Below are 115,343 nucleotides of genomic sequence, written 5' to 3' on the forward strand. Positions count from 1 at the left end.
TTACAACTTGCTGATGATGATGTCGCTGTCGATCTCCCTGAATGCCAATCCGGATAACAAGGACTGGACCACGACGGCGCTGCTGAATACTACGGATAAAGCCTACGGCGAGACAGATATCAATCTGCTTACTCAGTCCAAAACGACACAGGATGCAAATGATGTAAAAGGTCCCCTTCACCTTGGCTATGCTGTGGAAAGTGCAGACAAGAAGCCGAAAGCCGTCATTCTCGGAAGCTCCAATTTCTTGGTCGATCAGGAAATTCAGAGCCAGGGCAATAAGGATTTCGCGATGAACAGTGTAGGCTGGCTGCAGGAGAAGAAGGATCAAATCACCATCCGTCCGCGCCAGGGCGACGCTTATCAGGAAGCTTTGATGACGCCGGCCAAAGCAAACACGATCTTTTACAGCACGATCATACTTCTTCCGCTCTTGTTCCTGCTGCTTGGGGGCTTCATTTGGTGGAGGAGGAGAAGAGGATGAAGAAACTCATTCCTACTCTTTTGCTGGTGATAATATGTATTGGAGCATTCTGGTACGCGTCCAGTAAGGACTTTTTCAGGGAGAAGCCGGTACAACCGACCACGCTGGCTTCAATTAAAAAAGATGAGGTTCAGACCATCGACATTCAGACTCCTGACACTCAAGTTGAGCTTGCGCGTAAGGGTACCGGGTGGGATATGACAAAGCCATCTGCGCTGCCGCTGAACAACAATCTGGTCGAAGGCTGGATTGATGCTTATGCGCTCCTTACGTCCGATAAGGTTATTGAAGAAAACGCGTCCGATCTTGCCAAATATGGCCTGGACAAGCCTGCCGAGGTGTATAAGGCCACAATGAAGGATGGTTCTGTCAAATCGATTCAGGTGGGAGCGGCGCTTCCGATTCCAGCCTACTTTTATGCAAAAGTGGAAGGCTCACCTGCCGTTTATCAGGTTGGAGAGCAAGCGTTAAGCGGTTTGAAGAAGACACCGCTTGATTTTATGGATACTGCTCCCTTGAAAATCGAAAATGACAAGGTGCAAAGTGCCAAGGTCACATGGAAGGGCCAATCATGGACTCTGACCAAAACAGATAAGGATAAACCGGCAGCCGGAGCGGCTTGGAAGCTTGGGGATAAGGATCTTAAAGGTACAGATGCGGTTACATTACTGGATAAGCTGACTTTACTTCATACAGCCGAGCTGGCTAAACCGTCTAAAGATATTGCCATGACAGCTCCTGAGCTGCAAGTAGAGGTAACGATGGCGGATAACACCAAAGACACTTATCAAGGAAAACTGGAACAAGACAAGCTTTGGCTGGTGAAACAAAGTGGAGCATGGGCATTTGCCCTGCCTGCTGCAGATATTCAGGCAATGGCGGATGCATTCGCAGGAAAATGAAACTAGCATTTTGAAAGCAGGGGAAGGCAGAAATGTCTTTTCCCTGCTTTTTCATTTATTTTTTAATAATAACTGCTTCCAAATATTCGGACGGGAGCAATAAGGTATCATCCCCAGAGCGGTTGAAGCTGTGCAGAATCTGCTCGAAATCGCGATCGAACTGAGCTTTCAAGTTTTCATCCAGAGTGGGATACAGCTTAACCATGGGTCCGAGGTATTTTTATTAATCTCATCGGCATGCGTGTAAGAACGAAACCGAAAATGGAAAATCTTTTTCGTCATGTTAATTGTCGCCGAAGCGTCTGCAAATAGTTCAAGGAGCCGCTCTTCCGTCCCCCAAAGAATAGGTGGAACCAATCCGCTTGGCGTCGGCGGAGCATACCTGGCGAAAGTTTTTAATAGCTGCCCGACATAACTTTCCGGAGTCCAGCTGGCAATTCCTATCTTGCCGCCAGGCTTACAAACCCGCAGGAGCTCATCTGCTGTTTTTTTCTGGTCAGGAGCAAACATGCAGCCGAACGTGGAAAGGACAACATCGAAGGCATTGTTCGGAAAGTTTAAAGCCTCGGCATCCCCTTCCTCAAATTGGACGGGCAGCCTCTCGGCTGAAGCTCTTTCCCGTGCCCGATCCAACCATGAAGCTACAAAGTCGATACCCGTTACATCACAGTAACGGCGTGATGCCGCGAGTGCCGTGTTCCCTGTACCCGTTGCCACATCAAGTACCTTTTGCCCCGCATGAAGCTCGATCGTCTCGCAGAGCTGCTCACTAACGGGAACAAAGCCGACCCCAATCATCGAATAGTCTCCACTGGCCCATGTCGCCTGTGATCTTTGTTTCATCTGATCAAATAATTCATTCACAATCTTCACTCTCCTTCAACTTCTACATTTATGTACACACGCTCAACTGCACAGATGTATTATATTTCATGTGAAATTAGAAGAATGTCGAATGAGCAAGCAGACCCATCAACTTTTCCTGCCGACTATAAAATTTGTGGTTGACAAAAAATGAATGCAACATTATCGTTATCGATAATGATAATAAACTTTATATATGAGGTTGGTGAGTAAACTGAACGAATCAAAAGCGGATTTGATTCTTCATCCCATACGAATGCGGATTATTCAATCCTTGGTCGGTGGAGCGCGGCGTACAACACAGCAGATTTCAGAGTTCATGACGGACATCCCGCAGGCAACTATGTACCGACATTTAAATAAGCTGCATAAAGCCAAATTGATAGAAGTGATCGAGCATAAACAAGTCCGTGGAACTATGGAAAAAGTATATGTACTTGCTGAGCATGGGGCCGAGATTTCAATAAAAGATATGGAGAAAATGACTTCTGAGGAACATATGGAATTGTTCATGAAGTTTATCGCCAACTTGATTGGAGACTATGGAAGATATCTTCAACAAGAGCAGTTTGATTTGGTCAAAGATGGTGTTTCGTACCGACAAGTAGAGCTTCATTTAAGCGATGAAGAATATTTGCAATTGCTTCAAGGATTGCGAGAGCAAATGATGCAGCATGTTGGGAATGAACCGAGTGATGTACGCAGGAGGAGGCTTATTGCAACAATCGTGATTCCCGAAACGAAGCATAGTACAAATCTTGTAGATACAGGGGAGATGAATGATTGATGACATCGATCATCGTAGATGAAAGAGATGTTACAGAGCAGCAGTTCGATAAAGCACTGAAAAAAGCTAAATACTTTTTACCATTGTATATTTTTGTACCTGCGGCGTTCTGGGTGGCTTTCCACTTTAGCGGTACAGAGATAGAATGGAGGGCCTACGGATTAGGGGCACTTGGGTGGCTGATCGCGTTATTTCTAAGAGGTCCCCTAAGCGCTATTGTAATGAAATTGTCGAAAGAGAAGGCGACCACGATCGTAGTAAGCTCTTCAGGCGTGTTTGAGGAATGTGTTCGAATCGCAATTTTGATGTTAACCAGCACGACGTATTCCTGGTCGGTCTCAATAGGTCAAGGCTGGGCGGCGGTTGAAGTGCTGTTCGTTATTTTGAATGTGATCATCATAGCCTCGCTTTCCAGACGTACCGATGAAAAGGCGATGCAGGCCAAAGAAATGCTCAAGATGCAGGGAAATTTGACTGCAAGCCCTCTGTGGGGCGTGATTGAACGTATTTTTGCAAGTGCGTTTCATATCGGCTGTACATTGCTGGCAGCAAAATATCCATGGTTGGTTGTTCTATTAATTCCTTTACATAGCTTCGTGAATTTAACGGCTCTCAAATTAGCGAAAAAATCCATTGTTCAAACGGAATTACTCATAGCTGCTATCGGCACAATCGTGCTTGTTGCGGGAATTAGCGTTCTACATTAATTTTAATCACCTTCTATGGGCGTTAAGGAAGCTAAACACAAAGCGTTTATGAGACACCATATGTACTGCTTGTAATGATATCCCTCAACTCCGATTTTTGCGCTTCATATTGCTGAAGGGTAAGGCTGCCGCTGGCTAGTCGCAAGTCTAATTGCTCTGTCAACTGTGCAACTTGCAGATCGACGACGTTATTGACATCAACCTGATTGTCATTTGCAATGTCGGCAAGAGATTTGCCGTCATATATGGCGTTATAAATTTCTTCATTTGACGATACCTTCAGGATTTGTAATAAATCATCTTTGACCGCAGTTGTAGCGTTATGGGATTCAGTTATTGAACTTGCACTTACTTTATTACTTAAGGAGCTTCCGCCGAGTGTCATAGCGACAACCATGGTACCGACAATGATAATTCGCTTCGGATTCATAAAGCAACCCTCTTTCCATATATGGTTTCTTTTCATTAAGGACATTGTAACAGATACACCTGAGAACCCCCTGAAAGTTGGATTAAAACAAGCTGAAGATTATGCAGCGTGAGGCAGCTCTCGATCTGACGAGGACTCAACTTCATATACAAAGCTTCCTTTGGCAGGTTGCCTAAGGATCGCTTAAAAGGTATTGTTAAAAGATATTGTAAATGGGAAATTTGTTGAAGGCAGGTAACCTAAATGGTAAAAGATCATCATCAGCTCCTCGACGAAGCGGCAGAATTCATTCGGACCTCTTATGCGGAGCTCGCTAAAGGGCAAGTGGCTGCTGAAGCACGGATCGCCGAAATCGCTGCGTGTATCTCGCGGACAGGCTCCTATGCTCATACGACTGAGGAATTGGCTTTTGGAGCAAAGCTGGCATGGAGAAACAGCAGCCGCTGTATCGGCCGCTTATTCTGGACGTCTCTGGAAGTATTCGACGAGAGAGTACTGAGTCGAGAAGAAGAGATTGCTTACGCTCTCTTTCGCTATATGGAGTTTGCGACTAACCAAGGGCGAATACGTCCGGCGATTATGATATTCGCTCCCGCTGCGGAAAGCGGGGAGATTCGGATATGGAATCATCAATTAATCCGTTATGCAGGCTACGAGAAGGATGGCATTATTGTAGGCGATCCTGCGTCCGTTGTGTTTACCCGCCAATGTCAGCAGCTGGGTTGGCTAGGAAACGGCACGGCTTACGATATTTTACCGCTCGTCATCCAAGTCTGCGGACGCTCTCCACGTTGGTTTGAGATTCCTGCGTCCTGCATACTCGAAGTGCCTCTGACTCACCCTGACTTGACTCAATTTGCCGAGCTCGGTCTCAGATGGTATGCCGTCCCCTTTATATCGGATATGCGCTTGGACATAGGAGGTCTCCAATATACCGCAGCGCCTTTTAACGGATGGTACATGGAAACCGAGATTGGTGCACGTAATCTGGCCGATACCGATCGATATAACATGCTTCCGAAGGTTGCGGCAATGATGAATCTAGACACGACAAGAAACTCATCACTGTGGAAGGATCGTGCCTTGTTGGAACTGAATGTGTCCGTACTGCATTCTTTCAAGAAGTATGGCGTGAGCATGGTGGATCACCACACGGCATCCGAGCAGTTTCTTAGATTCGAGAAGCAGGAATGTCAGCACGGGCGTGAAGTGAGCGGCACATGGTCTTGGCTCATCCCGCCGGTCTCCCCTGCCACAACGAACATATGGCATAATGAGTATCGCGATTTGGACCTTGCGACGAATTACAGGTATCAGCCTGCACCCTATAACTCAATAAGCAGCCGCAGCCAGGAGCAATGATCCAAAAAGCCCGGCATCTAATCATTCTCATTAATGATGGCTAGTACCTGATGGTCTTGCCATGTTCCGTCGATCTTCACATTTTTTCTTGCAATACCCTCTTTGTGAAAGCCTGCTTTCAGTAATACTTTCATCGATCCAAGGTTATGCGGCATAACTCCAGCCTCAATACGATGAAGCTTTAAAACTTCAAACGAATAGGTAACTAATAACCGGACCGCCTCGGTCATATACCCTTTTCCATTTTGGTCTTTATCAAGGAAATAGCCGACAAAACAGCTTTGCAGATGCCCTCTGAGTACTTCGAACAACCCAATAGTTCCGATCATTTCCCCGTTTTCAATTAAAAAAATGCCGAATGTATAAGCCTGATCTAGATCTTTCTTGTCCAGGCCCCTCTGGATTCGTTGTATTTGACCTTCCAAAGTATAAAATTCTTGTTCTCGAGTACCGGTATACATCTGAAAAAAACTTTGATTTCTGGACTCTAGTTGTAAAAGTGCTTCTGCATCTTTGGTCTCCAAATATCTTATATTAACCTTTTCACCTAAGAGGTCCATTTGGCATCCTCCTTCCTGAAATCATACTACTTGGGTGAACGGAGCTGTGTCCAGGTGAGTCCACCGTCATGCGTTCCAAAGACTTTTCCAGGATAAGCGTCAGAAATCCAACCATCCGAAAGGTTGAGAAACTGCCATGTGTATAAGTTTTGAAGGGATGGAATATCGAATTCACTTTTTAATGTCCATGTTTGACCGGCGTTTTCTGTGAGATACAATTGATATTTGAAATTATTTTTTGCTTTTTTCCTACTAAGCATATAGACAGTATGGTCATCGATTATTTTCATCTCTTCGGAATCACTGACTACATTTTCACCAGATGGGTTCCAAGTTTTCCCTCCATCACGAGTGACATACAACAGAACAAGAGAGCCCTGGGAAGACGAAATTGGTACCTGTAAAAAGCCAACCTGAGGGTCTGTTCCAAAAAATTGAGGTGCTATGTCAAGGTAACAGCGATATTGGTTATAAGCGCTTGGAAGCGTGATGGACATGGCTGTCCAATTTTTCCCGCCATCTGTAGTGTGCATGAGCCTGTTACCGGTCGCAATCCATCCGTTATGGCTGTCCAGGAATGAAATGCCTCTTTGTGTAAAAAAAACCAAGCCTGTTACCTCAGCAACCCGTGTCCACTGATTGCCGCCGTCAGAAGTAGAATATATGGAATATTTCCTATTTTCACCGTCTCTCGATGCAAGAAACACAAATCCGTTTTTCTCATCGATAAAGTTCATTAGGGCGCTGCTGGATTGCTCCCAATTCTCGGTGATCGGCAGCGTTGCGCGTTTCCAGGTTTGGCCCCCGTTGTCCGTATGCCATACAGTCACTTCAGACTCTTCATAATAGCTTATTGGAGGCTTCGCCACCCAAGCATGATTTCCCACGAATGCAGAGTCATGGTTCGCTATACTGCTGCCTGCCCCGTATAATTGCAGCCCTTGAGGCGTAGCGATCAGCCATGTTTTGCCCCCGTCTGTTGTACGTAACACAGTACCATCACCTTTTGCCCATCCGTATTGCGCGTCAGTCATCACGATCTGCAGAATATATGTAGATTCTGTCAGCGGGATCAACCGTCCGGGCAGCTCACCAATAACGGCATCATGTGAGAGACTCGCGGTAATTTGACTGGCATCCAGGGTCGGCACGAGGGCATCCAGTTGGACGAACAACGTTTGAACGCCGCCTTTTCCATGAGCATAAAAGCTTAAAGTCACCGCCTGTGAATAAATAAGCTTATGCTGTCTATCAAAAAAAGAAAGATTCAGAAACGGCTTTTCCGCAGGCAGTTCCTTGTTCTGTTTCATTTGAAAAGTCAGCATGGTGCCGCCATGTTTAGGGATGAATTGAAAATTCCCAAGGGAGATGATACCGTCCTGGTCTTTCACAGTCAAACCTTGATTGTCGGCACTATCGATGGTAATCCTGTTTCCATTAAGATGTACCCAATCCGTTCCTTCAGGTTTGAAATTTACCGTCGCTCCCAGCTTCTCGGCTACATACCGCAACGGTACATAGGCCTGGTCGTTATAATTCAGCACCTGCACCTCATCAGGATTTGAAGTCGTTAGCAATCCATTCACATTAATTTGTATGGGAGTCGGCCACAGCCATGCCTTTATCTCCATCAACGGTTTGTTCGCAAATGCTGTAGTACTTAACATGAGCAATGCACCAAAAACAGCACCGATTATGTACTTCCTCAAATTCTCCACCCCAATAAATAAGAATATTTTTCCATTTCTTTTTGTTAGACGTTCGTATCTTTGGAAAGTTTTGTTGCTGTTAAAACTCACATCATTTTGAACCAAACCACCTACTTTTCTTTGTTTACATGCGCGTTAGCCACTCCGAGCAGACCTTGTCTGTATTTCCTTATGTTTGATGCTGTATGTAAGTGGGTATGAGTACTTAAGATTGATTGGTAAATTTACTCAGATTATCAGTCAGACTTTATTATCATACGAGGAGGAAAGTGAATGAAATTGAGATCATTAGCACTCATTGCTGTTCTTGTCATCTCTACTTTGGGCGCTGCACTATCCCCGGCAGGCGCTGCCACTCAGATCCTTTCTGCCAAAATCGATACCCAATTGACCGATGCGCTTACCAAGAGTTCGACACCTGTTGAAGCGATTGTCACCTTTCGAGGGAATGACGCTCCGAGTAGTCCGCAAGTTGGTTTACTCAAACAGGTTGGGATCACATCAGGTATTACATTAAAATCCTTGCCTATGGCTGGCGTGCTGGTTACAGCAGACCAGGTGCAAGCTCTTTCGAAGCTTCCCGATGTTCGTTCGATCTATCTGAATAAAAAATTAAAGTATAGTAACTATGACGCCACAGCTCTGACCGGTGTTGATCGCGTTCGTATGGACGCATCCATGACCAAAGAAAATAAGGGCTTGCCTGTTTCCGGTAAAGGCGTAACTGTCGTAGTGAATGACAGCGGTGTCGATGGAACACATAAAGATATCCAGTACGGTACACATTTGATCGAAAATGCAACAGGAGCGACTAATCTGCATTCTTTGAGCAGCTTATTTCCGATAACATATCTAGAGGGGGTTCCGAACACCGACTCTAACTCCGGTCACGGTACGCATGTAACAGGAACAGTAGGCGGGACAGGAGCCATGTCGGCGGTTAAATATGAAGGCGTGGCACCCGGGGCCAATTTAGTAGGATATGGTTCGGGCGCAGCGCTTTTGATTTTGGATGCCATTGGCGGCTTTGACTATGCCCTCACCAATCAAAGCAGGTTTGGCATAAGAATCATCACGAATTCGTGGGGTTCTTCAGGGGGATTTGACCCGGAGGATCCGGTTAATGTCGCAAGCAAATTGGCTTATGATCGAGGTATGGTGGTAACCTTTGCGGCTGGAAATGAGGGCCCTGGCGAGGATACACATAATCCATATGCCAAAGCACCATGGGTCATCTCTGTCGCGGCTGGGGATAAACAGGGAAAACTGGCGAACTTCTCATCCCGGGGAGTGAGCAACGGCGGCGGCACATTTACCTTGAACGGGGAAACCTGGACCTGGATGGATCGTCCTACCATTACTGCACCGGGTGTTGATATCATCTCCACTCGCGTTCTGGCGCCGGTTTCTTCTCTTTCCCTTACAAAAGATGCAAATCAGATTGAGCCTGCTTATCTGCCTTTCTATACGTTAATGAGCGGGACATCCATGGCGACTCCGCATGTAGCCGGTATTGCTGCTTTGATGCTGGAAGCCAATCCATCATTATCTCCGGAACAGGTTAAGCAAATCCTTCAAAATACGGCTACCAATATGCCCGGAATGGAACCATGGGAAGTCGGCGCAGGTTATGTTAACGCCTATGCGGCTGTGGATCGGGCCTTTCAGGTGCGAAATTACGGCACAACAGTTAATATGAACAGAAGCTTCAATAGCCATGTACAAGTTTCTGTGAGCCGGACGCCATTTGTTGTCAATTACAATCCTGTAACATTAGCCTCAACCAATAAATATCCGTTTACCGTTCCAGCTGGATTAACCGAATTGGCAGCACGAATCAACGCGGCAGGCGTACTGAGCTCGGGAAATCCGGTTAACCTGGTGTTAATCGCTCCGGATGGAATTGAATATAGTTCAGGAGTCAGTCTCCTTTTTCCTCTGTATTATGACCGAACGGTTTCGGTAACCTCGCCGTTGCCCGGTAACTGGACACTTGAAGTTCGGGGCTTGCGCGGAGCCGCAGCGAATCCAACTGGCGGCGCTGGTTTGCCGGAAGATATCCCTGGTACATTAAGCTTCAAAACAGCCGGCGGTTTCACCGGATTGAATGATATCCAGGGACATCCGGCTGAATCAGCGATTAAGCTGGCGGTTAATGAACGTTTGGTGGATGGATATTCGGATAAAAGCTTTAAGCCAAATGACTACATTCAACGTCGGGAAATGGCCGACTATTTGGTTATGGGCGCTGAGATCAGGCAATTTCTGCCGAGAGACGGATCCATTTCTTATCCGGATGTGAGCGCAGCGGATCGTCCATTCGTTGAAGCGGTAACCGCCAAAGGAGCCGCACTCCGAGACGGCAAACAAATTCAGCAAGGGGTCATGATTCCAACAGCCGTTGGCACATTCTCGCCGAATGAGGCGGTACAACGGGTGGATCTGGCTTATTCATTCGTGCAGAGCCTCGGACTGCAGCAACAGGCATTAGACAAAAATGGGACCGCACTCACCGTACAGTACGGAACACAGCGCGTTGCCATCGATGATGCCGCTGAAATCCCTGCAGAATTAAGAGGTTATGTGCAAGTGGCTCTTGATATGAATATTTTGAACGCTTACTTTACTGCCACTCAAGGACCTTATGACCTCAACCCAACGGTCCATGCGACTTTTAATCCAAAACAAAAAGTAACGAGAGGCGATTATGCAGTTGCAGCCACTCGATTTTATTCATCCTATCTGATGCCATAAACGATTGAGATATTAAAAATGGAGTGCAAACTGGCATCAGCTTTGGCACTCCATTTTTGTATTTACGAAGTAATACCTGCAGCCATTTGTTCATAATCCAATAACCATGCAGCGCGTGAGAGCGATTGCTCCGCTTCAAATCGAAAGCATCATATGAAATTTTAGATATTCCCCTGTCTTTTTCGCATATACACATAAAATGGAAACAAAATGGGAACCCTATCCTTTAGTCAGAAAGGAGGGGTATTTCGCATGTTCAATCAAGCGGTAACCATGAAAGAATTTTCCTACATAGCCGATTCAATCAAGAATGAAGAAATGTTGACCAAGCTTTGCGTGCAAGGGGCTGTAGAAAGTCAAAATCAGGGATTGAAGCAGCTTTTTGCTCAATTATCTCAAGACCATTTGCAAAATGTCAGCTTGCTCATTAATACCCTGCAGCAGCAATCCGGCATCACCCATTAAAAAATCCGTAATGTAACCAATAGGAGGTGCACGGCACTTGAATCAACAAAATTATTATCAACAGCAAGGCTATGGCGGTCAGCAATCGCTTCAGGGCATGCAGGCACATTTGCAAGAACAGGATTTGGCTCATCTGATATTATCCGAGTTAAAACGTGTGGCCAGAGAGTACACAACAGCGGTACTGGAAGCCAATAACACGCAAACGCGGCAGACCTTTCAGTTCCTTTTGCAAAAAACACTCCATGATCAAGGCATCCTCTATGAAGTCATGCAGCAGACTATTGGTTATGGAGAAATCCCGACAGCCTCTCAGCAGGAAATTCAAAAGGAGCTGCAAAAACAAAGCCAGTCAGCCTCCCAACTACACGGCTTTGTTCAGCAAAATAGATTCGGCAGCCTAGGCGGCCAAAATCAAATGCAAAATCAAATGCAAAATCAAATGCAGAATCAGCCGCAAAATCAAACCTTTGCATTTAATCAACAGCCTCAAGGCATGGGTCAGCAGCAAATTTACCAGCCGTCACAATCGCAAACGAATTCGCCGTTATTTCCCAATGGAAACTATGGCCCGGCATCGCCTATAAATTACACAAGCTCTCAAACGCCCAGCGGAGCAAAAAACAATTCGACTGCACCGGAGTCTTCTGCATCGACCAGCTTTTCAGACAAAAATGAAGCTTCCGACGAAAAAACAAAATTGAGCCAATCCCCTAATGAAGGCAGCAAATTCAGCTTTTAAAAGATGAGTCCGCAGGAAGCAAATACAAGTAAAGCTGTTCCAAAACATGGAGCAGCTTTTTTTAATGGAATGAAAAGGGCTTGTCACTCATATACAAGGTAGAAAGGATGTCCACTATGAATAGAAGAGGGTGTAATGAATGACATTGAAAAAATCTTGGGTTCTTGGCGTCATCTCCTTGACGGTTTTAACCGGAATTGGGACGGCCTGCGGCGCGAAGAAGGATGCTTCTCTGGACACCAGTGCAAAGACGATTACGACTTCATCCCAGACAGGTGGATCAGCCCTTCAAATGGGAAGCAAGCCTTCGCTTGACGCACAGTATGTGGTCGTTGGCAACAGCGTTACCATTACTTACAAGGTAAGCAATCTTCAACTGTCCGCGGATCACATGGGCGGAGCCAAAGTACCGGGTGAGGGACATCTTCATCTGACTGTGGACGGCAAGCAAAAGGCTATGCTCAAGACGGAAGCTCCGGTTAAGCTGGAAAATCTGACAACCGGCAAACACACGATTAAATTGGATCTGCAGCAAAATGATCACACAGCCTTGAATGTCGAAAAGATTTTTACCATCGAGGTCAAGTAAACCTCCAAAAGACGGGCCGAGTGCCCGTCTTTTGCTATTTGACACACCTGCGAGGGTAGCATAGACTGAGGGTATTATGGCATAATGACCGCTTAATCGGAGGGGCTCTTTTTGATCGTCGACATACGTCAGTGGAAGCATGTGTTTAAGCTGGATCCGGACAGAGAGCTCTCGGATCAGGCGCTTGATCAAATCTGCATGTCCGGAACCGATGGCATTCTGGTAGGTGGCTCCACCGGAGTCACTTTTGACAATACAGTAGATTTACTTGCCCGCATCCGCCAATATGAGGTCCCCTGTGTACTTGAGGTTTCCAATCAAGAAGCGATCGTACCGGGGTTCGATTTGTTTTTGATACCCGTTGTGATGAACTCGAGTGACCCCAAATGGATTGTCGGTCAGCACCATGCGGCTTTGAAGGAATACGGAGCGATTTTGAACTGGGATGAAATTTTGGCAGAAGGCTACATCATTCTTAATGAAGATTCCACGGCTGCGCGGGTAACCTCGGCGAATACTCACTTGGAGTCCAAGGACGTAACCGCTTATGCGCGAATGGCGGACAAGCTGTTCCGCATGCCGATTGTATATATAGAATACAGCGGACAATATGGCAATATGGAACTCGTCCGCCGGACCAAAGAAACTCTGGAGCAAGCCCGTCTATTTTATGGAGGCGGTATTGACAGCCTGGATAAAGCGCGTGAAGCCGCGCTGGCCGCCGACACGATTGTTGTCGGCAACATCATCTACAGCGATTTGGAGTCGGCGCTTCAAACCGTGAATATCGATAGAACAGGAAGGTAAGGCAATGAACGAAACTATAAACATCATGGAAGCGATCAAGCGGCTGAATCCAGAACAACGCAAGGCCGTTCAAGCTGTGGATGGTCCTCTTTTGATCATGGCAGGAGCGGGTAGCGGGAAAACTCGGGTGCTGACACATCGGATCGCTTATCTCATAGCCACACAAAAAGCAGCTCCCTGGAGCATTCTGGCCATTACTTTTACCAATAAAGCAGCACGGGAAATGCGGGACCGGGTAGGCAAGCTGATTGGCCCTTCGGGCAATGATATATGGGTGTCCACCTTTCACTCCATGTGTGTGCGCATTTTGCGCAAGGATATCAATCGGATCGGATTTACTTCGAACTTTACGATTCTCGATTCAGGCGATCAGCTTTCAGTCATCAGAGCCTGTCTCAAGGAACTCAACATCGACACCAAAAAGTTCGAGCCCAAGACATTCCAGGCTGCCATCGGCAACGCTAAAAATGAACTTATCACTCCCCAGGCCTATGAAAGTTCAATCGGCGATTATTTTGAAGGCTTAGTGGCTAAGGTGTATGCACTCTATCAGAAAAAATTAAAGAGCAACAATTCGCTAGATTTTGACGATCTCATCATGACCACGATCCAGCTTTTTAAAGATGTGCCCGAGGTTCTCCATTTTTATCAAAATAAATTTCATTATATTCATGTGGACGAATATCAGGATACGAACCGTGCGCAGTACATGCTGTGCCAGATGATTGCAGATAAGCACAAGCGCATTTGTGTGGTGGGCGACAGCGATCAATCCATTTACCGTTGGCGGGGCGCAGATATTTCGAACATTTTGAACTTTGAAAAAGATTACCCGAACGCCACTGTCATTTTCCTGGAGCAAAACTATCGCTCGACCTCGAATATTTTACAGGCTGCGAATCAGGTCATCTCTAATAATACGGGCCGCAAGCCAAAGAATCTGTGGACGGATAAAGAAGGCGGCAGCAAAATCAAGGTATATCAAGCGGACTCCGAGCATGCTGAGGGTTATTTTGTAACCAATGAAATCAACAGCAATCGATCTCGCGGTAAAAATTTCGCAGACCATGCGATCCTCTATCGCACGAATGCGCAATCCCGGGTGATCGAGGAAATTTTGATCAAATCCGATATTCCTTACACGATTGTTGGCGGCGTCAAGTTCTATGATCGCAAAGAAATCAAGGATATTCTCGCCTATCTTCGCTTGATCTCCAATCCTGACGATGATATCAGCCTATTGCGAATCATCAATGTGCCTAAGCGCGGTATTGGAGATACTACGATGAGCAAGCTGACCGATATGGCCGGCCGCCGCGGCGTTTCCCTTTACGCTATGCTTGAAATGGTCGATGCGCTGGAAATCAGTCCCAAGACCAAGCATGCTTTGGCGGATTTTCGCGAGTTGATTGAGAATCTGAACCGTATGGTAGAGTATCTTTCCGTCACGGAGCTAACCGAGAAGATGCTTGAGCTTACGGAGTTCAGGCTGGAAATGCAGCGGGAGAACACGCTTGAATCTAAAGCCAGACTGGAGAATATTGATGAGTTTCTCTCCGTGACCATGGATTTTGAAACCCGCAACGAAGACAAGACACTGGTCGCTTTCTTGACAGACCTTGCTTTGATCGCGGACATCGACACGATGGATAAAGAAAAGGATGACAGTGATGCCGTTGTTCTGATGACTATGCACAGCGCCAAGGGTCTGGAGTTTCCTGTCGTGTTTATCGTCGGCATGGAGGAAGGCGTGTTTCCGCACAGCCGGGCCTTCACGGATGAGGAAGAGCTGGAAGAGGAGCGGCGCTTGGCTTATGTAGGTATCACCCGAGCCGAAGAGGAGCTGTTCTTGTCCTGCGCGCGGATGCGGACCTTGTTTGGACGGACGGCTGCAAATGCGCCGTCCCGATTTCTCACAGAAATTCCGCAGGAAATTCTGGAGAATTTGTCCGCCGCCGGCGGAGAGGACCGCTACAGCCGGGCTACACGCCAGGCATGGGCACCGAACGGCGGAAGCCGATTCGGTGCGGGTGCCGGCGCAGCCAGTTCGCGTTCAGGCGGCGGCTCCATAGCCTGGGGACAGCCCTCATCGTTTGGTAAGCCGTCAGCAGGTGCTTCGCAAGGCACGTCATCGAGCAGCTCTGCCGGGAAAGTCACGATTACAACCAGGCAGCCTATTGGTGATAATAAGGTTGTGGATTACAAAATGGGCGACAAAGTGTCGCATGGCAAATGGGGTATAGGCACTGTGGTTTCCATTAAAGGAGCCGCTGATGATACCGAGCTGCAAATTGCTTTTCCTGCACCTGTCGGTGTGAAGAGACTGCTTGCCAAGTTTGCTCCGATCACCAAGGAAAATTGATTTAATTTAAAAGAGAGGAAGATTCCTTACATGTCCGATGCCGTCTCAGCCATGAAAGCCCTCATTGATGAAATCAGCCGCCATAACTATCATTATTACACTCTCGATCGACCCACGATCTCCGATAAGGAGTGGGATGCTTTATATGATAAGCTTCTGGAGATGGAAAAGGAGACGGGTATCGTGCTTCCGTCTTCCCCTACACAGCGCGTTGGCGGCGAAACCTTGAAAGGCTTTGTTCCGCATCGGCATTTAGCTCGACTATGGAGCTTGGACAAAGCCCAGAATATCGACAGCATGATGACCTGGCATGCTCGCGCAGTGAAATTGATTGCTGATTACAACAGCAAGCATCCGGATCAACCTCTACCGGATCCATCCTACGTGGTGGAGCTGAAGTTTGATGGACTTACGCTCAATCTTACCTATAAAGAAGGACGTTTGGCTCAGGCATCAACTCGCGGTAACGGCGTTATCGGCGAAGGTATTCTTGCTCAAGTGAAAACCATCAAGTCCATTCCCTTGGAGATACCCTATACCGGCGGAACACTTGAGATCCAAGGGGAAGGCATGATGTTCCTGTCCGTGCTGGAGGAATACAATAAAACGGCCGTGGAGCCGTTAAAAAATGCCCGCAATGCCGCCGCAGGAGCACTCCGCAACCTGAATCCAAAATTGACTGCCGAGCGTAAGCTGGACGCTTTTTTCTATAACGTTGGTTATTCGGATGGCATTCAATTTGCAAATCACCAAGAGATGGTCCAGTTTCTTCAGGCTAATTACTTCAAGGTCAGCCCGCACATCCATTTTTTTGACAAAATCGAGGATGTGGCTGCCGATCTGGAATGGCTGGCCGAGCAGCGCCACAGCTTTGACTTTTTGATCGATGGCGGTGTGGTTAAGCTGACCGATATGCGTACCCGGGAAGTGCTGGGCAATACCGATAAATTTCCGCGCTGGGCGGTAGCCTTTAAGTTCGAGGCGGAAGAGACGACCACGATTCTGCAGTCCGTATCCTGGGAGGTTGGCCGAACCGGCAAAATCACACCTTTGGCCCGCGTTGAAGCCGTTGACCTTGCGGGGGTAACCGTTCAGAACTGCACGCTCAATAATATAGGGGACATTGAACGCAAAAACCTTAAATTCGCACTCGGCAGTCTTGTGTTTATCCGCAGGTCGAATGACGTCATTCCGGAAATTTTGGGTAAGGTGACGGAGGAACAGGACGGCGAAGAGATCGTTTACCCGACGCATTGTCCTGCCTGTTCCTCGGAGCTTGAGCTCAGGGGAGCGCATTTATTTTGCCCCAATCGTTTGGGATGCAGTCCGCAGCTTATCGGAAGGATCACTCATTTTGCCTCCAGAGACGCCATGGATATCGAGACTTTCAGTGAAATGACCGCCGCGCAGCTCTATCAGGAGCTTGAGGTGCGTGACCCTGCGGATCTCTATGATTTGCAATATGAGGATCTGATCAAGCTGGAACGATTCGGCGAAAAGAAAGCCAGCAATCTGCTTGAATCCTTACATAAAAGCAAATCGCGTGATCTGGCATCGTTCCTCTATGCTCTGGGCATTCCCAATTCGGGCAAAACCACAACCAAAGTTCTCGCCGACCATTACGGCAGTCTGAGCAAAGTGATGGAAGCGAGTCCGGAGGAGCTTATTGCCTTGCCTGATGTCGGAGGCATTGTCGCCGATAGCATTTATTCATTCTTCCGGGATCCGGTCATCGCGGACAGCATTGGGCGCATGCTAAACGCGGGCGTGAACCCGATAGTTGAAGAGACGCATGCTGTTTCGGCCGATCCGGACAATCCTTTTTACGGCAAAACGGTTGTTCTTACAGGTACCCTGAGCACAATGGGACGCGATGAAGCTGCCAAAAAGCTGGAAGCTCTAGGCGCAAAAATAACGGGCAGTGTGTCAAAGAAAACAGATATGGTGATCGCCGGGGAAAGTGCGGGCAGCAAGTTGACCAAAGCACAGGAACTGGGGATTCGCGTTATCGAGGACGAACAGGAGCTGCTGCGGCTTTTAGGGGAAGTTTAGTCCCTGCGCATCGAAAATGGGGACTCGACTGTTGGGAAACAGCTTCATTTGGCGGTGGAACATTGGGGAATTGCAGCTCATCAGCAGTAAAAAAATGGATGTATTTTTTGGGTTGCAATTCATTTTGAAACCTGATAATATATATTCTTGCCGCCACAAGTTAAGACATGCAGCGGTGAGTCATAAAGCTCCTTGAAAACTGAACAAATGAATGATGAATCAGCAAAAACTAGTTGTACATTTTGAGCTGTTTAAGCTTGAGAATAAAAGCCGCATGGACTTATGGTTCGTGTGCAACTTTATTGGAGAGTTTGATCCTGGATCAAATCACCAATTCGGAACTTTTATTGGAGAGTTTGATCCTGGCTCAGGACGAACGCTGGCGGCGTGCCTAATACATGCAAGTCGAGCGGATTTATTCCTTCGGGGATGAGTCAGCGGCGGACGGGTGAGTAACACGTAGGCAACCTGCCTGAAGGATCGGGATAACTATCGGAAACGATAGCTAAGACCGAATAATTGGCGCTTTCGCATGAAGGCGCCATGAAACACGGAGCAATCTGTGGCCTTTGGATGGGCCTGCGGCGCATTAGCTAGTAGGTGAGGTAACGGCTCACCTAGGCGACGATGCGTAGCCGACCTGAGAGGGTGAACGGCCACACTGGGACTGAGACACGGCCCAGACTCCTACGGGAGGCAGCAGTAGGGAATCTTCCGCAATGGACGCAAGTCTGACGGAGCAACGCCGCGTGAGTGATGAAGGTTTTCGGATCGTAAAGCTCTGTTGCCCTAGACGAACGAGTCAGAGAGTAACTGCTCTGGCTGTGACGGTATAGGAGAAGAAAGCCCCGGCTAACTACGTGCCAGCAGCCGCGGTAATACGTAGGGGGCAAGCGTTGTCCGGAATTATTGGGCGTAAAGCGCGCGCAGGCGGTTCAGTAAGTTGGATGTTTAAAGCCGGGGCTCAACCCCGGTGCGCATCCAAAACTGGTGGACTTGAGTGTAGGAGAGGAAAGTGGAATTCCACGTGTAGCGGTGAAATGCGTAGAGATGTGGAGGAACACCAGTGGCGAAGGCGACTTTCTGGCCTATAACTGACGCTGAGGCGCGAAAGCGTGGGGAGCAAACAGGATTAGATACCCTGGTAGTCCACGCCGTAAACGATGAGTGCTAGGTGTTAGGGGTTTCGATGCCCTTGGTGCCGAAGTTAACACAGTAAGCACTCCGCCTGGGGAGTACGCTCGCAAGAGTGAAACTCAAAGGAATTGACGGGGACCCGCACAAGCAGTGGAGTATGTGGTTTAATTCGAAGCAACGCGAAGAACCTTACCAGGTCTTGACATCCCCCTGAATAGTTTAGAGATAAGCTAGGCCTTCGGGACAGGGGAGACAGGTGGTGCATGGTTGTCGTCAGCTCGTGTCGTGAGATGTTGGGTTAAGTCCCGCAACGAGCGCAACCCTTGATGTTAGTTGCCAGCGAGTAAGGTCGGGCACTCTAACGTGACTGCCGGTGACAAACCGGAGGAAGGTGGGGATGACGTCAAATCATCATGCCCCTTATGACCTGGGCTACACACGTACTACAATGGCCGGTACAACGGGAAGCGAAGGAGCGATCTGGAGCGAATCCTTAGAAGCCGGTCTCAGTTCGGATTGCAGGCTGCAACTCGCCTGCATGAAGTCGGAATTGCTAGTAATCGCGGATCAGCATGCCGCGGTGAATACGTTCCCGGGTCTTGTACACACCGCCCGTCACACCACGAGAGTTTACAACACCCGAAGTCGGTGGGGTAACCCGCAAGGGAGCCAGCCGCCGAAGGTGGGGTAGATGATTGGGGTGAAGTCGTAACAAGGTAGCCGTATCGGAAGGTGCGGCTGGATCACCTCCTTTCTATGGAGACTCGAGCGCAGCAGTGTGCTCAGTCAAGCGCGTAAGCGCAAAAGCATTACAAATCGCTGATTCATCAATTCATTTGTTCAGTTTTGATGGAGCTTGCTTTGAGCTTTCGAGTTCAAAGTAACTTAAGGGGCCATAGCTCAGCTGGGAGAGCGCCTGCCTTGCAAGCAGGAGGTCAGCGGTTCGATCCCGCTTGGCTCCACCATTTACCTTTAAGCAAGCGATTTCCATTTTTTGTGGATTGCATGCAGCAAGGCAGTATGATAAGATATACTTCCACCGCCGATAAGGCGGTGTTGCTTACTCTACTTCAAATAAACAGTTTTCATTCTGTTATATGGATGTGGGCAAGCTAAGTATCATTGTTTATAACCACGCAGCGCCTTGCGCCCTACTGGTTACAACGATTGTTCCTTGAAAACTAGATAGCGAAACGAACAAAAGCGTGAAACTTAGAATTCCTTTAAGCATCATTTGTGTCACAACAAATGAATGTTTCTAGAATAAACCGTAGCCGCAAGGTTACATTGGTTAAGCTAGAAAGAGCACACGGAGGATGCCTAGGCACTAGGAGCCGAAGAAGGACGTGGCGAACGACGAAATGCCTCGGGGAGCCGTAAGCAGGCTTTGATCCGGGGATGTCCGAATGGGGGAACCCGGCTGCGGTAATGCGCAGTTACCACTATCTGAATTCATAGGATAGTTGGAGGCATACCCAGGGAACTGAAACATCTAAGTACCTGGAGGAACAGAAAACAAAAGTGATTCCGTCAGTAGCGGCGAGCGAACGCGGAGAAGCCCAAACCAGGGAGCTTGCTCCCTGGGGTTGTAGGACGTCAACATGGGGTTAGCTTGGTAGGTGAAGAGGTCTGGAAAGGCCCGGCAAAGAAGGTAAAAGCCCTGTAGCCCAAACCAAGCGAAACCCCTAGACGGATCCTGAGTACGGCGGGACACGTGAAACCCCGTCGGAATCCGGCAGGACCATCTGCCAAGGCTAAATACTCCCTAGTGACCGATAGTGAAGCAGTACCGTGAGGGAAAGGTGAAAAGCACCGCGGAAGCGGAGTGAAAAAGAACCTGAAACCGTGTGCTTACAAAAAGTCAGAGCACTTTCTATGTGTGATGGCGTGCCTTTTGTAGAATGAACCGGCGAGTTACGTTTGCATGCGAGGTTAAGTTGAAAAGACGGAGCCGCAGCGAAAGCGAGTCTGAATAGGGCGCATGAGTATGCAGGCGTAGACCCGAAACCGTGTGATCTACCCCTGTCCAGGGTGAAGGTGAGGTAACACTCACTGGAGGCCCGAACCCACGAATGTTGAAAAATTCGGGGATGAGGTGGGGGTAGCGGAGAAATTCCAATCGAACTCGGAGATAGCTGGTTCTCCCCGAAATAGCTTTAGGGCTAGCCTCGGAAAACGAGTTGTGGAGGTAAAGCACTGATTGGGTGCGGGGCCCGCCAAGGGTTACCAAGTCCAGTCAAACTCTGAATGCCACAAACTTAGATCCGGGAGTCAGACAGTGAGTGCTAAGATCCATTGTCAAGAGGGAAACAGCCCAGACCATCAGCTAAGGTCCCCAAGTGCGTGTTAAGTGGGAAAGGATGTGGAGTTGCCCAGACAACCAGGATGTTGGCTTAGAAGCAGCCACCATTGAAAGAGTGCGTAATAGCTCACTGGTCGAGTGACTCTGCGCCGAAAATGTAACGGGGCTAAACACGCCACCGAAGCTATGGCTGGCGCGAACAAGATTCGCGCTTGGGTAGGGGAGCGTTGTATGTACGTTGAATTCTGACCGTGAGGACAGGTGGAGCGCATACAAGTGAGAATGCCGGTATAAGTAACGAAAAGATCAGTGAGAATCTGATCCGCCGAAAGCCTAAGGTTTCCTGAGGAAGGCTCGTCCGCTCAGGGTAAGTCGGGACCTAAGGCGAGGCCGAAAGGCGTAGTCGATGGACAACAGGTGGAAATTCCTGTACCACCGTAGCCGTTATGAGTGATGGAGTGACGCAGAAGGGGAAAGACGCGAGCGGATGGAAGAGCTCGTCCAAGCAGTGAGGCTGGTGTGCAGGTAAATCCGCACATCGAAAGGCTGGGCTGTGATGGGGAGGGAAAATTACAGTACCGAAGGTCATGTACTCAAGCTGCCAAGAAAAGCTTCTAGCCAGGCGAAGGTGCCCGTACCGCAAACCGACACAGGTGGGCGAGAAGAGAATTCTAAGGCGCGCGGAAGAACTCTCGTTAAGGAACTCGGCAAAATGACCCCGTAACTTCGGGAGAAGGGGTGCCTCGGTAGGGTGAATAGCCCGAGGGGGCCGCAGTGAAAAGGCCCAAGCGACTGTTTAGCAAAAACACAGGTCTGTGCGAAGCCGCAAGGCGAAGTATACGGGCTGACGCCTGCCCGGTGCTGGAAGGTTAAGAGGAGTGGTCAGCCGCAAGGTGAAGCTATGAATTGAAGCCCCAGTAAACGGCGGCCGTAACTATAACGGTCCTAAGGTAGCGAAATTCCTTGTCAGGTAAATTCTGACCCGCACGAATGGCGTAACGACTTGGGCGCTGTCTCAACGAGAGATCCGGTGAAATTTTAATACCTGTGAAGATGCAGGTTACCCGCGACAAGACGGAAAGACCCCATGGAGCTTTACTGCAGCTTGATATTGGACTTGGGTACGATCTGTACAGGATAGGTGGGAGCCGTAGAAGCCTGAGCGCCAGCTTAGGTGGAGGCGCCGTTGGGATACCACCCTGATCGTACCTAGGTTCTAACCTGGTACCGTGAACCGGTATGGGGACAGTGTCAGGTGGGCAGTTTGACTGGGGCGGTCGCCTCCTAAAATGTAACGGAGGCGTTTAAAGGTTCCCTCAGAATGGTTGGAAATCATTCGCAGAGTGCAAAGGCATAAGGGAGCTTGACTGCGAGACAAACAGGTCGAGCAGGGACGAAAGTCGGACTTAGTGATCCGGTGGTACCGAATGGAAGGGCCATCGCTCAACGGATAAAAGCTACCCTGGGGATAACAGGCTTATCTCCCCCAAGAGTCCACATCGACGGGGAGGTTTGGCACCTCGATGTCGGCTCATCGCATCCTGGGGCTGAAGTAGGTCCCAAGGGTTGGGCTGTTCGCCCATTAAAGCGGTACGCGAGCTGGGTTCAGAACGTCGTGAGACAGTTCGGTCCCTATCTGTCGCGGGCGCAGGAAATTTGAGAGGAGCTGTCCTTAGTACGAGAGGACCGGGATGGACGTACCGCTGGTGTACCAGTTGTCTCGCCAGAGGCATAGCTGGGTAGCTATGTACGGAGGGGATAAGCGCTGAAAGCATCTAAGCGCGAAGCCCCCCTCAAGATGAGATTTCCCAATCAGTAAGACCCCTTGTAGACGACGAGGTAGATAGGTTCGAGGTGGAAGTGGGGCAACCCATGCAGCTGACGAATACTAATCGGTCGAGGGCTTAACCTAAGAGCTTTCCGGAGGAAAGCTGGCTTCGGAAGCAAAATCTAAGTCAACACACACGCTAATGTTCGTTTCGCTGCTAGTTTTCAAGGAATAATATTTCCTGTATGTATCTTTCCGTTTGGTGACGATGGCGGAGGGGAACCACGCGTTCCCATCTCGAACACGACCGTTAAGCCCTCCAGCGTCGATGGTACTTGAACCGCAGGGTTCTGGAAGAGTAGAACGTTGCCAAGCCCAAAACAAAAAGAACTCATTTGATGAAAAATCAGATGGGTTCTTTTTCTATTGGCTGCACTGTTTTCAAGAAATACTGCTCAGATACAGATTGTACATCTCAGAAGGCGCGGCTAGTTGATTATTGTAGTGAGAAATTGCTCTGCCAAATGTAGGTTCTGCATGCTATCCCGTCGATAATAGTCTAAACAGTGTTACGAGATGTATGAAATACCATCTTGTCCAATCCTTCAGCTAAGGTAAGTAGCAAGATGTGTCTTTGCGGCTGATCCGAATGAGTCCGTTTTTGTGAAAAGAGCGAAAAAGGAAGAGTATAACCAATCGGGGCAGCATCGCCCACAGATGAAAAACCAAAAGATTCACCGCAAACATGGCACTGATCCAAGGGGAGAGCACGCCAAGAAGAATAAGTGTACTCCAAAACAAATGGAGCTGCACTTTTTGCACCAATCGAATTGTCGCATGGCCTTCGGGGAGGATCCCATTCCAGAATAAGCCCCATTGAAAGGACCATCCCCGCATGGAACCGCCGACGGTAAAATAGAAATACAGCCAAACCAGGAGGAAGTGGAGGCCCAGTAGCAGGGGACTACTCACAATAAAAAACCACCAGAATTCTTCGCTGATATCTATGGCTAGCAGCAAGAGAATCAGCCCCGAATAAAAGAACTTCATATAGGGTGTATGTTGTACTCGTTTCATCAGTCTGTAATTATATATGGTAGTTTCCGTGGAATGAAATGGATCCCGTTGAGACATATGGACCTCCGAGTCGAGAATTGAGCATTAATCCATTTATCGGCATGCATAAGAAAGATTATAAGAATAGTTTGAGAGAGATCCGATCCGGCAATACTGGGTACTACCCATACATGAAGAGGTGGTTCCATGGAAAAGAAACAGGTAAGTCCTTGCATGATCTGCGGACAAAATCAAGAAAACGGTATTTTCATATTATCTGGATTTTTATGTGACGATTGCGAGATGGAAATGGTTGAAACGGATGCACAGGATGAGAGATACCGTTACTTCGTCCAGCAAATGAAATCGCAGCTTCTTTGTTTTTTTCGGAGCAATCCTCTAGTATAAGAGTAAGCGGCACGACACTTACCGGCTGGGGGAATGGACAAGTCCATGAGAGAGTTGTGGAGTAATAGCAAAAAACACCGAGCACCGCTGTTCGAAGCAATGGCAGCTCATCACCGCAAGAAGCCGGCGAGCTTTCATGTTCCCGGCCATAAATCGGGGATGGGGGCAGATGCGACGGCGGCTTCTTTTTATGAACAAATATTATCGATAGATTATACAGAAATAACCGGACTTGATGATCTGCATCAAGCAGATGGCGTCATTCTTGAAGCGCAGCACCTGGCGGCGGATTGTTTTGGGGCGGAGGAGACTTTGTTCCTGGTAGGCGGCAGTACAGTTGGCAATCTCGCCATGATTTCAGCCGTCTGTGAACCTGGGGATATTCTGTTCGTGCAGAGAAATGTACATAAATCGGTGATCCACGGCCTGATGTTAGCCGGGGCTAGAGCGGTATTTTTGGCTCCGCAATGGGATCCAGAAGAAGGAATGGCAGCAGGCGTAGATGCGAAAGATGTAGAAAAGGCGCTTCAAGCCTATCCAGAAGCCAAGGGACTCCTTATAACAAATCCGAATTATTACGGAATGGGTATCGATCTTAAGCTACTGGCTGAGCTGATGCATAAGCACAATAAGCCGCTGCTAGTAGATGAAGCACATGGAGCGCATTTCGGATTTCATCCAGAATTGCCGCCTTCCGCACTCTCCCGCGGTGCTGATATCGTAGTGCAATCCACGCATAAAATGTTATCCGCCATGACCATGGGTGCCATGCTTCATATGCAAGGAGAGCTGATTAACCGCGCGGCCGTCAAGCAGCGATTATCCATTCTTCAAAGCTCAAGTCCTTCCTATCCGATAATGGGATCGTTGGATTTAGCAAGAAGGCAGATGCATGTACAAGGTAAAGCTCTGCTTCAAGAAGGATTGCTGGTGGTAAAAGCATGTATAGCTGAGCTGAAGAAATTGTCGTGTTATGGATTGACGCACCCAACTTCCGCAGCTGCTGCATATACATATCAAGATCCATTTAAAATCGGTATTTATGATGCTATGGGGACATTATCGGGACCAGAGCTTCGAGATCAGTTGGAAGCATATGGATGCTATGCAGAAATGGCGGATGAAAAGCGAGTCCTGCTCGTTTTTACCTGGGGGACAACTAAGGAGGATGCTGCTAGAATTGTTCAGGCTTTAGTCAACATATGTGAGGAGCGAAAGCTTCAAAAGAAGGAAAAATCAGAACGAATCGCGAATAAAATAAAGATGACCCCGTTTATCCAATTTTCAGATCCGGTTGCTTTTCAGCTTTATCCAGCTAGAGAAACCAATGGCCGGGAAAACCAAGAAACGGAATGGGTCAGCATCAAGGATGCTATAGGCAAAAGGTCAGCAAGAATGGTCATTCCTTATCCCCCAGGAATTCCTCTTTGGTACCCGGGAGAATGGATAACCGCTCGCAGTGCTGAGTATTTGCAGGAGCTTGCTGCATCAGGCATAAAATTTCAGGGAATGCCCGGCGGTAATTTGCAAAACATCGAAGTGTTCACATAAAAAGCTGGTTCAGCAGGTTTCAGGAGGATATCGTGAAAGGAATTTTCATCACATTTGAAGGACCGGACGGAGCCGGAAAAACAACCCAGCTTCAAAGATTAGCGAAGGAATTGCAAGATATGGGACATGAGATCTTAGTGACCAGAGAACCTGGGGGTACAGCAATCAGCGATAAGATCCGCAGTATTATTCTCTCGCCGGACAACCAAGAGATGGTGGACCAAACCGAAGTCCTGTTATACGCCGCTTCCAGAGCACAGCACGTTCATGAGCGGATTCTTCCCGCATTGCAAGAAAGTAAGATTGTGCTTTGCGATCGATTTATTGATGCCAGTGTCGCATACCAAGCCTGTGGACTTGGAGTCGACATCGGACTTGTGAAAGCAATAAACCGGTTCGCGAGCTCCGGACTTCAAGCCACTCGCACGTATTTGCTTGATGTTCCGGTTGAGGTTAGCAAAGAGCGGCTGTTGCAAAGATCTCAGGCCTCCGCTCAGGCACCGCTGGATCGTATTGAGCAGAAGGGCTTCGAGTACCATAACCGCGTCCGGGAAGGTTTTCACCGAATAGCCGAAGATGAGCCCAGCCGGGTAGTCGTCATTAATGCGCATCGTACCGAGGATGAAATCGCGATTGATATTTTAGCGGATTGTAAGCGTTTATTGGAAGGGTTATCTAAATGAAGAGGGTGAATAATTATGAAATTAGTCATAGCCGTTGTTCAGGATAAAGACAGCAACCGTTTATCCAATGCTTTGGTCAAAGAAGGCTTTCGCGCTACCAAGCTGGCTAGTACGGGAGGGTTCCTTCGCGCGGGAAATACCACCTTTATGATTGGTACAGAGGACGAGAGGGTGCCAGAAGCACTTAAAGTGATTAAGGCTAATTGTAAAATCCGTGAGCAGCTTGTAACCCCTGTTTCTCCAATGGGAGGTACTACCGATTCCTATATTCCGTTTCCAGTGGAGGTTCAAGTGGGCGGGGCTGCTGTATTCGTGCTACCGGTAGAACGTTTCGAGCATTTTTAAGTTGATATGAAAGTATAAGTTATTCTAAACTTATCTTGCTTCGCATCAACCTTGACAAACGAGCTCGTTAATTAGGACGGCGCAGCCGTTTATCCTTGGCAAAAAAGGGTGGGATCGTCCTTGAAAATAAATCCAGGGTGGCAGCCGATCGGGAAAAATGTCAAGATCAGCGATAATGCGCCGCCGCCCCAAATGGCTCCACGCAATTTTTCGGACATCATGCAGCAGAATAACGAGAAATTCTCGCAGGAGCAGTTAAGCCAGATGATGCAGCAGATCTCCTTGCAAGGAGATCGTCTCGCCAAATCCATGACGGTTCGCGAGCTTAGGCAATACAAGCTGCTGGTAAAGCAATTTTTGGAGGAAACCGCAAGACGCGGGGTGAGCATCAAAGACACAAGGGGCTGGGATCGCCGCGGGCGTGCAAAGCGATATAAAATTTTAGAAGAAATAGATAAGGAATTGCTGGATCTTGCGGATGATATGCTGATAAGCGAACAGGGCCGTATTGAACTATTGCAAAAAGTCGGCGAAATTCGAGGTATGCTGATTAATCTTTTATTTTAAGGTGGCGCATTTGAGATTATGTCTTTTCAAGCGATTCGCGGACAAGCTGCTGCAAAGCGTCTTTTGCAAAGCGGGCTGAGAAACGATACATTGTCGCATGCGTATATATTTAGCGGACCCGTTGGGACGGGTGGCTACGAGATGGCAATAGCGTTGGCAAAAGCGATTTATTGCAAGGTATTCGTCGATGATTCCTGCGGGGAATGTTTGGAATGCCGCAAGGTGGAGCATGGCAACCATCCCGATTTGCATATCGTGCAGCCGGAGGGAGCCTCCATCAAAATCGAGCAGATTCGCGAGCTGCAAAAGGAATTTGCTTACAGGGCAACAGCCTCGGAAACGAAGATTTATATTCTGCAGCAAGCGGAAAAAATGACCGTTCCAGCGGCCAACAGCCTGCTGAAGTTTCTAGAGGAGCCGACCTCGAAGGTCGTCGCTATTTTGATCACAGAGAATGGGAATGCGCTGCTGCCGACAATTCAATCGAGGGCTCAATGGATTTCTTTCAATCCCATGCCAAGGGACGAGATGATCAAATCCTTACTGGCGGAGGGTCATCCGGCGGTGCTGGTTCAGCCTGCGGCCCATATAACAGCAGGACTAGCAGCAGCTCGAGAGCTTATTGGGGCAAATTGGTTTGCAGAAATGCGAAATGTAATGTTACAATTAGCAAAGGAGACGCTGACAAGATTCCCGTCTTCCATCGTGACGATTCAACAAAAGTTGATCAAAACTGAACTGGCGGATCACATCTCGAGCTTGTTTGATTTGTTGATTCTCTGGTTTAAAGATATGGTGCAGCTGCGTTTGGGACGCAGAGATAATCTAGTATTTACAGACCAGCTGGACTGGATGGCTGCCCTTGCATCAAGTCGCGAAGTACTAGACTGGATTCGAATGATGGATCAGGCCGTGAGCCTGCAAAAGCGTCTTCGCTTTAATGCCAATCCACAGCTGGTGATTGAAAAGATGTTGGTTGACATACAGGGGGTGTAATATGTATTCGGTCGTAGGCGTCCGCTTCAAAAAAGCGGGTAAAATATATTATTTTGATCCGATTGATCTGCCTATTGAGCATGAGAGCGCGGTGATCGTGGAAACAGCGCGCGGAGTAGAGTACGGCAGGGTGGTAGTTGGCAAGAAGACGGTTCAGGACAACGATGTAGTACTTCCGCTCAAGAAAGTTATTCGACTTGCCGACCATTCGGACGCGGATCTGGTGGAGGAAAATAAGAAAGCGGCAAAAGAGGCTTTCCAAACCTGTCAGGAAAAAATCAAAGACCACAGCCTCAAGATGAAGCTGGTCGATGTGGAATATACGTTTGACCGCAATAAAATTATTTTTTATTTTACGGCCGAGGGTCGAGTTGATTTTCGGGAGCTGGTTAAGGATTTAGCCAGCATTTTCCGTACAAGAATTGAACTGCGCCAAATTGGTGTCCGCGATGAAGCGAAAATGCTTGGCGGCATTGGCCCTTGCGGTCGAATTCTGTGCTGCTCTTCTTTTCTGGGAGACTTTGAGCCTGTATCTATCAAAATGGCCAAGGACCAAAATCTCTCCTTAAATCCGACCAAAATTTCAGGCTTATGCGGCCGGCTGATGTGCTGCTTGAAATATGAGCATGATAATTACGAGAGTGCGAAGGACTCCCTGCCGACAGTAGGCAGACAGGTCATCACTTCTTTGGGCAATGGTAAATTGCTCGGTCTCAATCTGAATGAACGTACAGCCAAGGTTCAATTGTTTGAGCAGAAAAAAGTAATGGACCTTCCCTTGGATGATGTAGTGGAACAAGAGTAGCAGGAAGTGGCTTCTAGAGGTGAAATCGTGGAGAAACCGGATATTTTCGCTCAGATTGGCGATATGGAAAAACGCATAGGTGCTGCGCATATCGAGCTTGGCGATTTAAAGAAACAGATTATAGGTCTAATTGAAGAAAATAAGCGGCTCAGCATTGAAAATCAACAGCTGCGCAAATTGATCAGGCAGGAAGAAGCGTCTTCCGACCCTTCAGGAATGTTCAAGGAAGCCTCCATGATTGGCGAAGGTTATGATAATCTGGCCAGACTGTATGTCGAAGGTTTTCATATATGCAACGTGTATTACGGTCATTTGCGAACTGAAGGAGATTGTCTATTCTGTCTATCCTTTTTGAATAAATAAACGTATAGCCGTAGGGAGGCTCTCTCTACGGTTTTTTTTCATCAAACCCTGGAAAGGATTACGGTATGAAGGATATTGCTTTAGCAAGCAGTGAACGGATCGACGATCTGTTAACACATGGCCTGCACATCATACAAAGCGAGGAAGTATTTAGCTTTTCGCTGGATGCGATATTGCTCGCAAGGTTTTGCAGCATGCCGCCTCGGGGCAAAGTGTTGGATTTATGCACCGGCAATGGGGTAGTGCCGCTGCTCTTGACGACTCGCACTAAAGCTGCGGAAATCTGGGGCGTAGAGATTCAAGAAAGGCTGGCGGATATGGCCGTACGCAATGTTCAGTTGAACGAGCTGGAAGGCAGGCTGCATATGATCCACGGCGATCTTCGAACCATCCATCTCAGCTTGGGACATGGGCAGTTTGATCTCATTACGGTCAATCCTCCCTATTTGCCGGTTCCGGCGGGGGAACAGAACATCAATGAGCATGTGGCGGCAGCAAGGCACGAGATTCATTGTACGCTGGAGGAAGTCATCTCAGCCGGTGCTAAACAAACTCGCGCAGGCGGTAAATTCGCGATGGTGCATCGCCCTGCGCGATTAGTGGACATCCTTACCCTGATGAGGAAGTACCGGCTGGAACCCAAGCGGATCCGTTTTGTCCATGCGAGGGCTCATGAAGAGGCGATGATGGTCCTGGTCGAGGGGGCCAAAGACGGAAAGTCTGAGCTTCGCACCCTGCCGCCGTTCATTGTGTATAACGACCAAGATCAGTACTGTAAGGAATTAATGGAGATTTACTATGGCGGCCAAATATCAAGTAAAGAGGGGTCAAGCCCGTGAACCTGCAAAAAAGCTACGCGCCATCCGGCGCCGCTCCCGCCTCCGGCACGCTTTATCTGGTTGCCACACCCATCGGCAACCTCGAGGACATGACCTTCCGCGCGATCCGCACGCTGAAGGAGGTCCATATCATCGCTGCGGAAGACACGCGGCAAACCCGCAAGCTGCTGACGCACTTCGAAGTCGCTACGCGACTCGTCAGCTATCACGAACACAACAAGCAGGCAAGCGGACCGGAGCTTGTCCGCTTGCTGCTTGAAGGGCAGAGCATCGCGCTGGTTAGCGATGCAGGGCTTCCGGCCATTTCCGATCCAGGGTTCGACCTGGTGAGGATGGCCGTAGAGCAGTCGGTGCCGGTGGTACCCATCCCCGGTGCGAATGCGGCGTTGTCTGCCCTGATTGCATCGGGCCTGCCCACGGACCGCTTCACCTTCGTCGGCTTTCTCCCACGGGAGAAGAAAGACCTGACGAAAGAGCTGGAGCGTCTCGCTCCCCTGCCGGAGACGCTGATCTTTTACGAGTCGCCGCACCGAGTCGTCAAGACGCTGGAGCGCATGGCGCAGGTGTGGGGAGCACAGCGCCGCATTTGTCTCGCTCGAGAGCTGACGAAGAAGTTCGAGGAGTTTGCCCGCGGCACGATTGAGGAGTGCCTCGCGCATTTGGCGCAGCATGCGCCGCAGGGCGAATATTGCTTGATCGCCGAAGGTGGACAAGCAATGGAATCGCCGGCGAATGGCGCTTGGTGGGAGGCACTGACGCTGGCCGAGCACGTGGAGCGCTATGTCCAGCAGGGCCAGGACAAGAAGGAGGCGACCAAGCAAGCAGCAGCAGACCGCGGAGTGCCCAAGAGGGAGGTCTACAACGCGCTGCTGGAGAAGGAATAAATCCAGAATCCATGTCTCTGGCACAAAAAAAGATCTCTAATCCGTTAGGCCGAAGCCAAGGATTAGAGACTAGAGGAGATATGAAAAAGGTTAGAATTACCAATTGAAATTTGATACTTTTATTATACTCTATATTTCTTATTTTGTCACAGGAGTTGGCATTTCGGATAAACAACTATTGCAGACAATTTTACCCTTGAAATAAGTTACATTTTCTGCATTACCGCAGAAGATACAGGCAGGCTCGTATTTCTTGAGCATGATGCGCTCGCCATCTACATAAATCTCCAAAGCGTCTTTTTCGCCAATGCCCAAAGTACGGCGCAGCTCGATTGGAATAACAACACGACCTAATTCATCGACTTTTCTAACAATACCAGTGGATTTCATCATATGTGAGTCCCCTTTCAAATAAATTAAAATTTTCCGTCAAAATTCGACATTTTTCTCATATTTATGATACCAACGATTCCCAAATAAGTCAACCGAGAGCACATTGAAGGATGCTTTTTGCAACGCTTCAAGCAGAGGATCGAACTCTAGTATAAATCAAAAAAACCAATAAAATCAAGTGTTCCGTATGTCATATATTACATAAAAAAGGGTTTTTAACTAATATTTGCGTCCCGATGCAAACTTTCTGCATCGGGACGCAAATTGGAAATTATTAATCGACAATATTCACCATAATTCGACAAACTCAGAAATCAATTCATTCAAATGTGACAAAAAAGTGAAAATGAAAGGGGAAGCAGCAAATCATGATGAAAGAAGAAAAAGTTTTTAAGGATCCGGTTCATAAATATATTTATGTTCAGGATCAAACGATTTGGGATTTGATCAACACTCGCGAGTTTCAACGGCTTCGCCGCATTCGTCAAATGGGGACCTCGTTTCTCACCTTTCATGGGGCGGAGCACAGTCGATTCTCTCATTCCTTGGGCGTTTATGAAATCACCCGCAAAATTATTTCTCAGTTCGAACGCAATGCTTATGAGGATTGGCCTCAAGAAGAGCGCTTGCTCTGCCTCTGTGCGGCACTGCTTCATGACTTGGGCCACGGTCCATTCTCTCATTCCATAGAGAAGGTTTTTGGCACGAATCACGAAGAGTGGTCCTGCCGGATCGTGCTTGGAGATACCGAAGTTAATGAGGTGCTTCGCCGGGTGTCGCCGGATTTTCCGAATCAAGTGGCCGGGGTCATTTGCAAATCTTATCCTAAAGAAATAGTGGTCAGTCTCGTATCCAGCCAGTTGGATGCTGACCGAATGGATTATTTGCTGCGGGATGCTTATTTTACGGGTGTCAATTATGGAACGTTTGATTTGGAGCGAATTTTAAGAGTCGTCAGGCCATACAAAGGGTATATTGTTGTCAAGGAGAGCGGCATGCATGCTGTTGAGGATTATCTCATGTCGCGTTATCAGATGTATTGGCAGGTTTATTTTCACCCGGTTACGCGCAGTGCGGAAATATTGCTGCAAAAGATTTTTGGACGTGCCAAGCATTTATATGAAGAAAAATTTCCGTTTAACTATTTACTGAATCCATTGGAAAAGCTGTTCCTCAATCAACTATCCGAAAATGACTACTTTCTGCTCGATGAGTCCTTTATGCAAACCATGCTGATGTTCTGGAGCAGGGAGGAGGACCCTGTGCTGGCGGATCTATGCAGTCGGTTTCTGCATCGCAGGTTGTTCAAGTATACAACCCAGGAGCAGCCGTCCAATTCTTTCATGCTTCGGCTGGCGGAGATTTATTCGGACGCGGGTTATGATCCGGCTTATTATATGGCGGTCGATTTCTCATCCGACCTTTCTTATGATGTTTATCGCCCAGGCGAAAATGATGAAAAGCTGCCCATCTACCTGCTCGATGGGCATGAGGAGCTGACGGAAATTTCAGTGAAATCCGATATTGTCAGCTCCATCAGCGGTCTGCACATGGGCAAGCATCATATTTATTATCCAGAGGAGCTGCTGTCGCGGGTGAACCGAATTCAATATCCGGATATTTATGCCGCCTTGGCAGGTAAACCTTACTAATGATTCGTACAAAAGGAGCCGCATATGCTGACTGATACACATACTCATTTGGATGCAAGCCAATTTAATGAAGACCGGGAAGAAATGATTCAAAGAGCTTGGGATGTTGGAGTGACTCGTATCGTTAATGTGGGTTTTAATCGGGAGACAATTCCGACCACCATGGAGCTGGCAGAGAAATATGATTTTATTTATGCCATCGTCGGCTGGCACCCTCAGGATGCGAAGGATATGCTGCCGGGAGATTTGGAGTGGATTGAAGAGCTCAGCAAGCATGAGAAGGTAGTAGCGATTGGGGAAATTGGATTGGATTACCACTGGGACACATCACCCAAGGATGTACAAAACCGAGTCTTTCGCGAGCAAATCCGTCTGGCCAAAAAAATCGGCAAACCGATTGTAATCCACAATCGCGAAGCGCACCATGATATTATTGAGGTCCTGCGAGAAGAAAAAGCAGCTGAAGTCGGCGGCATCATGCACTGTTTTTCCGGCAGTTGGGACACAGCGAAAATGTGTCTGGATATGAATTTCTATATTTCCTTCGGCGGGCCGGTTACCTTTAAAAATGCCAAACAGCCCAAGGAAGTGCTGGCACAGGTTCCCTTGGACCGTTTATTGATTGAAACCGATGCACCTTACTTGACCCCGCATCCTAATCGCGGCATGCGCAATGAAAGCTCTTATGTGAAGCTTGTTGCCGAAGCGGCAGCCGAAATCCGCGGTATGAGTCTGGAGGAGCTGGCCCAGGTGACAACGAATAATGCTATTCGACTTCTTGGGCTTCGATGAACGTGCTCACTCCTCTACAAATTTACGGCGCAAAATGACGCCGCAAATGAAGCTGCTGAGCGCGATACAAACCAAAGGCACCAACGCATAAACCCAGGGAGTGCGAATCAGAAGCGGAATCGCAAGCAAAAGGGACTGAATAAATAAGGTTGTCCACACAATCCAGGCTATAGAAGCGGGCTTTAAGCTTTTATCCAGGGGATACATCTCCAGCCAAAAGGTGTAACGATGGGCTTGTCCAAGGGATGAGAGCTGAACCGTAGTGATTAATAAGGCGGCTAAAAAAACAACGGTTCGCGCCGCATCGCTGCTGAGTACGAAGATGGCCAGAGCACCTATGAGCGTGATGCGTTCCACCATTCCGAAGAGCTCCGTGCGAAGCAGGGTTTTGCTGTAAAGGTACAAATAGGTTGAATCTGAGGCAAACGGAAGAGTTTTGGTAATTCCGCTAATCCAGCTCCGATGACGAATGCGTGTTGATAAATGCGGAACGTCAATAAACCAATTAAAGAATGTATACAGCCTGCCCTGATGCTGCTTTTCTCTGTCGATCAAATAATCCCAACCCACTCGGTATCGGGTTAATTGACTGAACACAGCGAGCCATATACAGATAAAAATGAAGGTGGCGGCCAAAGTTTCCAAAGGGCTATGTAAAAACAACAAAAAGATGATAACGAATACAGCAATCCACCTGTACGAAGCGGAGAGAACTCGGGCCTGCGTCAGCACAAATTGGCTTTCCCGCCAGCTTGCCTGAAGGTTCGCGGTTTTGAGGATAAGCAGAAATCCCAATACGAATAAGAAGGGCTGCGATGCATCCCCCGCACAATGCCGGTATAACGGCCAAAGCGCGGTCAAAGCAAGGAAGCTGAAAAAGCTTTGCATGAACAAGCTGTATAGAAAGCCTCCGCGAAAATAAGCTCCCATCTTCAGCTCGACCCGAAGTAAAAACATGCGGTCAGGTTCCTTCAAAAGTGTCCGAATCGGACTCCAAACGAGCAGGGGGACCAGCACTAAAGCCGTTATCCATATATAAGGATAAGATGTCGGAAGATGCTGTAGAGTTTTGGCATAATAATAGGAAGAAACAATTATAAGAAAAAGCAAAAACCCGATAAAATTGCTTCTTGCCGCATACTGCCAGTAGCCGATCGTCTCCCTCGCATAGCGCTCAAACCGCTGCTTCCAAAGAGACTGAACATCCAATTCCATGAGGCTCATGGCGTACCGCCTTCACCTTGCACCAGGTTGTAAAACAAATCATCAAGGGATGCACCGGGCAGCTGTGTTTGCAAGCGAATTTCATCCAAATCGCCATAAGCGACTATATGGCCGCGATGAAGCACGATGTACCGGTCACAGTATTTTTCTATAGTCGAGAGAATGTGAGAAGAAATCAGGAAGCTGGCGCCCCTTCTCTTCATTTGTACCATTAGATCGAGCAGTGAACGAATCGCCAGCGGATCGAGACCGAGAAAAGGCTCATCAATTATGTACAGCGAGGGCTCAATCAGAAAAGCATTCATAATCATCACTTTTTGCTTCATGCCCTTGGACAGATGATTGGAAAAACTGTTCAGTTTATCCTTCATCTGAAATTCGCCAAGAAGCGCCTCCGAGCGAGCTTTGAAGACGTCTTTCGTCAAACCGTAAGCCATCGCGGAAAGCTCCAGATGCTCACGGATCGTGAGCTCTTCGTAGAGCTCAGGACTTTCCGGTACATAAGCATAAGCGGACCGATAAGCAAGCGGATTGTCCTTCAAGGTTAATCCGTTGATGCGCACGTTTCCTTTTTGAGGATGAAGCAAGCCCAATATGTGTTTGATGGTCGTGCTTTTGCCTGCTCCATTGAGTCCAATCAAGCCGATCATCTCACCTGGACGGACCGAAAATGTGATATCATGGAGCACAGGCTTGCCCGGAATATATCCTCCATACAGGGTGTCCACTTGTAAAATGGGCTGCACTGTACTCGCCTCCCTTTTCAGCAAATCTTTGCAAATCTATGTAATTTTCATCCAATAATATTATAATCGAATTCGCAAACAAATCATAATTTAGCACCGTCAAAGTTGTAAATGGGCAATTGAGGGCGTTATAATGAGAAAAACGTACCAATTAGTTTGATTAGCCCTATAAAATCCTTAATTTTCCTGTTTCACGTCGTTTTTAGCTGGATTCAGTCCCTTTACATGTCGGACATTACAGCGTACTATTTTCATAATAACTTAATAAACCACTTTCAATTTTCCATTCGCTGAGTTCTTTTTATGGGAAACGGGGGAACCGCTGTGAAACACCAGGAAGACCACAAGTCATCTGGATGTGCACAGAATGTTTATCAGGGGTGAATCCAAAGACGACAAGCCAAGCTTGCGTACTAGGTAGGGCGACTCTCACGTCCGAATCCGTCAGCTAACCTCGTAAGCGTATCGAGAGAGGAACGATTGTCGTGCCTTGTTGTATGTTACATGCAAACTGTGCCACGGGAAGACTCCTCTTTCCGCGGCTTTTTTATGCTCATCTCCAGAGTAAGACGTAAATACAGCAGGACCTTTGGACTATATGATGAGGAGGTGGAACTACCGGAATAGAGCGGTAATGGCTGTTCTATGGCTGGGAAAGCTCGGCTGCGAAGCTGAAGAGATTTATTAAGTTAACTAAAAAAACTTAGTCGCGTCATATTTAAAACCAAGCGTTACTCGACGGCGAGGCTTTGAAGGAGGACCGAAATAAGTGGGCACAATTTCTACACTTGAACCCCATGTAAACCGATCATCCAGCATGTCCTTGGCATTGCGATGGAAGCGTGAAAACTTACGTATGATCTTAACCATAGCAGCTATCACATTCGTAATGACTTTCATGTTTTTGGTGTTGTTGTACGGTACGGCTACCAAGAGCGTATCCGTAGTTGTGAATGGACAAGAAACCGTTGTACAAACCAAACAATGGGTCCTTCAACGCCTACTGGATGAACAAGCCATAAAGATTGGCGAGCACGATCTCGTTTCCGCATCTTTGACCTCCAGGATCAAGGGAGGGGAAACATTTACTATTGATCATGCCACACCGATTCAACTGACTGCTGACGGACAGACCACAACTGTTTATACAACTGCAAAAACGGTGGAAAGTGCTTTACAGGATTTACATATCGCACTTGGAGAATTAGATCGAGTCTCCCCTGAACGGAATACAGCGTTAACCTCAAACTCCGAGATTAAAATTGTGAGGGTTAAGAAAGAAATAGACCAAATCAATGAATCGATCGCTTTCGAAACCGAACAAAAAAACGACAGTACCTTGCTTAAAGGCAAAGAGCAAGTCGTCCAAGAAGGCGCAGAAGGCGTGCTGGTTAAAAAAACAGAGAAGGTCTATGAGGACGGCCAACTAGTTTCGGAAAATGTAGTAGATCAGCAAGTTCAAACCGAAAGCGTGAAGAAGATCGTCGCTATCGGAACGAAAAATCCGGTGACGATTTTATCGGCTGCTTCGGAAGACAAAGCCCAAATTTCCAAGAATGGCATCAACTTCGGTTATAAGCAGGTACTAAACAATGTAACGCTCACTGCTTATTCTGCAGGGGTTGCTTCTACAGGCAAGAGTGAAGGCGATGCCGGATATGGCAAGACCTTTACAGGAACCACAGTGTCTGAGGGCAGAACCATTGCCGTAGATCCGAAGGTCATTCCTTTGGGTTGGTGGGTGTATATCGAAGGAATAGGCTTCCGTAGAGCTGAAGACACAGGAAGTGCTGTCAAGGGGCAGAAGATCGATGTTTATTACGATAGCCATGAATATGCCAACAGGTTTGGCTTAAAGCGAGGCTATACCGTATATGTGATCGGACCCACGAAACCTTCCGAGAATTAATCGGATATCATCTGCCTGGAAGGGCAGAATGAATAAATATATGTACCTTCTGCAGCAAGGTGAAAGAAGAGGAGCCTCCTCTTCTTTTTCTGCGTTGATAAGATATAAGTTATTCTAAACTTATCTTGCTTCGCATCAAGAGGGAAGAGGTGCGTTTATGATTAAAGAAATCATTGTGGTTGAAGGCAAGGATGATACGGCTGCGATTCGAAGGTCGGTCGAAGCGGATACGATAGAAACCGGAGGCTCAGCCATTGGGGCTGCCGTTTTGCAGCGGATCACCCTGGCGATGCAGCGCAGAGGGGTGATTATCTTTACAGACCCTGATCATGCAGGGGAGCGGATTCGTAAAATCGTAGCTGCCAAAGTTCCCGGCTGCAAGCATGCTTTTATCACCCGGCAGCAGGCAGAGTATAATGGCGATATCGGGGTTGAGAATGCATCGGCTGAAACGATACGAGAAGCGCTTGCCAACCTGAAGACCGAGTATGAAGGTGCCGTTTCCGAGCTAACCCTGGCCGATCTTATGAAGGCTGGGCTCCTTCATCATCCCGATGCTGCATCCAGAAGGCTGGAAGTGGGTAACACATTGGGCATCGGGTACTGCAATGGCAAGCAATTTTTCAAACGCTGTGCGATGTTTCAAATATCGCGCGAAGAGTTTGAAGCGGCAGTAGAACAATTGGACAAATGAGGGCTAGAACATGAATATGAATCCACTCAGCAAGGCAGCATCTGAAGATGTAGCTACACCCAAAAATACGAAAAACCTGATCCAGAAGCATGGTATCGTGCTCAAGAAAAGCTTGGGTCAAAATTTCCTGATTGACCAGAATACTTTACACAAGATCGTCGGCGCCGCAGAGCTGAGCGGCGACAAGGGTGCGCTGGAGATCGGCCCCGGCATCGGGGCGCTCACCCAGCAGCTGGCCAAGGCCGCGGGGCGCGTCCTGGCGGTCGAGATCGACCAGCGGCTGCTGCCGATTCTGGCCGAGACGCTGGAGCCCTATCCCCATGCCACAGTCGTGCATGGGGATGTGTTAAAGCTGGATCTGCCGGCGCTCATCCGGCAGCATTTTGACGGCATGGCCGGCGTGAGCGTGGTCGCCAACCTGCCGTATTACATCACGACGCCGATCATCATGAAGCTTCTCGAAGAGAAGCTGCCGCTGGAGAACATCGTCGTGATGATCCAAAAAGAAGTGGCCGACCGCATGGCGGCACGTCCTGGGGGCAAGGAATACGGCAGCCTCAGCATTGCCGTTCAGTTTTACTGCGAGGCGGAGCTGGTCGCCATCGTGCCCCGCACCGTCTTCGTGCCGCAGCCGAACGTCGATTCCGCCGTAATCCGGCTGCGCGTGCGCAAAGAGCCGCCTGTGCACGTGCAGGACGAGGACTTCTTCTTTGAAGTCGTCCAGGCCTCCTTTGTGCAGCGGCGCAAAACCATCTACAACAACCTGGCGGCGAGGTTCTTTACCAAAGAGACCAAACCCGAGCTGGAGGCTTTGCTGCACAGCATCGGGATTGATCCGATTCGCCGCGGCGAAACGCTCAGCATGGAGGAATACGCGCGCCTCGCAGCTGCGCTCAGCGCCCGCAATTAGCGGACGTCTGCGACTGGACGCTAGCTAGCATTGCTGTCTCCCCGCTCACAAGCCGCCCATCCTGCCTCCGGCAGTAGGCACCATTTGCCCATTCCTGCCATACGATAGTCGAGGAGGGGATGGCGCAATGAGGCAAGGTGACCTTGTTACCAGAAAATCCTATGGCGGAGACCTTGTATTTAAAATAGAGCAAGTGGAACGTCTGAGGGCAGTGCTGCGTGGTATCGATTATCGACTGATGGCGGATGCACCCCTGACCGATTTGACAGCTGTCAACTCTACAGTTGTTTTTGAACATGCGAGATCCGTGACACCGCAATTTCGGGAATCCATGCGCAGGCTGGAGCAATATCGGGTTGATCTGCAATTGAGGAATCAGCAAGCTTTTCGAGATAAGCAGAAGGCTGGATCCACGTATTTCGAAATGCCGGGTAAAGTGCTGCATGTGGACGGGGACCCGACTTATTTGCGAAAATGCATGCAGCTTTATGGCGAGCTTAGAGTACCGGCGGAAGGGTTTTATATACCCGAGCCGCAGATGGCGGATGGTCTCTATCGCCTTCTTCCGCAAATTAAGCCCGACATCGTGGTGATTACCGGCCATGACGGCATTATTAAAGTTCGAAAAGACCGGGATATTAATAACTTAAGCAACTATAAGAATTCGCGAAACTTCGTAAATGCTGTACAGATGGCTCGTCAATATGAACGCAGCCGGGACTCGCTTATCGTCGTCGCCGGGGCCTGTCAGTCGCATTTTGAGGCGCTTCTTCAAGCAGGAGCCAATTTCGCCAGTTCGCCTGCCAGAGTTCTGATTCACGCCCTGGATCCGCTTTGCATAGCGGCCAAGGTGGCTTATACGTCCATTAAAGATACAATCTCCATGCTGGATGTGATGGATTTAACCGTCACAGGCTTGGACGGTTTGGGCGGTGTAGAAACCAAAGGGAGCTACCGCTTGGGAATTCCAGGCATGAAGGAAGCTGAACAGCACACATAAGCAGGTTCTTCTGTACCAAACACAAGGCTCTTCATGCTCTTTTTTAGAGTGGAGGGCCATTTTTGTTGTGTAGGAAAGCTATGCATAATTGTCAGAATACATAGGCATCCTATAAGAATTGGAAATGCAAAAAATTAGGCAGATCTTCCGTTGACAATGGGATTGTCGTACTGCTATAATATTGGTCCTTGATTTGACAAATCCAGTCAATTGGTTTATAATTGACAAGGAAAGAGGTGGTAGCTGACAATGGCAAAAAATGCGCTATTGGAAATCAAACGCAGTTTGGAACCCCACGTTGGGCAGAAGATCATGTTAAGAGCAAATGGCGGCCGCAGAAAGACGATTGAGCGGTCTGGTGTTTTAGAGGAAACCTACCCTTCCGTGTTCATCGTGAAGCTCGACGAAGAACAACACGCTTTCAAGAGAGTGTCTTACAGCTACTCCGACATTCTTACACAATCGGTGGAAGTTACCGTCTGTAATGATGACGGACAAGTTCAAATTACTTATATTCAACATTAACCAAATTGATAGTGCTTGAAATACAGGCAGACCTTAGGGTCTGCTTTTTTGCTTGCCGTATGAAGGCTCGAAGCTTGAAGCATACTAAGCCCATAAACGAAGGGAGGCCTGTCGTGATGGGGCGAAGACGTCGTGGTTTAATGTCGGAGAGCTTTAAAACAGAGCTGGCCAGGGATCTTGGTTTTTACAATGTTGTGCAAAGCAGCGGCTGGGAAGGAATCCGAGCCAAGGATGCCGGGAATATGGTGAAGCGTGCGATTCAAATTGCAGAGGAGCACCTGGCCAAACAAAATCAGCAAACAATGCTCCCACAATCGCCTGTTCAAAGGCGATATCGTCCTTAATTCCGTGTATTTACATGGCTGCACAATTACAAGCTGAAGCATTTTTGCTTTAGCTTTTCTTTTGCGCTTTTGTTATAATATGCTGATGGCAAAAGATCAAAGAAGGTGAACCCCCTGAAGGTTTTTGAGAAAGCGCCTGCGAAAATCAACCTTTCCCTGGATGTTTTACATAAAAGAGATGATGGCTATCATGAGGTGGAAATGGTCATGACGATGGTAGATCTCGCCGATCGCATCGAAATGCAGGAGCTGCCCCGCGATACGATTATTATCTCAAGTCAGGCTGGCTATATCCCGCTGGATGAGAAGAATTTGGCCTTTCAAGCAGCGAGGCTGATTAAAGACAAATACGATGTCCATCAGGGAGTTTATATACATTTGGATAAAAAAATTCCCGTAGCTGCCGGATTAGCTGGAGGGAGCAGTGACGCGGCAGCTACGCTGCGCGGACTAATCCGTCTCTGGCAGCTCGATATCCCTGAAGCGGAGCTGCAAGAGCTGGGAGCCGAGCTGGGATCGGATGTGCCCTTTTGCATTAGCGGAGGAACCGCTGTAGCCCGAGGCCGCGGAGAGAAGCTGGAATCGATCGGTTCTCCGCCTCAATGCTGGGTAATCTTGGCGAAGCCGCCAATCAACGTATCAACCTCAGAAATTTACGGAAAGCTTGTAGCCAAAGAAATTCGGCAGCGGCCTGCCACATCGGCTATTCTGGAAGCCATTCAGGATAAGAATTTTGAGAAGCTCTGTGAACGACTTGGCAATGCGCTGGAGGAAGTTACACTCGAGCTCTATCCGGAGGTTAGGCATTTAAAAGAATGCATGCATAAGCTGGGCGCGGACGGTGTTCTGATGTCCGGGAGCGGCCCTACGGTTTTCGGATTGGTTTCCAAGGAAGCAAAGGTACCGCGGATCTACAACGGGCTGCGCGGTTTTTGCAAAGATGTATTTGCGGTAAGGATGTTAACTTAGAAAGCATCCTTTTTTTTCTACGACAGCAAGATTGACTAGCAGGAATTTCCAATCTTTTATCGAAAGTATAAAGGTCAGAATTTATTGTAGGAGATGACCTTAATGCTTGAGAAAAATAGATTGGGTGCTGCGCCCAGAGTTTACTTCAGACCTGAGTTTAAAAAATGTCCGCACTGTGAGTCAAAATTGCGGAGAACCCATACAGCATGGGAGAAAAAGATTGTCACAACAAACGGAATCATCCATGCATGGAGTATGGCTTATGCTTGCAAAAATCTAGATTGTACACATACAGGAGTTGCGTATAAATCTGCTGAAGCTGAGATGCTTAGCATGAAGCATTCCTCATATGGATATGATGTGCTTGCTCTCGTTGGAGAACTGCGCTTTAAGCAGCATCGAACAGTTAAAGAAGTTGCTGATGCGTTGAATGAAGGAGGTATTCCAACGAGTGAAAGGCATGCTCAAAATTTGTACGAACGCTATCAGACGTTGCTTTCTGCGAGTTTGGATGATCATGTAAACAAAGTACTTGCAGAGACTACCGAACAAAATGGCGGCGTCATCTTATCGATGGATGGCGTTCAGCCTGAGAAAGGGAATGAAACTCTATATGTCCTACGCGAAGTATTCAGCGGCACGGTACTCGCTGCACAAAACATGAAGAGCGGAACGGCAGAAGAGCTGAAGACGCTCATTGAACCCATCATGGAGTTGGGCTATCCAATTGTAGGTATTGTAAGTGACGGGCAAAAATCCATTCGGCTGGCATTTGAGACCTTGTTACCGGATGTGCCTTACCAATACTGTCAGTACCATTATCTGAAGGACATAGCCAAACCCATTGTCGAAGCCGATCGTAAATTAAAAATGGAACTCAAAAAAAGCATGCGCGGGATTCGGGACATCGAACGAAAAATAGAACAGGCTGAGATCCAAGCATCCGAGACGGGGAAAACGGAACAGCCAGATTCGGAAACTGCTGAAATTACCGAAGCGCAGATTGCCAAGGGATATGTGGCAGCTGTCCGAGCCTTGCTCCTAGAAGACGGAGATCCACCATTGGAGCTTCCTGGATTAATGATTTATGAACGTGCACAAGCGATTCAGGCTTCTTTACAAAGATGCTTGAGTAAAAAAAGAGCCTAGTTTGCTTCAAAATATTATCAGAATATTCAGCAAAATAGATGAAATGAATCCTGTTTATGAAGCCGTATCGCGGCTAATGAAACCGATGGATTATATCGCCATTATCCTTACCCCTGGTGAAGATAAAACTAGCGAGACGGTTGAATGGGAGCTATCAATGTTACTGAATTGGGTAAAACAAACCTACACGCTTGAGAATGACGAACTCATGGTTAACAATTTACTCAACTTTTCCAAAGGGTTTTGGAGAGGTCTATTCACTTGTTATGATCATTATTACATTCCAAGAACAAATAATGACTTGGAGCAATTCTTTCGACAGACGAAGGCTAGTCACCGTCGAATTACAGGACTTCGTAACTGGAACAGCTACATCGTACGCAATGGTGAAATGATCGTATTGGTGAACGATGCGCTTCGTCAAGAGCATGTGATTTCACGACTGCGTTCCGTTTCCTTTAGTCGTTATAAAGCACGGAAAGCACAGTGGGACCAGCGTTTAACCTGTGTCATATTACGTAAAAAGTTTAATCGCAATACCGAAGGCTACCTCAACGACTTAGAGCATAAATGGAATTTATTGAACAGTTAGTTGATTATGCTGTCGTAGTTTTTTTTGACTACGATAGCACAATTAACAAACAGGATTTTCCTTTCTTTTGTCGAATACATAAGGGACAACAATTTTTGTAGGAGTTGACCCTTTTGCTTTCGAAAAATCGCCTCGGCGCCGCGCCGAAAATTTACTTCAGACCCGAAATGAAAAACTGCCCGCATTGCGGGATCAGATTAAAGCGTTCCCACACTGCATGGAACAAGAAAATTTCAACACTCAGCGGCGTCATTCACGCTTGGAGCATGGCTTATGCCTGTCCCAACGTAGACTGTCCGCACGCTGGTGTCACGTACAAATCAGCTGAAGCGGAAGCGCTAAGTATGAAGCACTCCTCATACAGTTACGATGTGCTCTGTCTCGTCGGCGAACTGCGCTTCAAACAGCATCGCACCTGCAAGGAGATTGCGGATACGCTAAATGAGCGCGGTATAGTGACGAGTGAAAGATATGCACAAACCTTATATGAACGGTATCAAACACTGCTAGCTGCAAGCCTTGACGATTACGTCAAACAAATCTTGGCGGAAACCACAGCACAGAATGGCGGCATCATCCTTTCCATGGATGGCGTCCAACCCGAAAAAGGAAACGAGATGTTATACGTCATCCGAGAAGTATTTAGCGGCACGATTCTAGCGGCTCAGAACATGAAGAGCGGAGCCGCCGCCGAATTACGGACACTTATCGATCCGATTATTGAACTGGGTTATCCCATCGTAGGGATTGTCAGCGACGGGCAGGTTTCCATCCGGCAGGCTTTCGAATCGCTCTTGCCTGATGTACCGTATCAGTACTGCCAATATCATTATCTGAAAGACATCGCAAAGCCTGTTGTGGATGCCGATCGCAAACTCAAAATGGAACTGAAAAAGAGCATGCGCGGCCTGCGGGATATAGAGCGAAAAATCGAGCAAACCGAGAAAAAAGCAATCACGGAAGCACAGGCAAGCGCAAAAGCGAGTCCCCTTGCATTGAGCGATGCACCAGAAGCGCCCTCGTACAAGGAGGCCCAGGTGGCAAAGGGTTATGCCGCTGCAGTGCGCGCTTTACTCCTGGAAGATGGCGAACCACCACTTGATTTGCCCGGTATGCTGATCTATGAACGAGCCCAGGCCATACAGGCGTCGCTGCAGCGATGCTTGACTAAAAAAAGAGCCTCATCTTCTTCAGGGTATGGTCAGAATTTTCAGTAAACTAGACGAACTTGGGGTCCTTTATGAAACCGTATGTCGCTGGGCAAAGCCGATTTCACATATAGCGGCGGCGTTGGAGCCGGAAGTAGACAAGACCAGCGAAACGGCTGAATGGGAAATGACTCATGTGCTGAACTGGCTCAAACAGACGTATTCCGACGAGACCGATGCTCCCATGGTCGACAATGTGATCCGCTACTCTCGCGGGTTCTGGAAAGGGTTGTTTACCTGCTACGACCATTATTACCTCCCGCGAACGAACAACGATCTGGAGCAATTTTTTCGGCGGACGAAATCTTGCCATCGTCGGATCACAGGCCTTCGGAATTGGAATAGTTACATCATACGTAACGGAGAAATGATTGTACTTGTTGATGATGCGCTTCGTCAGAAGCACGTCGTCGCCCGTTTACGAACCGTGAGCTATGAAACCTATACAAAGCGCAAAGCACAATGGAGCGAACGACTATCCGAAAGCGTTCAACGAAGACGGTTTAATCGCAATCCCCACAATTTTCTGCAACAACTGGAGAATCAATGGGATCAAGTGTTAGTTTGTTGATTGTGCCGTCGTAGTTTTTTTTGATATCACGTGTCAGGTTTATGTTAACATAATTTTCACGTGAGACTTGAATGAATACGTATAAAAATGGTATATTCTCAATATATTATTCGGATTTCAGGAGGTGGGAGGATGAAAAAACTGAAAAGAAGTGCCAGACTAGTGGAAATGACGCAATATTTGTTATTTCGCCCCCACACATTAATTCCTTTAACGACTTTTGCCGAGCGGTACAGTTCAGCTAAATCTTCCATCAGTGAGGATTTGGCTATCATTAAGGAAGTATTTGATGAAGAAGGCGTTGGGGAGCTGCAGACGCTTGCCGGAGCTGCCGGAGGTGTGAAGTTCACTCCCAAGATGCCGAAGGAGGCATCGCTGTTATTTATCCAAAATTTATGCAAGCAGCTGCAGCAGCCAGAACGTATATTACCAGGCGGTTACTTGTATATGTCTGATATTATGGGGCAACCGTATTTTTTGAATGAAATAGGCAAAACATTTGCTTCCGCATTTGCCGGGCGTGACCTGGATGTCATTATGACGGTAGAAACCAAGGGCATTCCGATCGCCTATGCAACGGCAACTTATATGAACATTCCGGTTGTTATTGTTCGCAGAGACGGTCGTGTAACCGAAGGATCGGCGGTAAGCATTAATTATGTATCCGGTTCAAATAAGCGCATACAAACGATGTCTCTTGCCAGACGCGCGCTGAAGGAAGAAGCCAATGTGCTGATTATTGATGACTTCATGCATGTTGGGGGTACGATCCACGGGATGATGGATCTTTTGAAGGAATTTAAGGCTGTGGTAAAAGGTGTAGGGGTTTTCATGGAATCCTGCGAGGTGGAAGAGCATTTGGTGGATGATTATATTTCGCTGGCCAAGCTTGGCGGCGTAGATTCCAAAACCAAGCAAATCACCGTGGAGCCGGGAAGTTATTTTGACTAGGAAAGGAAGTATGGATCAAATGGAAATCATTGCAACTGAATCAGCGCCCTCAGCTATTGGACCTTATGCTCAAGCGGTCAAGATGGGGGACCTATTGTTTACTTCGGGGCAAATCCCGCTTGGACTTGACGGACAAATTGTGCAGGGGGGCATCAAGGAGCAAACCCATCAGGTGTTTGCCAATTTACGGGCAATTCTTGAAGCGGCTGGCTCGAGTTTTGCAAATGTTTTGAAAGCTACGGTATTTATTAAAGATATGAATCAATTTGCTGAGCTTAACGAAGTCTATGCTTCTTACTTTAGCGATCACAAACCGGCTAGATCTACTGTAGAAGTGGCGCGTTTACCGCGCGATGTTTTCGTCGAAATAGAGCTTATTGCAGCGGTTTCTGTCGAAAAATTCTGATTACATTAAAATAGTATAAAATTATGGAATTTTTTGAAAATGCGGAAGGATTTAGCCCCAAAACGTGGAAATTATTACACCTAGTCTTTTTGATACTAAAGGTGGTGAACACAATTGCAGATAACAGATGTTAGGCTTCGCAGGGTTAACTCCGAGGGGAGAATGAAAGCGATCGCATCCATTACTATTGATAATGAATTCGTCGTTCACGACATTCGCGTTATCGATGGAAACAATGGTATGTTCGTAGCCATGCCAAGTAAAAGAACTCCTGATGGCGAGTTTCGTGACATCGCTCATCCTATTTCTTCCACAACTCGCGAGAAAATTCAAGCTGCTGTTCTGGCTGAATACGACCGAGCAACGGTAGAGGAAGAAGTTATTGAAGAGGGAGCTTAATAATGGATGTGCGAGAGAGCCCTGTGGGGTTCTCTTTTCTTTTGACGCGATTTACGCTAATATGGGTGAAACGAGGAAAAGGGGTTGGCTTTCGTTGAACAAAATGGCGATTGTTTTGGCAGCCGGGCAAGGCAAACGGATGAAATCCAAGCTTTATAAGGTACTTCATCCCGTTGGCGGCAAGCCGATGGTAGGACATGTGGTTGATACGCTTCATCATATAGAGGTTTCAAGAACGCTGGTTGTTGTCGGGTTTGGATCGGAAGCTGTTCAGAATTATTTGGGAGACAAAGTGGAATATGTGCTGCAGGAGCAACAGCTCGGAACTGGGCACGCCGTATTGCAAGCCAAACCTTTATTTGAAAAGGAAGAAGGCGTAACGATTGTCATTTGTGGCGATACCCCGCTTATTCAGCACCATACGCTGCAGGAGATGATCAAGCTTCATGAGCAAACAGGTGCCGCGGCAACGATCATGACAGCGGAGATGGTGCAGCCCGCCGGTTATGGACGAATCATTCGTAACGCTGAAGGCAGTGTCTCGCGCATTGTTGAGCATAAGGATTGTACACCTGAAGAGGCATCGGTTAAGGAGATTAATACCGGCACTTATTGTTTTGATAATCAATTGCTTTTTGAAGCTCTGGGTCATGTGACTAATGACAATACTCAAAATGAATATTATTTAACGGACGTGATACGGATTTTGGCTGGTCAGAGAAAAGGGATTCAGGCTTATTTACTGGAAGACGGCTCAGAATCTATCGGTGTGAATGATCGGCCGGCTCTGGCAGAAGCCGAGCAGTTGCTTAAACGCCGCATCAATAAGCAGCATATGATCAATGGCGTTACATTGATCGATCCGGAAAACACATATATTGAAGCTGACGTGCAGATCGGCATGGATACCGTTATTCTGCCGGGAACTATCCTAAGGGGCAGCACCTTAATTGGAGAAGGCTGCACATTGGGGCCAAATACGGAAATCACGGATTCCACGGTGAAGGATGAAGTCACGATTAAGCAATCTGTTGTACAAGAAGCTTTTGTGGACAGCTTTGCTTCTGTTGGTCCGTTCGCTTACCTGCGACCAGGAGCTAAGTTAGGTCAGCATGTAAAAGTTGGCGATTTTGTTGAGATCAAAAATGCTGATTTGGGCGAAGGCTCCAAGGTTTCGCATCTCAGCTATATCGGTGATGCAACAGTGGGTAAAAATGTGAATTTCGGCTGCGGCGCTATAACCGTGAATTACGATGGCTTTAACAAGAATTTGACCGAAATTGATGACGATGCTTTTGTCGGAAGCAATGTTAATCTGATCGCTCCGGTAAAAATAGGCAAAGGCGCCTATGTGGTTGCAGGGTCAACCATTACTCAGCCTGTGGAGGCTGGTGATTTGGCTATAGCCAGGGAACGTCAAGTTAACAAACCGGGCTATGCCGATAAAATTCGCTCCCGAATGAAGGCGCGCAAGATCAATAAATCGGAATAACGATTGGCGTTTAGCAAGGATGGAATCTCCGGATCAGGGGCATAATGCCGAGTAAAGGGAAATTTACTTTATTTTGCGTTCCAGTTTAAGGAGGTTCTTATTGCAATGTCAGTAAAAATAAAAGCTGAAGCTCGTAAGGACAGTACGAAGTCGGAGATCAAACAGCTCCGTGATAAAGGGAAAATTCCCGGTGTAGTGAATGGTAAGAAGGTCGGCACCTCTCCTATCGCCATCGATCAGAAACAACTGCTGGATTTGCTTCGTCATCATCCTCATGCCATTATCGAGATGGAGCTTCCGGATGGGATGAAGCAGCCTGTGATGGTTAACGAGGTTCAAAGAGACAAGCTCTCGAGAGAAGTGCTTCACATCGACTTTCATCAAATTAATATGAATGAACCTGTACGCACTTCGGTAACGCTGGAATTCATCGGCGACGCTGCAGGGACTAGAGAGGGCGGGATCATGCAGATTCAGCACCACGAGCTGGATATCCGCTGCCTTCCTGAACAAATTCCCGACTCCATTCAGGTGGATATTTCGCATTTAAAGCTGGGGGAAAATTTGATTGCCAGCGATTTGAAGGTACCTGCAGGGATAGAGGTAAAAACAGATCCTTTCGAAGTCATCGCCACCATCCTCACGCCTCAAAAAGATGTGAAGGAAGATGAAGAAGATTCTCCTGCCGAAGAACCTGCTGCGGGCCAACCTGCGCCGGAGACTACATCCTAAAGAGTAGATCGCGCGGTGATTTTACGAAAATAGCCCCTGAATAGGGGCATTTTTGTTGTTCACACGCTTAATAGCCAGGTCGGGAAAGAAAAATGTAAAGATGCCTGTTATAATAAGTATTATTCAATTTTACGAAATTGGAACCGTAAGTTTCCACGTAGCCTATATCCTTATGCTGACTCAGATAGTATACTTGGACGGGAATACCGCCGTCTTTATGATCCTGAAATTGGGTATCGCTGATCAAAGGCTGGCCGTTTTCATACATGAAGCAGCTCTCCCGCTAAATCGAATAATGTTATTATACTAATAAGGACAGGAAGCTATTAGCCTTAGTTACGCGAAATTTCAAGAAAGTATATATGGATGTAGGAGGCTCGACAATCTTGAAATGCTTTGTTGGTTTAGGAAACCCTGGAAAACAATATGAGATGAACCGCCACAATATCGGCTTTATGGTCCTCGATCGCTTTGCAGCGAAATGGGGGATCACTTCATTTCAGAATAAAGGCAAGGCGCTGCTTGGCGAAGGCAATGTGAACGGAACGAAGGTTTACCTGTTAAAGCCGATGACTTATATGAATTTATCCGGTGAGGCCTTGCGTGAGTTTATGAATTTCTATAAAGCCGATTTATCGGACATTACGATTGTTTACGATGATCTGGATACGGTTTTCGGTCAAATTCGCCTACGGTATCAAGGCAGTCCAGGTGGCCATAACGGGATTCGATCGATCATTCAGCATACGGGAACCCAAATCTTCAATCGAATTCGAATCGGTATATCCAGACCCGCTCCGGGCTATAATATTGCCGATTATGTGCTCTCCAACTTTTCCAAGTCCGAAATGGCAGAATTAGAAGGTGTCCTTGATTTAACTTGTGAGGCCATGGAATTCAGCTTAAAAGAACCCTTTGAAAAAACAATGGCTAAGTTCAACCAATAAAATGAGGGTATCCTCCAATTGGCTAATTTCTCTGGATTTTGGCCATACTAGGTTGTAATAGGGCAACCGAAGGGGGCATACACTTATGTCAGTAAAATATATTTGTCGACACTGTCTTACGTTTATGGGGGAAATTAATAACGGAGCGATTTCTGAGTATCAACTGGGCTTCCATTTCTTGACCCCCGAGGAGCGTAGAGATATAATATCGTATAACGTCGATGGAGACGTTACCGTTAAGGTGGTTTGCGATTATTGCAGAGAGGCTTTGGATGCAAATCCGGAGCTGTCTTTAGTGGTAAGTCCCCTGCAATAGTGTGTTCGGGCCAACGTTTCCTACATGATTGAGCGTTTATAGCCTAGGCATGGTTGCCGAGGCTTCTTTTTGTGAGAGGAGTGTACTTGTTTGCAGGCTTTAATACAAGCTTTTTCCAAAGATACAGATTTTCAAACGATAGTATCTGGCTTGCGTTCCGAGATGAAGGAACAGCTCATCGCAGGGTTATCCGGTTCATCCCGTCAAGTGATGGTTGCCTCGCTCGTTCGTGAGCTGCAGCGGCCTGTATGCATTTTGACCCATAATATGTTTGCTGCGCAAAAAATCGCCGAGGATTTGGTAGAGTGCCTCTCGGATGATGAGGTGCTGCTTTATCCATCCCAGGAAATGCTCGCTACGGAGGAAGCCGCCTCAAGTCCGGAGATGCTCGCGCAGCGGATAGATGTTCTAACCAAGCTCGCTGGCGGTTATCGAGGCGTTGTTGTTGTTCCCTATGCGGGACTCAGAAGGCTGCTCCCGGTCAAGCAGGTATTTATGGATGCGCAAATTTCCGTGAAGCTGGGAGATACCATCGAGTTGGATCAACTCCTGACCCGCATGTCGGAGCTTGGATACGAAAGAGTAGAACGGGTGGAGTCCAAGGGTGAGATGAGCGTCAGGGGAGGAATATTGGATTTTTTTCCTTTAACTTCAGCAAACGCGATTCGCATTGAATTGTTTGATGTCGAGGTGGATTCCATCCGCACCTTTGACAGCAGCGATCAGCGCTCTATCGATAAATTGGAATCTATTACAATTTCTCCATGTCGAGAGATTCCTGCTGATAGAAAGCGTTTGCAGGCTGCTGCTCAGCATGCTTATGAATTGCTGCAGGATCAATTGGCCAAAATGTCGGACCGAGGGGCCAAGGAAAAGCTGCTCGAGGTCATCGGACATGATCTTGAGATGCTCAGGGAAGGATATCCGTTTCCAGGTCTGTACAAATATATTTCTTTGTTATACACGGAGCGGCAAACGCTCTTCGACTATATGCCCAAAGATGCCGTTCTGATTGTAGATGAGCCGGCCAGAATGCTTGAAACGGCGAAACAATTGGAGCGCGATGAGGCGGAATGGATGACGTCATCCCTGCAGGAAGGCAAGAGCCTGCCTGCTTTTGTGCTGTCCAAATCTTACGATTCGCTCCTGCACCGCAGACCGTTTCCTACGCTGTATTTGTCGTTGTTTTTACGTCAGGTGCCAGGGATTCAGCCGCAAAATATCGTCAATTTTGTATGCCGTGTGATGCAGAGCTTTCATGGACAAATGAATCTCCTGAAATCGGAGATGGAGCGCTGGAAGAAAAATGGCAGCCAGGTGCTCCTGCTCGCCAATGGGGAAGAACGCAGCGAACGGATGAAACGAGTGCTGAGTGATTATCAAATTGAGGAGCCTGAAATTGTCATCGGTAATTTGCAAACCGGCTTTGAGCTTCCATCAGTCAAACTGGTAGTGATTACGGAGGGTGAAATCTTCACCCAAAAGCAGCGCAAAGCTCGCAAAGTGGACAAAAAGCTGGAAAATGCAGAACGGATCAAAAACTACCAGGAGCTGAAGGTAGGCGATTATGTCGTTCATGTCAACCATGGCATCGGCAAATACGTAGGGATCGGGACGCTGGAAGTCGGCGGCATGCATAAAGATTATCTGCACATCGTATATGCAGGAGGCGACAAGCTTTCCGTACCGATCGACCAGATCGATCTGATCCAAAAGTATGTGGGCTCTGAAGACAAGGAGCCCAAGGTTTATAAGCTTGGTGGAGCCGAATGGGCCAGAGTAAAGAGCAAGGTTCGCACATCGGTTAAGGATATTGCCGACGAGCTGATCAAGCTGTACGCAGAACGTCAAGCAACCGCCGGGTATGGCTTTAGCAGCGACAGCGCTTATCAGAATGAGTTTGAAGGTATGTTTCCTTATGATGAGACGCCGGACCAGTTACGTGCGATTGAAGAAATTAAGGTGGATATGGAGAAGCCCCGCCCCATGGATCGCTTGCTTTGCGGCGATGTGGGATACGGAAAGACTGAGGTAGCCATTCGGGCCGCCTTTAAGGCAGCAATAGACGGTAAACAGGTGGCGGTGCTCGTTCCTACAACAATTCTGGCGCAGCAGCATTATGAAACCTTTAGAGAACGATTCTCCGGATATCCGTTTAATATTCAGGTACTCAGCAGGTTTCGTTCCAAAAAAGAACAGACCGAGGTCATGAAAGGTGTTAAAAAAGGCATTGTAGATATCATTATCGGAACTCACCGATTACTGTCTCAGGATGTTCAGTTTAAAGATTTAGGACTGCTGATTGTGGATGAAGAGCAGCGTTTCGGCGTCTCCCACAAGGAAAAGATCAAGAGGCTTAAAACCAATGTCGATGTGCTTACCTTAACAGCTACACCCATACCGCGTACCCTGCATATGTCGATGCTCGGTGTAAGGGACCTATCTGTCATCGAAACGCCTCCGGAAAACAGGTTTCCGGTGCAAACCTATGTGTTGGAATATGGGTATACGCTGGTGCGGGAGGCTATTGAACGGGAGCTTTCCAGAGAAGGACAGGTTTACTATCTGTATAACCGCGTGCAAGGCATCAATCAGATGGCGGATCAAATCTCGGCCCTCGTGCCGGATGCCCGGGTAGCCGTTGCGCATGGGCAAATGGGTGAACAGGAGCTCGAGAAAACGATCCTCGATTTTCTGGATGGCGAATATGATGTGCTGGTCAGTACGAGCATTATTGAGACTGGTGTCGATATTCCCAACGTCAATACACTCATTGTCCACGATGCCGATAAAATGGGACTTTCCCAGCTGTATCAGCTCCGCGGGCGTGTCGGCCGCTCCAATCGGGTAGCTTATGCCTACTTTACTTATCAACGTGACAAAGTGTTGACAGAGGTTGCCGAGAAGCGCCTGCAGGCTATAAAGGAGTTTACAGAACTTGGCTCAGGGTTTAAAATTGCCATGAGGGATTTGTCGATTCGCGGAGCAGGCAATTTGCTTGGTGCCGAGCAGCATGGCTTCATAGCATCCGTTGGTTTCGATCTTTACTCCCAAATGCTGGCCGAAGAGGTCGCTCAGCGCAAGCTGGAGATCAGCGGTGCCGATCTGCCGCCGGAACCGGATTGGAATACGCAAATCGATATTCATCTTGATGCATATCTTCCTTCCGATTACATCTACGACAGCATGCAGAAGATTGAAATATACAAGAAGGTCGCGGCTGTCCGCACGCTAGAAGAAGCCGCGGATCTGCATGAGGAGCTTGTGGATCGTTTTGGCGATCTGCCTCAGGCCGTTCTTAATTTGATGGCAGTAGCTCGTTTAAAATCATACGGTGCCGAATACCGCATAGAAACGATCAGCCAAAAAGGGGACGATTACCTAATTAAAGTGCATGCCGACCAAAACGGCAGACTCGACGGGCAGAAGCTGTTCACCCTATCAAATCGATTTGAAGGCCGAATTAAGCTTGTAGCGGGACCCCATATACAAATCCTTGTGCGCTGCAAGAGCTTAAATCCAGTACAATCCATCGAATTGGTGGAAAAGTTTCTGGTACAATACAAGGAGGCTTTGAAAACGAAGGGAGAATTGCAGGATGTCGCCAAATAAACATAAAGTATTGAACAAATGGGTAATTACAGCGGTCGCGTTGTTGCTGGCCGTTTCTGTTTTAAGTGCATGCGGACAGAAGAAGAATCCGGCAGGGGCAAGCCCCAGCCCGTCCGGAAAGCCAACCGATATCATCGCTACGTATAAGGACAACGGGAAAATTACACGGGGCGAATTTGATGCATTTATCAATGTAAACAAAATGTTCCAGCCGCAATACGCCCAGTATGTCACAGATCCCGCATTTCAACAGGATATGCTGAAGCAAATGATTACCTTCAGAATCTTATCATCCAGAGCGGATGCTACAGTTAAAGCAGCTGCGGATAAGCAGATCACCGATCAGATGAAACAACTTACCGATTATTTAGGAAAGCAAGAAGGCGGAATGGACAAGCAGTTGAAGGATAACAATGTAACCATCAAGGATATAGAGTCTTTGATGCAGCTCAGCTTCTATACGATGTCCAGCCTTGAAGCCAAAATCACCGATCAACAAATTGCCGATGCTTATAAAACACGTTCAGCCAATCATGAATTTGATATTGCCACGGTTAGCCATATTTTGATCGGCTTGACCGATCCGGCTACACAGAAAGCGATTCGCACGAAGGATGAAGCACTGACCAGAGCCAAAGAAGTGCTGGACAAGCTGAATAAAGGCGGAGACTTTGCGGCGTTAGCCAAAGAATATTCGGATGATCCCGGCTCCAAGGATGTCGGCGGCACATATAAGGATGCCAACGTCAATCAGTGGGATCCCGATTTCAAGAAGGCAGCGCTTGAGCTTCCATTGAATAAGATCAGTGATCCACCGGTGTTGACTCAATTCGGATATCATGTCATGAAGGTGGAAAGCCGCGGCACCAGCCCGCTGGAAACTGTGAAAACAACAATTAAATCCGATTTGGCTCAAGCCTTGCTCACAGATTTCGCATCCAAAGAATTGCCTGGTTTGATTCAATCCAATACGCTTCCTACTCCGACTCCAGCACCGAGCGCTCCTCCTGCTGCAAGTCCGGGAGCAAGCCCTGCAGTGAGTCCTTCAGCAAGCCCAGCAGCAAGCCCGAGCGCTTCGCCAGCTGCGAAGTAATATGTCATAAATGAAACAGGATGCCTTAAGCGGCATCCTGTTTTATTTACCTGATTTGGACATAATGAAGGCGAAGAAGCTTCTGCATAAATATTTGGGAGCCGAAGAATACTATGGTTAGAAATCGAGCTCCCTCAAGTCGTATCTAATTCTTCAGAGGAAAGTGAGGCATCTAGAGCATGAAAGCAACTGGAATTGTTCGCCGAATAGATGATCTGGGAAGAGTTGTCATCCCCAAGGAAATTCGCAGAACGCTTCGTATTCGCGAAGGGGATCCCTTGGAAATATTCGTTGATCGCGATGGTGAAGTCATTCTTAAGAAATATTCGCCCATAGGAGAGCTTGGCGATTTTGCCAAGGAATATGCCGAATCCCTGTACGAAAGCACCAATCACCTTACGATGATTACCGATAGAGATACTGTTATTGCCATGGCGGGCGCAGCCAAGAAAGATTACCTGGATAAAGCCATCGGTACATTCGTGGAATCTTGTATGGAGAATCGCAAAACGTCCATGGAAAGCAGCAGCGGTCAATATGAGTTAATCAAGGATTTAACAGAAACCTATGGCTCTTATGTGATTGCGCCTATCATTGCGAGCGGGGATCCGATCGGATCTGTTATTTTGGTCAGTAAGGATGCAAATGTGCAAATGGGACAAATGGAAATGAAAATGGCTGAAACGGCAGCCGGATTTTTAGCTAAGCAAATGGAACAGTAGGCTCAATACACACACAGGGCATCCTCGCTGAAGATCTTCATTCTTCCGCAGGGGTAGCCTTTTTTTTGTAGAAATTCCCTCAATTCGTTATAATGATTTCAGCTGCAGGCGAATCAGAAGGGGGGAAGCCGATGAACGAAGCTCGCTTAAAGTCGGCCAAGCTCCTTAAAGGTGCTGCCGTTCTTGCAGCTGCCGCTGTGATTTCCAAGCTGCTGGGCACCTTGCAGAAAATCCCTCTGCAAAATATAGCCGGCGACGGGGCTTTTGGCATTTATAACGCCGTTTATCCGGTGTACCTTTTTATTCTTTTTCTGGCTACAGCCGGATTTCCAATCACGATTTCCAAATTCGTTTCTGAACGCGTTGCACTAGGGGATTTTAAAGGTGTGGAAAGGATAGTCAAGGTATCCACCCTGCTGCTCATGGGAACCGGTCTGCTGTTTTTCTTCGCTTTGTACCTTGGAGCTGAACAAATTGCCGGATGGATTGGCATAGCGGACACACAGAGAGCGATCCGCAGCGTGTCCTTTGCTTTATTATTTACACCCGTCCTTGCCGTGCTGAGGGGATATTTTCAAGGCCAACACGATATGGTGCCTACAGCTGTTTCGCAAGTCATCGAACAATTGGTTCGCGTCATTACGATGATTGCGCTCCTGCTTTATTTTGTATTTATGGAAGCTTCCATGGATTGGGTTGCCGCGGGAGCAACCTTCGGTTCTGTAACGGGAGCAGCGGCTGGATTGTTGGTGATGCTCACTTATTGGCTGAGAGACCGTCGGGTCAGAAAATTAGCTGCGGGGAAAAGCGAAAAAGCAAGCGGAACTGCGCCGCATGTATCTGACTTTCAATTAGTTAAACAAATAGCTTCCTATGCGATCCCCATTTGTTTGGGTACCATCGTTGTACCGATCCTTACTCTGGTTGATACCTTTACCATGCCTCGTCTTTTGGCGGCTGCCCATCTGTCTGAAGCCGAAGCGATGCGACAATTCGGCCTTTATAACAGAGGGCTGCCCTTGGTACAGCTGGTTGTCATGATAGCTTCCTCGCTTTCAGTCGCACTAGTTCCTGCACTTGCAGAAGCCCAGATCAAGGGTGATCTGGAGCTCATTCGACACAGGACGAAGCTTTCTCTCAAGCTGACCTGGCTGGTCGGCCTCGGCGCCTCGTTCGGGTTAGCGTTTGCAGCCGTGCCGATCAACCTCATGCTGTACAAGACGAGCGAAGCGTCCTGGACGCTGGCGATCCTGGCGTTCACGGCCCTGTTCAGCACGCTGAACACCGTCAGCGCCAGTGTGCTGCAGGGCGTCGGCGCCGTCCGCACGCCGGCGCTGATCCTGTTCGTGGCCATCGTGCTGAAAGCACTCGGCAACGTCCTGCTCATGCCCCGTTGGGGCATAGAAGGCGCCGCGCTCAGCGCGGTGATCGCCTTCGCCGCCGCCGCGGGGCTGGGCTTGGTGCAGGTGGCACGCTGCACCGGGATCGCGCTGCGGCCGTCTGCCGCAGGGCCCACGCTGGCGGTGGGCCTGATGGGCGGCTGCCTCGCAGCGCTGCAATGGGGAGCCAAGGCCGCGCCGGCTTGGCTGCTGCCCCCGGAGCGATGGGCCTACAGCGCCATCGCCTTTAGCTGTGTAGTCGTCGGCGGTGCCGTCTACACAGCTGCGCTGCTGCGCAGCGGCACGATCAGCCGCGAGGAGCTGCGGCTGGTCCCTGGGCTGGACCGGCGGATTGTGCCGGTTCTGGAGAGGCTGAAGCTGATTCCCAAGGGGACAGCTTAAACATAAGGGGGATGCGATATGACGGCACAAATCACGATAGTGGGTCTGGGCACAGGCGATGAGAATCAACTAACGCTGGGCGTTTGGAAGAAGCTGCAGCAAGCTTCCAAGCTATATCTGCGGACACAAGATCACCCGATGGTACGGATTTTGACGGAAAACCAGGTGACCTATGAGACATTTGATGCTATTTATGAAAAGCATGATCGTTTTGAAGATGTGTATGAAGCCATTGCCAGCGAACTCATCCATGATGCTCAGAATCTTCAGCAGGAGATTGTCTATGCGGTCCCTGGACACCCAATGGTTGCTGAATATACAGTCCAGTTATTAAAGCAGCGGTGCCCGCAAGAAAATATCACCCTTGAGCTGCTTGGCGGCGAAAGCTTTTTGGATCAAGCTTTTTTGCGCTTCGGCTTCGATCCCATTGAAGGCTTTCAGCTGCTGGATGCGACAAGCCTGGGCCGATATAGCTTCAATCCGCTGCTGCATACGATCATTGGACAAGTGTATGACACATATACCGCATCGGATGTGAAGCTGGGTTTAATGGAGGTATACCCGGATGATTATCCCGTTGTAGTCGGACATGCACTGGGAATCGCCGGACAGGAGCAGTTGGTTGAAGTGCCTCTATATGAGCTTGATCGGGTGCAAGGCTACAGCAATCTCTCCTTGGTCTGGGTGCCTCGCAGCGATAAGGATGAGCTGCGAAACCGGACATTTGGCCGTCTCCATGAAATTGTGCAAATTTTACGAAGCCCTGAAGGATGTCCGTGGGATCGGGAGCAAACCCATGCCAGCTTGCGCAATAATCTGATCGAAGAAACCTATGAGGTTTTGGAAACGATAGACGATGATGATCCGGATGCGATGCGCGAGGAGATGGGAGATTTGATGCTTCAAGTCATGCTGCACTCGCAGATGGAAGAAGAGACCGGCGTTTTTACCGTATACGATGTGATTGAGACCCTCAATGAAAAGCTGATTCGACGGCATCCTCACGTTTTCGGGGAAATCAAGGCGGAGCATGCAGACGAAGCCCTTGTTAATTGGAACGCCATGAAAGCTGAGGAGAAGCGTAAAAAAGGCATTGATTTGCAGCAATTATCCGTACTGTCCGGTGTGCCTCGCGATTTGCCGGGTTTAATGAAAGCCTGGAAGCTGCAAAAAAAAGCGGCTGCTGTCGGTTTTGATTGGACCGATATCCGTGATGTCTTCGGTAAGGTGGAGGAGGAAATCGTTGAGCTCAAGGAGGCCATGGCCGCCCAAACAGCAGAATCCCGTCAGCATCAAATGGAGGAGTTAGGTGATTTGCTGTTTGCCCTTATCAATCTCGCGCGGTTTCTTAAGATTGATCCGGAAGAGGCCCTTGCCCAGACTAACAAAAAATTTGTAAAAAGATTTTCCTATATCGAGCAGCAGCTCCGTATAAGAGGCATTTCTTTTGACCAAACTGATTTACCAGAGATGGAGGCTTATTGGCAGGAAGCAAAAAAAGTTCTAAGCAACCAAGGCTGAAGGCAGGATTTTGCTTATAGACAAAGAATACATAGATGGGTATAAAACCCAATATGAAAATGGTTTTAACCACATTAGGAGGTAAAGTAAACTTATGAACAAAACAGATTTGATCACCAACATTGCTACCAAGAGCGGCCTGACCAAGAAAGATGTAGAATCCGTACTGAACAGCTTCCTCGGCGAAGTAACCGATGCGCTCTCTTCCGGTGATAAAGTGCAATTGATCGGTTTCGGCACTTTCGAAACCCGCAAGCGTTCCGGCCGTACCGGACGTAACCCGCAAACAGGCAATACGATTACGATTCCAGAATCCAATGTTCCGGCATTCAAGGCGGGGAATAAGCTTAAAGAAGCAGTAAAATAATGCGGCTTGATAAATTTCTCAAGCTTTCCCGATTGATCAAACGCCGCACCGTGGCGAAGGATGTGTCCGATCAAGGACGTGTCTGGATCAATGGGAGAGACGCCAAACCCAGCAGCACCGTAAAAGTCGGAGACGAACTCTCGATTCAATTTGGCCAGAAGAAAGTCACCATTCGGGTGGAAGCCTTGACCGAGTCAACTCGCAAAGATGATGCTGCCGGGATGTATACCCTGCTTAAGGAAGAGCCGTTCCAGCCTCAATAAGTCATTGAAGTCTCCGATTCTCGGAGGCTTTTTTGTTGATAAGAAGTATAAGTTTTTCTAAATTTATCTTGCTTCGCATCAACCTTGACAAACGCGCTCGTCTTTTAGGACGGCGTAACCGTTTATCCTTGGTTCTAAATTTCATCGTCCCCCCATATGGTATTTGTAGAACAAGGAGGGGACATGCCATGATCGAGCCGATGAAAACCAAACGCCAGGAAATCAAGATGCTGAATCGCAGGCTCTTGGAAATTTCCGGGGTTTTGAATGTAGAGAGCTTTGACAGCGAGGAGTTTCTTCTGGAGACCGAATGCGGCTTTTTGATGATTAAGGGGATGAATTTGCACATTAAAAACTTGAGCCTGGAACAAGGCTTGGTCGCCATTGAAGGAACCGTGAATGATCTTTCCTATGCGGATGAGCATTCCCAGGAGAAGTCCAAGGGATTCTTGGGCAAGCTGTTCAAGTGACCTTACACATTCAGTTTTTCACTTTATTCACGATGTTCTGCAGCGGACTGGCCTTGGGCGTTTTGTTCGATGTATGTCGTGTTGTTTTCGGGAAATTGAGGCTCCCTCGATACTTGCTGCCCCTTGTAGATGTCATTTATTGGATTGTGGCGACAATCCTTGTTTTTTATGTCTTGATGGTCAGTAATGAAGGCCAGGTTCGAGTATTTGTATTCCTTGGCATAGGGATTGGGATTTGCTTTTATTTTGCATTACTGAGCCATTGGATCATCTGGCTGCTGCTGATTCTGATCCGGGTGCTTATCAGTTTGTATCGATTCGCAAAAAAAATGGTCTACCTGTTTCTAATTAAACCTATTCAGGGTATATACCGTTTATTGGTCATTCTTTTCGGTTTTTTGATCGCTATGACTGTTTTCCTGTACAAAATTGTGTTACAATTACTGTACCCTTTGTGGAGATTATTGCTTTGGATGATACGTCCCTTGATTCGTCCCTTGATTCGTCCCTTGATTCGTCCCTTGATTCGTCCCTTAATGGTGCCCTTGCGAAAGCTTCGTTTATGGCTGACTGGAATGGCCCGCTTCCCGAAGAAGATTTGGGATTTTATTAGAAAGCTATTTTGGAAGTGAAAGTTAGGAGGATTTTCTCATTGAAGCAGTCGGAGGCAACCCCTAATCCTACTAATCGTGGCCATAAAGGCTCCAAACGAAGACTTCGTTTATTGATGATTCTTGTGGTTTGTTTCATGTGTTGGGCAGGTGTAACCGCTTTTACCCAATTCGGAAAGCTTCAAGCCAGAAGCCTGGTTGTCAAGGATCTGAACACACAGTTAGAGGATGCCAAAAAAATTAACGCGGACACGAAGCGGGAAATCACGCGTCTTAATGATAAAGAGTATATTGAACAAAAGATCCGTAAGGATCTGCACTTTACGAAGCCGGGTGAAACCATTTTCTTTACGCCTAAAACAAATCCGTAAACGCCTGCTTTTATCGGGCACTTGTCTTATTGACCTTTGGATTCCCCATCAGTTATAATCGGCGTAGCCAGTCTTTTCAACATTTTAAGGGAGGAACATTTTACTTTATGGCAATTGAAGTAGGCACCAAGTTAGAAGGAAGAGTGACAGGGATTACTCATTTTGGCGCATTCGTTGAGCTATCTGAGGGAGTAACCGGTCTTGTTCACATTTCAGAGATCGCCGACAATTATGTCAAAGACGTGAATGACCATTTGAAGCTGGAAGACAAAGTATTGGTCAAAGTGATAAATGTGGACAAAGATGGAAAAATCGGTTTATCCATCAAGCAGACGGTCGATAAGCCTGTTGAGGAAAGACCTGCTCGACCTGAGCGGCCTGCTGGCAGCAGTTATCAAGGACGTCCGGGCGGTGGAGGAGATCGCGGCGGCTTTTCCGGTGGACGACCAGGCGGCAATAGCGGCGGCGGAGACCGTGGCGGTTTTAATCGCGGCGGAGATCGCGGTGGACGCGGCGGCTTTAAGGCTCAAGGCAACAAGCCTGCAACCTTTGAGGATAAAATGTCCCGCTTTTTGAAAGACAGTGAAGAACGGATTTCATCTCTGAAGAAGAACACCGAGTCCAAACGCGGTGGCAGAGGCGGAAGAAGAGATTAATATATAGGAAATTCGAACCACATTCGCTTCGGCGGGTGTGGTTTTTTACTGTTCTTGGGCACAAGGGGGAGCAATCGACATGGAACTACGGGAATCCACGCCATATCCTCCAAAAAGTTCGCCTGAATCAGACTTTTGGCGGGGAGAACGTCGGGGAGATCATGCACCCTTCAAGGCTTAAGGGGACGTGACAAGGTTGTCGGAAAATTCTTTCTTGACCAAACGCATTGCGACAAACTTTCTGCGGGCTTGTCCCTATAATAAAGAAACACTAAAAGGGAAATGGAAGGTGTTGCCAGATGGGAAGAAGCAGCAAATGGAGGAATATGATAGGAGGGGTCAGGGGGAGAAGCCGAATCTTTGAAAATAGAATGGTACATGCCTTGGTCGCCAAGAAATGGGATCTGCTATTGCTGATTATGGGCTTTTTGCTAGGAAGAGCCATGATTCTGGAGCAGTTATTTCCGTTTGGTCTCGCCTATTTTGGAGTGTTGTATTTCCTGCGCAGAGATCTGGTTCATTGGATCGGGGTCGCTTTATTCGCAGGGAGTCTGCTGGCCGTAACTCATCATACCGGATATTTGATTACGGAAATACTTGTGTATTTATTGATTCAGAAGGCTGTGGAAAAATATGAACGCTCTGAAATCTCTCTGACTCCCTGGCTTGTAGCCATGTCTACCTTTCTAGTGCTCTTATTTGCTGAGCTGATTAAGGCGGAGTTATCCTGGTATTCTCTCATGTTGATCGCCGTAGAGTCTCTATTAAGCTGGGTGCTGACACTCATTTTTATTCAAGCGGTTCCCGTCTTTACCTTAACTCGTAAAAACTACAAATTGAAGAACGAAGAGATCATTTGCTTGATCATCTTGCTTGCCTCGGTGATGACAGGAACGATAGGTTGGCTCATTGGACCTGCGACGATAGAGAATGTCTTGTCCCGCTATATGATTCTATTGTTTGCTTTGGTAGGAGGGGCGCCTTTGGGAGCGTCCGTTGGTGTCATCTCGGGCTTGATTCTCAGCCTCGCGAACGCCAATGCGATTTTTCAGATGAGTTTGCTGGCTTTCTCGGGTATGCTGGCCGGGCTGCTCAAGGAAGGCAATCGGCTTGCTGTAGCTCTTGGATTGCTGCTGGGCTCTGGGATTTTATCCATATATATAGGCAGTCAGGCCGATGTCATTCATTCAATGTGGGAATCTCTTGCTGCAATTACCGCCTTCTTGCTGACTCCGCGCAGCTGGATCCAAACCTTGGCCAAATATGTCCCGGGCACTCAAGAGCATGTAAAGTCGGAGCAAGACTATGCCAAAAGAGTTAGAGATATTACGGCAGGCCGGGTGCAGCAGTTTTCTGAAGTATTTCGCCAGCTCTCCCGCAGCTTTAAGCAGTTGACGGCAGATCATGAGACGAACCGCAAGGAGGACCATGCGCAGCATTTTATTAATGCCGTATCCGATCGGACCTGTGATACGTGTTGGAAAAAGACACAGTGCTGGGATGCCCGATTTTATCAAACGTGCGCTTTCATGACAGACATGATGGATGCAGTTGATCAGAATCCAACGATGACCAAAAAAGAAATTCTTCCCGAGTGGAAAAAAGCATGCATCCGAACAGACCTCGTTCTTGAGGTGATGAAGCAGCAATTCAGCCAATATCATCATGATCAGCATTGGAAAAGACAGATCTTGGATAGTCGTCAGCTCGTAGCCGAGCAGTTATCGGGAGTATCACAGGTGATGGAGGATCTCGCCAAGGAGATCAAGCGTGAAGGCCAGGAAATGTTTCTGCAGGAGGAGCAAATTCGCCATGCGTTGGAGGAATTGGGGCTATCGATTTATAGCATTGATATTGTCAATTTGGATGTTGGCAATGTGGAGATTGAAATCATTCACCCTTATACAAGAGGCTTCGATGAATGCCGTAAAATTATCGCCCCTTTATTAAGCGAAATTCTTGGAGAGAGTGTCGCTGTCAAGAGCGAGGAGATGCTGGCCAAAGGAGAAGGCTACAGCCGGGTCAGCTTTGGTTCGGCTAAGGAATATGAAATCGAGACCGGTGTAGCTGCCGTCGCCAAAGGAGGCGATCTCTTGTCAGGAGACAGCTACAGCATGAAAGAGCTGGGAAACGGCAAGTTTGCTGTAGCCCTTAGCGATGGAATGGGCAATGGCGAGCGGGCACGCGCGGAAAGCTCTACAGCTCTAGATATTCTGCAGCAGCTGCTGCAGTCCGGGATGAGCGAGAAGCTGGCGGTAAAGTCGCTGAACTCGGTCCTGATGCTCCGATCAGCCGATGAAATGTACGCCACCGTGGACATGGCGCTGATTGATCTCTACAATGCTGAGACAACCTTTATGAAAATTGGCTCTTCGCCCAGCTTTATCAAGCGTGGCAGCGAAGTGATTTCTATAACGGCACATAATTTGCCGGTCGGCATTCTCAAGGATATTGATGTGGATCTGGTATCCTCTCAGCTGAAATCGGGGGATATACTGATCATGATGACTGATGGCATCTACGATGCTCCAGGTCACGCCGTCAATAAAGAGATATGGATGAAGAGAATCATCCAGGAGATTGATGTAACACTTCCCCAGGATTTTGCTGAATGTTTGCTGGAGCGCATTTTCCGCTACCAGCGCGGCAAAATTGTCGATGACATGACTGTGGTTGCAGCCAGGGTAGATAAGCGGCAATCTGAATGGGCGACCGTCCGCTGGCCGGGAGTGGCCCGGATGGAGCGTCCCAAGACCGTGAGCTAGTACAATATGTATGACTATTCTCTGATGAATAGAACCTTAACCGGTAAACCGCAATTCAACCATGCCCGGTCAGCAGTGAGAGCAGGAGTGTCAAGCTTCATGGCCAGGGCAAGGCAAGCTCGATCTCCAAGAGAGAGGCCCAATTTGTAAGTATCGGCTTTCAATTGACCAACCCTAAAGGCTTGATCCAAATCAAAATCAACGAATTCCAGCCCCAAACCAACTATGATTTCATGGGCTACATTCTCCGGGATTTCTGCATCGGCGAGTTTACCACTAACCTCGGCGGCATTAATCACGCTCATGACTGCGCCATTTTGTATAGCATCCGCCACAATCGCGCTTCCGGGTTCATTGCCGAGTAACGCCAAGAGGGCGGAAGCATCAACCACAACCGGCTTATTCATAAGCTTCTCCACGCCGTTCTGCAATGAGTTCACCTGAAAGCGAACGGTCTTTCTTTAAATATTGCAGTGTTAGCTGCTGAGCATGCCGTATAGCTTGCTCTTTTGTAAGCAGCCGAAGCTCCCCATTTTCCAATCTGATAATGAGGTCATCTCCAATCTCAACCCCAAGCTGCTTGCGAAATTCCGCAGGTATGACAATGCGGCCTCCTTCGGATATACGCACTTTCTGTTCATGCTCCATGGCGCGTTAAACTCCTCATGTCATTTTTATTTGATACGACATATTAATCATAGCATGACATTTCAATGATTGCATGATATTTTTTCGCTATCTATGAATCTCAGTCCTTGATTAGACTCTCTTTAATTTGGCAAAACTGGAGAAGACGGCTGGTTTAGCCAAGTGCGAAGGGAGGCTTCTATAATGATGAAACAAATCCTGTTAATTACAGACGGCTGCTCCAATGTAGGGGTGAGTCCTGTCATTGCAGCGGCTGAGGCCCATTCTGCGGGAATTACTGTCAACGTGATCGGCGTTATCGATCAGGGAGATCTCGGGCTCCTTGGATCGGAAGAAATTCAAGAAATTGCTTCAGCCGGGGGTGGAATGTCCCGGATTGTGAATACCGGCGAATTGTCCCAAACGGTACAAATGATGACACGCAGGACGGTTTCCCAAACGATACAACATGCCGTCAGTAAAGAGCTTGAACATTTATTCGGGCATAATCAATTGGAGCAGCTGCCGCCGCCGCAGAGGGCCGATGTTGTGCAGGTGATTGATCAAATGAGTGAAACTGCCTCCTTGAGGGTGGCCTTATTAATAGATGCCAGTGCCAGTATGAAGCCCAAGCTCCCTTCCGTCCGTGAAGCCATCCGTGATCTTATGCTAAGCCTTAAGTCGCGCGCGGGTAGGAGCGAGCTTGCAGTTTTTCATTTTCCAGCCTCTGTGAATGGCAATGATGAGCTGGCTATGGATTTGAATTGGACGATGGAACTTGCAAATTTGGACAAGATGCTTTATAAAATAAACATGAAGGGTACGACACCAACGGGGCCGGCTTTGCTTCGCACAGTGCAAATCGTAGCCGGAGAAACTTATTCACAGAATGCCAAGGACGGGATGCTTAGTGACTACGTTGTATGAAAAGGCATTTTCTCCGGGAGCTCGAATTCGCGGCAAATGGAATGGCCGGTTATATATCGTGGAAAGACAATTGGGCGCAGGAGCAAATGGCTTTGTCGTACTCGTGCGAAGAGGCAGGTCGCTTTATGCGTTAAAGGCCGGATTTGAAATGGTTGATCATCAATCCGAAATTAATGTGCTGAGGATCCTGTCTCGTACGGAAACTTCTTTTCGTCATTATTTAATAGATGTGGACGATTTTGTGTTTGAAGGAAAGGGCATACCCTTCAGCGTCATGCGCTATATAGAAGGAGTTACGCTTCCTGCCTTCTTGCAGACTCAGGGCAGCGACTGGATTTATATCATTGGCACCAAGGTTCTGAAAAAGTTGACAGAGCTTCATCGATCCGGATTTATATTCGGAGATTTGAAGCTTGATAATATGCTTGTCTTTGGACATGGCGATGTCGAATTAATAGATTTTGGAGGAGTTACGCGAAAAGGCCACAGCATCAAACAGCTTACGGAGATTTATGATCGAGGCTACTGGGATGCAGGCAATCGTGTCGCGGAAGAGAGCTATGATTTATTTGCATTTGCCGTGCTTATTTTAAATGCGCTTGATGATCAGGATCGTTTTGCCGCCTATCGGCACGCGCTTCCGCAAAACAGGCGGATCGATGAGCTCCATGCTATGATACGAGAGATTCCTCTGGCGACTCCAGTAGCCCCATTTTTAATTAAAGCGCTTCAGGGTCAAATGGTATCCTCTCAGGAAGCTCTTCGCTCATGGAGGACAATGATAGCGCAAAGAAGAGGCAGAGGCCAGCATCTTCCCAAGAAGACGTCTTGGCTGCAGGTGGGTTTAGCAGGTTCCATGCTGCTTTTTGGTGTTACCATATATATATATTGGCCGCATTAGAGCACCTGCTAGATGATTCGCCAATAAGAAAGTCTATTTCGGAGATCCGAAATTGTATACGTTCTTATGTGGTAAGAAAGGGAATCTCCCATGAACTTGCTTGAACAAGTAGAACGGCGAATTAAAGAGCATAAGCTGTTGGCCCAAGGAGATGCTGTAGTTGTTGCTGTATCAGGAGGACCTGATTCTGTAGCACTGCTGCATATCCTTTTTTTGCTTTCTGAGCGCCACGATTGGAAGTTGGCAGCAGCCCATGTCAATCATCAATTTCGCGGGGAAGAGTCTGACTCTGAAGCGGTTTTTGTGGCGAATCTGGCCCAAAAGTGGGGGATTCCATGTGAAGTCGCGAAAATTGATGTACCTGCTTATATAGAGCAAACCTCGCTTAATGCCCAAACCGCCGCGCGTGAGAAACGCTATGAATTTTTACATGCCGTAGCCAGGCAGTATTCGGCTAAAAGCATTGCACTTGCCCATCATGCCGATGATCAGGCGGAGACGATTCTGATGCGTCTGATTCGCGGTACGGGTCCTTCCGGGCTCACCGGAATGCAGGAACTGAGACAAGAAAAAAAAGTGGAACTCATTCGACCCTTTTTACGTATATACAAATCAGACATTGAACAGCATTGCTTGCAGTATGGCCTATCCTTCTGCCGGGACAGCAGTAATGAACTCCGAAAGTATTTTCGCAATCAGATCAGGCTGGATGTCATGCCCTTGCTTCGATCTTATAACGATCAACTGCCGGAGTCGTTAAATCGGCTCGCGGAGATGATGCAGGCCGAGGATGATTATATGGAGAGTGCGGCTCGGCAGTTTTTTACCGAGCAAGTGACCATCGAATCCCGGGGCGTGCTGTTTTCCAGACAGCCATTTGCTCGTCTGCATGTTGCTTTACAAAGGCGATTGATTAAACTAATATTAGACTATCTCGCCTCAGGGGTGGAAAAGATTGACTTTACAAGGGTTGAGCTATTGCGAAATGCCATCCTGCAAGAGCAGACCTCCAATCTGAAATTGGATATCAACGAACACTTTTGCTTGGTCCGGGAATACGATTCGATTCGATTTCAAGCATCTCAGACAGCTGTCGGAGCCTATGCCTACCCGATTGTGCTGGAAGATGCGGAGCTGCGCATACCTGAAGCTGGCATGAAGCTGATTATTAAAGAGTGTGGGAGCAAGGAAATGACCGTCGATGTTTTCCCAGTTTCTACTCCATTAGATTCAGAGGCCTTTTTCGATCTGGATCAGCTTGAGCTTCCGCTTGTGGTGCGAAGCAGGGCTGCAGGAGATCGAATGCAGCCTTACGGTTTAAACGGGACCAAAAAAGTGAAAGATATGTTCATTGATGCCAAGATTCCTCCTAGCCAGCGCGATGCGATCCCCTTGATAGTTGATGCAAAGGGACAGGTACTCTGGATTCCGGGGCTTCGCCATTCCAAGCATGCCCCCGTACATACAGAAACCATGCATGTGCTGCATATGAAGCTGATACCTTATTAGTTGCAGAAATTGTGTTCATTTCGAATGCAAATTTATAAGGTTTCATATTATTGATTTGGGAGGTTCATCCTTGTACAGCGACATTCAAGAAATTCTTTTCAGTGAAGAACAGATTCAAGCCAAGATCAAGGAGCTGGGGGCAAGCCTCTCGCTCGATTATGAAGGACGCAATCCATTGATCATTTGTGTACTAAAAGGGGCTTTTATTTTCATGGCGGACTTGGTAAAAAATATAACGGTTCCGCTTGAAATCGACTTTATGGCCGTCTCCAGCTATGGACAGTCAACCAAATCATCGGGTGTTGTCAAAATCATTAAAGACTTGGATGCTCCCGTCGAGGGCCGCCATGTTCTGATCGTGGAAGACATTATCGACAGCGGATTAACTTTGAGTTACTTGATTGATGTTCTTGAGAGACGCAATGCTTTAACCATATCTGTGGTTGCCTTATTCAATAAGCCGGGCCGCCGAACGACTGAGATTGAGCCGGATTATGAAGGTTATTTGCTTCCGGATGAGTTCGTTGTCGGCTACGGTCTTGACTATGCGGAGAGATACCGCAACCTGCCTTTTGTCGGCATATTGAAGCCGGAGATCTATTCCCACTAGACCTGGTGCATTTGTTGTGATGCTTTCGTTCCCATGTTAGAATAAAAAAAGTGTGCTGTTGGTGAGGAGGCTCGGGATGAACAGAATTATCCGGAATACCGGTTTTTATTTGCTTATTTTCTTGGTGACCGTCGGAATCGTACATTTTATCAGTACTCAAAACGACCAAAAGGATGCCATTACCTACGACAAATTCCGCCAAGCGGTTGAAAGCAAGAATGTGGAGTACGTATCGCTCAAGTTTGACGGGTATACGTATTTGGTGAACGGGAAGTACAAGAACCCCCCAAGCCCGGACAAAAAGAATTTTGTGACGCATGCCCCGTTCGATCCTATGGTAGTTTCATTGATTGAAGCCAATGGGGTCCCTACGGAAGAATATTTGAAAATGGAAGGCGACAGCGTTTGGATCAGCTTCCTTACTTCGATTATCCCGTTCGTGATCATCTTCATCCTCTTCTTCTTCCTGCTCAACCAAGCGCAGGGCGGCGGCGGCAAAGTGATGAACTTTGGCAAGAGCCGAGCCCGCTTATATAATGAAGAAAAGAAGCGGGTCACCTTTGAAGATGTGGCCGGTGCGGATGAAGAGAAGCAGGAATTGGTCGAAGTTGTTGAATTCTTGAAGGATCCGCGGAAATTCGCTGCGGTTGGAGCCAGAATTCCTAAGGGTGTTCTGTTAGTGGGTCCTCCGGGTACCGGTAAAACGCTGCTCGCCAGAGCAGTCGCTGGTGAAGCGGGAGTTCCATTCTTCAGCATCAGCGGTTCCGATTTCGTCGAAATGTTCGTCGGGGTCGGTGCATCCCGCGTGCGTGATCTTTTCGAGAATGCGAAGAAGAACTCGCCTTGTATTATCTTTATAGATGAGATCGACGCAGTCGGCCGTCAACGCGGCGCCGGCTTGGGCGGCGGTCACGACGAGCGCGAACAAACGCTGAACCAGTTGCTCGTGGAGATGGATGGATTCGGCGCTAACGAAGGCATCATCATTGTTGCAGCTACCAACCGTCCGGACATCCTGGATCCGGCGCTGCTCCGTCCAGGCCGTTTCGACCGTCAAATCACGGTCGACCGTCCAGATGTGAAGGGCCGCGAAGCGGTACTGAAAGTACATGCTCGCAACAAACCTTTAGCCAAAGATGTGAAGCTGGATTCACTGTCGCGTTATACAACCGGTTTTACCGGTGCTGATTTGGAAAACCTGCTTAACGAAGCGGCTTTGATTGCTGCGCGCCGCAACCGTAAAGATATTTCAATGAGTGAAGTTGAAGAAGCGTTCGATCGTATCATCGTGGGTACCCAGAAGAAAAGCCGTGTCATTAGTGAATATGAGAAGAAAATTGTCGCATATCATGAATCGGGACACGCAATTATTGGATACTACGCTGAGAATGCGGACATGGTGCATAAAGTGACGATCGTTCCTAGAGGACGCGCCGGCGGTTATGTCATGATGCTTCCTAAAGAAGGCGAAGACCGTATGATGCAAACGAAGAATGAGCTTTTGGATAAGGTGACCGGTCTGCTCGGCGGACGCGTTTCTGAGGAGCTGTACATCGGGCAGATTGGCACCGGGGCTTACAGCGACTTCCAAAAAGCCACAGGGATCGTCCGCCGGATGATCATGGAATACGGCATGAGCGACAAGCTGGGACCTTTGCAATTCGGAAGCAGTCAAGGTCAAGTATTCCTGGGACGTGATATCGGCCATGAGCAGAACTACAGTGATGCGATTGCCTATGAGATCGATCAGGAAATGCAAAGCATAACTCGCGCTTGCTATGAACGCGCTAAAGAAATTCTTACCGCGCATGAAGAACAAGTACATTTGATCGCAAAAACGCTGCTTGAGAAGGAAACACTGGATAAAGATGAAATCATCCTGCTTCTTGAGAAAGGAAGTTTGGATGCATCATCGGATGACGAGGTTAAAGTCAACATCCAAGGTCAGAGCCAAGAGAGTGAAAGCAACAAACTGGAATTCGATAAAGAAAAGGATTCTGAGCCTGATAAAACAGAAGAGTAAATTGTTGTATTGTGTTACTATATCCGGGTACGCCAATGGTGTCCCCGGTTTTTTTGCATTTATACATCATTTGCGCATTGACAGAGGATGATAGGTTGTGTAAATTAGTTGTAAAACTCATTTACAAAAAAGATCTGCGGATCAAATCATATACTGGGAGGTGCTATCGATGGAAGCCTTAGCCATAGAAAGAAAAGCTGAGCAAAATCGCGAGTTGAAGGAGCGTTTGCTTCAGCTGAAGAAAGAGCGAAATGCCATCATTCTGGCTCATTATTATCAAAGAGATGAAATACAGGAAGTCGCTGATTTCCGCGGCGATTCGTTCCTGCTTGCACAAAAAGCGGCACAAACAGATGCCGATGTCATCGTGTTTTGCGGGGTGCATTTTATGGGGGAAAGCGCCAAAATTTTGGCTCCTAATAAGACAGTGATCATTCCCGATGAGCGCGCAGGCTGTCCGATGGCCGACATGGTGAATGTGGAAGGGCTTCGCGCCTTGAAACGCCAGCATCCAAAGGCCACAGTGGTTTCCTACATCAACACATCGGCAGATGTTAAATCGGAGACAGACATATGCTGCACATCGGCTAACGCGGTAAAAGTGATAGAATCTGTTGAGTCCGATGAAATCATTTGGGTACCTGATAAAAATTTGGGCGACTATGTGTCAAAATTCACAAACAAAAAAATGATCATTTGGGAAGGTTATTGCAATACGCATGATATGCTGACGGTTAAGGATGTGGAAGAAATGAAGGCGCAGTACCCCAATGCGCAGTTCGTCGTACACCCGGAATGCCGTCCCGAGGTTGTCCGTTTAGGCGATTTTGTAGGAAGCACAACAGCGATTATCAAATACTGCAAAGAGTCGCCATGCCAGGAATTTATTGTCGGGACAGAGGACGGAACGGGCTATCAGCTTCGTATGGACAGCCCGAATAAGCAGTTCCACTTTGCCACCAAATATCTCGTTTGTCCCAATATGAAGGTCAATAACCTCAAGAAAGTAGTTCGTTGTTTAGAGACAATGCAGCCGGAGATTTACGTTCCTGCAGAAGTAGCAGATAAAGCCAGATTATCTTTAGAGCGCATGTTACAAGTGAAGTAGCGTGCGCTACTCTCTTGTAAAGAACAGGTGAAGCGACATGATTCCCAGATATCTTGTAGATGTGGATCTTACATCTATTCCTCATAAATATACGGATGTTATTGTAATTGGAGCTGGAATTGCGGGTCTTTTCACTGCGATAGTGGCCAGTGAGCATAAGAAAGTATTGATGATTACGAAGAAGTCACTGCTTGACAGCAACACGCAATTCGCGCAGGGAGGAATCGCCGCCGTTATCTCGGATGACGACTCGCCTGACTTCCATATGCAGGATACAATGATTGCGGGTGCAGGCCTCTGTTCGCCCGAAGCGGTAGATGTCCTTGTTCATGAAGGACCGAACGGAGTCAAGGATTTAATTCGCATGGGCACCCAATTCGATTTGGAGAATGGGGTGTTTGCGCTGACCAAGGAAGGAGCTCACAGCCAGCGCCGCATTTTGCATGCGCATGGGGATGCTACAGGTGCTGAAATTGTGAGAGCCTTATCGGAACGTACCAAACTGGATCCGAATATCGAACTCTGGGATGATCACTTTGTCATTGATTTGGTCACCGATGGAGGAGAATGCTACGGCGCTCTGGTGCAAAAGCCGGATGGTCAGAAGGTATTTGTCCGCGGCAATGCCACGATCCTCTGCTCAGGCGGAGCTGGGCAATTATACCGCTATACTACGAACCCGGTCATCGCCACAGGCGACGGGATTGCGATTGCCTACCGGGCAGGAGCACATATCCAGGATGTGGAGTTCATCCAGTTTCACCCGACAGCTCTAAGCTATCCGGGAGCTCCCAGATTTCTGATCTCGGAAGCAGTCCGAGGTGAGGGCGCCTACCTTCGCAATATCAAAGGAGAACGCTTCATGGAGAATTACCATCCTCAACTGGAGCTTGCTCCACGAGATGTGGTTGCCCGAGCGATTGTAACCGAAATGGAAAATACAAAATCAACCTTTGTATATATCGATTTTACGCATGAGTCAGAAGAGTTGATCAGGCATCGTTTTCCGACCATCTATGAGTTTTGCTTAAAATACGGCCTGGATTTAAACACGGACTGGATTCCTGTCGCACCCGCCGCCCATTACATGATGGGCGGTGTGAAGACGGACTTATATGGCGAGACGTCGGTGCACCGGCTTTTTGCCTGCGGAGAAGTATCATCTACCGGTGTACATGGGGCTAATCGATTAGCGAGCAATTCCTTGTCGGAAGCGATTGTTTTCGGCAGAAGGATTATTGAGCGAATTATGAATTTAGCTCCGCAAACCAAAAAGCCTGTCCTGGAATTTGAACGGCCAAGAATAGAAATCGCCAAGCAGGCTATCGTGGAAAAAAAGCTGAAGCTGCAAAAAATCATGCTGCGCTATGTGGGTCTGGTCCGCACGGCCAATGGCTTGCAAAAAGGCCTTGACGAGCTGTCCCGTCAGCTTCCTATTTATGATACTCATATGAGCAAGCGGGAGGAATATGAGTTCGCCAACCTGTTGACCTGCGCCCTCTTGACCACGGAGGCAGCGCTGCGCCGAGAAGAAAGCAGGGGCGGCCACTATCGTGAGGATTTTCCGCAGCGTGATGATCAGCACTGGAAAAAGCACATTGTGTTCAAGCGTGGAGAAGATAGGGTTGAGGAGTGGATTGATCATGTATGACTGGAATGCAGAGCCAATCCGCAAAAGCATCAGGCTTTGGCTGGAAGAAGATATCGGCGGCGGAGATATTACGACAATGACGACGATACCTGAAGATCAACAAGCCAGAGGTATTATCCATGTCAAAGAAGAGGGTATCATTGCCGGTTTGCCTGTTGCAGCCGCGGTATTCGCTGAAATAGATGCAGCGCTCCATTTTGAACCCAAAGTGATCGATGGAACGTCAGTTAAGAAAGGCGACATTCTTGCGATTGTGGAGGGAAGCACACGAAGCATTTTGCTAGGGGAAAGGCTTGCCTTGAATCTAATGCAGCGTTTATCCGGCATAGCCACAAGAACTCGTGAATATGTAGAGGCGCTGGAAGGGCTGCCAACCCGCTTGGTGGACACCAGAAAAACAACCCCCGGCCATCGAATGCTGGAGAAATACGCTGTCCGTGTGGGCGGCGGACATAATCACAGATTTGGTTTGTATGACGCGGTCATGATCAAGGATAATCATATTAAAGGGGCTGGCGGAATCACTCAAGCGATTAAAGCGGCGCGCGCCCAAATTCCCCACACCATGAAAATCGAAGTGGAAGTGGAAAGCTTTGAGCAACTGGAGCAGGCCTTAGCGGCAGGACCTGATATCATTATGCTCGATAATATGAAGCCTCCTGCAATGAAAGAGGCCGTTTTGATAATTAAAGCGAAATCTCCGCATATCGTAGTGGAGGGCTCTGGTTCAGTGACGCTGCAATCGATTAAATCCATGGCCGAATCCGGTATTGATGTTATTTCTGTGGGTAGACTGACCTATTCGGTTACATCCCTTGATATCAGCCTCGATTTGAATGAACGCAAGGAGGCCTCCAAGTGATTCTTGTTGTAGATGTAGGGAATACCAACATCGTGATTGGACTGTACCAGGAACGTACGCTGCTTCATCATTGGAGGGTCAGTACAAACCGGTCTGCTACAGTGGATGAATATGGGATGATGTTCAGAAATCTTTTTGATCATTGCGGCATTATGTTTAGCGAGGTTGAGGGCGTGATGATCTCCTCAGTGGTACCTCCGCTAATGTTTGTAATGGAAAATCTCTGTTTACAATATATAAAGAAGGCACCTTACATTGTAGGTCCAGGCATCAAAACAGGATTGAACGTTCGTGTCGATAACCCCAAAGAAGTGGGAGCGGACCGAATTGTAAATGCTGTAGCTGCCTTAGAACTATATGGCGCTCCTTGTATTGTTGTCGATTTTGGTACGGCCACGACTTATGATTACATAGACCCCTCCGAGCAGTTGGTTGGCTGTGCAATAGCCCCCGGGATTGGAATTTCTACCGAAGCTCTGTATCAAAAAGCAGCCAAGCTGCCCAGAATTGAACTGATTAAACCCAAGAGCGTTGTGGGCCGCAATACGGTAACCGCGATGCAAGCCGGGATTATTTTCGGTTTCGTGGCCCAGGTGGATGGCATCGTTGAGCGTATTCAAGACGAGTTTCAAGTGAGTCCAACGGTCGTTGCAACGGGTGGCTTGGCCGAGCTTATTGCCGGAGAATCCAAGACCATTCAGGTGGTTAATCCTATGTTGACGCTTCAAGGCCTGCAAATGATTTATGAAAAAAACGTCTAACACTATACAACCGGAGGTCAACGCAGCATGGAAGATTATTTGATCCGCGGCACAGCTCTGCAGGGAAAAGTGAGAGCATTTGCTGTCGTGACGACATCCATCACGGAAGAATTGCGGCAAAGGCATGGGACCACGCCAACGACTACCGCAGCTTTAGGCAGAACGGCGGCAGCCGGTTTAATGATGGGCGCAATGCTTAAAGGTGAAGAGCATTTGACGATCCAAATCAACGGAGGCGGACCCATTGGACAAATTGTCGTGGATGCCAATGCCAAAGGTGACGTCAGAGGGTACGTCGATCATCCGGAAGTGGATCTTCCGCTTAATGCTGTAGGCAAGCTCGATGTGGCAGGAGCCGTAGGGACGGATGGCTTCTTATATATTAGCAAGGACCAAGGCATGAAAGAAGCTTACCGGGGAAGTGTGCCGATCGTTTCTGGAGAGATCGCAGAGGACTTTACGTATTATTTTGCCAAATCCGAACAAACGCCTTCGGCCGTAGCCTTAGGGGTTTTGATTGAGGTTGACTATACGGTCAAGGTATCCGGAGGATTTGTGCTTCAATTGCTTCCCGGTTTATCCGATGAGGAGATCACCGAGATCGAGACGATTCTTGCCGGATTGCCATCGATTACTACGCTGCTAAACAGCGGCTTAACCATTGAGCAAGTGCTTTTGGAGATGTTTCCATCGATGCAAATTCTGGAGAAATCGGAGGTGCGTTTCCGCTGTAAATGTTCAAGGGAACGTGTTGAAGCGACTTTAATCAGTCTGGGCAAGGAAGAGTTACAGGAAATATTGGACGATGAGGGTTTCGCCGAGGTGGTCTGCCATTTTTGCAATGAAACTTATAGGTATGACCGAGATGACTTGCAGCGGATGATCGATCCGTCCTCATAAATTTTATCGAGTAAAGTAGGGATCAGCATGCGGAATGTGAAGCGATTATGGGGTATCATCGGCTGTTTAACAGTTGGGATTCTCTTGCTTTCAGCGCTTTTGATCACCCGTTCCTCTCCCAAACCGGATCAGACTCAGCCTCAGCGAACGCAGCCCCCTTCCCAAGTGAAAGAAGACGAGCGAATTGTTGCCAAAATCGGGAATCGTTTGATTACATTTCGGGAGCTTCAAACTGCGCTCATCAGTCAGCATGGATCGGAGCTTTTGAATGTCATGCTGGATCGTGAAGCGTTGCGTGTAGAAGGAGCAGAAGCGGGGATTCAAATAGAGAAAGCGGAAATTGAACGGGAATTAAAACGAATGCAGCAAGGGTATGAAAGTGAAACACAATTTTATCAATCGATGAAAGATCAGCTCGGTATGTCGAGAGATGAGCTGAAGGAGGATGTTCATTACAAGCTGCTTCTCGAGCGTATTGCCACCCAAAATATCCCCATTACCGATAAGCAGGTGGACGATTATATCAAAATACACCCGGATGAATTCAAGTCGGTGATTGAGCTTTCGATTGCGCAAATTATCGTAAGCAGTCGCGAGCAAGCGAACAAAGTCATAGGTGAGTTGAATAAAGGAGCGGATTTTGCCATTTTGGCCAGGGATCGTTCAATTGATGATGTCACCGCGAATCATGGCGGCGATCTGGGCTGGTTGGAAGAAGGAGATCCCTTCATTGCAGAGGAAATCATGAATGCGGCCAAAATGCTCAAGGTCGGAGAGTACAGCAAACCTATAACCGTTCAGCAAGGCTTCGCCATTGTTAAATTGAAGGATCGCCGCACGAAGTCGGATCCGAACCGTTCGTTTATTCGGGATAATGTGAAAAGAGAGCTCGCTTTGCAAAAGGCTCCCCCGCTGAAGGATATTGTGAAGAAGCTTAGGGAAAAATGGAAGGCAGAGATCAAGGACCCGGTTCTGCAATAAAACGCATACATGTTCTAGTTGACATCCACTTGGCGGATTGATAAGATTATTGTATTAATGCCGACTAAATTACTCGGAAATTATTGTATTCATTCGGGAGGGAAAGCACATGGCAAGATTGGTTCAAAGCATTACGGATTTAATCGGAGATACTCCGCTGGTTCGACTGAATCGCGTAGTCCCTGAAGGCAGTGCGGAAATCTACGTGAAACTGGAATTTCAAAATCCAGGAGCAAGCGTCAAAGACCGGATCGGTATCAGCATGATCGAAGTCGCTGAAAAAGAAGGCAAAATCAAGCCCGGCGACACTCTTGTTGAACCTACCAGCGGTAACACCGGGATCGGTATTGCCATGGTTGCCGCAGCAAAAGGCTACAAAGCGATTCTGGTTATGCCGGAGACGATGAGTATGGAAAGACGCAACCTGCTTCGCGCTTATGGCGCACAGCTGGTGCTGACTCCAGGTGCTGAAGGGATGAAAGGCGCGATTCGCCGTGCCGAAGAAATTGCAGCTGAGAATGCCGGCTATTTCATGCCCCAGCAATTCAAGAATCCGGCCAATGTGAAGGTTCACCGTGAAACCACAGGACCTGAAATCGTCGAAGCGATCAAAGGCTTTGATGGCAAGCTGGATGCATTCATTTCCGGGATCGGCACCGGAGGAACGATCACAGGTGCGGGCGGAGTGCTTAAAGAAAATTTCCCTGGCATCAAAATCTATGCCGTGGAACCGGCAGCTTCTCCTGTTTTGTCGGGAGGCAAACCAGGCCCTCACAAAATTCAAGGGATTGGCGCAGGCTTTGTTCCTGATATTTTGAATACAAATATCTATGATGAAGTCATTACCGTCGAAAATGAGGATGCATTTGAAACGGCACGCCGCGTGGCAAAAGAAGAAGGTATCCTTACTGGTATCTCTTCCGGAGCAGCGATCTTCGCAGCACTGAAAGTAGCAAAAGAGCTTGGCGCAGGCAAACGCGTAATCGCTGTGGTTCCAAGCAACGGCGAACGTTACCTCAGTACTCCGCTGTATCAATTCGAAGAGCAATAATACTCAGACGGAACAAGCCTTTCAGCCTAAAGCTGAAAGGCTTGTTTTTTGCCTGTGATATCCTTCTCTTTTCAGTGCACTTGGAGTATACTAAGGGACAAATATGGATGGCGCAGCAGCGGGGGAGGGTGCCAAGTGATAGTCACAACACTTGAATATTGGCGAAAATGGGCATCTTCTTACACGATGCTGCCTTATATCATTAAGCTTGGACTCGCGGAAGACCGGATCCATTCCTGGGCAAAAGCCTGGGAAGCCGCAGCGCCGGATTCCTTTGTACTTGAAAGCGGCAAGGGCGGCCGTTATACCTTTCTCGGATTACAGCCGCTGTCCACGATTCGCGGGTATGGCCATGAGGCTGAGATTACGCTTGCCGCACAAGGTCCGATGGATCCTGAGGATCAAATCGCTCAAAGCAGAAAAGTCAAAGCTAGACCGCTTGAGGCTGTTAAGGAATGGATGTCGCCTTACCATGCCCCCAAGGTCGAAGGAATGCCTAAATTCCTCGGCGGTTGTGTAGGCTTCTGGGGATATGACGTCATCCGTACAATTGAGAAGCTACCTGAACGAATCCAATCAGATCTGGATTTGCCTGATTACAGCTTCGCCATGTATGATCGAATTTGGATTCTGGATCACGAAGAAAAAAGCTTATATATAGCAGTCCATATGCCTACACCTCAAAAGGATGCACACGATGACGGCTGCCTGCTTAGCCAATATGAGGAAGCACACAGAAGGGCAGAAGATATGCTTCGAACTTGGCACGATATTCGCTCCGGGAACTGGAATTCAACGAAAGGTGATTCCATTACGAGAGAACAGCTGCACATTGACATTGAACATATACAAGGTATTCAGACAGCTTTTAAAAAAGAAGATTACATCCTAGCAACGCAGCAGATACAAAGCTACATCAGCCAAGGTGATGTATTCCAGATTAACCTTTCTGTCAGACAGAGCCGGATGCTGCAGGCCGCACCTGAAGACATTTATGAGTCCCTGCGAATCGTCAATCCATCGCCTTATATGGGATTGCTTCGCTTCTCGGACTTTGCTCTCGTGTCGGGATCTCCGGAGCTGTTGGTCGCGTTGGAGAATGGAATGCTGCGCACACGGCCCATTGCAGGAACCCGTCCCCGCGGGCGAAATGAGAATGATGATCTTAGGCTGGCAAGCGAGCTTATCGACAATGAAAAAGAGCGCGCCGAGCACGTCATGCTCGTTGATTTGGAACGAAATGATTTGGGCCGCATCTCCAAATATGGAACTGTCCGCGTGGATGATTTCATGGTCATCGAGTACTACTCTCATGTGATGCATATCGTGTCGGAGGTGGTCGGCGAGTTGGCCGAAGGAAAAGACGCTTTCGATGTCATTGCTGCAACATTTCCGGGAGGCACGATCACAGGGGCACCCAAGATTAGGACGATGGAAATCATTGAAGAGCTGGAACCGGTCAGACGGGGACCTTATACGGGGTCCATGGGGTGGATTGACTACAACGGCAATATGGAATTTAATATTATTATACGCACGCTGGTTGCGGCTCAGGGAATCGGACATGTTCAGGCGGGAGCGGGTATAGTGATCGATTCCGTTCCGGAACGCGAATATGTGGAATCCCTGAATAAAGCAAAAGCGATGTGGAAAGCGATAGAAGTTAGTGAGCAGAGCATGAGCCTAGGCCTTACAAATAGGGCAGACGAAAGGGGAGCTTAGCATGATTTTGGTTATCGATAATTACGATTCGTTCACGTACAATCTGGTTCAATATTTAGGTGAAATCGGAGAGGAAGTCATAGTTCGCCGTAACGATGAGATTGATCTTGCGGGTATTGAAGCTTTACATCCGGATCATATCCTGATATCGCCTGGTCCCTGTACGCCGAATGAAGCAGGAATCAGCTTGGCGCTGATCGATCATTTTAAGGGAGGCATCCCGATTCTCGGCGTATGCTTGGGCCATCAAGCCATCGGCCAGGCCTTTGGCGGTGATGTCATTAGGGCGGAGCGTCTGATGCACGGCAAAACGTCGCCGATTCTTCATGACGGCAAGACCTTGTTCGAAGGGCTTCCTTCACCATTTACCGCTACTCGCTACCATTCCTTGATTGTTAAACCCGAAACGCTTCCGGATTGCCTGGAAATCAGCGCACGCACCGAAGAAGGCGAAATTATGGGTATTCGTCATAAAGAGTATGTGATCGAAGGAGTTCAGTTTCATCCCGAATCGATCATTACCGATCATGGGCATCAAATGCTGCGCAATTTTATCCGGCGCAAGGTTGTCCAAGGGGTTTAGTCGATGAAAATAAGCATGAATGGCACAATTTGCGATGAAAAGGAAGCCGTGGTCTCCGTTTACGATCATGGTTTTCTTTATGGGCTGGGTTTGTTTGAGACATTTCGGACCTACCGAGGGCAACCTTTTTTACTTCCCGAGCATCTTGCCCGATTAAGGGATGGATGCAGGGAGCTGGGGATTGACTTTGTGCCGGATGAAAGACGAGTGCGTGAGCTCTTGTCCCTGCTGCTCCAGGAAAATGATCTGCCCAATGCCTATTTCCGTTATTCGATCTCAGCCGGGGTAGAAGCATTGGGGCTTCCTGCCGGCAATTATCAGCTTGCGTCAGAGATTATTTATATCAAAGCCCTTCCTCCAAGTGACGATGCAGCCTATACTAACGGTAAACCGCTCCAGCTCCTTAAGCTGCCGAGAAATACGCCTGAAGGCTCAAGCCGCCTTAAATCGTTTCATTATATGAATAATATTTTGGCAAAAAGAGAACTCCAAAGCTATGCATGGGCAGCCGGCTCAGAAGGTTTGATGCTTTCGAAGGAAGGCCACATCGCTGAGGGCATTGTCAGCAATTTGTTTTTTTTCAAGAATGGAACCTGCTGTACGCCCTCGCTGAATACCGGCATTTTACCGGGAATCACAAGATCTTTTATTTTAAAGCTGGCTCAGCGGAGTCAGTTTGCTGTAAAAGAAGGCTTGTACCGCTGGGAAGACCTTTTAGCTGCAGATGAGATTTTTTACGTAAACTCGATTCAGGAAATCGTCCCTGTCAGGCAGCTGTTCACCCCGGACGGGCGGAGCTATCAAGTGGGACAAGGCTTGCCTGGCGACTGCACACGCAGCTTGATGAGATTATATAAGGAAAGTACGGGAAGTGAGCTATGACACGAGTTTTGACATGCAGAGAGCATAAGCTTGAGCTGGGTGCAAGAACGATCATAATGGGTATCTTAAACGTAACCCCAGATTCCTTCTCCGATGGGGGCGAATACCTCGCACCGGATAAGGCGGTTGTTCGCGCACGTCAAATGGTTCTGGAAGGGGCGGATATCATTGACATCGGCGGTGAATCCACACGTCCTGGATATCTGAAAGTATCGGTTGAAGAAGAACTGCAGAGAGTCATTCCGGTTATTGAAGCGCTAAAGCGTGAGCTGAATGTTCCTCTCTCCATCGATACATATAAGTCGGAGGTAGCCAGACAAGCACTTGAAGCAGGAGCCCACCTCGTGAATGATGTTTGGGGCGGCAAAGAGGATCCTGACCTGCTGCGGGTGGCTGCTGATTACGATTGTCCGGTCATCCTCATGCATAATCGCAAGGATATGAATTACGGCGATTTTCTGCAGGATGTCCTTCATGATTTGCAGGCGAGTGTTGATCTTGCCATGCAAGCAGGCTTACTCCGGGATCAGATCATTTTGGATCCTGGCATTGGTTTCGCCAAGACACTCGAGCATAATTTATGGCTGATGAATCATCTGGATGCTTTAAACGGGCTTGGATATCCCGTACTGTTAGGAACATCGCGCAAAAGCATGATACGTAACATTCTTGGGCTGCCCCCGGATGATGTGGTAGAGGGAACGGCAGCAACCGTGGCTTTGGGTATCGCCCAAGGCTGTGACATTATGCGCGTCCATGACATTCTGCAAATGAAGCGGGTGGCGGTTATGACCGATGCTATAGTGAGAGGAGCACAGCGATCATGGATAAAATAAAGCTCACACGCATGGAGTTTTACGGGTATCATGGGGTTTTCCCTGAAGAGAACAAGCTGGGTCAGCGGTATTATGTGGATGCCGAGCTGATGCTTTCTTTGGTCAAGGCGGGAAGCTCCGATGACCTTGAGCATACCGTCAACTATGCGGAAGCTTTCTTTCTCATTCAAGGCATTGTTGAGGGACGAACGTTCAAATTAATCGAAGCTTTGGCCGAGTGTATTGCATCTGAGCTTTTACAAACTTATACTAGTATCAACCAAGTCACAGTTCGGGTGATCAAGCCGCACCCGCCTTTTCCTGTTCATTTTGAAGGAGTCACTGTTGAAATCACTCGAAAGCGAGCAGAATGAATGACCATTGAACAGCAGCAAGCTGCATCGGTTTATGTAGCGTTGGGCTCTAATATAGACAATCGTGAATCTTATTTGAAACAAGCAATTGCGGTTTTGTACCATCATCCTGAGATTGAAGTAAAGGCTTGCTCCAGCATTTATGAAACTGAGCCTGTCGGCTATGTAGATCAGGCTCCTTTTCTCAATATGGTGGTTGCGCTTTCGACCCGGATGACTCCGCAGCAATTATTAATAACTATGCAGGGGATAGAAACGAAGCTTGGAAGGACTCGAGACATTCACTGGGGTCCCCGGACGATTGACCTGGATATGCTGCTTTATGGCGATGAGCAGATGGTTAGTGAAGAGCTAACTTTACCGCATCCGCGGATGCTCGAAAGGGCCTTCGTTTTAATCCCCTTAATCGAGGTGCTCGCAAAACAAAATGGCGCCCACGAAGCCGTCTCCGCAGAACTGAAGAAACTGAAAGGAAAGGAAGGCGTCAAGGTATGGAAAAAAGTTCAATAGCCCAGCGCATTCGCGGTTTTCGCAAGTTAAAAGGTTTCACCCAGAATGAATTGGCCGAGGAGCTGGGCGTATCCATCGCCATACTTGGCGCCATCGAGCGGGGCACTCGCAAGCCGGATAGTAAAATGATCAATAATATTTCAAATATTCTGGGTATTGAACCGGAAGAACTGCTCGCCATAGCGAGTCGTTAAGATAATGCTTACGAAGTCAGTTTTGCTAAAGCAAAACTCTAAGATAATGCTTACGAAGTCAGTTTTGCTAAAGCAAAACTCTAAGGAGGTTAAGCTTTATGTTGAAAATAGGGAATGTGGAAGCCCCGAACAATGTCGTTCTTGCCCCCATGGCTGGTGTATGCAATCCGGCATTCCGTTTGATTGCCAAGGAGTTTGGCACAGGCCTGGTTTGTGCAGAGATGGTCAGCGATAAGGCGATCGTACACGGCAATTCTCGCACGTTGGAAATGCTGTATGTCGATGAGCGGGAGAAGCCGTTAAGCTTGCAAATTTTCGGCGGGGATACAGAAACCTTGGTTGAGGCTGCCAAGGTAGTGGACCAGCACACGAATGCCGACATCATTGATATCAATATGGGCTGCCCGGTGCCCAAGATTACAAAATGCGACGCAGGTGCCCGTTGGCTGCTGTCGCCTGAAAGAATTGAAGAGATGATCTCCACGGTAGTGGCTGCTGTAAGCAAGCCGGTTACCGTGAAGATGCGGATCGGCTGGGATTCAGAGCATATCTACGCGATTGAGAATGCGAAAGCTGTAGAAAGAGGCGGCGGCAGCGCGGTAAGCGTGCATGGCCGGACTCGTGAACAGCTGTATACCGGCAAAGCGGATTGGGATATTATCCGTGACGTGAAGCAAGCGGTATCTATTCCGGTCATCGGAAACGGAGACGTGGTTACACCCGAAGACGCGAAACGGATGCTCGATCACACCGGTGTCGATGGTGTGATGATTGGCCGCGGCGCTCTCGGCAATCCATGGATGCTATACCGCACCGTGCAATATTTGACCACGGGTGAACTGCTTCCCGAGCCATCGTCGGAAGAAAAAATTCGCATCGCGATTTTGCATATGGATCGGTTGATCGATCTCAAGGGTGAGCATGTAGCTGTCAAAGAAATGCGCAAGCACATGGCGTGGTACCTTAAAGGGATGCAAGGCGCAGCGAGAATTAAGGATATAGTCATGGAAACGACCCGAAGAGATGACATGGTTGCGACATTAAGCGAATATGTGCAGAATCTGCAGGAAGAATCCGCTGTCATCCAATGATTTCAAAGGAATTGGCTTTGATTGACATTTCTATAACGTTGCAATATAATCAGTCAATATTAAAGTGTCATTTTGAGGGCTTCGTTTAATATAGTTACTATTAGTGAATTCATCCGAATTGAATCAGCTCGTTCAAAACCCCAACTTTTTTGCTAACGGAATTGATTCAACGAAATGAAAATTTTTCACATGACGGGAGAAAGATTGGGAATGAGTGAAAAAGAAGTCATTCTAACGCAAGAAGGCTTGAAGAAGCTGGAAGAAGAGCTGGAACACCTCAAATCGGTTAAACGCCGCGAAGTCGCAGAACGTATTAAAGTCGCGATTGGTTACGGGGATATCAGTGAAAACTCCGAATATGAAGATGCCAAGAATGAACAGGCTTTTGTAGAAGGCCGAATCATTACTCTCGAAAAAATGCTGCGCAATGCGCGGATTATCAATAATGATGATGTGAATACCGATACGGTCAGTGTAGGCTCCATCGTCACGCTTAAGGATATGGAATTTGGTGACTTGGTTGAATACAATATTGTGGGAACAGCGGAATCAGACCCGTTTAATAATAAAATTTCAAATGAAAGCCCGGTAGGGAAAGCTCTGATAGGCAAGCAAAAGGGAGCTAATGTCGACGTTAATGTGCCTGCTGGCGTTATCCAATATCAAATTATAGATATCAAGAAGTAAAGTGCAGCCGTGTACATTTGGAAAAGCTTCCTACCGGAAGCTTTTTTCAGGTTTAACCAAGATTAGGAGATGAAACAATGAGTCAGGAACAAGAATTGAATGAATTGCTCGTGATCCGCAGGGGCAAGCTGGACGAGCTTCGTGCTCTGGGGATTGACCCCTTTGGCCGGAAATATGTGAGGACTCATACTGCTCAAGAAATTCTGGATGCTTATGATGAGCAAAGCAAAGAGGATTTGGACGCAGCTGAAGTAAAAGTCAGCATTGCCGGGAGAATTATGCAAAAAAGGGGCATGGGTAAAGCCGGCTTTGCTCATCTTCAGGACCTTTCGGGTAAAATTCAAATATATGTGCGGGAAGATGCGGTCGGGGAAAATGTGTACGAGGCCTTCTCGATTTTGGATTTGGGGGATATCATCGGCGTAAGAGGAGTCGTTTTCAAAACAAAAACAGGCGAGACTTCCATTAAAGCTAATTCTGTTGAGGTCCTGACCAAATCGTTAATTCCGCTGCCGGACAAATTCCACGGCCTAAGTGATGTTGAACTGCGTTACCGTCAAAGGTACGTGGATTTGATCATGAGCGAGGAAGTTCGCGAGTCTTTTGTCCTCCGATCCAAAATCATTCAATCCATGCGCCGCTACTTGGACTCAAATGGTTACCTGGAGGTGGAGACACCTACGTTGCATTCGATTGCTGGGGGAGCTTCCGCGCGTCCTTTTATCACTCATCACAATACACTGGATACGCAGCTGTATATGCGTATTGCCATTGAACTTCATTTGAAGCGCCTGATCGTCGGCGGTCTTGAGAAGGTCTACGAAATTGGACGTGTATACCGTAATGAAGGTGTTTCTACGCGCCATAATCCGGAATTCACTATGCTTGAGCTTTATGAGGCTTTTGCAGACTATAAAGATATTATGGAGCTTACAGAGAATCTGATTGCTCATATCGCGCAAGAAGTTTTGGGCACAACGACGATCCCTTATCAGGATTACGAAGTCAATCTGGCCGTTGGATGGCGCAGGGTTTCTATGGTGGATGCCATTAAAGAGGTTAAAGGCGTTGATTTCAACGTTCAAATGTCAGATGAACAAGCACACCAGTTGGCCAAGGAGCATGGAGTCAAGGTCGAGCCTCGTATGACTTTTGGACATATCGTCAATGAGTTCTTTGAAACCTTTGTTGAAGAAACGTTGATTCAACCTACCTTTATTTATGGGCATCCGCTGGAGATTTCACCTCTTGCCAAGAAAAATCCGGAGGATCCGCGATTTACGGATCGCTTCGAGTTATTTATTGTGGCACGCGAGCATGCCAATGCATTTACTGAGCTTAATGATCCGATTGATCAAAGAGCGCGTTTTGAAGCTCAGCTTGTGGAGCGCGAGCAGGGCAATGACGAAGCACATGAAATGGATGACGACTTCATCCGCGCTCTGGAGTATGGCATGCCGCCGACTGGCGGTTTGGGGATCGGTATCGACCGTTTGGTGATGCTGCTGACCAATGCTCCTTCTATTAGAGATGTTCTGTTGTTTCCATTGATGCGCGAGCGTCAAGGTGAGTAAATATGGATGGTTTTTGAGGCATCCTTGGATGTCTCAAAAATCCTCTAAATAAAGCTTGCAATTGGCCTGTCAAACATGTTATCTTATAAAAGTCGCCGCTAAAAAGCGACAGTAACGAAACTGTTGGAACAGATTTTGTCTGGGAAGACATACAAGTTGCTATTGAGCTGGCGCCATGATATATTAGTCTTCCGGCTTTCGAAAGAGAGTCGCTGAAGAGAGAGTTATTGTTCTTTGAAAACTGAACAACGAGTGAAGAAGCGATCGGCCTTAGGCCGATCAAAAACGAAGGAAATCTCAGCGATGAGATCAACTCAAAACGAGAGAAATCTCGCCAGTTTACAATTTTGAGCTGTTTAAGCTTGAGAATAAAAGCCGCATGGACTTATGGTTCGTGTGCAACTTTATTGGAGAGTTTGATCCTAGATCAAATCACCAATTCGGAACTTTTATTGGAGAGTTTGATCCTGGCTCAGGACGAACGCTGGCGGCGTGCCTAATACATGCAAGTCGAGCGGATTGATCCCTTCGGGGATGAGTCAGCGGCGGACGGGTGAGTAACACGTAGGCAACCTGCCTGAAGGATCGGGATAACTATCGGAAACGATAGCTAAGACCGAATAATTGGCGCTTTCGCATGAAGGTGCCATGAAACACGGAGCAATCTGTGGCCTTTGGATGGGCCTGCGGCGCATTAGCTAGTAGGTGAGGTAACGGCTCACCTAGGCGACGATGCGTAGCCGACCTGAGAGGGTGAACGGCCACACTGGGACTGAGACACGGCCCAGACTCCTACGGGAGGCAGCAGTAGGGAATCTTCCGCAATGGACGCAAGTCTGACGGAGCAACGCCGCGTGAGTGATGAAGGTTTTCGGATCGTAAAGCTCTGTTGCCCTAGACGAACGAGTCAGAGAGTAACTGCTCTGGCTGTGACGGTATAGGAGAAGAAAGCCCCGGCTAACTACGTGCCAGCAGCCGCGGTAATACGTAGGGGGCAAGCGTTGTCCGGAATTATTGGGCGTAAAGCGCGCGCAGGCGGTTCAGTAAGTTGGATGTTTAAAGCCGGGGCTCAACCCCGGTGCGCATCCAAAACTGGTGGACTTGAGTGTAGGAGAGGAAAGTGGAATTCCACGTGTAGCGGTGAAATGCGTAGAGATGTGGAGGAACACCAGTGGCGAAGGCGACTTTCTGGCCTATAACTGACGCTGAGGCGCGAAAGCGTGGGGAGCAAACAGGATTAGATACCCTGGTAGTCCACGCCGTAAACGATGAGTGCTAGGTGTTAGGGGTTTCGATGCCCTTGGTGCCGAAGTTAACACAGTAAGCACTCCGCCTGGGGAGTACGCTCGCAAGAGTGAAACTCAAAGGAATTGACGGGGACCCGCACAAGCAGTGGAGTATGTGGTTTAATTCGAAGCAACGCGAAGAACCTTACCAGGTCTTGACATCCCCCTGAATAGTTTAGAGATAAGCTAGGCCTTCGGGACAGGGGAGACAGGTGGTGCATGGTTGTCGTCAGCTCGTGTCGTGAGATGTTGGGTTAAGTCCCGCAACGAGCGCAACCCTTGATGTTAGTTGCCAGCGAGTAAGGTCGGGCACTCTAACGTGACTGCCGGTGACAAACCGGAGGAAGGTGGGGATGACGTCAAATCATCATGCCCCTTATGACCTGGGCTACACACGTACTACAATGGCCGGTACAACGGGAAGCGAAGGAGCGATCTGGAGCGAATCCTTAGAAGCCGGTCTCAGTTCGGATTGCAGGCTGCAACTCGCCTGCATGAAGTCGGAATTGCTAGTAATCGCGGATCAGCATGCCGCGGTGAATACGTTCCCGGGTCTTGTACACACCGCCCGTCACACCACGAGAGTTTACAACACCCGAAGTCGGTGGGGTAACCCGCAAGGGAGCCAGCCGCCGAAGGTGGGGTAGATGATTGGGGTGAAGTCGTAACAAGGTAGCCGTATCGGAAGGTGCGGCTGGATCACCTCCTTTCTATGGAGACTTGAGCGCTGCGATGCGCTCAGTCAAGAAGGCTTAGCCTTCACAACTTCTTCTTCACTCGTTGTCAGTTTTGAGAGGGTAATGCCTTTCTCGTAGCTGTGGTGAGAACCACCAGGCTGCACTCGTTTGGTGACGATGGCGGAGGGGAACCACGCGTTCCCATCTCGAACACGACCGTTAAGCCCTCCAGCGTCGATGGTACTTGAACCGCAGGGTTCTGGAAGAGTAGAACGTTGCCAAGCGAACCCCACAAGCGGATGCTTTCGAAGGGCTTCTTCGAAAGCACGCAGGTGGGTTTTTATTTTGAAGACATGTTGAAAAGAAGGAAGCGATGCTAACGCAAAACTCAGCAACGCTTACGAAGTAACATTTGCTCTGCAAATGTCAGTAACGCTTACGAAGTAAGTTTTGCTAACGCAAAACTCAGCATCGCTTACGAAGTTACATTTGCTCCGCAAATGTCTGAGGGCCCTTAGCTCAGCTGGTTAGAGCGCACCCCTGATAAGGGTGAGGTCGGTGGTTCGAGTCCACTAGGGCCCACCATAACATCCCTGCAAAGGGAAACATCCCATGGGGCCATAGCTCAGCTGGGAGAGCGCCTGCCTTGCAAGCAGGAGGTCAGCGGTTCGATCCCGCTTGGCTCCACCAAAATGCCCTTTTAAGGTCGAATTTCCAAGAAATATCGACTTGAAAAGAGCCTGCAAGATGTGATAAGATGTTTGTTGCCGCTGATCAGGCGGTGAATCAAACGAGTCACAACAAGCAAATAAGTTGATAACCACGCAGCGCCTTGCGCCCTACTGGTTACAACGATTGTTCCTTGAAAACTAGATAGCGAAACGAACAAAAAGCGTGAAACTTAGAGCGTGACAACCTAACGGTTGCACGTAATTCCTTTAAGCATCATTTGTGTCACAACAAATGAATGTTTCTAGAAACCGTCTGAGATCTAACGATCGATAGACACTGGTTAAGCTAGAAAGAGCACACGGAGGATGCCTAGGCACTAGGAGCCGAAGAAGGACGTGGCGAACGACGAAATGCCTCGGGGAGCCGTAAGCAGGCTTTGATCCGGGGATGTCCGAATGGGGGAACCCGGCTGCGGTAATGCGCAGTTACCACTATCTGAATTCATAGGATAGTTGGAGGCATACCCAGGGAACTGAAACATCTAAGTACCTGGAGGAACAGAAAACAAAAGTGATTCCGTCAGTAGCGGCGAGCGAACGCGGAGAAGCCCAAACCAGGGAGCTTGCTCCCTGGGGTTGTAGGACGTTAACATGGGGTTAGCTTGGTAGGTGAAGAGGTCTGGAAAGGCCCGGCAAAGAAGGTAAAAGCCCTGTAGCCCAAACCAAGCGAAACCCCTAGACGGATCCTGAGTACGGCGGGACACGTGAAACCCCGTCGGAATCCGGCAGGACCATCTGCCAAGGCTAAATACTCCCTAGTGACCGATAGTGAAGCAGTACCGTGAGGGAAAGGTGAAAAGCACCGCGGAAGCGGAGTGAAAAAGAACCTGAAACCGTGTGCTTACAAAAAGTCAGAGCACTTTCTATGTGTGATGGCGTGCCTTTTGTAGAATGAACCGGCGAGTTACGTTTGCATGCGAGGTTAAGTTGAAAAGACGGAGCCGCAGCGAAAGCGAGTCTGAATAGGGCGCATGAGTATGCAGGCGTAGACCCGAAACCGTGTGATCTACCCCTGTCCAGGGTGAAGGTGAGGTAACACTCACTGGAGGCCCGAACCCACGAATGTTGAAAAATTCGGGGATGAGGTGGGGGTAGCGGAGAAATTCCAATCGAACTCGGAGATAGCTGGTTCTCCCCGAAATAGCTTTAGGGCTAGCCTCGGATAAACGAGTTGTGGAGGTAAAGCACTGATTGGGTGCGGGGCCCGCCAAGGGTTACCAAGTCCAGTCAAACTCTGAATGCCACAAACTTAGATCCGGGAGTCAGACAGTGAGTGCTAAGATCCATTGTCAAGAGGGAAACAGCCCAGACCATCAGCTAAGGTCCCCAAGTGCGTGTTAAGTGGGAAAGGATGTGGAGTTGCCCAGACAACCAGGATGTTGGCTTAGAAGCAGCCACCATTGAAAGAGTGCGTAATAGCTCACTGGTCGAGTGACTCTGCGCCGAAAATGTAACGGGGCTAAACACGCCACCGAAGCTATGGCTGGCGCGAACAAGATTCGCGCTTGGGTAGGGGAGCGTTGTATGTACGTAGAATTCTGACCGTGAGGACAGGTGGAGCGCATACAAGTGAGAATGCCGGTATAAGTAACGAAAAGATCAGTGAGAATCTGATCCGCCGAAAGCCTAAGGTTTCCTGAGGAAGGCTCGTCCGCTCAGGGTAAGTCGGGACCTAAGGCGAGGCCGAAAGGCGTAGTCGATGGACAACAGGTGGAAATTCCTGTACCACCGTAGCCGTTATGAGTGATGGAGTGACGCAGAAGGGGAAAGACGCGAGCGGATGGAAGAGCTCGTCCAAGCAGTGAGGCTGGTGTGCAGGTAAATCCGCACATCGATAAGGCTGGGCTGTGATGGGGAGGGAAAATTACAGTACCGAAGGTCATGTACTCAAGCTGCCAAGAAAAGCTTCTAGCCAGGCGAAGGTGCCCGTACCGCAAACCGACACAGGTGGGCGAGAAGAGAATTCTAAGGCGCGCGGAAGAACTCTCGTTAAGGAACTCGGCAAAATGACCCCGTAACTTCGGGAGAAGGGGTGCCTCGGTAGGGTGAATAGCCCGAGGGGGCCGCAGTGAAAAGGCCCAAGCGACTGTTTAGCAAAAACACAGGTCTGTGCGAAGCCGCAAGGCGAAGTATACGGGCTGACGCCTGCCCGGTGCTGGAAGGTTAAGAGGAGTGGTCAGCCGCAAGGTGAAGCTATGAATTGAAGCCCCAGTAAACGGCGGCCGTAACTATAACGGTCCTAAGGTAGCGAAATTCCTTGTCAGGTAAATTCTGACCCGCACGAATGGCGTAACGACTTGGGCGCTGTCTCAACGAGAGATCCGGTGAAATTTTAATACCTGTGAAGATGCAGGTTACCCGCGACAAGACGGAAAGACCCCATGGAGCTTTACTGCAGCTTGATATTGGACTTGGGTACGATCTGTACAGGATAGGTGGGAGCCGTAGAAGCCTGAGCGCCAGCTTAGGTGGAGGCGCCGTTGGGATACCACCCTGATCGTACCTAGGTTCTAACCTGGTACCGTGATCCGGTATGGGGACAGTGTCAGGTGGGCAGTTTGACTGGGGCGGTCGCCTCCTAAAATGTAACGGAGGCGTTTAAAGGTTCCCTCAGAATGGTTGGAAATCATTCGCAGAGTGCAAAGGCATAAGGGAGCTTGACTGCGAGACAAACAGGTCGAGCAGGGACGAAAGTCGGACTTAGTGATCCGGTGGTACCGAATGGAAGGGCCATCGCTCAACGGATAAAAGCTACCCTGGGGATAACAGGCTTATCTCCCCCAAGAGTCCACATCGACGGGGAGGTTTGGCACCTCGATGTCGGCTCATCGCATCCTGGGGCTGAAGTAGGTCCCAAGGGTTGGGCTGTTCGCCCATTAAAGCGGTACGCGAGCTGGGTTCAGAACGTCGTGAGACAGTTCGGTCCCTATCTGTCGCGGGCGCAGGAAATTTGAGAGGAGCTGTCCTTAGTACGAGAGGACCGGGATGGACGTACCGCTGGTGTACCAGTTGTCTCGCCAGAGGCATAGCTGGGTAGCTATGTACGGAGGGGATAAGCGCTGAAAGCATCTAAGCGCGAAGCCCCCCTCAAGATGAGATTTCCCAATCAGTAAGACCCCTTGTAGACGACGAGGTAGATAGGTTCGAGGTGGAAGTGGGGTAACCCATGCAGCTGACGAATACTAATCGGTCGAGGGCTTAACCTAAGAGCTTTCCGGAGGAAAGCTGGCTTCGGAAGCAAAACTAATTTCACGCTAATGTTCGTTTCGCTGCTAGTTTTCAGGGAGCAATATTTCCTGCCTGAAAGTATTCAAATAGCTTGGAGAGATACCCAAGTGGCTATAAGGGGACCCTCTGCTAAGGGGTTAGACTGCGTAAGTGGTGCGAGGGTTCGAATCCCTCTCTCTCCGCCAGTTTTAATTTTATATCTTTTTTCTGTTTTCCTTATGTGGCGGCGTAGCTCAGCTGGCTAGAGCGTACGGTTCATACCCGTGAGGTCGGGGGTTCGAGCCCCTCTGCCGCTACCATATTATTTTTTTGTCCAAATGGAGGCTTAGCTCAGCTGGGAGAGCATCTGCCTTACAAGCAGAGGGTCGGCGGTTCGATCCCGTCAGCCTCCATACTTTTGCCGTTGTAGCTCAACTGGTAGAGCAACTGACTTGTAATCAGTAGGTTGGGGGTTCAAGTCCTCTCGACGGCACCATTTGGTGCACTTATTTTTTTTGGAGCTGTGGTGTAGAGGCCTAACATGCCTGCCTGTCACGCAGGAGACCGCGGGTTCGAATCCCGTCAGCTCCGCCATTATTTTTTTGGCTCCAGTGGGAACTCTAATTACATAGGGCTCGGTAGCTCAGTCGGTAGAGCAGAGGACTGAAAATCCTCGTGTCGGCGGTTCGATTCCGTCCCGAGCCATTTTTAAGCTGGAGGATTAGTGAAGTGGCTAAACACGGCAGACTGTAAATCTGCTCTCTCTGAGTTCGGTGGTTCGAATCCATCATCCTCCACCAATCCCTTATGAGACATTAGCTCAGTCGGTAGAGCACCTGACTTTTAATCAGGGTGTCGTAGGTTCGAATCCTACATGTCTCACTTTTATATCATAACAGGACAAAAGACCCCGAGAGGGGTCTTTTTTGGCTGATCAGAAAGTATAAGTATTTCTAAGCTTATCTTGCTTCGCATCAACCTTGACAATCGCGCGTCAATTAGGATGACCTTGCCGTTTATTCTTGGTTGACCGCTACATCAGCATTTCCTGTGGTTCTTCCAGCAGGTCGGTAACAGATTTCATTTTTTGCGCGATGGAGCTCGCTTTATCCCGGCGGTCATCAATCTTGATGGAGGTGGAAACGCGTCCGGCCCCAAGGTTGAAAGGAATCTCGTGAAGAACCCGAATCACCTCAAAAAGTCGTTCAAGCGAACCCTCGATGATCGTGCTCATGGGAGTCAATTCATACAGGATTCCGCTTTGCTTTTCCAATTCTCTTTGGATATCTGCGACATACCGGCTAAGGCTGGTAGAACCTGTCCCGATCGGGACAATGGTCAATTCTGCAATGGCCATGCTAATCATCACCTCAACAGAGAGTATTCTTCCTTGTTTCTTTATTGTAACGGACATGAGGCTGAACAGCAATTTTTGCTAAAATAAGGGAATTCCATCTCGCTATTTATTCGAGGGCATCGTCTGTACATAAGGATAAGTTAATCCTCCATAGGGCATGACGGCAATGTTGCGCCCTGATTGTTCAAGTCTAAGAGATAAAGTGTGATTCAAATCGGAAACAGGATGGAAACCCATTAGTCGGACCAAAGCTTCAGGCATCTGAGAAAACAGATAAACGGGATGATGCTGTAAAATGCTGTCGATATGCTCGATTTTGTGGGCGCCAAGGACAAATTTTTCCTTTAGCTTGGCCAGCATAATCTGTCGGTCGCCTATTGTTTCCACCCAATGCTGGAAAATGCCATTGCCGAACAGTTCTTCGCACTGAGCGACCAGGACAAGGGAGCCACCTGGCCTGGTGATAGCCGCCGCATTAGTCAAAGCTTTCAAAGCTTGATACAGCTGCGTGTCCTTGGGATGGCCGCCTGCCGAAACAAGCACAACATCATAGAGATGCGGCGCCTCCACGATAAATCGTGAGCGCGCTGCCTCTATGCCTGCACGATGAGCCGCGATCACATCCCCGGCGAAGGCATCCAGGACATTGCGCTCATGGTCTACGATCACATTGAGCAAAAAGTGGATCGGCACGAAGCGCAGTGCCTCTTCCATATCCAGCCTCAGCGGATTATCGGGCTGGCCGGGCTCAGCCTTATGCATCTGCGAGAGGCTGTGATTGTGCTCGATCGTGCGTGTCGAGGCGACTCCAGGCATGAGTGCCTTAACGCCACCCGAGACGCCGGCAAGCCGATGCGGCTCAATATTGCCGGTAACAATCCGAAACTCGGCTTCCACCACATGCCGATTGATCTCGATAGGCGTCCCTGCACGAGAAACTCCAACGGCAATACAATCCTCCGGGAGAGCGGAATGATTCAGTACCTGTACACGCTTGTAAGCGGTAAGCCCAGTCAAGGAGATCAATTCCTCCTCGGTTTGTTTGCGGTGAGAGCCCAAAGCGACAATGATCCGAATCTGTTCATCACGGATTCCGGCGGCATTAAGCTCATCGAGCAAGCGTCCTGCAAAGAGATAGCTGGGGGATAGACGGCTCATATCGCTGATCAAAATCACCGCAGAACGGCTTCCTGCTGCAGCTTGTTGCAAACGTTTTGAATCAATGGGATTCTCCAGCGCCATGCTCAGCCAATCCCCTGGCGCATTGTTTTTTTGATGATAATTAATCCAATCCGGGTCAACTCCATTGGGAAGATCGAAAGAGATAGTGCCTTTGCCGTAAGGAAGCAGATAAATAATCATCATCCTCTCCTGACCATATTCCTAATTATTTCCGATTCGAGGGAGATTATGAGTCTTCCCAAGCACCTCCTGCAAAGATACGGCCTATCTATGGTACAATAAAGAAAAGAAAAGTTGGAGCAGGGAGCCAGGCTAATGGATTGGGAACGAATGAAAGCAAGGCTGGAAGCCGTATTGAATACTTCGATGCAGATCGGACTGATTCCCGAAACGGAATGGAACCGATTGGTCCAGCAAGAAGGACAGGAAGCTCCGGTAAAAAGTGTAATTCGCGATCACGACATTTTGTTTTATTTGACCAAGGAGCAAGGAGAGGTACGCATTCTTCAGGCTGCCGACGCGATGATTACAGCCTCTGAGCGTCAATTGGTAGAACTGATGGTTGAGTCTAAGCTTCAGGATGAACGTAAGCATTGGATGTCCTACATATCCGATGATGAACGCAAGGCGAATCAATTGCGCGAATGGCTGCTGCAGCAAATGGAGCATAGCCGTACCAGTGTAGAGCTGCCGGATATGTTTGTTTCACAGTCATCGTTATACTCGACGAAAATTCCTCTGCTGCTCTACGGCGATTATTCGCAGAATCTGCAAGTATCCTATACTGACCTCAAAAAGCTGCTGGAATCCTTCTTTGAAGCGGAAATTATCCTTATCCCTTTGATGGAAAAAGAGTGGCTCATTCTCGGATCCGAGGCTCTGCTTGCCAGCGGGGATGATGACCGTGAGGATCATCATGAAGAAAGCATGGAGCAAGGTCTCGACGCGATCGGATCGGGACTTCATGAAATGCTGGCGAACGAATGGGTAGGCGACTGCCATCTAGCCATTCACTATCCAATAAAGCCGGCCAAGTCCTTGCTTTCCACGATTCTTCAGCTGCGGGAGACCATCATGCTTGGCCGAACCTTTCATGTCGGCAGATTCATCCATCTTCCGTGGCAGCTTCACTTGGAAAAACTGCTTCACAGGGTAGAGGAAGATGAGAAGAATGAATTTCTCGATCGGGTGCTTCGCGGCGGCGATTATGTACTCGATTCTGAAACCATGATGACGCTTGATCATTTTTTTGCTCTGGATTGCAATGTCAGCGAGACTGCCAAGAAGCTTTATATTCATAGAAATACGCTTTTATATCGATTGGACAAATTCAAAAATGAAACCGGCTTCGATGTTCGCTCCTTTAATCATGCCGTTCTGGTAAGGCTGGCATTGCTATTGTACAAAGTAACGAAAAGAAAGTGATATTTTTGTGAAGATTGTGCATAGTCAGCATCGTGCCCATAGGTTAAGATGAATAGAGAGTCAGAAATCAATGTAGGGGGAATAATCCAATGGCAGGCGTACGTTTAAACCATATCGTGAAGAAATATGCAGGTAACGATGAAGCAACGGTAAAGGATTTCCATCTGGATGTAGCCGATAAGGAATTTCTTGTATTGGTAGGTGCTTCCGGTTGCGGCAAGTCCACCACACTTCGCATGATTGCCGGTTTGGAAGAGATTTCTGAAGGAGAGCTTTACATTGGAGATCGCCTTGTCAATGACGTAGCTCCCAAAGATCGCGATATCGCGATGGTATTCCAATCCTATGCCCTTTACCCGCACATGAACGTTTATCAAAACATGGCATTCGGATTAAAACTTCGTAAATTCAAAAAAGCAGACATCGACGCTCGCGTCCGTGACGCTGCCAAAATTCTAGATATTGAACATCTGCTGGATCGTAAGCCAAAAGCTCTCTCCGGTGGTCAGCGTCAGCGTGTTGCCTTGGGACGCGCGATCGTTCGTGAGCCGCAAGTATTCTTAATGGATGAGCCGCTCTCCAACCTGGATGCTAAACTTCGCGTAGCCATGCGCGCGGAGATCAGCAAGCTTCATAAGCGTCTTGAAACAACCATCATTTACGTAACACATGACCAAATTGAAGCTATGACCATGGGCAGCCGTATCGTAGTTATGGATAAAGGTATCATTCAACAAGCCGATACACCTGAAGAAATCTACAACAACCCTGTTAATATGTTCGTAGCCGGATTCATCGGTTCTCCTTCAATGAACTTCATCAACGGTACATTTACGCAAGAAGGTTCCGCTGTTACCTTTAAGGCACCGGGCGTTAATGTCCAATTGCCTGACGGTAAAGCGCAAATGCTTCGTGAACAAAACTATCTGGGCAAAGAAGTTATTCTCGGCATTCGTCCGGAAGACATTCATGATGAGCCGGTATTCCTGGAAGCATCCCCTAACACACAGGTGAATGCGAATATTGAAATCACGGAAAACCTCGGCCATGAGATGTACCTGTACATCAATGGAGTAGGCCCTAACACCATTATGGCTCGTGTTGATGCTCGTTCCGGATTCAAAGAAGGAACGAATGTAAAGCTTGCATTTGATATGAATAAAGTTCACTTCTTCGATAAAGAAACTTCACTTTCCATTTTTGCAAAGCTATAAGTCGTACCTTCCCAAAACCAGCCGTTTTCGGCTGGTTTTTATTTCGTTGCCGGTTAAGCTTGATTTCAGAATAGGATTCCATTACGATGAGACTACTGGGAAAGTAAAGGGGATAACGGGATGGCAAAAAAAGTTAAGGTTTCCGATCTGGCCGATAAATTCCATATGGAAGTCCTCACTGGGGAAGCTGGACTGAGCCGCCCGATTACGGTTGCTGATTTATACCGTCCAGGCCTGGAAATGGCCGGCTATTTCAATTACCATCCGCGTGAACGGGTACAAATGCTGGGAAAAACGGAGATCACCTTCCTCGAAATGTTGACCAGCGGGGTGCGGCGAAATCGGGCAGAGCAGCTCTGCGCGCCTGAGGAAACCCCTTGCATCGTAGTGACAAGAGGGCTGGAGGTACCGACCGAGCTGATAGACGAAGCGACCAAGAGGGATCTTCCGATTCTGAGAAGCCAAGTGTCGACGACCATCTTCGCCAGCCGGCTGACTGGCTTTCTGGAGAACCGGTTAGCCCCAAGTACGACGATCCATGGAGTTTTGGTAGACGTATATGGTATCGGAATGCTCATCACGGGAAGCAGCGGGATCGGTAAAAGTGAAACTGCGCTGGAGCTGGTAAAACGAGGACACCGCCTGATTGCCGATGATGCTGTAGAAATCCGCCAGACTGCGGATCATGTTTTGTCAGGGAATGCGCCCGAATTGATTCGGCATTTGCTGGAAATTCGCGGAGTGGGGATCATCAATGTGATGACGCTTTTTGGTGCAGGAGCAATTCGCAATGTGAAGAAAATTTCCGTTGTCGTGAAGCTGGAAAACTGGCAGCAAGACAAGCAGTATGACCGGCTAGGATTGGATGAAGAAATGACGCGAATCATCGATACGGATATCCCTCTGGTCACCATTCCGGTTCGACCCGGGCGAAATCTGGCCGTCATCGTCGAGGTGGCCGCAATGAATTACCGTTTAAAAGGAATGGGCTATAATGCTGCGCTGCAGTTCACCAATAAATTGACAGAACAATTGTCCGAGGATTATGAGGATTCCGACTGAGCCATCGATCCTGCTTGCAGCTTGTATATCTTGAGGGAGGTAAGATTGAAAAATGCTTGATCCGATAGCATTAGCGATAGGCCCGATTAAGATTCATTGGTACGGGATTATTCTGGGAACAGCGGCGCTGGTTGGGCTGCTGCTTTGCATAAGAGAAGGCAGACGATACCGGATCTCTCCGGATTTTTTCATGGATATGCTATTGATTGGCGTGCCTTCGGCGATTGTGGGCGCGCGCATTTATTATGTTATTTTCCAATGGAATGATTACAAGAACAATCTTGCTGAAATTTTCATGATTTGGCACGGCGGCATTGCCATTTATGGTGCTTTACTAGGTGCGATCATCGGGGCATATTTTTACTTTCGGGCAAAAGGCTACAGCTTTTGGAGAATCGCGGATATCACTGCGCCCGGTTTGATTGTTGGCCAAGCGATTGGCCGCTGGGGCAACTTTATGAATCAAGAGGCCCATGGGGGTCCGGTGCAGGAAAGTTTCCTTCGCAATACGCTGCATCTTCCTGATTTTATTGTGAATCAAATGAATATTCAGGGTGTTTTTTACCATCCTACCTTTCTATATGAATCCCTTTGGAATGTGCTGGGGCTTCTGGTACTGCTGTATTTGCGCCGGAGACCTTTCCTGCGGGCAGGGGAGCTGTTCTTAAGCTATTTCATCTGGTATTCCATCGGCCGCTTCTTTGTAGAAGGCCTTCGTACGGATAGCCTGGATTTTACAGGTCCGGCATGGCTCGCTTCATTTATCGATATGCTATGGTCTCCGATGAGACTGGTGTTTGAGCCGGGAGTAATGACGTATGGCGGGAATATTCGGGTGTCGCAGCTTGTCGCGATTCTCATCTTCTTGGCAGCGATCTGCCTGATTATTTACAGACGGAGAAAAGGATATGCAAAAGAGCATTATTCGGATCCAATCGTTTCCTCCAAAGCTTCAGAAGAGCCTAAACGGACAGCAGAAAATGAACTCAGCACCCAAGGAGTCGACTATGATCAAAACCGTATTGTTTGACCTGGATGGAACTATTGTTGATACGAACGAGCTTATCGTTCAATCCTTTCTGCATAGCCTGGAAGGACAGACGCCTTCAATCTTAACGAGAGAGCAGATTATTCCCCATATGGGACTGCCACTGATCGAGCAAATGGTGTATTTTTCGGGTAGAGAAGAAGTTATGGATTTAGTCGAGAAATACCGTTCCTTTAATCTGAGTAAGCATGATGAGCTCGTTACAGAATTTCCGCATGTGCGTACTGTACTCGCTGAGCTTCACGCCAATGGGATCAAGATCGGAATAGTGACGAGCAAAGTTCGCAAAACGACCCATATGGGCTTGAAGCTGGCCGGATTGGACACATTTATCAGCAGTATTGTAACGTTAGAGGATGTGGCCAAAGCGAAACCGGATCCGGAGGGGATTTTCCGTGCGCTCCGAGAACTGAATGGAAAGCCAGAAGAAACGATCATGGTGGGCGACAGCCATTACGATATTGAAGCGGCCCAGAACGCGGGTGTTGGCGCCGTTGGTGTATCCTGGTCGTGGAAGGGTAGACCTTATCTGGAGCAATATCATCCCGATTATGTGATTGATGATATGCGGGAACTGCTGCCCATCGTTGGATTGACGGTGGATGCCATTTGAGAAAAACGGATAAATTCCCGGTAGAGGGACCGAATGCGTTATGGCAAATTTACCAAACCGTCAGCAAATGGAAAGCCGTTCGAAATTTTTTGTTCATTCAAATCACGCGCTATTCCCCCTCGCTAAAGCTCAAAAATTGGATCTACCGCCATGTGCTGGGCATGAAGGTTGGCGAGAATACCGCGTTTGCACTGATGGTCATGGTCGATGTTTTTTTTCCGGAATATATTAACATTGGCCATAATACGATCATTGGATATAACACTACAATTCTCGCCCATGAATACCTGATCAAAGAGTATCGGCTGGGCGAAGTGCGAATCGGTTCCCACGTTATGGTAGGAGCCAACAGCACTATTCTCCCTGGAGTCACCATCGGTGATTATGCCATTATCGGAGCCGGCACCGTTGTTCATAAGGATGTAGCTCCTCACAGCTTCGTCGCAGGGAATCCTCTGCAGGTGATCCGCGAAGGAAGAATGGATAAAACCGACTGAAGTTCACGGCCTGCTTGATAACAAAAGCGGGTCTTTTTTTGCTTATATTCCAATTGACGCTCCAAAGCTAACATGATAGAATAACCGTACATTCTTTATTTTGGTAGTATGGTAGTATGGTATCGCACTAAAGCGTTTGGGGTGGATTCGGTGTCAAAGCCTAAATTTTTTGAAAAGCCAACCGGTTTGAAGGATTACCTGCCGGAAGCCGTAGCGAAGCTGCGCAACATAGAGTTTAATGTATTGGATTGCATGGAGCGCTGGGGTTACAGCCAAATCATCACTCCGGCCCTTGAGTTTTATGACACGGTCGGGGCGGCCAGCTCGACGGAGGATAGAAAGCTTTTCAAGCTTTTGGACCGAAAAGGAAAGACGCTCGTGCTGCGCTCAGAGATGACTGCGCCAATTGCGCGCGTGGTAAGCTCTTTGCTCAAGGATTACAAATTTCCGCTGCGTTTGTCCTACCATTCGAATGTATTTCGCGCCATTGAAGAGGAAGCCGGTCGTGATTCGGAGTTTTTTCAAACGGGTGTGGAGCTCGTGGGAGATGCGTCGTCCGAGGCGGATGCCGAGGTTGTCGCGTTAGCTATAGCCTCTTTGCAGGCTGCTGGTGTGCAGACCTTTAAAATTGCCCTGGGACATGTGGGTTTTCTGAATGGACTGTTTCATGAAACACTGACGAATAGAGAGGATGCCCAGAAGAGCCTGAAGGCTTGCCTCTTGAATCGGGATTATGTCGGGTATCGGGAAATGCTCCAATCTTTGCAGCTGGAAGCCGGCGTGGAGAAAGAGCTGCAGGGTGTTTTGCGTTTTCGAGGCGGGCTGGAAATTTGTGAACAGGCTCGTGCTGTTACCGGGGATCCAACGGCTCAAGATGCGATCCGTCATCTGCAGGAAGTTTGGAATGTGCTCAAAGCCTACGGCGTGAGTGAGCATGTGGTGATCGATTTAACTATGATCGGGGATTTCTCCTATTATACGGGGATGACATTTGAAGGGTATGCCTCGGATTTGGGATTCCCGGTTTGCGGCGGCGGCCGATATGATAATCTGCTTGCCCAATTCGGCAGGCCGGCTCCGGCTACAGGCTTTGCACTTAAGACGAATCGAATTCTGGAGGTCATCGGCAAAGAAGCGATAGAACCGCCTTACCGGGTTCTGATCGCTTATGATGAGGCTCATCGGGAAGAGGCCCTTCAGTGCGCCAAAGAAATTCGTACTCGCGAAGGTGTTGCCGTCGTCACCAGACTCGTGAGCTCGGAAGCGTCGTTGGAGAGTGAAATAGAGCTGCTTGAAGATGAACATTACCTTGTCCAGGGGGTTATTTACGGCGATGTCATCACGATGGTGTAAAGGAGGTCGGGTACGTGGACGACATATTAAAAGTAGCTATGCCGAAAGGACGAATCTATAAACAGGCTTCGATGCTTTTTCATAAAGCAGGCCTGCCGATTCCAGAGGATTTGGAGGATTCCCGCAGGCTGATTATTCCGGTTCCAGAAGCACGGATGGAATTCATTCTCGCCAAACCGGTGGATGTGCCGACTTATGTGGAATACGGTGTTGCGGATATAGGCGTTGTAGGTAAAGATGTACTCATGGAAGAAAACCGCAATGTCTATGAGCTTCTGGATCTGGGTATTGCCCGCTGCCGGATGTCCGTCATCGGGCTGCCGGATTGGAAGCCAGTCTTAAATCCGAGGGTTGCTACCAAGTATCCGCATGTGGCCTCGCAATATTTTCGCGAGCAGGGACAGCAAGTGGAGGTTATCAAGTTGAATGGCTCCATTGAGCTTGCACCGTTGATCGGGCTTGCCGATCGCATCGTCGATATGGTGGAGACAGGGAAAACGCTGCAGGAGAACGGGTTGGTCGAGCAGGAAGAAATTTTCCAGATCACGAGCCGTTTGATTGCCAACCGGGTTAGCTATCGAATGAAAAATGCAGCCATTCAGCAATTATGCGATCTGCTGCAAGCGGTGCTTCCTGAAGTCAAACTCAAGCAGGTGTAACAAGGCACAAGCCTAGATGAATGTGAAGGGGACGGGACAGGCGGTCCCCGCCAAAGGAAGGAAGATGGCCGATGCGGATTGTACCAGCCGCTGAATTTCACTTAAAGCGCGAGGTCGAGTACGGCTCGCCCGAGCAAAACGACAGCGTGCGCCACATCATCGATGCGGTGCGGCTCGAGGGCGATGCCTCACTGCGACGCTTCGCGCAGCAGTTCGACCGCGTGACCGTCGGTGAGCTTCGCGTCACCGACGACGAAATCCAGGCGGCGTACGCCCAGGTGGACGCCGCGTTCGTGGCGGCGCTGCGCCAGGCCGCCGCCAACATCCGTTCGTTTCATGCGAAGCAGAAACGAACGTCGTGGATGGACCTGCAGGCCGACGGCAGCCTGCTGGGCCAAATCGTCCGACCGCTGCAGCGGGTCGGATTGTACGTGCCCGGAGGGAAGGCGGCGTACCCTTCCTCCGTGCTCATGAACGCCATCCCCGCGCAGGTGGCGGGGGTGCCGGAGATCGTCATGGTGACGCCTCCGGCCACCGCGGGGGAAGCAGGCATCGACCCGCACATTCTGGTAGCGGCTGCAGAAGCCGGCGTGCGGGAGATCTATCGCGTCGGCGGCGCGCAAGCCGTGGCTGCGCTCGCCTACGGCACCGAATCGATCCCGCCGGTCGATAAGATCGTCGGGCCGGGCAACATCTACGTCGCGCTGGCGAAGCGCTACGTCTTCGGCGTCGTCGACATCGACAGCATCGCCGGCCCGAGCGAGATCGCCGTCATCGCCGACGATACGGCCGACCCGGCCTATGTCGCGGCCGACCTGCTCTCGCAGGCGGAGCATGACGAGATGGCCTCCGCCATCTTGATCACGCCGTCCGAGCAGCTGGCGCTGCAGGTTCAGGAGGAGGTGGAGCGCCAGCTGGCGCTGCTGCCCCGCAAGGAGATCGCCGCGAAATCCATTCAGGATAACGGCGCGATTCTGCTGGTGGAGGACATCAGCGAGGCCATTGGCATCGTAAACCGGCTGGCTCCCGAGCATTTGGAGCTGCTCGTTGCGGAGCCGTTCACCTACCTGCCGCGCATCGAGAACGCGGGAGCGATTTTCCTCGGGCCGTACAGCTCCGAGCCGGTCGGCGATTATTTCGCCGGACCGAATCATGTGCTTCCGACCAATGGCACGGCCCGATTCTCGTCGCCGCTGAATGTAGATGATTTTATCAAAAAATCAAGTGTTATTCATTATAGCAAGGAAGCCCTGTTGGCAAACGGAGAACAGATCATGACGTTAGCCAGACACGAAGGTCTCGAGGCTCACGCAAGAGCGATTCAAGTACGTTTAGAGAAGGAAGGGAACTAATCATGGCCGATCAGCAGCAAAGCACACGAGTGGCAAGCGTCTCCCGTACGACGAATGAGACAGATATCCAGCTAACTTTTCAAGTGGATGGGATGGGAATTTCCAAAATTGAGACGGATGTCCCTTTTCTGAATCATATGCTCGATCTTTTTACCAAGCACGGACAATTCGATCTGAATGTAACGGCGCGCGGTGACATTGATATTGATGATCACCACACTGTTGAGGACATCGGGATTTGTTTGGGCCAAACCTTGCGTGAAGCGCTCGGCGACAAAAAAGGCATCAAGCGCTACGCAAGCGTATTCGTGCCCATGGATGAAGCTCTGGCTCAGGTTGTGATTGATATTAGCAATCGGCCTCATTTTGAATATCGCGCAGCTTATCCCTCGGCAACAGTGGGCAGCTTCTCAACGGAGCTGGTGCATGAATTTCTATGGAAGTTTGCCCTGGAAGCACGCATTACGCTGCATGTGATTGTGCATTACGGACAAAATACGCACCATATGATCGAAGCGGTATTTAAGGCGCTTGCCCGAGCACTGGATGAAGCTGTGACGATTGATCCGCGTGTACAGGGGGTACCCTCCACGAAGGGAGTGCTTTAAGATGATTGCGATTTTTGACTACGGCATGGGGAATTTGCATAGTGTCAGTAAAGCTGTAGAGCGGCTGGGCTACGAATCCGCAGTGACTTCGGACCCCGAGCAAATCCTTGCAGCGGATGGAGCTATCCTCCCGGGGGTTGGAGCGTTCGGCGATGCCATGCAGCATTTGCATGAATCGAATCTGCGTGATGTGGTGCTGCGTTACGCGACGTCAGGCAAGCCCCTGCTGGGCATTTGCCTAGGGATGCAGCTTTTGTTCTCTCGCAGTGAAGAGCATGGCAGCCATGAGGGCTTGAATCTTCTTCCGGGCGAGGTTGTGCGCTTCCAAGGCGATTACAAGATCCCGCATATGGGCTGGAATCGACTCGAATTCCTTCAGCCTAGTCCCTTGCTTGGCGGGTTGGATGAAGGCTATGTGTATTTTGTGCATTCCTATCGCGTTAAGCCGGAGAATCAGTCGGATCTGCTTGCCGTGACGGACTATTACCAGCCGGTTACGGCTGTCGTTGGGCGCGATAATGTGTACGGAATGCAGTTCCATCCGGAAAAAAGCGGTGAGCTCGGCATGAAGCTGTTGGGCAATTTCCTTGGCCTGTGCAAGGCCGAGATTCATAAATAGAATAGCTTAGAGGAGCGTACTGCATGTCTTCTTTTATCATTTATCCGGCCATTGATATCCGGGATGGCAAATGTGTAAGGCTCGTTCAAGGAGATTACAACCAGGAAACCGTATATAACACGAATCCGCTCGAGGTAGCCTTGGAATGGGAAGCCTCAGGGGGCGAGTGGATTCATTTGGTGGACCTGGACGGGGCCAAAGCCGGCCATCCGGTTAACGATGTACTGATCGGTAAAATCGCAAGTTCGGTTAAAGTGCCCGTTCAAGTCGGAGGTGGACTGCGTACAGAGCAGGATGTCGATCGCTTGTTATCGCTCGGCGTATCCCGTGTGATTCTGGGCACAGCGGCTATTGAAAACCGTGAATTTGTATATAAACTGCTTGCTAAGCATGGGGAGAAGGTCGCCATCGGGATCGATGCCCGAGATGGACTTGTAGCGACACGCGGCTGGCTTGAAACCTCGCAGGTAAAGGCGGAGGATTTGGCCGTCCAGCTTGCCGAACATGGAGCGAAGACTTTTATTTTCACAGACATTTCCCGTGATGGGATGATGGGCGGACCTAACGTGGAAGCCATCACTCAGCTCGCGAAGGTATCCGGGCAGACGGTCATCGCGTCCGGCGGCGTGAGCAAAATGGAAGATCTGACTCGCCTTGCTAGGCAAGCGGCTAACGGAGTGGGCGGCGCTATTGTTGGAAAAGCATTGTATACAGGCAGCATCAAGCTTGAAGAAGCGCTGAAGCTCATTTGAGTGTTCACGAAAGGGAGTGACAACACATGCTAGCGAAAAGAATCATTCCCTGCCTTGATGTCAAAGACGGGCGGGTGGTCAAGGGTGTAAATTTTGTGAACCTTCGCGATGCCGGAGATCCCGTAGAGCTGGCTGCACTATACGATCAGGAAGGTGCGGATGAGCTCGTGTTTCTGGACATTTCGGCTTCCTTTGAAGGTAGGGCAACCATGGTCGAGGTGGTGCGCAAGACAGCGGGCGAGATCACAATCCCGTTTACGGTTGGCGGCGGCATTGCCAGTGTGGATGACATGAAAAGGCTGCTGCGCGCAGGTGCTGACAAGATCGGCATTAACACGGCTGCCGTTACGAATCCGCAGCTTGTCTCCGATGGAGCCAGGCGCTTTGGCTCGCAGTGTATTGTAGTGGCCGTAGACGCCAAGTATAATGAGCAGTGGGGCGAATGGGAAGTTTTTACCCATGGCGGCCGTAACGCAACAGGCATTAAAGCGCTGGCCTGGACGAAGCGTATGGAGGAATTGGGGGCTGGAGAGATCCTGCTGACCAGTATGGATGCTGATGGAACCAAGGATGGCTTCGATCTGAAACTGACCAAGGCCGTTTCGGAAAACATCCGTATCCCTGTCATTGCTTCCGGCGGAGCGGGGCGAATCGATCATTTCTATGATGTATTCACGGAAGGCCAGGCAGACGCCGGACTTGCGGCAACGATATTTCATTATAAAGAGTTAACTATTCATGAGGTTAAAGATGATCTCAGAGCTAAAGGAGTGGAGATTCGTTGAACTCAATTACGTTTGATGCGCACGGTCTCGTTCCCGCGATTGTGCAGGATGCTGTCAGCAAAGAGGTGCTGATGCTGGCTTATATGAATCAGGAGTCGCTGGACCGCACTATCCAAACCGGACAAACCTGGTTCTGGAGCCGCTCGCGCCAGGAGCTTTGGAACAAAGGAGCAACTTCGGGACACACGCAGCAGGTCAAATCGCTTCGCTATGATTGTGACGCCGATACATTGCTTGTCCTTGTTGAACAGCAAGGGCCGGCTTGCCACACAGGAGCTTACAGCTGTTTTACCGAGGAGCTTCCGCTTGAACAAACAGAAGTAAAGACATCTTCAGCTCCCATGAAGACATCCGACCGTTTCGCCATCCTGTCTTCCCTGGAATCGATCATCGCTTCGCGTGATGCCGAGCGTCCTGAAGGTGCTTATACCACCTACCTTTTCGAAAAAGGAGCGGACAAGATTCTTAAAAAAATTGGTGAGGAAACCTCCGAGGTGATCATCGCTGCCAAAAACAAGGATCAGAACGAGCTCCGCTATGAAGTCAGCGACCTTATTTTTCATTTAATGGTGTTAATGCGCGATTCCAAGCTCCCTCTTGATGATGTTATGATGGAGTTGGAACGCAGGCATCTTAAAAAGTCCTCTTTTTCAGACACGAAAACAATCGACCGCATTTAGGACGATTAAATAAGAGTTCAGGGGTGAGCTTACGATGTTGATTGATTATCATACGCATCATGTACGCTGTGGTCACGCCATCGGCGAACTGGAAGATTACGTTAAACGCGGCATAGAGATCGGCCTCGCACAATTGGGGCTTTCTGATCATATGCCGCTTTTGCATGTGGATCCGGCCACTTATTTTCCCGGTATGGCGATGCCTATGGAAGAGCTTCCCCGTTATGCGGAGGAGTGCTTGAAGCTGAAAGAGAAGTACAAGGGCCAAATTGATATTCGTGTAGGGCTTGAAGGCGATTATATCGAAGGCTATGAAACGGAGATTAAACGTATTATTGATGTGTATCCTTGGGATTATGTGATCGGCTCCGTGCATTTTCTGGGGGAGTGGGACATCTCGGATTACCGGCAGCTGGAAGGTTGGGAGGGTCGCGAAATCTACGAGGTTTATGCTCAGTATTATGATGCAGTGTCGAAAGCTGCGCGTACAGGATTTTACGATTTTATGGGTCATCTGGATGTCATCAAACGCTATGGCTACAAGCCCGAGCAAGATCCGTGGGAGCTTGAAGTGGCTGCGCTTGAAGCGGTAAGAGAGCAGGGACTGGCCATTGAGATCAATGCTTCCGGTCTGAGAATGCCATGTGATGAAATGTTTCCGAGCCGCCGGATGCTGGAATATTGCTTTAAACGGGGGATTCCCGTCACCATCGGTTCCGATGCTCATCAGCCCGAGCGGCTGGGCCAATATTTGGATCAAGCTGTCAGTCTGTTGAAAGAGATCGGCTTTAACGAATTAGCCACATTTTCCGCCAGAAAACGCCAGCTTATTCCTTTTTAAATTGATCTTCTTTCATGTATAATGGTAGAGGATAAGCATCACGTTTGAAATTCATAAGAATCTTTTCCCTAAATGAAAATTTTGGAGGTAACCATGTACAGCGACAATTTAAAAATCTTTTCCGGATCTTCGAATCCGAAGCTTGCGGAGCGCATATGCACGGAGCTGGGTATGCCGCTGGGACAGATTAAATTGTCCAGATTCAAGAGCGGAGAGATCTACTGCTTATACGAAGAAAGCGTTCGTAACTGCGATGTGTTCCTGGTCCAGACTTTGTCTCACCCCATCAATGAGCATCTCATGGAGCTCCTGGTGATGATGGACGCGGCCAAACGGGCTTCTGCCAGAACGATCAACCTTGTCCTGCCGTACTATGGTTATTCTCGCCAAGAGCGCAAAGCCGCTCCGCGGGAACCTATTTCCGCCAAGCTCATAGCAGATTTATACAGTGCAGCTGGTGCTACACGTGTAGTGACCATTGACCTGCACGCTCCGGCCATTCAAGGCTTTTTCAATATTCCTGTAGATCATTTGACGGCTCTTGATGTGATTACCGATTTCATCCGCAAGAAGAATCTGGTTGACCCGATCGTTGTATCTCCGGATGTGGGACGTGCCACAACGGCTGAGAAAATGGCGAATATTCTCGATGCTCCTTTTGCCATGATGATCAAAAAACGCCCGAATCATAATGAATCGGTCATTACGCATGTCATCGGCGAGGTAGCGGGATGTACCCCGATCATCATAGAAGATTTGATAGATACCGGAACGACCATTGTGAATGTAGTCGAAGGCCTGAAGGAAAGAGGCGCCAACGACGTGTATATATGCGCGACTCATCCTGTTTTCTCGGGTCCCGCGCTGCAGCGTCTGGATCATCCCAATATCAAGGAGGTCATCATTACCGACTCCATTGCTATTCCTGATGACCATTCCGAGAAATTCCGCGTACTTTCGATTGCTCCGCTGCTTTCCAATTCCATTCGGATTATCGTGGAAGGCGGCTCCATATCATCCTTATTCAAATACGGCGGTGTGTAGATCAACCTTGAACTTATATGGAAAGCTTTTTTTTGCTTATCCTCTTTGTATGGTATAATTTGAAGTAAATTCAAGAATACCGGAGGTGCCTGACACTATGGAAAAGAAAAAGCGGGTGTCCAAAACGCTCAAGCCTAATGTGATTTCAATCAACATGGATGCCGCCTTCTTTTTCGAGAGAGCGGTCCAGTCCCTGGATCGGTTTCATTATGAAAAGGCACTCAAGTACTTTAAGAGGGCTGTAGATTATGAACCGGACAATCCGGTGAACCATTGCAATTTGGCCGGGGTTCTCTCGGAAATGAACAATTATGAGGAATCTAACCGAATCCTGCAGAAAATTTTGGACACGATTGATCCAACGATGACAGAATGTCATTTTTATATGGCTAATAATTACGCCAATATGGAAAGCTTTGAACAGGCGGAAGTTTCCATCGTGCGATATTTGGAGACGGACCCCGTCGGACAATTCCTTGAGGAATCGGAAGAGATGATGGAGCTGCTCAGCTACGAGCTGGAGCGTCCGACCCCGCTGACCTCGATCAAAAGCAGGGAAGGATTGTTCGAACACGACAAAGCGCGAGCTCTGCTGGAAGAAGGCAAGTTCGCAGAGGCGGTTCGTCAGCTCGAGAAGCTGATCAAGAAGCATCCCGATTTCCTGGCGGCGCGTAATAATCTGGCTTTGGCCTATTATTATATGGGCCAATTTGAGAAGTCGATGGAGACGATCGACCAGGTGCTGGAGATCGATCCCGGCAATTTGCATGCGCTGTGCAATCAGGCTATTTTCCATCAGCACTTCGGCAACCAAGAAGAGCTGGCTGAGCTGCTGGCACTTCTGCGCAAGACTTCACCTTTCCAGCATGACCATGTATTCAAGCTGGCCACAACGATGGGTATTCTGGGTGAGCATGAGAAGGCTTACCACTTGTTTAAACGCCTTTTGAAAACAGGCGAGGATGGATTTGATCCATGCCTGTTCCATTACATGGCTGTTGCGGCATGCAACATAGGCAGATTTGTTGAAGCTGAACGCCATTGGCGTCAAGTGGAGAAGCTGGATCCGGGTACGGAGATATCCAAGTTTTATTTGGATCAGCTTCGCCTGTTGAAGGATCGGGATAAGCCGAGTACGCTCAGCTATCACTATCATCTGCCCTTTGAAGAGCAATTCCGTGTACTTGAAAAATCGACGCATGGGATTCCGGAGCAGCTGAAGAAGGATCCTTTGGTCCGTTCTTCGTTCTTCTGGGCGTTTCGCCATGGCGACATGGATACGAAGCTGCAGGTGATTCGCGCCTTCGGCTTGATCGCGGATAATGAAGTGAAGGATGCGCTTAAGGATTTTATCCTCGAGCCGCAGGAAGACGATTATTTGAAAAAGGTCGCTATCTTCGTACTTAGAAGCATAGGCGTGAAGGATAGCTTGTCCGCTCATCTGGACGGCAAAGTCATTTCCGTTCAAGACTCTCCGTTTACGCCGAGTCTGCCTGTCTGGGAAACCAAATGGCAGCTGGTTCTGGAGACGGCGCTGCGCGGCATGCAAAAGCGCTATGATATCATTCAGCAGCATGATTTGGAAATATTATGGGTCGAATATTTGACGCGGGTCTACCCGGGAATTCCGAAAATAACCAAGCCGGAGGGCTGGGCGGCCGCGCTGGAATATTTAATTGCCAAGATGCACCGCCGCGCCATCTCCTATATGGAGGTATCCTCCAGATATGGAGTGACGGTCTCAACCGTGAGCAAGAATGTGAAGCTTATCGATGAGGCCTGCGGATTGAAAGAGAAGATGGAAGCCATCTTCCCCAAGTTTTTGAGCATGGAAGAGACCGAGCAGGAATAGCTCGGATATAAGTCTCGGGGAGGGAAACATACATGTACAAAGCAGTAGTTGTAGGAACAGGGCCGTCAGGACTAACGGCAGCCATTTATTTGGCCCGGGCTAATTTGAGCCCGCTGGTCATTGAAGGACCGGAACCGGGTGGTCAATTAACAACCACGACAGAGGTTGAGAATTTCCCCGGATTCCCTGAGGGGATCATGGGTCCGGAGCTAATGGAAAATATGCGCAAGCAGGCTGAGCGTTTCGGCGCAGAGTTCAAGACCGGTTGGGTGAATTCAGTGGAGCTGACGAACCGTCCGTTTAAGCTTAAGGTTGAAGGACTTGGCGAGATCGAGACTGAAACCCTGATCATCTCCACAGGCGCTTCAGCCCGATTGCTCGGCATTGAGCATGAAAAAGAAAACATCGGGCGCGGTGTCAGCACATGCGCCACTTGTGACGGATTCTTTTTCCGCGGCAAGAAGATCATTGTCGTCGGCGGCGGAGATTCAGCGATGGAGGAAGCCAACTTCCTTACACGTTTTGCCACAGAAGTCGTGCTGGTGCACAGACGTCAAGATCTCCGTGCGTCCAAGATCATGCAGGATCGCGCACGCGGTAACGATAAGATCAAATGGGCGCTTAACAAGACCCCGCTTGCCGTTATTCATGGTGAGCACGGCGTAACCGGATTAAAAGTGGTCGACAATGAAACGTCAACCGAAGAAATCATAGAAACCTCAGGCATCTTCGTGGCCATCGGACACACACCCAACACCGGCTTCCTGGGCGGACAAATTACAACGGATTCACAGGGATACATCATCGTTAAGCCCGGAACAACCGAAACCAATATTCCCGGCGTTTTCGCATGCGGAGACGTCCAGGATCAAAAATATCGCCAAGCCATTACTGCTGCTGGCAGCGGCTGCGCAGCCGCACTGGACTGCGAGAAATTTCTCGAGGGCCATGCGGTTCACGATTGGAGCCAAGCACTGTAACGCACGGATGGAATCATACAGAAAAAGCGTGGAGAAGCTGATATTTCCGCGCTTTTTCTTATGGAGCGACCTTGACCAGTTTCATAGGTTGCCTTATAGTTGGAACTGGAGCTATTAGCCCAATTAGTACGATTTTATTCGTTGAGGTGACGATGTTCATGGCCAATCAGATTTATATAGGTGTGGATTTAGGCGGTACGAATATTAAGGTGGGCATTTGTGATGAGCATGGAACTCTGCTGCACACCTATGAGGGACCGACAGGGGCCGATGAAGGGGCCGAAGCGGTACTAGGTAGAATCGCTCAATATGTGCGCAAAATTGTCGAGGACTCGAAATTCGAATGGGACCAGGTAGCCGGGATCGGCGCAGGTTTGGCCGGATTTATGGATATCCCGGAAGGCTTTGTGAAGCTGTCCCCTAATTTGGGCTGGCATAACGTTCCGGCAAAGAAAATATTGGAAGAGAAATTAGGCAAGACGGTCACCATAGATAACGATGCCAATGTGGCAGCTCTGGGTGAGGCATGGAGCGGTGCGGGCAAAGGGATCCCTAATTTGGTTTGTTACACACTGGGAACAGGTGTCGGCGGCGGAATTATTATCAATGGACATATTTATCAAGGATCAGGCGGCATGGCGGGTGAGCTTGGGCATATGTCCATCGTCCCCGATATCGAAGCGATCAATTGCGGCTGCGGTCAAATCGGATGCCTGGAGACGGTATCGTCCGCAACGGGAATTGTGCGCATGGCCAATGATGCTGTTGAGCGCGGAGAGCACACTTCCCTGGCCTTGCTGGAAAAAATTGCAGCCAAGGATGTTTTCGATGCGGCCAAATCAGGCGACGAGGTCGCTCTTCGCATTGTGCACCGGGCAGCTCTCTACTTGGGCAAATCGATGGCGGCGGTATCCGTCGTACTCAATCCCGGACGATACATCATAGGCGGAGGAGTTTCCAAAGCCGGGGAAGTTTTATTTGCACCGCTGCGTGAAGCTTATATGAAATATACACCTGAGCAAGCGCGAGAAGGGGTAGACATTGTTCCCGCGACTCTCGGCAATGATGCTGGAATCGTCGGCGCGGCCGGATTAAATTTGCGCCACCGATAAGCTTCCAACTGGAAAGGAAGGTGTCAATGATGGAAGATACCCATGCCTTAGCAAAGCTGGTCATCATCACCGGCATGTCAGGGGCGGGCAAGACAATTGCCGTTCAGAGCCTCGAGGACCTCGGTTTTTTTTGCGTCGATAATCTTCCGCCCGTTCTGATCCCGAAATTTGCCGAATTGATTGAGCAATCCAAGGGGAAGATCGGCAAGGTTGCGCTTGTGATCGACTTGCGCGGACGCGAGTTTTTCACGGCTCTTCAGGAGTCGCTTCGCTATATCCAGGATAATTTCACGATCTCCTATGAAATTTTATTTCTGGATTCTACAGACGCAACGCTGGTCCAACGTTACAAAGAAAGCCGCCGCCGACACCCGCTTGCTCCCGACAGCTCACCACTGGAGGGTATAGGTCTTGAACGCAAGCTTTTGGAGGAGCTCAAGGGTCTGGCCACTCAAGTCATAGATACTAGTGTGCTCAAGCCTGCTCAACTCAAGGAAAAAATTATTGCCCGATTCACCAATTTAGAGACAAACCGCATATCTATAAATGTAGTATCATTTGGATTTAAGTACGGGATCCCGATTGACGCTGATTTGATCTTTGATGTTCGCTTTTTGCCGAACCCCCACTA

General features: G+C 48.5%; 109 protein-coding genes, 11 tRNA genes, 6 rRNA genes and 1 riboswitch (2 of these 127 cut by a window edge). Of the genes, 113 read left to right on the forward strand and 13 right to left on the reverse strand.

Annotated elements, in window-relative coordinates; all coding sequences use genetic code 11:
• On the forward strand, nucleotides 1-484 hold the end of the coding sequence (locus BLV33_RS18390; RefSeq protein ID WP_090794793.1) for a GldG family protein. Its footprint begins 908 nt before the window's first position; 484 of the gene's 1,392 nt are visible here — the last part of the coding sequence; its start codon lies off the left edge, out of view; it ends in the stop codon at nucleotides 482-484.
• Complete coding sequence (locus tag BLV33_RS18395) at nucleotides 481-1,386, forward strand: DUF4340 domain-containing protein (RefSeq protein WP_090794794.1); 906 nt, start codon at nucleotides 481-483, stop codon at nucleotides 1,384-1,386. Before BLV33_RS18390 ends, BLV33_RS18395 begins: the two co-directional genes overlap by 4 nt.
• A gap of 168 nt (nucleotides 1,387-1,554) precedes the next feature.
• Here BLV33_RS18395 and BLV33_RS18400 read toward each other — a convergent pair whose 3' ends face one another.
• Nucleotides 1,555-2,250 (reverse strand): class I SAM-dependent methyltransferase, encoded by a 696-nt coding sequence (locus BLV33_RS18400; RefSeq protein WP_216234796.1) that lies wholly within the window; start codon nucleotides 2,248-2,250, stop codon nucleotides 1,555-1,557.
• Between the two features lie 205 nt (nucleotides 2,251-2,455).
• Here BLV33_RS18400 and BLV33_RS18405 point away from each other — a divergent pair, with 205 nt between their 5' ends.
• Both BLV33_RS18405 and BLV33_RS18410 read left to right on the forward strand, forming a co-directional pair.
• Nucleotides 2,456-3,037 carry a helix-turn-helix domain-containing protein gene (locus BLV33_RS18405; RefSeq protein ID WP_253187105.1) on the forward strand — a complete coding sequence of 194 codons (582 nt, stop codon included), beginning with the start codon at nucleotides 2,456-2,458 and terminating at the stop codon, nucleotides 3,035-3,037.
• Entirely contained in the window at nucleotides 3,037-3,744 is a 708-nt protein-coding gene (locus tag BLV33_RS18410; protein ID WP_090794812.1) for a YhfC family glutamic-type intramembrane protease, read from the forward strand. Before BLV33_RS18405 ends, BLV33_RS18410 begins: the two co-directional genes overlap by 1 nt.
• Nucleotides 3,745-3,790: 46 nt before the next feature.
• On the opposite strand, the gene BLV33_RS18415 is transcribed toward BLV33_RS18410, so the two are convergent.
• Nucleotides 3,791-4,174 carry a hypothetical protein gene (locus BLV33_RS18415; protein WP_090794814.1) on the reverse strand — a complete coding sequence of 128 codons (384 nt, stop codon included), beginning with the start codon at nucleotides 4,172-4,174 and terminating at the stop codon, nucleotides 3,791-3,793.
• Nucleotides 4,175-4,417: 243 nt separating this feature from the next.
• Here BLV33_RS18415 and BLV33_RS18420 point away from each other — a divergent pair, with 243 nt between their 5' ends.
• On the forward strand, nucleotides 4,418-5,536 hold the full coding sequence (locus BLV33_RS18420; protein ID WP_090794818.1) for a nitric oxide synthase oxygenase: 1,119 nt from the start codon (nucleotides 4,418-4,420) through the stop codon (nucleotides 5,534-5,536).
• A gap of 17 nt (nucleotides 5,537-5,553) precedes the next feature.
• Here the strand turns inward: BLV33_RS18420 and BLV33_RS18425 are convergent, their stop codons facing one another.
• A complete protein-coding gene (locus BLV33_RS18425; RefSeq protein ID WP_090794820.1) occupies nucleotides 5,554-6,096 on the reverse strand; it encodes a GNAT family N-acetyltransferase in 543 nt (180 codons plus the stop codon).
• A gap of 26 nt (nucleotides 6,097-6,122) precedes the next feature.
• Nucleotides 6,123-7,805: a YCF48-related protein gene (locus BLV33_RS18430; protein WP_139305771.1), complete on the reverse strand. Its 1,683-nt coding sequence runs from the start codon at nucleotides 7,803-7,805 to the stop codon at nucleotides 6,123-6,125.
• Between the two features lie 273 nt (nucleotides 7,806-8,078).
• Between BLV33_RS18430 and BLV33_RS18435 the strand changes: the two genes are divergently transcribed.
• The 11 genes from BLV33_RS18435 to rrf (BLV33_RS18485) all read left to right on the forward strand — a co-directional run bounded on the left by BLV33_RS18435 (nucleotide 8,079) and on the right by rrf (BLV33_RS18485) (nucleotide 23,158).
• Entirely contained in the window at nucleotides 8,079-10,559 is a 2,481-nt protein-coding gene (locus BLV33_RS18435) for a S8 family serine peptidase (protein WP_090794826.1), read from the forward strand.
• A gap of 252 nt (nucleotides 10,560-10,811) precedes the next feature.
• Complete coding sequence (locus BLV33_RS18440) at nucleotides 10,812-11,024, forward strand: hypothetical protein (protein ID WP_090794830.1); 213 nt, start codon at nucleotides 10,812-10,814, stop codon at nucleotides 11,022-11,024.
• Between the two features lie 37 nt (nucleotides 11,025-11,061).
• Nucleotides 11,062-11,766 (forward strand): spore coat protein, encoded by a 705-nt coding sequence (locus tag BLV33_RS18445; protein WP_090794833.1) that lies wholly within the window; start codon nucleotides 11,062-11,064, stop codon nucleotides 11,764-11,766.
• A gap of 139 nt (nucleotides 11,767-11,905) precedes the next feature.
• Complete coding sequence (locus tag BLV33_RS18450) at nucleotides 11,906-12,355, forward strand: DUF6130 family protein (protein WP_253187106.1); 450 nt, start codon at nucleotides 11,906-11,908, stop codon at nucleotides 12,353-12,355.
• Between the two features lie 111 nt (nucleotides 12,356-12,466).
• Entirely contained in the window at nucleotides 12,467-13,162 is a 696-nt protein-coding gene (locus BLV33_RS18455) for a heptaprenylglyceryl phosphate synthase (RefSeq protein ID WP_090794836.1), read from the forward strand.
• A gap of 4 nt (nucleotides 13,163-13,166) precedes the next feature.
• A complete protein-coding gene (pcrA, locus tag BLV33_RS18460; RefSeq protein WP_090794840.1) occupies nucleotides 13,167-15,524 on the forward strand; it encodes a DNA helicase PcrA in 2,358 nt (785 codons plus the stop codon).
• 30 nt (nucleotides 15,525-15,554) lie between these two features.
• Complete coding sequence (gene ligA, locus BLV33_RS18465) at nucleotides 15,555-17,576, forward strand: NAD-dependent DNA ligase LigA (protein WP_090794842.1); 2,022 nt, start codon at nucleotides 15,555-15,557, stop codon at nucleotides 17,574-17,576.
• A gap of 344 nt (nucleotides 17,577-17,920) precedes the next feature.
• Nucleotides 17,921-19,467, forward strand: a 16S ribosomal RNA gene (locus tag BLV33_RS18470).
• Between the two features lie 135 nt (nucleotides 19,468-19,602).
• Nucleotides 19,603-19,678: transfer RNA gene (locus BLV33_RS18475), tRNA-Ala, on the forward strand.
• Between the two features lie 324 nt (nucleotides 19,679-20,002).
• A 23S ribosomal RNA gene (locus BLV33_RS18480) occupies nucleotides 20,003-22,927 on the forward strand.
• Nucleotides 22,928-23,041: 114 nt separating this feature from the next.
• Nucleotides 23,042-23,158: ribosomal RNA gene (gene rrf, locus BLV33_RS18485) — 5S ribosomal RNA — on the forward strand.
• Together the 16S, 23S and 5S rRNA genes with 1 tRNA gene alongside form the textbook arrangement of a ribosomal RNA operon.
• Nucleotides 23,159-23,392: 234 nt before the next feature.
• Here rrf (BLV33_RS18485) and BLV33_RS18490 read toward each other — a convergent pair.
• On the reverse strand, nucleotides 23,393-23,917 hold the full coding sequence (locus BLV33_RS18490; RefSeq protein ID WP_090794845.1) for a hypothetical protein: 525 nt from the start codon (nucleotides 23,915-23,917) through the stop codon (nucleotides 23,393-23,395).
• A gap of 129 nt (nucleotides 23,918-24,046) precedes the next feature.
• On the opposite strand from BLV33_RS18490, the gene BLV33_RS18495 reads away from it, so the two are divergent.
• From BLV33_RS18495 to rsmI, 10 genes are all read left to right on the forward strand, one after another.
• Nucleotides 24,047-24,247, forward strand: coding sequence for a sigma factor G inhibitor Gin (locus tag BLV33_RS18495; protein WP_090794847.1), 201 nt, complete (start codon nucleotides 24,047-24,049; stop codon nucleotides 24,245-24,247).
• Between the two features lie 45 nt (nucleotides 24,248-24,292).
• Nucleotides 24,293-25,798, forward strand: a complete 1,506-nt coding sequence (locus BLV33_RS18500; RefSeq protein ID WP_090794850.1) for an aminotransferase class I/II-fold pyridoxal phosphate-dependent enzyme — start codon at nucleotides 24,293-24,295, stop codon at nucleotides 25,796-25,798.
• A 32-nt stretch (nucleotides 25,799-25,830) separates the two neighbouring features.
• Nucleotides 25,831-26,481: a dTMP kinase gene (gene tmk, locus BLV33_RS18505; protein WP_090794853.1), complete on the forward strand. Its 651-nt coding sequence runs from the start codon at nucleotides 25,831-25,833 to the stop codon at nucleotides 26,479-26,481.
• A 15-nt stretch (nucleotides 26,482-26,496) separates the two neighbouring features.
• Nucleotides 26,497-26,826, forward strand: a complete 330-nt coding sequence (locus BLV33_RS18510) for a cyclic-di-AMP receptor (protein ID WP_090794857.1) — start codon at nucleotides 26,497-26,499, stop codon at nucleotides 26,824-26,826.
• A gap of 120 nt (nucleotides 26,827-26,946) precedes the next feature.
• Nucleotides 26,947-27,393 carry a YaaR family protein gene (locus BLV33_RS18515; protein WP_090794860.1) on the forward strand — a complete coding sequence of 149 codons (447 nt, stop codon included), beginning with the start codon at nucleotides 26,947-26,949 and terminating at the stop codon, nucleotides 27,391-27,393.
• Nucleotides 27,394-27,411: 18 nt separating this feature from the next.
• Nucleotides 27,412-28,389: a DNA polymerase III subunit delta' gene (gene holB, locus BLV33_RS18520; RefSeq protein ID WP_090794863.1), complete on the forward strand. Its 978-nt coding sequence runs from the start codon at nucleotides 27,412-27,414 to the stop codon at nucleotides 28,387-28,389.
• A gap of 1 nt (nucleotide 28,390) precedes the next feature.
• The gene (locus BLV33_RS18525; RefSeq protein ID WP_090794866.1) at nucleotides 28,391-29,194 is read left to right on the forward strand and encodes a PSP1 domain-containing protein; all 804 of its coding nucleotides are present in this window, start codon (nucleotides 28,391-28,393) and stop codon (nucleotides 29,192-29,194) included.
• A 27-nt stretch (nucleotides 29,195-29,221) separates the two neighbouring features.
• The gene (gene yabA / locus BLV33_RS18530) at nucleotides 29,222-29,557 is read left to right on the forward strand and encodes a DNA replication initiation control protein YabA (protein WP_090799043.1); all 336 of its coding nucleotides are present in this window, start codon (nucleotides 29,222-29,224) and stop codon (nucleotides 29,555-29,557) included.
• 65 nt (nucleotides 29,558-29,622) lie between these two features.
• Nucleotides 29,623-30,396, forward strand: a complete 774-nt coding sequence (locus BLV33_RS18535) for a tRNA1(Val) (adenine(37)-N6)-methyltransferase (RefSeq protein WP_090794870.1) — start codon at nucleotides 29,623-29,625, stop codon at nucleotides 30,394-30,396.
• The gene (gene rsmI / locus BLV33_RS18540) at nucleotides 30,393-31,280 is read left to right on the forward strand and encodes a 16S rRNA (cytidine(1402)-2'-O)-methyltransferase (protein WP_090794874.1); all 888 of its coding nucleotides are present in this window, start codon (nucleotides 30,393-30,395) and stop codon (nucleotides 31,278-31,280) included. Before BLV33_RS18535 ends, rsmI begins: the two co-directional genes overlap by 4 nt.
• 138 nt (nucleotides 31,281-31,418) lie before the next feature.
• Here rsmI and BLV33_RS18545 read toward each other — a convergent pair whose 3' ends face one another.
• The gene (locus tag BLV33_RS18545; RefSeq protein WP_090794877.1) at nucleotides 31,419-31,673 is read right to left on the reverse strand and encodes an AbrB/MazE/SpoVT family DNA-binding domain-containing protein; all 255 of its coding nucleotides are present in this window, start codon (nucleotides 31,671-31,673) and stop codon (nucleotides 31,419-31,421) included.
• A gap of 371 nt (nucleotides 31,674-32,044) precedes the next feature.
• Between BLV33_RS18545 and BLV33_RS18550 the strand changes: the two genes are divergently transcribed.
• A complete protein-coding gene (locus BLV33_RS18550; RefSeq protein WP_090799045.1) occupies nucleotides 32,045-33,325 on the forward strand; it encodes an HD domain-containing protein in 1,281 nt (426 codons plus the stop codon).
• 24 nt (nucleotides 33,326-33,349) lie between these two features.
• Complete coding sequence (locus tag BLV33_RS18555; RefSeq protein WP_090794880.1) at nucleotides 33,350-34,117, forward strand: TatD family hydrolase; 768 nt, start codon at nucleotides 33,350-33,352, stop codon at nucleotides 34,115-34,117.
• Between the two features lie 6 nt (nucleotides 34,118-34,123).
• On the opposite strand, the gene BLV33_RS18560 is transcribed toward BLV33_RS18555, so the two are convergent.
• Together BLV33_RS18560 and BLV33_RS18565 are read right to left on the reverse strand one after the other, a co-directional pair.
• Nucleotides 34,124-35,341, reverse strand: coding sequence for an ABC transporter permease (locus BLV33_RS18560; RefSeq protein WP_090794884.1), 1,218 nt, complete (start codon nucleotides 35,339-35,341; stop codon nucleotides 34,124-34,126).
• Nucleotides 35,338-36,087, reverse strand: a complete 750-nt coding sequence (locus BLV33_RS18565) for an ABC transporter ATP-binding protein (protein ID WP_090794887.1) — start codon at nucleotides 36,085-36,087, stop codon at nucleotides 35,338-35,340. Before BLV33_RS18565 ends, BLV33_RS18560 begins: the two co-directional genes overlap by 4 nt.
• A gap of 278 nt (nucleotides 36,088-36,365) precedes the next feature.
• Nucleotides 36,366-36,566: riboswitch (cyclic di-AMP (ydaO/yuaA leader) on the forward strand.
• Between the two features lie 290 nt (nucleotides 36,567-36,856).
• Between BLV33_RS18565 and BLV33_RS18570 the strand changes: the two genes are divergently transcribed.
• From BLV33_RS18570 to BLV33_RS18645, 16 genes are all read left to right on the forward strand, one after another.
• Complete coding sequence (locus BLV33_RS18570; RefSeq protein WP_090794891.1) at nucleotides 36,857-37,996, forward strand: 3D domain-containing protein; 1,140 nt, start codon at nucleotides 36,857-36,859, stop codon at nucleotides 37,994-37,996.
• Between the two features lie 157 nt (nucleotides 37,997-38,153).
• Nucleotides 38,154-38,690, forward strand: coding sequence for a ribonuclease M5 (gene rnmV, locus BLV33_RS18575; protein ID WP_090794895.1), 537 nt, complete (start codon nucleotides 38,154-38,156; stop codon nucleotides 38,688-38,690).
• 10 nt (nucleotides 38,691-38,700) lie between these two features.
• The gene (rsmA, locus tag BLV33_RS18580) at nucleotides 38,701-39,600 is read left to right on the forward strand and encodes a 16S rRNA (adenine(1518)-N(6)/adenine(1519)-N(6))-dimethyltransferase RsmA (protein ID WP_090794898.1); all 900 of its coding nucleotides are present in this window, start codon (nucleotides 38,701-38,703) and stop codon (nucleotides 39,598-39,600) included.
• A 127-nt stretch (nucleotides 39,601-39,727) separates the two neighbouring features.
• Nucleotides 39,728-40,600 carry a sporulation peptidase YabG gene (gene yabG / locus BLV33_RS18585; protein ID WP_090794901.1) on the forward strand — a complete coding sequence of 291 codons (873 nt, stop codon included), beginning with the start codon at nucleotides 39,728-39,730 and terminating at the stop codon, nucleotides 40,598-40,600.
• 249 nt (nucleotides 40,601-40,849) lie between these two features.
• Nucleotides 40,850-41,125 carry a biofilm formation stimulator Veg gene (veg, locus tag BLV33_RS18590; protein ID WP_090794904.1) on the forward strand — a complete coding sequence of 92 codons (276 nt, stop codon included), beginning with the start codon at nucleotides 40,850-40,852 and terminating at the stop codon, nucleotides 41,123-41,125.
• Between the two features lie 116 nt (nucleotides 41,126-41,241).
• Complete coding sequence (locus BLV33_RS18595) at nucleotides 41,242-41,469, forward strand: alpha/beta-type small acid-soluble spore protein (RefSeq protein ID WP_090794907.1); 228 nt, start codon at nucleotides 41,242-41,244, stop codon at nucleotides 41,467-41,469.
• A gap of 114 nt (nucleotides 41,470-41,583) precedes the next feature.
• Nucleotides 41,584-42,438, forward strand: coding sequence for a 4-(cytidine 5'-diphospho)-2-C-methyl-D-erythritol kinase (ispE, locus tag BLV33_RS18600; RefSeq protein ID WP_090799047.1), 855 nt, complete (start codon nucleotides 41,584-41,586; stop codon nucleotides 42,436-42,438).
• A gap of 102 nt (nucleotides 42,439-42,540) precedes the next feature.
• Complete coding sequence (locus BLV33_RS18605; protein WP_253187107.1) at nucleotides 42,541-43,587, forward strand: ogr/Delta-like zinc finger family protein; 1,047 nt, start codon at nucleotides 42,541-42,543, stop codon at nucleotides 43,585-43,587.
• Nucleotide 43,588: 1 nt separating this feature from the next.
• Nucleotides 43,589-44,179 (forward strand): hypothetical protein, encoded by a 591-nt coding sequence (locus BLV33_RS18610; RefSeq protein WP_090788281.1) that lies wholly within the window; start codon nucleotides 43,589-43,591, stop codon nucleotides 44,177-44,179.
• Between the two features lie 113 nt (nucleotides 44,180-44,292).
• The gene (locus tag BLV33_RS18615) at nucleotides 44,293-45,396 is read left to right on the forward strand and encodes an ogr/Delta-like zinc finger family protein (RefSeq protein ID WP_253187108.1); all 1,104 of its coding nucleotides are present in this window, start codon (nucleotides 44,293-44,295) and stop codon (nucleotides 45,394-45,396) included.
• The gene (locus tag BLV33_RS18620; RefSeq protein ID WP_090786861.1) at nucleotides 45,377-45,958 is read left to right on the forward strand and encodes a hypothetical protein; all 582 of its coding nucleotides are present in this window, start codon (nucleotides 45,377-45,379) and stop codon (nucleotides 45,956-45,958) included. Before BLV33_RS18615 ends, BLV33_RS18620 begins: the two co-directional genes overlap by 20 nt.
• 132 nt (nucleotides 45,959-46,090) lie before the next feature.
• Nucleotides 46,091-46,909 carry a pur operon repressor gene (gene purR / locus BLV33_RS18625; protein ID WP_090794913.1) on the forward strand — a complete coding sequence of 273 codons (819 nt, stop codon included), beginning with the start codon at nucleotides 46,091-46,093 and terminating at the stop codon, nucleotides 46,907-46,909.
• Nucleotides 46,910-46,919: 10 nt separating this feature from the next.
• Entirely contained in the window at nucleotides 46,920-47,315 is a 396-nt protein-coding gene (locus tag BLV33_RS18630) for a RidA family protein (RefSeq protein ID WP_090794917.1), read from the forward strand.
• A gap of 114 nt (nucleotides 47,316-47,429) precedes the next feature.
• Nucleotides 47,430-47,714, forward strand: a complete 285-nt coding sequence (spoVG, locus tag BLV33_RS18635; protein ID WP_090794920.1) for a septation regulator SpoVG — start codon at nucleotides 47,430-47,432, stop codon at nucleotides 47,712-47,714.
• Between the two features lie 94 nt (nucleotides 47,715-47,808).
• A complete protein-coding gene (gene glmU, locus BLV33_RS18640) occupies nucleotides 47,809-49,206 on the forward strand; it encodes a bifunctional UDP-N-acetylglucosamine diphosphorylase/glucosamine-1-phosphate N-acetyltransferase GlmU (RefSeq protein ID WP_090794923.1) in 1,398 nt (465 codons plus the stop codon).
• A gap of 105 nt (nucleotides 49,207-49,311) precedes the next feature.
• The gene (locus tag BLV33_RS18645) at nucleotides 49,312-49,938 is read left to right on the forward strand and encodes a 50S ribosomal protein L25 (protein WP_090794926.1); all 627 of its coding nucleotides are present in this window, start codon (nucleotides 49,312-49,314) and stop codon (nucleotides 49,936-49,938) included.
• 67 nt (nucleotides 49,939-50,005) lie between these two features.
• Here the strand turns inward: BLV33_RS18645 and BLV33_RS18650 are convergent, their stop codons facing one another.
• A complete protein-coding gene (locus BLV33_RS18650) occupies nucleotides 50,006-50,206 on the reverse strand; it encodes a hypothetical protein (protein ID WP_090794929.1) in 201 nt (66 codons plus the stop codon).
• A gap of 118 nt (nucleotides 50,207-50,324) precedes the next feature.
• Here BLV33_RS18650 and pth point away from each other — a divergent pair, with 118 nt between their 5' ends.
• From pth to spoIIE, 14 genes are all read left to right on the forward strand, one after another.
• The gene (gene pth, locus BLV33_RS18655) at nucleotides 50,325-50,885 is read left to right on the forward strand and encodes an aminoacyl-tRNA hydrolase (protein ID WP_090794932.1); all 561 of its coding nucleotides are present in this window, start codon (nucleotides 50,325-50,327) and stop codon (nucleotides 50,883-50,885) included.
• An 85-nt stretch (nucleotides 50,886-50,970) separates the two neighbouring features.
• Nucleotides 50,971-51,201 (forward strand): anti-sigma-F factor Fin, encoded by a 231-nt coding sequence (locus tag BLV33_RS18660; RefSeq protein WP_090794938.1) that lies wholly within the window; start codon nucleotides 50,971-50,973, stop codon nucleotides 51,199-51,201.
• A 90-nt stretch (nucleotides 51,202-51,291) separates the two neighbouring features.
• Nucleotides 51,292-54,813: a transcription-repair coupling factor gene (gene mfd, locus BLV33_RS18665; RefSeq protein ID WP_090794941.1), complete on the forward strand. Its 3,522-nt coding sequence runs from the start codon at nucleotides 51,292-51,294 to the stop codon at nucleotides 54,811-54,813.
• Nucleotides 54,800-55,906 (forward strand): peptidylprolyl isomerase, encoded by a 1,107-nt coding sequence (locus BLV33_RS18670; RefSeq protein WP_090794945.1) that lies wholly within the window; start codon nucleotides 54,800-54,802, stop codon nucleotides 55,904-55,906. The genes mfd and BLV33_RS18670 overlap by 14 nt, the downstream gene beginning before the upstream one ends.
• 179 nt (nucleotides 55,907-56,085) lie before the next feature.
• Nucleotides 56,086-56,628, forward strand: a complete 543-nt coding sequence (spoVT, locus tag BLV33_RS18675; protein WP_090794948.1) for a stage V sporulation protein T — start codon at nucleotides 56,086-56,088, stop codon at nucleotides 56,626-56,628.
• 131 nt (nucleotides 56,629-56,759) lie between these two features.
• A complete protein-coding gene (locus BLV33_RS18680; protein WP_090794951.1) occupies nucleotides 56,760-58,409 on the forward strand; it encodes a putative polysaccharide biosynthesis protein in 1,650 nt (549 codons plus the stop codon).
• A gap of 18 nt (nucleotides 58,410-58,427) precedes the next feature.
• Nucleotides 58,428-59,930 carry a bifunctional methyltransferase/pyrophosphohydrolase YabN gene (gene mazG, locus BLV33_RS18685; protein ID WP_090794955.1) on the forward strand — a complete coding sequence of 501 codons (1,503 nt, stop codon included), beginning with the start codon at nucleotides 58,428-58,430 and terminating at the stop codon, nucleotides 59,928-59,930.
• Nucleotides 59,931-60,024: 94 nt separating this feature from the next.
• Nucleotides 60,025-60,297: an HU family DNA-binding protein gene (locus BLV33_RS18690; RefSeq protein WP_090794959.1), complete on the forward strand. Its 273-nt coding sequence runs from the start codon at nucleotides 60,025-60,027 to the stop codon at nucleotides 60,295-60,297.
• On the forward strand, nucleotides 60,297-60,560 hold the full coding sequence (locus BLV33_RS18695) for an RNA-binding S4 domain-containing protein (protein ID WP_090794963.1): 264 nt from the start codon (nucleotides 60,297-60,299) through the stop codon (nucleotides 60,558-60,560). The genes BLV33_RS18690 and BLV33_RS18695 overlap by 1 nt, the downstream gene beginning before the upstream one ends.
• Nucleotides 60,561-60,748: 188 nt before the next feature.
• A complete protein-coding gene (gene yabP, locus BLV33_RS18700) occupies nucleotides 60,749-61,030 on the forward strand; it encodes a sporulation protein YabP (protein ID WP_090794966.1) in 282 nt (93 codons plus the stop codon).
• Nucleotides 61,027-61,662 (forward strand): spore cortex biosynthesis protein YabQ, encoded by a 636-nt coding sequence (yabQ, locus tag BLV33_RS18705; RefSeq protein WP_090794970.1) that lies wholly within the window; start codon nucleotides 61,027-61,029, stop codon nucleotides 61,660-61,662. The genes yabP and yabQ overlap by 4 nt, the downstream gene beginning before the upstream one ends.
• 20 nt (nucleotides 61,663-61,682) lie before the next feature.
• Nucleotides 61,683-62,012: an FtsB family cell division protein gene (locus BLV33_RS18710; RefSeq protein WP_253187109.1), complete on the forward strand. Its 330-nt coding sequence runs from the start codon at nucleotides 61,683-61,685 to the stop codon at nucleotides 62,010-62,012.
• Nucleotides 62,013-62,119: 107 nt separating this feature from the next.
• Nucleotides 62,120-62,668: a S1 domain-containing RNA-binding protein gene (locus tag BLV33_RS18715; RefSeq protein ID WP_090794974.1), complete on the forward strand. Its 549-nt coding sequence runs from the start codon at nucleotides 62,120-62,122 to the stop codon at nucleotides 62,666-62,668.
• 299 nt (nucleotides 62,669-62,967) lie between these two features.
• Nucleotides 62,968-65,433, forward strand: a complete 2,466-nt coding sequence (gene spoIIE, locus BLV33_RS18720) for a stage II sporulation protein E (protein WP_090794977.1) — start codon at nucleotides 62,968-62,970, stop codon at nucleotides 65,431-65,433.
• Between the two features lie 14 nt (nucleotides 65,434-65,447).
• Here spoIIE and BLV33_RS18725 read toward each other — a convergent pair whose 3' ends face one another.
• On the reverse strand, nucleotides 65,448-65,840 hold the full coding sequence (locus BLV33_RS18725; protein WP_090794981.1) for a type II toxin-antitoxin system VapC family toxin: 393 nt from the start codon (nucleotides 65,838-65,840) through the stop codon (nucleotides 65,448-65,450).
• Nucleotides 65,833-66,081: an AbrB/MazE/SpoVT family DNA-binding domain-containing protein gene (locus BLV33_RS18730; protein WP_090794984.1), complete on the reverse strand. Its 249-nt coding sequence runs from the start codon at nucleotides 66,079-66,081 to the stop codon at nucleotides 65,833-65,835. The genes BLV33_RS18725 and BLV33_RS18730 overlap by 8 nt, the downstream gene beginning before the upstream one ends.
• Before the next feature lie 186 nt (nucleotides 66,082-66,267).
• Here BLV33_RS18730 and BLV33_RS18735 point away from each other — a divergent pair, with 186 nt between their 5' ends.
• The 35 genes from BLV33_RS18735 to BLV33_RS18905 all read left to right on the forward strand — a co-directional run bounded on the left by BLV33_RS18735 (nucleotide 66,268) and on the right by BLV33_RS18905 (nucleotide 94,559).
• A complete protein-coding gene (locus BLV33_RS18735) occupies nucleotides 66,268-66,987 on the forward strand; it encodes a vWA domain-containing protein (protein ID WP_090799053.1) in 720 nt (239 codons plus the stop codon).
• Entirely contained in the window at nucleotides 66,971-67,888 is a 918-nt protein-coding gene (locus BLV33_RS18740) for a protein kinase domain-containing protein (RefSeq protein WP_090794987.1), read from the forward strand. The genes BLV33_RS18735 and BLV33_RS18740 overlap by 17 nt, the downstream gene beginning before the upstream one ends.
• Nucleotides 67,889-67,978: 90 nt before the next feature.
• On the forward strand, nucleotides 67,979-69,397 hold the full coding sequence (tilS, locus tag BLV33_RS18745) for a tRNA lysidine(34) synthetase TilS (RefSeq protein ID WP_090794991.1): 1,419 nt from the start codon (nucleotides 67,979-67,981) through the stop codon (nucleotides 69,395-69,397).
• 70 nt (nucleotides 69,398-69,467) lie between these two features.
• Entirely contained in the window at nucleotides 69,468-70,007 is a 540-nt protein-coding gene (gene hpt / locus BLV33_RS18750) for a hypoxanthine phosphoribosyltransferase (RefSeq protein ID WP_090794995.1), read from the forward strand.
• Nucleotides 70,008-70,083: 76 nt separating this feature from the next.
• Nucleotides 70,084-72,030, forward strand: a complete 1,947-nt coding sequence (gene ftsH / locus BLV33_RS18755) for an ATP-dependent zinc metalloprotease FtsH (RefSeq protein WP_090795002.1) — start codon at nucleotides 70,084-70,086, stop codon at nucleotides 72,028-72,030.
• A 169-nt stretch (nucleotides 72,031-72,199) separates the two neighbouring features.
• The gene (gene nadA / locus BLV33_RS18760) at nucleotides 72,200-73,138 is read left to right on the forward strand and encodes a quinolinate synthase NadA (RefSeq protein WP_090795005.1); all 939 of its coding nucleotides are present in this window, start codon (nucleotides 72,200-72,202) and stop codon (nucleotides 73,136-73,138) included.
• A 37-nt stretch (nucleotides 73,139-73,175) separates the two neighbouring features.
• Entirely contained in the window at nucleotides 73,176-74,789 is a 1,614-nt protein-coding gene (nadB, locus tag BLV33_RS18765; protein ID WP_090795008.1) for an L-aspartate oxidase, read from the forward strand.
• The gene (nadC, locus tag BLV33_RS18770) at nucleotides 74,782-75,651 is read left to right on the forward strand and encodes a carboxylating nicotinate-nucleotide diphosphorylase (RefSeq protein ID WP_090795012.1); all 870 of its coding nucleotides are present in this window, start codon (nucleotides 74,782-74,784) and stop codon (nucleotides 75,649-75,651) included. The genes nadB and nadC overlap by 8 nt, the downstream gene beginning before the upstream one ends.
• Nucleotides 75,648-76,412, forward strand: coding sequence for a type III pantothenate kinase (locus tag BLV33_RS18775; RefSeq protein ID WP_090795015.1), 765 nt, complete (start codon nucleotides 75,648-75,650; stop codon nucleotides 76,410-76,412). The genes nadC and BLV33_RS18775 overlap by 4 nt, the downstream gene beginning before the upstream one ends.
• 27 nt (nucleotides 76,413-76,439) lie before the next feature.
• Nucleotides 76,440-77,312, forward strand: a complete 873-nt coding sequence (gene hslO / locus BLV33_RS18780) for an Hsp33 family molecular chaperone HslO (RefSeq protein WP_090795019.1) — start codon at nucleotides 76,440-76,442, stop codon at nucleotides 77,310-77,312.
• 27 nt (nucleotides 77,313-77,339) lie between these two features.
• Nucleotides 77,340-78,293 (forward strand): peptidylprolyl isomerase, encoded by a 954-nt coding sequence (locus BLV33_RS18785; RefSeq protein WP_090795023.1) that lies wholly within the window; start codon nucleotides 77,340-77,342, stop codon nucleotides 78,291-78,293.
• A 109-nt stretch (nucleotides 78,294-78,402) separates the two neighbouring features.
• Nucleotides 78,403-79,344 carry a cysteine synthase A gene (gene cysK, locus BLV33_RS18790; RefSeq protein WP_090795026.1) on the forward strand — a complete coding sequence of 314 codons (942 nt, stop codon included), beginning with the start codon at nucleotides 78,403-78,405 and terminating at the stop codon, nucleotides 79,342-79,344.
• 135 nt (nucleotides 79,345-79,479) lie between these two features.
• Complete coding sequence (locus BLV33_RS18795; protein ID WP_090795029.1) at nucleotides 79,480-81,066, forward strand: anthranilate synthase component I family protein; 1,587 nt, start codon at nucleotides 79,480-79,482, stop codon at nucleotides 81,064-81,066.
• A 1-nt stretch (nucleotide 81,067) separates the two neighbouring features.
• Nucleotides 81,068-81,649, forward strand: a complete 582-nt coding sequence (pabA, locus tag BLV33_RS18800; protein WP_090795032.1) for an aminodeoxychorismate/anthranilate synthase component II — start codon at nucleotides 81,068-81,070, stop codon at nucleotides 81,647-81,649.
• Between the two features lie 3 nt (nucleotides 81,650-81,652).
• Nucleotides 81,653-82,531 (forward strand): aminodeoxychorismate lyase, encoded by an 879-nt coding sequence (pabC, locus tag BLV33_RS18805; protein WP_090795036.1) that lies wholly within the window; start codon nucleotides 81,653-81,655, stop codon nucleotides 82,529-82,531.
• The gene (folP, locus tag BLV33_RS18810; protein WP_139305772.1) at nucleotides 82,528-83,367 is read left to right on the forward strand and encodes a dihydropteroate synthase; all 840 of its coding nucleotides are present in this window, start codon (nucleotides 82,528-82,530) and stop codon (nucleotides 83,365-83,367) included. Before pabC ends, folP begins: the two co-directional genes overlap by 4 nt.
• The gene (gene folB / locus BLV33_RS18815) at nucleotides 83,355-83,720 is read left to right on the forward strand and encodes a dihydroneopterin aldolase (protein ID WP_090795039.1); all 366 of its coding nucleotides are present in this window, start codon (nucleotides 83,355-83,357) and stop codon (nucleotides 83,718-83,720) included. Before folP ends, folB begins: the two co-directional genes overlap by 13 nt.
• Nucleotides 83,721-84,230 carry a 2-amino-4-hydroxy-6-hydroxymethyldihydropteridine diphosphokinase gene (gene folK / locus BLV33_RS18820; RefSeq protein WP_090795043.1) on the forward strand — a complete coding sequence of 170 codons (510 nt, stop codon included), beginning with the start codon at nucleotides 83,721-83,723 and terminating at the stop codon, nucleotides 84,228-84,230. It begins immediately after the preceding gene.
• Nucleotides 84,212-84,424 carry a helix-turn-helix domain-containing protein gene (locus BLV33_RS18825; protein WP_090795047.1) on the forward strand — a complete coding sequence of 71 codons (213 nt, stop codon included), beginning with the start codon at nucleotides 84,212-84,214 and terminating at the stop codon, nucleotides 84,422-84,424. The genes folK and BLV33_RS18825 overlap by 19 nt, the downstream gene beginning before the upstream one ends.
• Nucleotides 84,425-84,522: 98 nt before the next feature.
• A complete protein-coding gene (gene dusB, locus BLV33_RS18830; RefSeq protein ID WP_090795050.1) occupies nucleotides 84,523-85,515 on the forward strand; it encodes a tRNA dihydrouridine synthase DusB in 993 nt (330 codons plus the stop codon).
• 210 nt (nucleotides 85,516-85,725) lie between these two features.
• Complete coding sequence (gene greA / locus BLV33_RS18835; protein WP_090795054.1) at nucleotides 85,726-86,202, forward strand: transcription elongation factor GreA; 477 nt, start codon at nucleotides 85,726-85,728, stop codon at nucleotides 86,200-86,202.
• 77 nt (nucleotides 86,203-86,279) lie between these two features.
• A complete protein-coding gene (lysS, locus tag BLV33_RS18840) occupies nucleotides 86,280-87,776 on the forward strand; it encodes a lysine--tRNA ligase (protein WP_090795058.1) in 1,497 nt (498 codons plus the stop codon).
• A gap of 449 nt (nucleotides 87,777-88,225) precedes the next feature.
• A 16S ribosomal RNA gene (locus tag BLV33_RS18845) occupies nucleotides 88,226-89,772 on the forward strand.
• A 134-nt stretch (nucleotides 89,773-89,906) separates the two neighbouring features.
• A 5S ribosomal RNA gene (gene rrf / locus BLV33_RS18850) occupies nucleotides 89,907-90,023 on the forward strand.
• Between the two features lie 224 nt (nucleotides 90,024-90,247).
• A tRNA-Ile gene (locus BLV33_RS18855) sits at nucleotides 90,248-90,324 on the forward strand.
• A gap of 29 nt (nucleotides 90,325-90,353) precedes the next feature.
• A tRNA-Ala gene (locus tag BLV33_RS18860) sits at nucleotides 90,354-90,429 on the forward strand.
• Nucleotides 90,430-90,749: 320 nt separating this feature from the next.
• Nucleotides 90,750-93,676 (forward strand): 23S ribosomal RNA (locus tag BLV33_RS18865).
• A gap of 115 nt (nucleotides 93,677-93,791) precedes the next feature.
• Nucleotides 93,792-93,883, forward strand: a tRNA-Ser gene (locus tag BLV33_RS18870).
• Nucleotides 93,884-93,920: 37 nt separating this feature from the next.
• Nucleotides 93,921-93,997: transfer RNA gene (locus BLV33_RS18875), tRNA-Met, on the forward strand.
• Nucleotides 93,998-94,017: 20 nt separating this feature from the next.
• Nucleotides 94,018-94,090 (forward strand) — tRNA-Val (locus BLV33_RS18880).
• Between the two features lie 7 nt (nucleotides 94,091-94,097).
• Nucleotides 94,098-94,173, forward strand: a tRNA-Thr gene (locus BLV33_RS18885).
• A gap of 21 nt (nucleotides 94,174-94,194) precedes the next feature.
• Nucleotides 94,195-94,271, forward strand: a tRNA-Asp gene (locus tag BLV33_RS18890).
• A 38-nt stretch (nucleotides 94,272-94,309) separates the two neighbouring features.
• A tRNA-Phe gene (locus BLV33_RS18895) sits at nucleotides 94,310-94,382 on the forward strand.
• Between the two features lie 10 nt (nucleotides 94,383-94,392).
• A tRNA-Tyr gene (locus BLV33_RS18900) sits at nucleotides 94,393-94,477 on the forward strand.
• Between the two features lie 9 nt (nucleotides 94,478-94,486).
• Nucleotides 94,487-94,559: transfer RNA gene (locus tag BLV33_RS18905), tRNA-Lys, on the forward strand.
• Between the two features lie 151 nt (nucleotides 94,560-94,710).
• On the opposite strand, the gene BLV33_RS18910 is transcribed toward BLV33_RS18905, so the two are convergent.
• Together BLV33_RS18910 and larA are read right to left on the reverse strand one after the other, a co-directional pair.
• Nucleotides 94,711-95,034, reverse strand: coding sequence for an MTH1187 family thiamine-binding protein (locus tag BLV33_RS18910; RefSeq protein WP_090795062.1), 324 nt, complete (start codon nucleotides 95,032-95,034; stop codon nucleotides 94,711-94,713).
• A gap of 102 nt (nucleotides 95,035-95,136) precedes the next feature.
• Complete coding sequence (gene larA / locus BLV33_RS18915) at nucleotides 95,137-96,399, reverse strand: nickel-dependent lactate racemase family protein (RefSeq protein ID WP_090795065.1); 1,263 nt, start codon at nucleotides 96,397-96,399, stop codon at nucleotides 95,137-95,139.
• A 132-nt stretch (nucleotides 96,400-96,531) separates the two neighbouring features.
• Here larA and BLV33_RS18920 point away from each other — a divergent pair, with 132 nt between their 5' ends.
• The 20 genes from BLV33_RS18920 to rapZ all read left to right on the forward strand — a co-directional run.
• Nucleotides 96,532-97,641, forward strand: coding sequence for a PucR family transcriptional regulator (locus BLV33_RS18920; protein WP_090795068.1), 1,110 nt, complete (start codon nucleotides 96,532-96,534; stop codon nucleotides 97,639-97,641).
• An 89-nt stretch (nucleotides 97,642-97,730) separates the two neighbouring features.
• Nucleotides 97,731-98,855, forward strand: coding sequence for an ABC transporter ATP-binding protein (gene ugpC, locus BLV33_RS18925; protein ID WP_090795071.1), 1,125 nt, complete (start codon nucleotides 97,731-97,733; stop codon nucleotides 98,853-98,855).
• 120 nt (nucleotides 98,856-98,975) lie between these two features.
• Nucleotides 98,976-99,917: an HPr(Ser) kinase/phosphatase gene (hprK, locus tag BLV33_RS18930; protein WP_090795075.1), complete on the forward strand. Its 942-nt coding sequence runs from the start codon at nucleotides 98,976-98,978 to the stop codon at nucleotides 99,915-99,917.
• 52 nt (nucleotides 99,918-99,969) lie between these two features.
• Nucleotides 99,970-100,947 (forward strand): prolipoprotein diacylglyceryl transferase, encoded by a 978-nt coding sequence (gene lgt, locus BLV33_RS18935; RefSeq protein ID WP_090795079.1) that lies wholly within the window; start codon nucleotides 99,970-99,972, stop codon nucleotides 100,945-100,947.
• Entirely contained in the window at nucleotides 100,925-101,578 is a 654-nt protein-coding gene (ppaX, locus tag BLV33_RS18940; RefSeq protein ID WP_090795082.1) for a pyrophosphatase PpaX, read from the forward strand. Before lgt ends, ppaX begins: the two co-directional genes overlap by 23 nt.
• Nucleotides 101,575-102,075: an acyltransferase gene (locus BLV33_RS18945; protein ID WP_090795084.1), complete on the forward strand. Its 501-nt coding sequence runs from the start codon at nucleotides 101,575-101,577 to the stop codon at nucleotides 102,073-102,075. The genes ppaX and BLV33_RS18945 overlap by 4 nt, the downstream gene beginning before the upstream one ends.
• A gap of 150 nt (nucleotides 102,076-102,225) precedes the next feature.
• Complete coding sequence (locus tag BLV33_RS18950) at nucleotides 102,226-103,428, forward strand: ATP phosphoribosyltransferase regulatory subunit (RefSeq protein ID WP_090795088.1); 1,203 nt, start codon at nucleotides 102,226-102,228, stop codon at nucleotides 103,426-103,428.
• Between the two features lie 14 nt (nucleotides 103,429-103,442).
• Nucleotides 103,443-104,087 (forward strand): ATP phosphoribosyltransferase, encoded by a 645-nt coding sequence (gene hisG / locus BLV33_RS18955; protein WP_090795095.1) that lies wholly within the window; start codon nucleotides 103,443-103,445, stop codon nucleotides 104,085-104,087.
• 71 nt (nucleotides 104,088-104,158) lie between these two features.
• A complete protein-coding gene (gene hisD, locus BLV33_RS18960) occupies nucleotides 104,159-105,439 on the forward strand; it encodes a histidinol dehydrogenase (RefSeq protein ID WP_090795100.1) in 1,281 nt (426 codons plus the stop codon).
• A gap of 2 nt (nucleotides 105,440-105,441) precedes the next feature.
• Nucleotides 105,442-106,047, forward strand: coding sequence for an imidazoleglycerol-phosphate dehydratase HisB (gene hisB / locus BLV33_RS18965; RefSeq protein ID WP_090795104.1), 606 nt, complete (start codon nucleotides 105,442-105,444; stop codon nucleotides 106,045-106,047).
• A gap of 1 nt (nucleotide 106,048) precedes the next feature.
• Nucleotides 106,049-106,666: an imidazole glycerol phosphate synthase subunit HisH gene (hisH, locus tag BLV33_RS18970; RefSeq protein WP_090795107.1), complete on the forward strand. Its 618-nt coding sequence runs from the start codon at nucleotides 106,049-106,051 to the stop codon at nucleotides 106,664-106,666.
• 23 nt (nucleotides 106,667-106,689) lie between these two features.
• Nucleotides 106,690-107,418 carry a 1-(5-phosphoribosyl)-5-[(5-phosphoribosylamino)methylideneamino]imidazole-4-carboxamide isomerase gene (gene hisA / locus BLV33_RS18975; protein WP_090795110.1) on the forward strand — a complete coding sequence of 243 codons (729 nt, stop codon included), beginning with the start codon at nucleotides 106,690-106,692 and terminating at the stop codon, nucleotides 107,416-107,418.
• A 26-nt stretch (nucleotides 107,419-107,444) separates the two neighbouring features.
• Complete coding sequence (gene hisF / locus BLV33_RS18980) at nucleotides 107,445-108,203, forward strand: imidazole glycerol phosphate synthase subunit HisF (protein WP_090795113.1); 759 nt, start codon at nucleotides 107,445-107,447, stop codon at nucleotides 108,201-108,203.
• Entirely contained in the window at nucleotides 108,200-108,883 is a 684-nt protein-coding gene (hisIE, locus tag BLV33_RS18985; protein WP_090795116.1) for a bifunctional phosphoribosyl-AMP cyclohydrolase/phosphoribosyl-ATP diphosphatase HisIE, read from the forward strand. Before hisF ends, hisIE begins: the two co-directional genes overlap by 4 nt.
• Before the next feature lie 34 nt (nucleotides 108,884-108,917).
• Nucleotides 108,918-109,724: a histidinol-phosphatase HisJ gene (hisJ, locus tag BLV33_RS18990; RefSeq protein ID WP_090795123.1), complete on the forward strand. Its 807-nt coding sequence runs from the start codon at nucleotides 108,918-108,920 to the stop codon at nucleotides 109,722-109,724.
• 93 nt (nucleotides 109,725-109,817) lie between these two features.
• Nucleotides 109,818-110,768: a ribose-phosphate diphosphokinase gene (locus tag BLV33_RS18995; RefSeq protein WP_090795126.1), complete on the forward strand. Its 951-nt coding sequence runs from the start codon at nucleotides 109,818-109,820 to the stop codon at nucleotides 110,766-110,768.
• Between the two features lie 97 nt (nucleotides 110,769-110,865).
• Nucleotides 110,866-112,620, forward strand: a complete 1,755-nt coding sequence (locus BLV33_RS19000; RefSeq protein ID WP_090795128.1) for a tetratricopeptide repeat protein — start codon at nucleotides 110,866-110,868, stop codon at nucleotides 112,618-112,620.
• A gap of 32 nt (nucleotides 112,621-112,652) precedes the next feature.
• Nucleotides 112,653-113,600 (forward strand): thioredoxin-disulfide reductase, encoded by a 948-nt coding sequence (gene trxB / locus BLV33_RS19005; RefSeq protein WP_090795134.1) that lies wholly within the window; start codon nucleotides 112,653-112,655, stop codon nucleotides 113,598-113,600.
• 158 nt (nucleotides 113,601-113,758) lie between these two features.
• Nucleotides 113,759-114,712: an ROK family glucokinase gene (locus BLV33_RS19010; RefSeq protein ID WP_090795138.1), complete on the forward strand. Its 954-nt coding sequence runs from the start codon at nucleotides 113,759-113,761 to the stop codon at nucleotides 114,710-114,712.
• A 29-nt stretch (nucleotides 114,713-114,741) separates the two neighbouring features.
• Nucleotides 114,742-115,343: the 5' portion of an RNase adapter RapZ gene (gene rapZ / locus BLV33_RS19015; RefSeq protein ID WP_090799056.1), read on the forward strand. Its footprint extends 286 nt past the window's final position; the window shows 602 of its 888 coding nt (coding positions 1-602); its start codon is at nucleotides 114,742-114,744; its stop codon lies off the right edge, out of view.

It is taken from the genome of Paenibacillus sp. GP183, from assembly GCF_900104695.1.
Classification (GTDB): domain Bacteria; phylum Bacillota; class Bacilli; order Paenibacillales; family NBRC-103111; genus Paenibacillus_AI.

Coding starts and splice junctions, on each gene's coding strand:
- BLV33_RS18395 (WP_090794794.1), top strand. CDS start 481: ATGAAGAAACTCATTCCTACTCTTTTGCTGGTGATAATATGTATTGGA.
- BLV33_RS18410 (WP_090794812.1), top strand. CDS start 3,037: ATGACATCGATCATCGTAGATGAAAGAGATGTTACAGAGCAGCAGTTC.
- BLV33_RS18415 (WP_090794814.1), bottom strand. CDS start 4,174: ATGAATCCGAAGCGAATTATCATTGTCGGTACCATGGTTGTCGCTATG.
- BLV33_RS18420 (WP_090794818.1), top strand. CDS start 4,418: ATGGTAAAAGATCATCATCAGCTCCTCGACGAAGCGGCAGAATTCATT.
- BLV33_RS18425 (WP_090794820.1), bottom strand. CDS start 6,096: ATGGACCTCTTAGGTGAAAAGGTTAATATAAGATATTTGGAGACCAAA.
- BLV33_RS18435 (WP_090794826.1), top strand. CDS start 8,079: ATGAAATTGAGATCATTAGCACTCATTGCTGTTCTTGTCATCTCTACT.
- BLV33_RS18440 (WP_090794830.1), top strand. CDS start 10,812: ATGTTCAATCAAGCGGTAACCATGAAAGAATTTTCCTACATAGCCGAT.
- BLV33_RS18450 (WP_253187106.1), top strand. CDS start 11,906: ATGACATTGAAAAAATCTTGGGTTCTTGGCGTCATCTCCTTGACGGTT.
- pcrA (WP_090794840.1), top strand. CDS start 13,167: ATGAACGAAACTATAAACATCATGGAAGCGATCAAGCGGCTGAATCCA.
- ligA (WP_090794842.1), top strand. CDS start 15,555: ATGTCCGATGCCGTCTCAGCCATGAAAGCCCTCATTGATGAAATCAGC.
- BLV33_RS18490 (WP_090794845.1), bottom strand. CDS start 23,917: ATGTCTCAACGGGATCCATTTCATTCCACGGAAACTACCATATATAAT.
- BLV33_RS18495 (WP_090794847.1), top strand. CDS start 24,047: ATGGAAAAGAAACAGGTAAGTCCTTGCATGATCTGCGGACAAAATCAA.
- BLV33_RS18500 (WP_090794850.1), top strand. CDS start 24,293: ATGAGAGAGTTGTGGAGTAATAGCAAAAAACACCGAGCACCGCTGTTC.
- BLV33_RS18510 (WP_090794857.1), top strand. CDS start 26,497: ATGAAATTAGTCATAGCCGTTGTTCAGGATAAAGACAGCAACCGTTTA.
- holB (WP_090794863.1), top strand. CDS start 27,412: ATGTCTTTTCAAGCGATTCGCGGACAAGCTGCTGCAAAGCGTCTTTTG.
- BLV33_RS18525 (WP_090794866.1), top strand. CDS start 28,391: ATGTATTCGGTCGTAGGCGTCCGCTTCAAAAAAGCGGGTAAAATATAT.
- BLV33_RS18535 (WP_090794870.1), top strand. CDS start 29,623: ATGAAGGATATTGCTTTAGCAAGCAGTGAACGGATCGACGATCTGTTA.
- BLV33_RS18545 (WP_090794877.1), bottom strand. CDS start 31,673: ATGATGAAATCCACTGGTATTGTTAGAAAAGTCGATGAATTAGGTCGT.
- BLV33_RS18550 (WP_090799045.1), top strand. CDS start 32,045: ATGAAAGAAGAAAAAGTTTTTAAGGATCCGGTTCATAAATATATTTAT.
- BLV33_RS18555 (WP_090794880.1), top strand. CDS start 33,350: ATGCTGACTGATACACATACTCATTTGGATGCAAGCCAATTTAATGAA.
- BLV33_RS18560 (WP_090794884.1), bottom strand. CDS start 35,341: ATGAGCCTCATGGAATTGGATGTTCAGTCTCTTTGGAAGCAGCGGTTT.
- rnmV (WP_090794895.1), top strand. CDS start 38,154: ATGATTAAAGAAATCATTGTGGTTGAAGGCAAGGATGATACGGCTGCG.
- rsmA (WP_090794898.1), top strand. CDS start 38,701: ATGAATATGAATCCACTCAGCAAGGCAGCATCTGAAGATGTAGCTACA.
- yabG (WP_090794901.1), top strand. CDS start 39,728: ATGAGGCAAGGTGACCTTGTTACCAGAAAATCCTATGGCGGAGACCTT.
- veg (WP_090794904.1), top strand. CDS start 40,850: ATGGCAAAAAATGCGCTATTGGAAATCAAACGCAGTTTGGAACCCCAC.
- BLV33_RS18595 (WP_090794907.1), top strand. CDS start 41,242: ATGGGGCGAAGACGTCGTGGTTTAATGTCGGAGAGCTTTAAAACAGAG.
- BLV33_RS18605 (WP_253187107.1), top strand. CDS start 42,541: ATGCTTGAGAAAAATAGATTGGGTGCTGCGCCCAGAGTTTACTTCAGA.
- BLV33_RS18620 (WP_090786861.1), top strand. CDS start 45,377: ATGGTCAGAATTTTCAGTAAACTAGACGAACTTGGGGTCCTTTATGAA.
- purR (WP_090794913.1), top strand. CDS start 46,091: ATGAAAAAACTGAAAAGAAGTGCCAGACTAGTGGAAATGACGCAATAT.
- BLV33_RS18630 (WP_090794917.1), top strand. CDS start 46,920: ATGGATCAAATGGAAATCATTGCAACTGAATCAGCGCCCTCAGCTATT.
- BLV33_RS18645 (WP_090794926.1), top strand. CDS start 49,312: ATGTCAGTAAAAATAAAAGCTGAAGCTCGTAAGGACAGTACGAAGTCG.
- BLV33_RS18650 (WP_090794929.1), bottom strand. CDS start 50,206: ATGTATGAAAACGGCCAGCCTTTGATCAGCGATACCCAATTTCAGGAT.
- BLV33_RS18660 (WP_090794938.1), top strand. CDS start 50,971: ATGTCAGTAAAATATATTTGTCGACACTGTCTTACGTTTATGGGGGAA.
- BLV33_RS18670 (WP_090794945.1), top strand. CDS start 54,800: ATGTCGCCAAATAAACATAAAGTATTGAACAAATGGGTAATTACAGCG.
- spoVT (WP_090794948.1), top strand. CDS start 56,086: ATGAAAGCAACTGGAATTGTTCGCCGAATAGATGATCTGGGAAGAGTT.
- BLV33_RS18680 (WP_090794951.1), top strand. CDS start 56,760: ATGAACGAAGCTCGCTTAAAGTCGGCCAAGCTCCTTAAAGGTGCTGCC.
- mazG (WP_090794955.1), top strand. CDS start 58,428: ATGACGGCACAAATCACGATAGTGGGTCTGGGCACAGGCGATGAGAAT.
- BLV33_RS18690 (WP_090794959.1), top strand. CDS start 60,025: ATGAACAAAACAGATTTGATCACCAACATTGCTACCAAGAGCGGCCTG.
- BLV33_RS18695 (WP_090794963.1), top strand. CDS start 60,297: ATGCGGCTTGATAAATTTCTCAAGCTTTCCCGATTGATCAAACGCCGC.
- yabP (WP_090794966.1), top strand. CDS start 60,749: ATGATCGAGCCGATGAAAACCAAACGCCAGGAAATCAAGATGCTGAAT.
- BLV33_RS18715 (WP_090794974.1), top strand. CDS start 62,120: ATGGCAATTGAAGTAGGCACCAAGTTAGAAGGAAGAGTGACAGGGATT.
- spoIIE (WP_090794977.1), top strand. CDS start 62,968: ATGGGAAGAAGCAGCAAATGGAGGAATATGATAGGAGGGGTCAGGGGG.
- BLV33_RS18725 (WP_090794981.1), bottom strand. CDS start 65,840: ATGAATAAGCCGGTTGTGGTTGATGCTTCCGCCCTCTTGGCGTTACTC.
- BLV33_RS18730 (WP_090794984.1), bottom strand. CDS start 66,081: ATGGAGCATGAACAGAAAGTGCGTATATCCGAAGGAGGCCGCATTGTC.
- BLV33_RS18735 (WP_090799053.1), top strand. CDS start 66,268: ATGAAACAAATCCTGTTAATTACAGACGGCTGCTCCAATGTAGGGGTG.
- tilS (WP_090794991.1), top strand. CDS start 67,979: ATGAACTTGCTTGAACAAGTAGAACGGCGAATTAAAGAGCATAAGCTG.
- ftsH (WP_090795002.1), top strand. CDS start 70,084: ATGAACAGAATTATCCGGAATACCGGTTTTTATTTGCTTATTTTCTTG.
- nadA (WP_090795005.1), top strand. CDS start 72,200: ATGGAAGCCTTAGCCATAGAAAGAAAAGCTGAGCAAAATCGCGAGTTG.
- nadB (WP_090795008.1), top strand. CDS start 73,176: ATGATTCCCAGATATCTTGTAGATGTGGATCTTACATCTATTCCTCAT.
- nadC (WP_090795012.1), top strand. CDS start 74,782: ATGTATGACTGGAATGCAGAGCCAATCCGCAAAAGCATCAGGCTTTGG.
- hslO (WP_090795019.1), top strand. CDS start 76,440: ATGGAAGATTATTTGATCCGCGGCACAGCTCTGCAGGGAAAAGTGAGA.
- BLV33_RS18785 (WP_090795023.1), top strand. CDS start 77,340: ATGCGGAATGTGAAGCGATTATGGGGTATCATCGGCTGTTTAACAGTT.
- cysK (WP_090795026.1), top strand. CDS start 78,403: ATGGCAAGATTGGTTCAAAGCATTACGGATTTAATCGGAGATACTCCG.
- pabA (WP_090795032.1), top strand. CDS start 81,068: ATGATTTTGGTTATCGATAATTACGATTCGTTCACGTACAATCTGGTT.
- pabC (WP_090795036.1), top strand. CDS start 81,653: ATGAAAATAAGCATGAATGGCACAATTTGCGATGAAAAGGAAGCCGTG.
- folP (WP_139305772.1), top strand. CDS start 82,528: ATGACACGAGTTTTGACATGCAGAGAGCATAAGCTTGAGCTGGGTGCA.
- folB (WP_090795039.1), top strand. CDS start 83,355: ATGGATAAAATAAAGCTCACACGCATGGAGTTTTACGGGTATCATGGG.
- folK (WP_090795043.1), top strand. CDS start 83,721: ATGACCATTGAACAGCAGCAAGCTGCATCGGTTTATGTAGCGTTGGGC.
- BLV33_RS18825 (WP_090795047.1), top strand. CDS start 84,212: ATGGAAAAAAGTTCAATAGCCCAGCGCATTCGCGGTTTTCGCAAGTTA.
- dusB (WP_090795050.1), top strand. CDS start 84,523: ATGTTGAAAATAGGGAATGTGGAAGCCCCGAACAATGTCGTTCTTGCC.
- greA (WP_090795054.1), top strand. CDS start 85,726: ATGAGTGAAAAAGAAGTCATTCTAACGCAAGAAGGCTTGAAGAAGCTG.
- lysS (WP_090795058.1), top strand. CDS start 86,280: ATGAGTCAGGAACAAGAATTGAATGAATTGCTCGTGATCCGCAGGGGC.
- BLV33_RS18910 (WP_090795062.1), bottom strand. CDS start 95,034: ATGGCCATTGCAGAATTGACCATTGTCCCGATCGGGACAGGTTCTACC.
- larA (WP_090795065.1), bottom strand. CDS start 96,399: ATGATGATTATTTATCTGCTTCCTTACGGCAAAGGCACTATCTCTTTC.
- BLV33_RS18920 (WP_090795068.1), top strand. CDS start 96,532: ATGGATTGGGAACGAATGAAAGCAAGGCTGGAAGCCGTATTGAATACT.
- ugpC (WP_090795071.1), top strand. CDS start 97,731: ATGGCAGGCGTACGTTTAAACCATATCGTGAAGAAATATGCAGGTAAC.
- hprK (WP_090795075.1), top strand. CDS start 98,976: ATGGCAAAAAAAGTTAAGGTTTCCGATCTGGCCGATAAATTCCATATG.
- lgt (WP_090795079.1), top strand. CDS start 99,970: ATGCTTGATCCGATAGCATTAGCGATAGGCCCGATTAAGATTCATTGG.
- ppaX (WP_090795082.1), top strand. CDS start 100,925: ATGATCAAAACCGTATTGTTTGACCTGGATGGAACTATTGTTGATACG.
- hisD (WP_090795100.1), top strand. CDS start 104,159: ATGCGGATTGTACCAGCCGCTGAATTTCACTTAAAGCGCGAGGTCGAG.
- hisB (WP_090795104.1), top strand. CDS start 105,442: ATGGCCGATCAGCAGCAAAGCACACGAGTGGCAAGCGTCTCCCGTACG.
- hisH (WP_090795107.1), top strand. CDS start 106,049: ATGATTGCGATTTTTGACTACGGCATGGGGAATTTGCATAGTGTCAGT.
- hisA (WP_090795110.1), top strand. CDS start 106,690: ATGTCTTCTTTTATCATTTATCCGGCCATTGATATCCGGGATGGCAAA.
- hisF (WP_090795113.1), top strand. CDS start 107,445: ATGCTAGCGAAAAGAATCATTCCCTGCCTTGATGTCAAAGACGGGCGG.
- hisJ (WP_090795123.1), top strand. CDS start 108,918: ATGTTGATTGATTATCATACGCATCATGTACGCTGTGGTCACGCCATC.
- BLV33_RS18995 (WP_090795126.1), top strand. CDS start 109,818: ATGTACAGCGACAATTTAAAAATCTTTTCCGGATCTTCGAATCCGAAG.
- BLV33_RS19000 (WP_090795128.1), top strand. CDS start 110,866: ATGGAAAAGAAAAAGCGGGTGTCCAAAACGCTCAAGCCTAATGTGATT.
- trxB (WP_090795134.1), top strand. CDS start 112,653: ATGTACAAAGCAGTAGTTGTAGGAACAGGGCCGTCAGGACTAACGGCA.
- BLV33_RS19010 (WP_090795138.1), top strand. CDS start 113,759: ATGGCCAATCAGATTTATATAGGTGTGGATTTAGGCGGTACGAATATT.